Source organism: Roseomonas sp. USHLN139 (assembly GCF_037145735.1).
Taxonomy (GTDB): Bacteria; Pseudomonadota; Alphaproteobacteria; order Acetobacterales; family Acetobacteraceae; genus Pseudoroseomonas.
In genome coordinates, this window is sequence record NZ_JBBCWY010000001.1 from 52,933 (window position 1) to 167,789 (window position 114,857).

Consider the following 114,857-nt stretch of genomic DNA (forward strand, 5'->3'; position numbering starts at 1 on the left):
ATCGGCGTTCAGCCGCTGCGCCGTGGCGGTGGCGTCATAGCTGAAGGAGACGCCGCCGACCTGGCCGAAGCTGCCCGGGGTGGCGCCGGGTGCCACGCCGGCCACCGCATGCTCGAAGATGCGGACCAGCTCCTCGGCCGAGACGGTGACGATCGAGAGCGCGTTGTTGAAGCGCAGCGAATTCTCGATGTCGAGCTGGCTGACGCCGCCCTCCGGCTTGTCGGCGTCGGGATTGGCCTGCGGCGGCAGCTCGCCGGCCTCGGCGCCGGCACCGATGGCGCCGATCTCGGCGCGGATGCCGCCGCCATTCTTGATCGACACGGTGACCGCCGCATCGACCTGCTTCGCCACGAAGAGGTTGGCGTCGGCGGTCAGGTTGCCGAGGTTGGTCTCCTCGCTGCGGACCTCGCCGCGGCGGCCTTCCAGATAGACATTGGTGAAGCCCAGGACGTTGCCGTCCTTGGCGCCGATCACCGCGCCGACGGCGTCGGTCAGGTCCTTGACGGCGCCGCCCTTGGTGCCCTCGGCATAGGCGTCCTCGTCGCCCCAGAGTTCCTGCACGGTCGCCTCGTTGACGGCGATCGGGCCGGAGAGATCGGGGTCGATGCTGTCGGGGATGATGGTGCCCTCGGCATCGAAGGTCAGCACCAGCCGGCCGACATAGCCGTATTCATTGTTGGTGTTGACGATGGCGACCTTGCCGCCATCGGCGCCGGTGACGATCACCGGATAGGTCTCGGCGGCGGTGTCGCCCGGCTGCAGCGGGTCGCCGTCATTGGCGAAGACCGCGTGGCTGCCGCCGGCGATGATGACGTCGACGCCGGACAGCTTGCCGGCAAGGTCGAGCTCCAGCTGGTACTGCTGCAGGTGGCTCAGCAGGATGATCTTGTTGAGGCCCTGCGCCTGCATCTGGTCGACATAGACCTGCAGGATATCGGCCAGCTCGTCGGTGTTGTTGACGCCGCCGTCGCCGGCCGGGTCCTGCACGGTGACGCGGCCGGGGGACGAGATCGACGCCAGCAGCTGGGTGGTGACGCCCAGCACGCCGATCTGCTCGCCGCCTTCCTCGATGATGGTCCAGGGCGAGACCTGGGCATCGGCGGCCTCGGCGGCCAGCGCCTCCGGCGTCGCCAGGTCATCGGCCGTGGTGGCGTAGCTGGCGGCGTCGCGCAGCAGCTCGGTGAAGAGGGCCGCCATCGCCGGGTCGCCGGAGAAGTCCAGATTGGCGGCCAGATAGGGGAACATGGCGCCGATCGAGGTCACCGCGGCGGCGGTGGTGCCGCTGCCCTTGGTGAAGTCGATGGCGGCGGCCACCGCATTGGCGCCGAAATCCCACTCATGGTTGCCGAAGACGCTCGCCTCGACGCCGATGGCGTTGAGGATGGCGATGTCGATGGTGGACGGGTTCAGCGCCAGCCCGGCCAAGTCCTCGGCGGGGACGCCGAGCAGCCAGGCATAGAGGTCGACCAGCTCGTCCTTGACGGAGGGGTCGGTGCCGGCGGCATTGAACGGGCTGGGGATGGTGTTGTCGCCCGAGGACAGGGTGATGCTGTTGGCGAAGCTGTCCTCCAGCCTGTCGACGATCGCCGCGAACTGGCTGGCGCAGTCGACGGCGGCGAGGCCCGCCTCGAAGTCGGAGGCGTGCAGGATCTGCAGCGTGAAGCTGCCGTCGGCGGCGGGCGCCACGCTCAATTCGTGCAGCGTCGTGGTGCCCGAGCCTTCGGCCGGGGCGATCAGTATCGGGCCGTCGATGCCCTCGGGGGCGTCGGCGGCATCGACGAAAAGGATGGCTTCCGGCGCGTCGCCAACCGGGATGATGCCGGCATACTCGGCCGAATCCGGGCCGGTGATGGCGAAGGCCATGACGGCGTCCGAGCGCTCCAGCGCCAGGAAGGCATGGAGCTGGCCGTCGATGGTGCCGAGCGTGACGCTCTCGGGCTCTGGGCCCTTGTCGTCGGAACGGCCGTCATCCAGCAGCTCGGGGGCGTGCTGCAGCAGCATCCGCTCCATCATGTCGCCGGAGTCGAAGGTCTGCACCAGCCCGTCATCCGTCACTTCCCAGATCGAGAAGCTGCGGCCGCCCAGGGGGTGGAGGACGTCGATATCGCCGTCGCTATCGGTGTCGCCATCGACCAGCGAGATGTTCAGCCGGCCCATCACGGCGTCGGCTTTCAGCGCGGCGATGCCCTCGGCGCCGCCGAAGCTGGCCTCGTCCAGCACCGCGTCCTTCAGCCGGCCGACATCATTGTAGTCGCCCCATTCGGAGGCGTCGCCCTCATTGGCGGTGACCAGGTAGGTCTTGCCGTCCAGCTCGAAGGTGGCGATGCCGTCGGGCATATAGAGGCCCTGCACCGGCGCCGGAGCGATGTTGGTGCCGCCGTCACGGTCCGAGGTATCGAGGCCGTTGCCCGGCAGCGAATGGTCCTTGGTGCCGAGCGCATGGATGCCGGTGTACTGCATCGTCGTCAGGTCGAGCACCGCGATCGCGTTGTTCTCCTGCAGCGTCACATAGGCCCTGGTGCCGTCCTGGGAGACGGCGATGTATTCCGGTTCCAGGTCGGTGGCGGCGGTGACGCCCTCGACGCCCTTGATGCGGACACCTGCCGCAATCAGGGCGTCCGTGTCGAAGCCTTCAAAACCCAGAAAAATCATGTCGCCGGTCGCGACATCGATGACGGCGACGCCGCCCAGCGGGTCGCCCGAGGCGTCGAGGCCGTAATTGTCGTTGGGCTCGCCCTCGATCGCCACCAGCAGGCGCGCGCCATCGGGGGTGAAGGTCACCATGTCGGGCACCGCGCCGACCTCGACCTGGCGGATCAGGCTGGCCGCGCTGCCATCCCCGGCGATGCTGTAGAAGGCCACCGTGCCGTTGCTGCCGGGCTCGGCGCCGTCGAAGGCCACCGCCATGACATCGCCGAAGACGGCGACGCTGTTGCCGGTGCCAAGGCTGCCGAGATCGGCCTTGGGCAGGGCGAAGCGCAGCGCGCCGCTCCGCGCGTCCAGCGCCTCGACGCCCTCGGGGCCGAGCACCAGGACCAGGGCGCGGGCGGCGTCATAGGCGACCACCTCGGCGCTGCCGGCGGTGGAGGCGGAACTGTCCCTGGTCCAGAGCAGGTCGGATTGGATGGCCATGTGGCTGTGCTCCCGCCGCGAGAAGGTGTCGGGCGCGGGGGTTAACGAAGCATGACCACGGCTTCATGCATGCTTCGGTGACATTGCCGGATGATGGGCGATCTTCCATTCATCACATGAACGCGGGGGTTGAATGGGCTTGGGCGCGGGCGCGGATGGCATTGGCCGCGGGCCCGCCGCATCCTACCTAAGCGGTCCGAAGACCCAGGAGACGGCGTGGGAGACTCAGTGGACCGCTTGCTGCACGGCATGGCGCGGCTCGGCGACGAGGCCGAGCGCCTGCTCAACCAGACCAGCCTTCGCGTCGCCATCACCGGGCTCAGCCGCTCGGGCAAGACGGTCTTCATCACCTCGCTGATCAGCAACCTGCTGGCGCTGGGCCGCGGCCGCGACAGCCTGCCGGCGCTGACCCGGCAGCTGGCGGCGAATGGCCAGAAGATCCTGGCGGTGCGGCTGGAGCCCTCGGGCACCCAGGCGCTGGACTGGTTCGACGCGGCGGAGAAGCTGCGGGATCTCGCCGGCGCCACGCCGCACTGGCCGCCGCGCACCGCGGATCTCGCCAGCGCCGCGCTGACCCTGGTGGTGGAGCGGCGCGGGCGCTTCGGCAGCCTGCTGCCGCCGCGCCGGCTGCGGCTGGAGCTGCTGGACTATCCCGGCGAATGGCTGCTGGACCTGCCGCTGCTCGACCAGGACTTCCTTGAATGGTCCAGCGCGACCTTGGCGCAGCTGAAGCAGCCGCCGCGCGCCGGGCTCGCCACCGACTTCTTCTCGTTTCTGGCCAGCCTGCCGCCCGACGCCCCGGCCGAGGACGCCGTCGCCCGTCGCGGTTTTCTCCTCTATCGCGACCTGCTGGTGGCGGCGCGCGACCGGGCCGGGCTGCGCTGGCTGCAGCCGGGGCGCTTCCTGGTGCCGGGGCCGAAGGGCGACAGCCCGATGATGTGGTTCTTCCCCATTCCCGGCCAGGGCCCGGCCGCGCCCGGCTCCTTGCGCGACCTGCTGGCCCGCCGGTTCGACGCCTACCGGGACGACATGCGCCGCAGCTATTTCGACCCCTGGTTCGCCCGCTTCGACCGCCAGGTGGTGCTGGTCGATGCGCTGGGCGCGCTCTGCGCCGGGGAGGGGGCTTTTGCGGACGCCCGTCAGGCGGTGGCGCAGATCGCCCGCGCCTATGACCAGCGCAGCCGGTCGCGCTGGCTGCGGCTGCCGATGCTGAAGCGGGTGGCCTTCGCCGCCTCCAAGCTGGACCATATCCCCCCCGTCCAGCGCCCGGCTTTTCTGTCCATGTTCCAGGCGATGCTGGGCGAGACCGGGCCGAAGGCGCGCCATTTCGCCCTGGCTGCGCTGCGCAGCACCGAGGACGGCGCGGCGACCGTCAGCCCGCCGGTGGTCTTCGGCGTGCCGGCCGGCGACACCCGGCGCCGGCCCTTCCGCCCGGGGCCGATCCCCGATTCGATCCCGCCGGCCGGCGATCCCTTCTGGCGCCGGCCCTATTTCGCCCTGCCGGAATTCCGCCCGCCGCTGCTCGACCCCGAGGGGCGCGACGGGTTGCCGCATCTCGGCATGGACACGCTGCTGGCCTGGCTGCTGGAGGACGCGCTGTGACCCTGCCGCCGAAGAAAGCCCCTGTGCGTGAGCCGGGTCCCGGTTGGGCCGATGCGCCTGACCCCGCGCCGGCCTGGGATCCGGGCTGGGACGCGACGCCGGTGCAGGGCGGGCTGGTGCGGCATGACGCGCCGGTCAGCCTGGCGCCGGTCACGCCGCTGCCGGGGGCAGGCTGGCTGCGCAGCCTCGGCCTGGCCGGCGGCGCCTTCTTCCTGCTGGTGCTGGGCGGCGGCGGGCTGTGGCTGGGCGTCACGCTGGACGAGCTCTTCGCCCGGTCTGCGATCCTGGGCTGGGCCGGCAGCGCGCTGGGGGCGGGGGTGGTCGGGCTGCTCGGCGCCGGCGCCTGGCGCGAATGGCGGGCGCTGCGCAAGCTGAAATCCCTCGACCGCCTGGCCGAGACCTTGAAAGAGACCCCGGACGCGGCGCCGCCGCCGCGCGCCCTGCTGCGCTGGGCCGAATCGCTGGCCGAGCGGCTGCCCGAGGCCGCCCCCGCCATCGACCAGATCCGCGCCGCCAGGACCCTGGGCGAGGCGCGCGGCCTGGCGGCCGGGCTGCTGCAGCCGGTGCTGGCGGCGCGGGTGGCAACCCTCGGCGGCCAGGCGGCGCGGCAGGTCTTCGTCGCCACCGCGGTGATGCCGGCGCCTGCCCTCGACGCGGCGGCCATGGCGCTGATCGGGTTGCGGCTGATGCGGCAGGTGGCCGAGCTGCATGGCCTGCGCCCCGGCGCGCTGGTGCTGGCGCGGCTGCTGCGCCGGCTGGCCTTCTCCACCGGCCTGGCGGTCGGCACCGAGATGGCGGTCGAGGCCGGGCTGGAGCAGATGGTGGAAGGCCATGCCGCGAAACTGGCGGGCGGTGCGGCCGGGGCGGCCGTCGCGGCACGGCGGATGGCGCGGCTGGCGGCGGCGACGGGGGAGGCCTGCCGGCCCTTCTGAACCTATCCTTTTGGCAAGCAAGGTTGCGCCGCGGCAAAGCCAGCGCACATGCTGGGGGCCATGCCGGACAGCGCCCCCGAACTGACCCTGCGGCTGCATCCGAAGATCGCCGAGATCGCGGCGGTCGACTGGGATGCCTGCGCCGGGGACGACAACCCCTTCGTCAGCCATGCCTTCCTCTCGGCGCTGGAGGAAAGCGGCTCGGCCAGCCCGCGCAGCGGCTGGCTGCCGCAGCACCTGGCGCTGCGCGACGGCGACGGGCGGCTGCTGGCGGTGGCCCCGGCCTATGCCAAGAGCCATTCCTATGGCGAATACGTCTTCGACCATGCCTGGGCGCAGGCCTTCGAGCGGGCCGGCGGCGACTACTACCCGAAGCTGCAGGTGGCGGTGCCGTTCAGCCCGGTGCCCGGGCCGCGGCTGCTGATCCGCCCGGGCTCGGGCCTGCCGCCGGCGGCGCTGGGCCAGGCGCTGGCGCAGGCGACCGAGCAGCTCGGCTTCTCCTCCGCCCATGTCACCTTCTGCAGCGAGCCGGAATGGACCGCGCTCGGCGAGGCCGGCTGGCTGCGCCGGCTGGGTACGCAGTTCCACTGGCTGAACGACGGCTATGCCAGCTTCGACGACTTCCTGGCGGCGCTGTCCAGCCGCAAGCGCAAGCAGCTGAAGCGCGAGCGGCGCGATGCGCAATCCGCCGGGCTGGACTTCCGGGTGCTGCAGGGCGCCGCCATCACGCCGCGGCACTGGAAGGCGTTTCATCGCTTCTACATGGACACCGTCGACCGGAAGTGGGGCAGCGCCTACCTCACCGAGCGCTTCTGGCCGCTGCTGGCCGAGCGCCTCGGCGAGCGCGTCGTGCTGATGGTGGCCGAGCGCGACGGCGAGCCGGTGGCCGGCGCCCTGAACCTGATGGGCCGCGACGCGCTCTATGGCCGCAACTGGGGGGCCTCGGTGGAGGCACCCTTCCTGCATTTCGAGCTCTGCTACTACCAGGCGATCGACTTCGCCATCGCGCGCGGCCTGAAGCGGGTCGAGGCGGGGGCGCAGGGCCAGCACAAGATCCAGCGCGGCTACCTGCCGGTGCCCACCTATTCGGCGCATTGGATCTGCCATGGCGGCCTGCGCCGCGCCGTGGCGGAGTTCCTCGAGGCCGAGCGCCCGGCGATGCTGGAGGAAATGGCGGCCCTGGCCGAGGCCTCGCCGTTCAGGACCGCCGACACGGACTGATGCTGGTCGCCTATCTGCAGCTGGGCCTGTCGATGGCCCTGGTCGGCGCGAATGTCGCCGTCTCCAAGCTGCTGACCGCGGCCTTGCCGGTGGCGCTGATCCTCGGCCTGCGCTGCCTGCTGGCCTGCCTGGTGCTGTGGCCGCTGGCGCGGCGCCGCGAGGGCCGGGTCCGCCTGTCCGGCGGGGCGCTGCTGAACCTGGCGGCGCAGGCGGCGGTGGGCACGCTGCTCTACAATGCCGCGCTGCTGAGCGGCCTGCGCCACACCACGGCGCTGGAGGCCGGGCTGGTGCTGGCGACGCTGCCGGCGGTGATCGCCCTCGGCTCGGCGCTCTGGCTGCGTGAGCGGATGGCGCCGCGGCACTGGCTGGCGGTGGGGCTGGCGGGCGGCGGCATGGCGGCGGTCACCCTGGCGCGGCTGGCCGGCGGCGGGGGTGGCGGCGGGAGTCTCTGGGGCAATGCGCTGGTCTTCGTCGCGGTCTGCGGCGAGGCGGGCTACGTGCTGCTGGCCAAGCGCCTGGCCGGGCGAGTGCCGCTGGTGACGGCCAGCTTCTGGATGCAGGGCTTTTCCACGCTGATGCTGCTGCCCTTTTGCCTGCCGGTGCTGGGGGCGGCGGCGGCGCTGGCCGATCCGGGGGTCTCGGCGCTGCTGGTCTTCCACAGCCTGACCGCCTCGGTGCTGTGCCTGCTGCTCTGGTATGCCGGGCTGCGGCGGGCGCCGGCCGGGATCGCGGGCATCTTTTCGGCCTTGCTGCCGGCGTCCGCCGCGGCGATGGCGGTGGCGGTGCTGGGCGAGACATTTTCCACGATGCACGGGATCGGGTTTCTGCTCATGCTGGCGAGCATCGGGCTGGCGACCTGGCCGGGCAGGGGGAAGCGCGTGGCGTGAGCGGCTGGGTCGAGGCTTCGGGCACCGCCTTCCTGGCGGACCGGCCGAGCGATTGGGCGGCCCGGCTGGCGGCCCGCCAGGCCCGGCAGCTGCGCGAGGTGACGCCGGAGCAGATCGCCTCCTGGGAGGCGCTGACCGCCCTGCTGCAGGCCGCGCTGCGCCGGCTGCCGGGTGCTGAAGCCTGGACCGTGTTGCTGGAATTCGACCTGCTGCGGCTGGAGAAGCGGATCGACGCCGTGCTGCTGACCGGGCGCGGCATCCTGGTGATCGAGTTCAAGCACCGCGCCACAGCCATCACGCCGGCCGATCTGGCGCAGGTCGAGGATTACGCGCTCGACCTGTTCGACTTCCATGCCGGCAGCCGGGCGCATCCGGTGGTGCCGATCCTGCTGGCCGAGCAGGCCCCGCCTCGGCCGCAGAGCCTGCCGCTGCTCTGGCATGGCGTGGTGCCGCCGCTGGCCTGCGATGCCGCTGCCCTGGCCGGGATGCTGGCGGCGATCGAGGCGGCGCTGCCGCAGCCCTCGACGCCGCTGGATGGCGCGGAATGGGCGCGGGCGCCCTATCGCCCGGTGCCCGGCATCATCGAGGCGGCGCAGCGGCTGTTCGACCGGCACGGGGTGGAGGAGATCGCCACGGCGCGGGCCGATGTCACCAATCTGCGCGCCACCACCGCCGCCATCCGCCGCGCCATCGCCGGCGCCCGGCAGGCGGGGGAGCGGCGGGTGGTCTTCGTCACCGGCGTGCCCGGCGCCGGCAAGACGCTGTGCGGGCTGAACCTGGTCTTCGGCCAGGCGGCGGAGGAGGGGGCCGCCTTCCTCACCGGCAATGCGCCGCTGGTCGCCGTGCTGCGCGGCGCGTTGGAGCGCGATGCGGTGCAGCGCCAGGGCCGCGGCCGCCGCCAGCCACGGCGGGAGGCGCGCAGCCTGCTGCAGAACGTCCACCGCTTCCTCGAGCACCATCAGCGCCACCCGGCAGAAATCCCGGCCGAGGCGGTGGTGGTCTTCGACGAGGCGCAGCGCGCCTGGGATGCCGACCAGGCGCAGCGCGACACCCAGCGCCGCCGCTCGGTGCTGACCGATTCCGAGCCGGCGCATCTGCTGGAGATCATGGGCCGCCGCCCCGGCTGGTCGGTGATCGTGGCGCTGATCGGCCAGGGTCAGGAGATCAACACCGGCGAGGCGGGGCTGGCCGAATGGGGCCGGGTGATCGCCGCCAGCCAGGGGCGCTGGCAGGCCACGGCCGCACCCGCCGTGCTGGATGCGACGGCCGAGCCGGCCCAGCGCCTGGCGTCCGCGGCGGCTGACTGGCTGCGGCTTGACCCCGCGCTGGCGCTGACCGTGCCGGTGCGCTCGGTGCATCACGACCGCGCCGCCGACTGGGTCGATGCGGTGCTGAACGACCGGCCGCAGCAGGCCGCCGCCATCGCCGCCGGGGGCGACCTGCCCTTCCATCTGACCCGCGACCTCGGGGTGCTGCGGCGGGCGCTGCGCGAGCAGGCGCGCGGCCTGCGGCGGGCCGGGCTGGTCTGTTCGGCCAAGGCGAAGCGGCTGCGCGCCGAGGGGCTGGGCGCCCAGCTGCAGGGCGCCGATGCCGAGGTGGTCAACTGGTTCCTCTGCCGCTGGCCGGATATCCGAGGCTCCGACGCGCTGGAGGTCTGCGCCACCGAATATGCCTGCCAGGGGCTGGAGCTCGACCTGGTCGGCCTCGCCTGGGGCGGCGACTTCATCCGTGGCCCGGCCGGCTGGCGGGCGCGGCGGCTGTCGGGCCCCCGCTGGACCCTCGTTGGCCAGCCCGAGGCACAGCGACATATCCGCAACACCTATCGGGTTTTGCTGACCCGCGCTCGGCACACGACGCTGATCTTCGTGCCGCTGGGCGACACGGAAGACCCGACGCGCCCGCCCGCCGAGGCGGAGGCGATCGTGGCCTATCTGCGCGCCTGCGGCGTCCGACTCCTGGCAAATCCAGCGGAATCGGCCAATGGCGCGGCCAGGCTGCCGCTTCTGGCCGGGGCGGAGGGCTGAACCGCCGCCCGGGCACCGCCCGGTTGCGGCCCCCGGAAGCCGATCACCTATCGCGAGAGGTTTCCTTCTATGCCAAGCCTTTGCCATGCTAGCTTCACGCATCCGCTCAGCAACTGACGACTGAGGCCCATGCCGCGCGCTTTCGCAGACCGATCCTCCTCTTCCGCCACCACGCCCGGCGGGCGGCTTGCCGACGGGGCGCGGCGCTTCGCCTCCCCGGCGCTGAAGGCCGCGATCGCCCGGCGCGGGGCGGAGCTGGCCGGGCTGGCGCTCGGCCTGGCCGGCCTCGGGCTGATGGTCGCCCTGGCCAGCTACAACCCGGGCGACCCGTCCTTCTCCACCGCCACCACGGCGCAGCCCACCAATCTCGGCGGCCGCGCCGGCGCGCTGGTCGCCGACCTGATGCTGCAGGCCTTCGGCTGGGGCGGCATGCTGCCGGTCGGCGTGGCGCTCGGCTGGGCCTGGCGGCTGGCGACGCATCGCGGCCTCGCCCCCTTCGCCTGGCGCGCCATCGCGGTGGTGCTGGCGGTGCCGATGCTCTCCGCCGCCTTCGACCTGGCGCCGCTGGCCGCCGGCAGCCCGACCATCGCCGGCCCGGGCGGCGCCATCGGCGCGCTGCTGGCCGAGAAGATCGACGCGCTGTTCGGCGCGCTGCTCGGCCCGGCCGGCACCATCGCCGGCCAGGTTGGCATCGTGGCGCTGGCCGGCTCGCTGTCCTTCGCCGCGCTCGGCGTGCCGCTGCTGGCCTGGATGCAGGCCGGGCGCGCCGCCGGCTCGGCCGCGCGCGGCGGGGTGGACGTCACCTCCCGCCTGCTGAAGCGCAGCGTCGCGACGCCGCCGCCGCCGCCGGCACCCTATGCCTGGGCCGAGGAAGCGCCGGAGGAGGGCGCGCCCAGCCTCGGCACCCGCCTGGCCGCGCCCTTCAAGGTGGTGGGCGGCGCCGTCGGCGGTCTCTTCGCCCGCCGCACGGAAGCGCCCTCGCCGCAGCTCGCCGCCATGCTGCGCGCCGCCGATGCCGCCGCCGCCGAGGCGCCGCAGGGCGGCCTGCGCACCCAGCGCCAGGGGCTCAGGGTGGCGCCGACGGCCGCCCCGGCCGCCCGCGAGGCGCGGCGCGAGCCCGGCTTCGCCGCGCGCCTCCGCCAGCCTGCGCCGGAGGAGGCGATGGAGGAGGATGGCGAGCTGATGCCGGAGCTGGAGATGGAGGCGCCGCGCCGCGGCCCCGCCCCGGCGCCGCGCCTGGTCGAGCGCGCCCCGCCGCCGGCCCCGCCGCGCCGTCCGTCGAAGCCGGCGCCGCTGCCGGAGCCCAGCCGCTTCCAGCTGCCGCCTCTCGACCTGCTGGAGCCGCCGCCGGCCCGCCGCGCCACCGGCCCCTCCGAGGAGGTGCTGCAGAACAATGCCCGCCAGCTCGAATCCGTGCTCGAGGATTACGGCGTGCGCGGCCGCATCGTCGAGATCCGCCCCGGCCCGGTCGTCACCCTCTACGAGCTCGAGCCGGCGCCGGGCACCAAGTCGGCCCGCGTCATCGGCCTGGCCGACGACATCGCCCGCAGCATGAGCGTCATGGCGGTGCGCATCGCCACCGTCCCGGGCCGCAACGTCATCGGCATCGAGCTGCCCAACATCAAGCGGGAGATGGTGATCTTCAGCGAGCTGCTGGTCACCGACGACTGGAGCCGCCAGAGCGGCAAGCTGCCGCTGGTGCTGGGCAAGGATATCGGCGGCGCGCCGGTGATCGCCGACCTGGCCCGCATGCCGCATCTGCTGATCGCCGGCACCACCGGCTCGGGCAAGTCGGTCGGCATCAACACCATGATCCTGTCGCTGCTCTACCGGTTCACGCCGGATGAGTGCCGCTTCATCATGATCGACCCGAAGATGCTGGAGCTGTCGGTCTATGACCGCATCCCGCATCTGCTGGCCCCCGTGGTCACCGAGCCGCCCAAGGCGATCGGCGCGCTGAAATGGACGGTGAAGGAGATGGAGCGCCGCTACCGCGCCATGTCCCAGCTCGGCGTCCGCAACATCGGCGGCTACAACGAGAAGGTGCAGGCGGCGCTGGCCCGCGGCGAGGTGCTGACCCGCCGCGTGCAGACCGGCTTCGACCCCGACACCGGCAAGCCGGTCTTCGAGGACCAGCCGCTGGCGCTCGCGCCGCTGCCGATGATCGTCGTCGTCATCGACGAGATGGCCGACCTGATGATCGTCGCCGGCAAGGAGATCGAGGCCGCCGTGCAGCGCCTGGCGCAGATGGCGCGCGCCGCCGGCATCCATGTGATCATGGCGACGCAGCGCCCCTCGGTCGACGTCATCACCGGCACCATCAAGGCGAACTTCCCGACCCGCATCTCCTTCCAGGTGACGTCGAAGATCGACAGCCGCACCATCCTGGGCGAGATGGGCGCCGAGCAGCTGCTCGGCCAGGGCGACATGCTGCACATGGCCGGCGGCGGCCGCGTCAGCCGCGTGCACGGCCCCTTCGTCTCCGACAACGAGGTCGAGCGCGTGGTCGAATGGCTGCGCGAGCAGGGCGAGCCCGCCTATATCGAGGAAGTCACCGAGAGCGAGGACGAGGGCGACAACGGCCTGTCCGGCATCGCCGGCGCCTCGGATGGCGAGAAGGGCCTGTTCGACCAGGCCGTCGCCCTGGTGACCCGCGAAGGCAAGGCCTCCACCTCCTTCATCCAGCGGCATTTGTCGATCGGCTACAACCGCGCGGCGAAGCTGATCGAGCAGATGGAGAAGGAAGGGGTGGTCGGCCCGGCCAACCATGTCGGCAAGCGGGAAGTGCTGGCGCGGCGCAGCGACGACGACTGAAGAGAGGAGCAGTCTAGAGAAGACAGCAGCGCGACCTTCAAGGTCGCGCTGTTTTTGTATGTGGCGTCCCGCCGCGATGCCCTGGTGTGGGTGCCAGTGAGGCGCAAGTTCCTGAATGGCCGGTGATCAGAAAGAAGAAGGGCGCAAACGTATACGTTTGCGCGGGGAAATTCATTCCCCCGACCTTGACCCTTACCCTGCCGCCAATGCTGGCTCTCTCACGGCCTGCTGCGCAGGGACAGGCGCCAGTTCCTCGGGCGTCGCGCAGAGCCGGGCAGCCTGCATCCAGCGCGCGAAGGCCGGCGAGGCGGTCAGCACGGCGAAGGGCACGGCGAGCACGAGGGGCGCCAGGAAGGGCAGGCCCCAGGCCCAGGCGGTGCCGCCGGCCAGGGCCAGCGCGCCGAGACCGGCCACGCCGAGCAGCGTCTCGGGCCAGAGCAGGCGGGCGGCGTCGCGCCAGGCCAGGCCATGCGCGTCGCGGTTCTGCGGCGCCCAGCCGATGCGGCGGCCGCAGGCCAGGCCGGCCAGGAAGATCGCCTTGCTGGCCAGGCTGACCGGGTCGAGCAGGGTGGTGAACAGGATCTCGGCCGCGGCGCCGCGGGCCACCGCCATGGCGCCGCCATAGGGCGCGGCGCGGCGCGGCTGCAGCAGCAGGGCCAGGTAGCTCAGCAGTTTTGGCGCATGGATCGCAGACCAGTTGGCCAGCAGCAGCGCGGCCAGGGGGCCGGCGGGGGTGGCCTCGCCGCCGCCGGTCAGGGCATTGCCGATGCCGGCTAGCAGCACCAGCAGCCAGAGCGGCGCCGACAGGAACAGCAGGATCGCCTGCACCAGCTGCCAGCGGCCCATCGCCGTGAGCCCCGGCAGGCGCAGCAGAGAAAAATACTGCATGTTGCCGGCGCCCCAGCGGCGGTCGCGCAGCAGGAAGTCGGGCAGGCTGGGCGGGTTGCCTTCCTGGCTGCCTTCCTCCTCGGGGACGCAGCGCACCTTCCAGCCGGCGGCGTGCAGGCGCACCGCCTCGATCTGGTCGTGGCTGAGGATGGCGCGGCCGTCGGGCAGCGGCGCCAGCCGGGCATGCTCGCGGAAGGGGGCGACGCGGATCAGCGCGTTGTGGCCCCAATAGGGGCCCTGGTCGAGCTGCCACCAGGCCTGGCCGGTGGCCCAGCTGCGCATGCCGGCGCGCATGCCGAACTGGAACAGCCGGGTGAAGGCGCTCTCGGCCGGGCGGCCGGTGATCAGCTGCTGCAGGATGGCGAGCTTCGGATCGGCCTGCATGGTGGCGACCAGGCGCAGCACGGCGGCGGCCGACATCTCCGAATCGGCGTCGAGGCAGAGGAAGAAATCGAATTCCCGGCCGGCACCGTCGAGGAAATCCATGACATTGCCGGCCTTGAAGCCGGTGTTCTCGGCGCGGCGGCGGTAGCGGATGGCGATGCCGCCGGCCTGGCCCTGGGTCATCCCCTGGGCCATGCCCTGGGTGCGGCGCTGCGCGGCGAAGCGGGCGATGGCGGCTTCCTCGGCCGCGGCCGCCGCCGGGTCCTGGGTGTCGGAGAGCAGCCAGAGGGTGAAGCCGCGCCCGGCCGGGCCAGCGCCCAGCGTCGCCTCCAGCCCGTCCAGCAGGCGCGCCAGCGGCGGCAGCACCGCCGCCATGCTCTCGTTGCGCAGGCAGACGGCGAGGGCTGTGCGGGCGCGCGGCGGCAGCACCGGGTGGCGCTGCCAGCTCGGCACCAGCCCGGCCACGGGGTCGCGCCGCGCCATTCCCAGCAGGAAGCCGACCAGGGCATTGCCGGCGCAGAGGCAGGTCCAGGGCAGGGTGCCGAGCCAGGCGGCCATCGCCGCCACCTCCCAGCCCGTCCAGCCGCCGGGGGCGAAGACCCGCCAGGCCAGGCCGGCCAGGCCCAGCGCAATCGCCAGGCAGAGCAGCAGGAAAGCGGCGCGGCGCAGGCCGGGCCGCTCATGCAGGGTGGGGCGGAGGGGGAGCAGGACGGTCACAGACGCCATTCTTCACGCGAAAATGGCGGGATTGCGCCGAAGCGCGGCGGGGGATGCGTCCATCCCCCGTCAGCTGTGGCGTCAGGCCGGAACCGCAACCCCGAGCCGCTCGGCGGTCTGCAGGATATTGGTCCAGGTGTCGGGCTGCAGCGGCACGCCCTCGGCCAGCCGGGCGGCGCGGGTGGCGGCCTCCGGCTCGCCGGGCAGCAGCACGGGCTGGGCCGGGTCGGCCGGGCGCGAGGCGGCCACCCATTCGACATAGTCGCGGCCGATCCGCTGGAATTCCTCCGCCGTGCCGAAATGCGCGGGCGAGAGGTAGATCGACAGCATGCCATTGGCGATCCGGCCGCGCTGCTTGACCGGGCCGGCGCAGCCGCCGGCGGTGAAGGCGCCGGCCAGCAGCTCGCACATCAGTGCGAGGCCCGAGCCCTTGTGGTCGCCAAAGGCGCGGATGGCGCCGAGCCCGCCGGCGGCGTTGCGCGGCCCGATCTTCTCGTATTCGCCATAGAGCATGTGCGGGTCGCCGGTGAGCTCGCCATCCGGGCCGATCAGCGAATCCTCCGGCAGCTTCTTGCCGCCGTTGGAGGCGACCAGGACCTTGCCCTCGGCGACGCGGGAGGTGGCGAAGTCGAGCACGATCGGCCTTCCGTCCAGCGGCGCGCCGATGGCGATGGGGGCGGTGGAGAAGCGCCGCTCGACGCCGCCGAAGGGCGCGACCAGGGTGGAGCCGGCGACATTCACCAGGTGGATCGAGAGCAGCCCCTCGGCCAGCGCCATCTCGGCATAGTGGCCGATGCGGCCGACATGGCCGGCATTGCGCAGGGCGATCACCGCGGCGCCATGCTGCTGCGCGCGGGCGATGCCGAGGCGGGTGGCCTCGGCGGCCACCGTCTGGCCGAAGCCGAATTCGGCATCCAGCAGGGCGAAGGCGCCGCCATCGGTGACCAGTTTGGCCGAGCGGCCGAGGAAGACATGGCCGGCCTGCAGCCATTCGACATAGCGGGGGACGCGGACGACGCCGTGGCTGTCATGCCCGGCCAGGTTGGCGCCGAGCAGGTGATGGGCGATGCCCGCCGCTTCCTCCTGGCTGCCGCCGGAGGCCACGAAGATGTCGCGCACCAGGGCTTCGAGCTGCGGGGCGGGGACCAGCACCGGGGTCATAGGCGTTTCCTGCTTTGCTTTCTTGGTCCCGCCAGCATGGCGCGGCGGCGCGGCGTGGCAAGTCCTCGCGGCAGGAATTTCCCCGGAAGCGGGGCCGCTTCCGGGGCAGGGTGCGGCCTTCGGCCGGCCACCGGCCGGCTGCGGCCGCCTTCAGGCCATGGCCGCGACCTTCTGGGCCAGTGGCGCCTGGAAACGGTTCCAGGTGGGGGTCACCAGGATCTCGTTGATGCAGACGCGGTCCGGCAGGGTGGCGACGAACATCACCGCGGCGGCGATGTCCTCCGGCTGCAGCATGCGGGCGCGCTCGACCTCCGGCACCGGCTCGGGGCGGAAGTCGAGGATCGGGGTGACCACCTCGCCCGGGCAGATGCAGGTGCTGCGGATGTTGTGGATGCCGTTCTCGGCGTTCAGCGCCGCCGACATGGCGACGAAGCCGGTCTTGGCGGCGCTGTAGCCGGGGCCGGAGACGGCCGAGGTGCCCTTGCCGGCCATCGAGGCGATCTGCACGATCAGCCCGCCGCCGCGCGCCTTCATGCCCGGCAGCACGGCCAGGCTGGTCAGGAAGGGCGCGGTCAGGTTGCCCTGCACCAGGGTGTGCACGTCGGCCGGCGAGAGCTGGTGCCAGTGCCGGCGCGGTACGTTGGTGCCGGCATTGTTGACCAGCATGTCGACCGGGCCGAGCTCGGCCTCGATCTTCCTGACCGCCGCCTCGATCGAGGCCTGGTCGGTCAGGTCGGCCGGCACCACCAGGGCGCCGTCGGGCAGCAGCGCCGCGGTCTCCCGGAGCGGCGCCTCGCGCCGGCCGGTCAGCGCCAGGCGCCAGCCGGCGGCGGCCAGCGACTGGGCGACGGCACGGCCGATGCCGGTGCCGGCGCCGGTGACCCAGGCAATCTTGTCCGACGCGCTCAAAGGACGCGCCCCGACTGCGGCTCGAGGAGATGCATATGGTTGAGGTCGACCGCCATGCTCAGCGGCTGTCCCGGCGCGGCCGGGGCGGAGGGGTCGACGCGGCCGCAGATCTCGGCGCCGAGCAGCTTGAAATGCACCAGTGTCTCCATGCCCATGGGTTCGGTGACCTCCGGCGTCGCGACCAGCTGCGCGACATTCGGGCGGTCGAGGTTCTTGGCCTCGGTCAGATGTTCGGGGCGGATGCCGAACAGGATCTCGCGGCCGGCCTGCCCGGCATAGCGCGCGGTCCGCTCCGCCGGGACATCGAGGACGATGTCGTTCGGCAGGTGGACGCGCAGGGCGCCGGCGCCGTTCTCCAGCCGGCCGGGGATGAAGTTCATCGCCGGGCTGCCGATGAAGCCGGCGACGAAGCGGGTGCGCGGGTTGTGGTAGAGCTCCTGCGGCGGGCCGACCTGCTCGATGATGCCGCCATTCATCACCACGACGCGGTCGGCCAGCGTCATCGCCTCAACCTGGTCATGGGTGACGTAGATGGTGGTGGTGCGCACCGTCTGGTGCACCTTCTTGATCTCGGTGCGCATCTGCACGCGCAGCTTGGCGTCGAGGTTCGACAGCGGCTCATCGAACAGGAAGACCTTGGGGTCGCGCACGATGGCGCGGCCCATGGCGACGCGCTGGCGCTGGCCGCCGGACAGGGCCTTCGGCTTGCGCGCCAGCAGCGGCTCGATGTCGAGGATGCGCGCGGCATTGTCGACGCGGCGCTTGATCTCCGCCTTGTCGAACTTCCGCAGCATCAGCCCGAAGGCCATGTTGTCGAAGACCGTCATGTGCGGATAGAGCGCGTAGTTCTGGAACACCATGGCGATGTCGCGATCGCGCGGCGGCACGTCGTTGATGACCTTGCCGCCGATCGAGATCTCGCCATCGGAGATCTCTTCCAGCCCGGCGATCATGCGCAGCGTGGTCGACTTGCCGCAGCCGGAGGGGCCGACGAGCACGACGAATTCATGGTCGGCGATATCCAGGTCGATGCCCTTCACCGCCTGCACACCGCCTTCATAGGCTTTCACGACCTTGCGGAGCGTTACCTGCGCCATTCTCGTGTTTCTCCCTCAGCCCTTGGTCGCGCCGGCGGTCAGGCCGGCGATGTAGTAATCCATGAGGAACGCATAGACGAGCAGCGGCGGCAGCGCCGCCATCAGCGCGCCGGCCATGATCTTGCCCCACTGGAAGGTGTCCGCCCGGATCAGGTCGGAGACGATGCCGACGGTCAGCACCATCTGGTCCGAGCTGACCAGGAAGGCGATCGGATAGATGAAGGCCGCCCAGCTCACCGTGAAGGCGAAGATCATGGCGGCGAGGATTCCCGGCAGCGCCACGGGAATGAAGATCTTCCAGAGCATCTGCAGGTGGCTGGCGCCGTCGATCAGCGCGGCCTCGTCCAGTTCCTTTGGAATGGAAGCGAAGTAGCCGATCATGATCCAGGTGCAGAAGGGCACGGTCAGCGTCGGGAAGATCAGCACCATGGCCCAGAGATTGTTGTACAGGCCGAGCGCGCCGATGATCTGGAACATCGGGATGAACAGCAGCGTCTCCGGCACCAGGTAGGTCAGGAAGACGCCGGTGGCCAGCGTGCTGCTGCCCCAGAACTTCATGCGGGCCAGCGCGAAGGCCGCCATCACCGAGATCACCATGCTGACGATCACCGTGATCACCGTGACCATCACCGAGTTGCGGAAATGGATCAGGTAGTTCCCCTGGGTCAGCAGCTCCCAGTAGTTCTGCAGCGTCGGGCTGGCGACCATCCAGGGATTGCCCGAGAGGTCGGCGATCTCGGCCGAGCCCTTCAGGCTGGTCACCAGCATGTGGAAGGGCGGCGTCATGAAGAAGACGACGAAGACGGCCAGGGCGATATAGGCGCCGATCAGCGCCCAGCGCCGCTCGCGCCGCAGGCTGCCCTGCCGCGCCTCGGGGGCGGCAGGGGCGGAGGCGGTGGTGCTGCTCATCACGCCATCTCCTTCGAGCGCTTGTTCACCCCGCGCAGGGTGAAGATGGCGAAGATCGCCAGCAGCGGGAACATGAACAGGCTGACCGAGGCGCCGAGCGGGATGTCGCCCGACTGGATGCCGACCTGGAAGGCATAGGTGGCGAAGACATGCGTGGTGTCCTGCGGCCCGCCATTGGTCAGGATGCGGACGATGTCGAAATTGGCGAAGGTGACGATCAGGCTGAACAGCACGGTGATCGAGATGACGTTGCGCATCATCGGGAAGGTGACATGCCGCAGCTTCTGCCACCCCGTCGCGCCGTCGATCGCCGCCGCCTCGTAGAGCTGGTCGGGCACCGATTTCAGTGCCGCCAGATACATGATCATGAAGAAGGGCGAGCCGTACCAGACATTGACCAGGATCACCGAGAAGCGCGCCCAGCCGGTCTGGCCGAGCCAGGGCACCGGATCGACGCCGATCCCCATCAGCGCCCAGTTGAAGGCGGAATAGGAGGGATCGAACAGCCACCACCAGGCCAGCGTCGAGATCGCCGGCGGGATCACCCAGGGCACCAGCAGCATGCCGCGCCACTTGCGCTGGCCCTTCGACGGCAGGGCGTGCAGCACATGGGCGAGGACGAAGCCGATGAAGGCCTTCAGCAGCACCGCCGAGACAGCGAAGAGCACCGACTGGAAGACGACGTTCCAGAAGGTCTCGCGCGACAGCAGGAAGGTGAAATTCTCCCAGCCGATGAAGCGGGTCATCCGCCGGTTCAGCATCGACAGGTAGACGGCGTAGAAGAAGGGATAGACCACCAGTCCCAAGATGAGCAGGATCAGCGGCAGGGTCAGCAGGAAAGCCACGGTGGAATTGCGCCGCGCCAGCCGGCGCAGCATCGGCTGGCCGGTGGTCTCGGCGCCGGCTGGGGTGGAGAGCGTGCCTTGGGACATGCCAGACTCCCTCGCGGTTGCGGGAGAAGGGGCAGGCGCCGCCACCGGGCCTCAGCCCCGGCGACGGCGCCCGATCGGACTGCCGGTGGCGGCGCTCAGCCGCGCTTGAAGCCTTCCAGCTCCCGCTCCGCCCAGGCGATGGCGCGGTCGACCGGCTCCTTGTTCTGCACGACGCGGGCAATCATCTTCGCCTGGATGCCCTGGTTGTACATCTGCACCGCGATCTCCGGCGGCGCCGGGTAGCAGGCGATGAACTGCTCCGCCTTGTGGTGCGGCTTGACCGGGTAGTTGTAGACCACGCCGGTCGGCGGGCCTTCCTTCTCCCAGGTGTCGAAGTCGGTCATGCTGGTGAAGGGCGGGATGTCGTAGCCGTTGCTGGCGGCGACCATGGCGGCCGCCTGCTCGCGCTCGCTGAGGAACTCGACCAGCGCCTTGGCCGCGCCCTTGTTGCGGCTGAAGCTCCAGACGCCCCAGAAATACGGCAGGTAGGGGGTGAAGCGCCCCTGCGCGCCGGCCGGCGCCGGGAAGGTCCAGCACTGCTCGGCCACCTGCGGCGCGTCGCGCTTGGCCACCGCCCAGGCCGAGGGCGGGTTGAAGATCAGCGCCGACTTGCCGGAGATCAGCGCCCGGTTGTTCGAGGCGTCGTCCCAGGAGAAGACGTCGTTCGGCAGGAAGGCGAAGAGCTTCTGGCTGTATTCCAGCACGCGGCGGACGCCGTCGCTCTTGGCGGTGATGTCGCCCTTGCTGTTCACCAGCTCGGCGCCGAAGGAGCGGAACAGGCTGCCGATCCAGTCGGTGGCGTCGGTGAACTGGCCGGCCGGCAGGCCGAAGGGGACGCCGGCCTTCTGGCAGGCCTCGGCGGCGCGCAGGAAGGTGTCCCAGTTCCAGTCGGCCGCCTTGCTGCCCGGATTGGCATTGGCCGGGAACATCTCCTGGATGTCGATGCCGGCATGCTGCTTCAGCAGGTCGATGCGGCCGAGCGCCGGCTTGTTCTGGCTGCCCGAGATGGCCGGCACCGCGCGCCACTTGCCCTGCACCTTGCCGAGATATTCGACGATCGGGTTCAGCGCGCCGTATTTCTGGCTCAGCCGGCCCATGATGTCGTCGAGCGGCTCGAGCTTCTCGGCCTGGGCATGCACCTCCCAGGTCGGGAAGGAGAGCATGTCATGGCCCTGCCGCGCCTGCGACTCGGCGGCGATCGTCAGCAGGTTCTTGTTGCCGACCGAGGTGATGAAATCCAGCTGGATCTCAACCCGGTTCTTCTGGCCCCATTCGGTGACGATCTTGCGCATGGCGTCGTTGCCGGCCGGGACCCAGTGGTCCCACAGGCCGAGCGCCAGCTTGCCGCCGGACGTCTGGCCATGCACGTTGACCAGGGGCAGCGCCGAGGCGGCCGCGCCGATCGCGGATGCGCGCAGCAGCGTGCGCCGGGGAATCCCCCCGGGAATCCCTTTGCCTTCCATTCCGAAACCTCCTCGCACGGGCGGCTTGATGCCGCCGGGCCTTTGCGGCCACTCGTTGCGAGGCCGAGGTTAGGCATTGCCGTGGGGGGCTGGCAATCATTGTTGGCGGCGGCCCGGGACACTTGCGGGGTTTTCATGCCCGGCCCAGGATGCCGCGCCATGCAGAAGCCCATCTTCGAGGCGCTGGTCATCGGCGCCGGCATGGCGGGCGCCAGCGCCGCCGCCCATCTGGCCCCCACCCGCCGCGTCGCCCTGCTGGAGGCCGAGGAACGGCCGGGCCTGCACAGCACCGGCCGCTCCGCCGCGCTGTGGGAGCCGAACTGGGGACATGCCGACAGCCGCGCCCTGACCCGCGCCTCGCACGGCTTCCTGACCGCGCCGCCGCCCGGCTTCGCCGAGGTGCCGCTGACCACGCCGCGCCGCGCGCTGCATCTGGCGCCGCCGGACCAGGTCGCCGAACTGGAAGCCGCCATCGCCGCCACCGCGGATTTCCAGGCGATCTCGCCGGAAGACGCCCGCAGGATCGTGCCCGCCCTGCGCCCCGGCTATGCCGCGGCGGCGGCGCTGGAAAGCGTCGTGCTGGATATCGATGTCGCCAGCCTGCACCAGGGTTTTTTGCGCATGGCCCGCGCGGCGGGGGCCGTGGTGCTGCCCAATCAGCGTGCTGCCCGCATCGAGCGCCGCGACGGGCTCTGGCAGGTCGAGACCGAGGCGGGAGAAAGCTTTGCGGCGCCGATCCTGGTGAATGCTGCCGGCGCCTGGGGTGATGCGGTGACGGCGATGGCCGGGCTGCCCAAGCTCGGGCTGCAGCCGAAGCGGCGCACCGCGCTGATCGTCGATCCCTCGCCCTGGCCGGTCAGCGCCTGGCCGCTGGTCGGCGATATCGGCGCCAGCTGGTACGCGCGGCCCGAGGCGGCGACGCGGCTGATGCTCTCGCCGGCCGACGAGACCGACTGCGAGCCCGGCGATGCCCAGCCCGACGAGCTCGACATCGCCATCGCGGTGGACCGCCTGACCCAGGCGATGGACATCGCCATCCGCCGCGTCGAGCACCGCTGGGCCGGGTTGCGCAGCTTCCTGCCCGACCGCTCGATGGCGATCGGCCCCTCCGGCGCGCCCGGCTTCTTCCAGATGATCGGCCAGGGCGGCTACGGCATCCAGACCGCGCCCGCCCAGGGCCGGCTGCTCGCCGCCCTTGTCAACGACAGCGACCCCGGAGAGCTGGCGCCCGTCGCCGCCCTGGTCGATCCCCGCCGTTTCCAGACCGTCCCCGCCTGAAGGCCCGCCCGACCATGAATGCGATCAGTCCGCTGCCGCTTCCCACCCCTGCCGATGTCGAGGCCGCCGCCCGGCGCCTGGCCGGCCGCGTCGTGCGCACGCCGATGCTGCGCCACCCGCTGCTCGACCAGCTGACCGGCGGCACCGTGCTGGTGAAGCCCGAGCCGCTGCAGCGCACCGGCAGCTTCAAGTTCCGCGGCGCCACCAACGCCGTCCTGCAGCTGGACGCGGCGCAGCGCCAGGGCGGGGTGGTCACCCATTCCTCGGGCAATCACGGCCAGGCCATCGCCGCCGCCTCGGCCGCCGAGGGGGTGCGGGCGCTGATCGCCATGCCGCAGGACGCGCCGAGCATCAAGGTCGAGAGCACCCGCCGCTGGGGCGCCGAGATCACCTTCTTCGATCGCCACAACACCGACCGCGAGGCCCTGGCCGCGCAGCTGGCCGCCGAGCGTGGCGCCACCGTGCTGCCGCCCTTCGACCACCCGCATGTCATCGCTGGCCAGGGCAGCCTGGCGCTGGAGCTGATCGAGGACGCCCGCGCCGCCGGCCACAGCCTGGACGCGCTGGCGGTCTGCACCGGCGGCGGCGGGCTGATCGCCGGCTGCGCCCTGGCGGTCGAAGGCGCCTCGCCGGGGACCGAGGTCTGGGCCGTCGAGCCGGAAGGCTGGGACGACACCGCGCGCTCGCTGGCCGCCGGCGAGCGCCTGGCCAATGACGGCAAGGGGCTGAACCTGTGCGACGCGCTGCTGTCGATGCGCCCGGGCGAGCTGACCTTCGCGGTCAACCAGCCGCGCCTGGCCGGTGGCGTCGCCGTCACCCCGGAGGAGGTGTTCCGCGCCATGCGCTTCGCCTTCGAGGCGCTGAAGGTGGTGGTGGAGCCGGGCGGGGCCGTCGCCCTGGCGGCGGTGCTGGCCGGTAAGATCCCCGCCCAGGGGCGGACCATCGGGATCGTGCTGTCGGGGGGGAATGTCGATCCGGCGGTGTTCGCGAAGGCGCTGGCCGCGGGGTGAAGGAAGAGTCTGGGGGCATTGAATGCCCCCAGGCCCCCACCTTCATAAATAGATGGCGGGGTCCGGGGTGACCCTGTCACCCCGGCGGGGGTTTGGGGGCGGAGCCCCCATTCTTTCAGCCCCTGCCCAGGAACTTCTCGAAAGCGGCCAGGGTCGCATCGGAGACATGGTGCTCGATGCCTTCCGCGTCGATCTCGGCCACTTCGGGCGGCACGCCCAGGGCTTTCAGCACATCGACGACGACGCGGTGTCGGGCGCGGACCTCGTTGGCCAGGGCATGGCCGGCGGTGGTCAGGAAGACGCCGCGATAGGGCTTGGAATGGGCCAGCCCCTCGCGCTTCAGCCGGGCGATGGTCTTGATGGCGGTCGCATGCGACACGCCCAGGCGGCGGGCGATGTCGGTCGGGCGGGCCTCGCCGGTGCTGCTCAGCAGGTCGTCGATCAGCTCGACATAATCCTGCATCAGGGCGCTGGCACGGGCGGTGCGCGCGGAGGCATGCCGCGCGGCTTCCTGCGCCTCCGTCATCTCCGCCTCGTCCTGGTCCATGCCGCGCTCCCGGTGCAGTGCCGCCGCCTCTAGCATCGGCCAAGCCACAGCGCAAAATGTAGGCACTGCTACATTTTGCGCTGTATTATCTAATATTCTGATAAGGCTGGGGAAAAATCCTCAGGCGGCGCGGCGGGCGCGGCGCTGCTGGCGCAGCACGTCCTCGATCCAGCTGTCGAGGCGCTCGGTCTCGTTTTCCGCCTCGACCAGGTCCGGATAGGCCTGGGGGAAGCGCAGCGCCAGCCAGCGCCAGGCGACCAAGCGCTTGTGCACCTTCTCGCAGCGCTGCAGCTCCTCGCCCGAGGCGCGGTCCGGCGGCGGCAGGCGGCCGGCCAGCGGCGGCCGCACCGCGCGCCCGCCGCCATGGTCGACGGCCCAGCGGGCGAGGCGGGTGATGCCGTTGTCGCGCTCGTCCACCGGGCACATGGCATAGGTCCAGCGGTCCATCAGCGACAGGCCAGCGACGCCGTCGATCGCCGAGGCGATGGCCATCTGCTGCGTCAGGTCGGCGAGGCGGTAGTTCGGATCGTCCTTGCGCAGCACCGCGCGCTTGATCCGTGCCAGCACGCCGAACAGGCTGTCGGAGCCGATCTCGGCGGCGACGGCGGCGATGATGTCGGCATCCGGCTGCACCTGCGGCCGCAGCTCGGCCGGCGGCGCCGGCGGCGCCTCCATCATCGCCTTGATGAAGCCCGGATCGCCGGCGCCGGCCAGCACCGCGACCACGCCGCCCTCGTGATGGCCGAAGCGTCCGGCGCGGCCGCCGATCTGCTTCACTTCCTGGCTGTTCAGCTCGCGCCGTTCCTCGCCGTCGAACTTGCGCAGCGTCGAGAAGATGACCCGGCGGATCGGCAGGTTCAGCCCCATGCCGATGGCGTCGGTGGCGACCAGGATGTCGGCATCGCCCGAGCGGAAGCGGGCGGCCTCGGCGCGCCGCACCTCGGGCGAGAGCGCGCCATAGACCACGGCGACGCGGCGGCCGCGCGCCACCAGCCCCTCGCGCAGGTCCATCACGTCGCGGCGCGAGAAGGCGACCAGCGCGTCGCCGGTCTTCAGCTCGCCGGCATGCAGCGGCTTGGTCGAGGCATGCAGCGGGCCCTTGCGCTCGAGCGTGATCTCCTCGACCTCGTCGCCGCAGAGCTGGGCGATGCGCTTGACCATGGGCACGCATTCCGGCGCGCCCAGCACATAGACCTCGCGCGCGGGCACGCCCATTAGCGCGGCGGTCCAGGCGGCGCCGCGGTCGCGGTCGTGCAGCAGCTGCGCCTCGTCGATGATCGCGACATCGACCGGCATGTGGAAGGGGCACATCTCGACGGTGGCGGCCAGATGGCGGCTGCCGGGCGCCAGGATGCGCTCCTCGCCGGTCGACAGCGCGGCCTCGACGCCGCGCGCGGCCAGCGCGTCGCGGAACTCATGCGCCAGCAGCCGCAGCGGGGCGAGCGCGAAGCCGCTTTCCGCGGCGGCCAGGCGGTCGAGCGCGGTATGGCTCTTGCCGCTGTTGGTCGGGCCGGTGACCAGGATGATGCGGCGGATCAGCGCGCGGGCCGTCGCGAAATGCGCGGCATAGCGGTCGAGCGCGGCGGCGCGGGCGACCGCGGCATTGGCCGCCTTGCCGCCACGGCCGGCGGCTTCCTCGGCGGCGCGGGCGGCGCGCGGGCTCTGCTTGCCGGCGTCGCGCGGGTCGCGCTCGGCCTGGGCGCGCCAGCCGGCGACGTCGCGGCGCAGCGCGGTGATCTCGGCCGGGTCGAATTCCCAGCGCTCGCGGCCGCCGGGGCCGGGGATGCGGCGCGCCACCGGCAGCAGCCCGGCGCCGGCCCAGCGCAGCGCCTCGCGCTCCGAGCAGCGCAGCAGGCCCGGGATCGCCTCGATGCCGACCAGGCTCTTTTCCCAGGCGCGGAGGCGGGCGACCTCCTCGCGGCGCTTCTCGCGCGCGGCCTTCTCGGCCTGGCGGAAATCCTGGCGGCGGCGCTCCTCGACATGGGCGGCGGCGCGGGCGAAGCGGTCGGTCTCGGTGGCGTCCAGGCCGTGCGCGCGGGCGACGGCCTGGGCCAGGGCGGCATGCCGCTCGGCCGAGAGGGTGCTGCCGGTGATGTCCTGCAGCTCGGCCTCGACGATTTCCAGCGCGGCGCCGGGGCGCGGCGCGGCCTGGCGCAGGCGGGCCTGGACGGCGGCGTCCAGCGCGGCGCGCAGCTCGGCCTCGCCGGCATCGGGATCGGTCAGGCTGGCGGCGGCGGCATCGGCCTCGGCGCGGCGCACCCAGACCTGGCCGGCGCGGTTGGCGAGCGCCATCGCCGCCGAGGCCCAGGCCTTGCGCCGCACCTGGCACAGCGCGTCGGCCACCGCGTCGCGGTCCGCCGGCAGGCGGCGGGCGACCAGGCGGGTCAGCTGCGGCATCTCGCGCGGCTCGACCCGCAGGCCCGAGGCCAGGATGGCCGCTTCCGCCGGATGGGCGGGGGCGAGGGGGTCGTCATGCGTCACGATGCTGGTAGTCCCACAGGAAAGCCGAGATCAGGCAGGTTGTGCCGCAGCCTTACCGGAAAACACCCCGCGAACGCCAATGTTGCGGCGCCACATCAGACATGCTGGCCGCCATTGATGTGGATTTCCGAGCCGTTGATGTAGGAGCTGGCCTCGCTGCAGAGATAGTGGATGGTCTCCGCCACCTCCCGCGGGTCGCCGAGGCGGCCCATCGGCACCAGCTCCTGCACCAGCGCGTCGGTGCCGGGCGAGAGGATCGAGGTGGCGATCTCGCCTGGCGCGATCGCATTGGCGCGCACCCCGAGCGGGCCGAATTCATGGGCGAATTCGCGGGTCAGCGCGGCCAGCGCCGCCTTCGAGGCGGCATAGGCGACGCCGGCGAAGGGATGCACGCGCGACCCGGCGATCGAGGTGACGTTGACGATGGCGCCCCTGGCCGCCTCCAGCTCCGGCAGCAGGGCACGGGCCAGCAGCGCGGTGGAGACCAGGTTGACGTTCAGCACCCGGGTCCAGGTCTCGGCATCGCTCTCGCGCACGCCGAGCCGGGTGCCGCCCGGACCCTTCGGCGAGATGCCGGCATTGTTGACCAGCGCATGCAGCTGCCCGCCCGGCAGCCGCGCCCGCACCTCGGCCGCCAGCCGGTCGATGTTGTCGATCTCGGCCAGGTCGGCCTGGATATGCCCGTCCTGCGCGCCCGGCCAGGGACAGGCCAGGTCGAAAGGCTGGCGCGAGACGGTCAGCACCCGCCAGCCCCGCTCGCCGAACAGCTTCACCGTGGCATGGCCGATGCCGCGGCTGGCGCCGGTCAGCAGAAGGTAACGCGGAGACGCTTCGGTCATGACGGGCCCTTGGGAGCGGAGACAAGCAATCTTAGGGCAGGGAAAGGCCAGCGCCAGGGGCTCCGCCCCTGGACCCCGCCGGGGTGACAGGGTCACCCCGGACCCCGCCGTCAGTGGGCGCTACGGGGACAGAGGCGGGACTCTATTCAGTCCACCACCGCCGCATAGCTCAGCACCCGCAGCTCCCGCCGGATCGGATAGGTCGAGGAGGGCGTCATCTGCGTCAGCAGGATCACCGCCATCTCCTCGGCCGGGTCGATCCAGAAGGCGGTGGACGCGGCGCCGCCCCAGGCGAATTCGCCCGGCGTGCCGGTGATCTGGGCGCGGGCCGGGTTCAGCATCACCGAGAAGCCCAGGCCGAAGCCGATGCCCTCGGCGGTCGATTCCGACCAGCGGGCCTGGCCCATGGCGGCCATGTCGCCGTTCAGGTGGTTGGCGGTCATCAGCGCCACCGTCTTGCGGCCGAGCAGGCGGGTGCCGTCCAGCACGCCACGGTTCAGCATCAGCTGGCAGAAGCGCCAGTAGTCGCCGACCGTCGAGACCAGCCCGCCGCCGCCGGAGCAGACCTTGGGCGGGGTGAGGAAGCGGCTGCTGGCGGGGTCGTCGATCAGCGTCAGCCCGCCCTCGGGCGAGCGGGTGTAGTTGGCGGCGAAGCGCGGGCGCTGCGCCTCGGTGACGTGGAAGTCGGTCTCCATCATGCCGAGCGGGCGGAGGACGCGCTCGCGCAGGAAGGCGTCGAAAGGCTGGCCGGAGATGACGGCGACCAGGTGGCCGATGACATCGGTGGAGACGCTGTAGTTCCAGGCCGTGCCGGGCTGGGCGATCAGCGGCAGCCCGGCCAGGCGGCCCACCACCTCGGCCAGGCTGGCCTCGGCGGTCTGGAAGTCGACGCCGTGGTCGCGATACAGCCCGTCCACCAGGGTCGACTGCATGAAGCCATAGGTCAGGCCCGAGGTATGCGTCAGCAGGTCGCGGAAGGTGATGTCGCGGATCGCCGGCACCGTCTCGACCTTGCCGCGGGCGCCGCCGACGGCGACCCGCATGTCGCGGAATTCCGGCAGGAAGCGGGTGATGGCGTCGTCGAGCTGGAAGCGCCCTTCCTCGTAGAGCATCAGCAGCGCCAGGCTGGTGAGCGGCTTGGTCATCGAATAGATGCGCAGCACCGTCTCCGGCGTCATCGCCGTGCCGCGCGCCACATCGGCGAGCCCGGTGCTGTGCAGATGCGCCACCTGGCCACGGCGGGCCACCAGCGTGGTGATCCCGGGCAGGCGGCCGCTGGCCACCCAGCCATCCGCCCAGTCGGCGATGCGGGCCAGGCGCTGCGGGCAGAGGCCGACGGCCTCGGGGCGGGTCAGGTTCATGCGGCGCATCCGTCTGCGAAAGCGGCCGATCCTGGCCCTGGCGGGCGGCCGCGTCGAGGGGGCCAGCGGCTAACCGTCCGTCCATGATTTTACATGGTTGAATGGCGTTCGGCATATTGAATGGCTGGCGCCCCGGGGCTAGCCTCCCGGCCAAGGCCGCCAAGGCCAGAGGAAACAGTCGGGCAGGGCGGCCGCAGGGCCGCGCCGCTGCCCCCTGGGAAGGGAATGCGCCGTTGCCTGATACGCGCCTGCCGCCACCCCATTCGACCGCAGGGTCGGCGCTGCCGATGGGCACGCTCTCGGCCCTGCTGACGCCGCGCTCGGTGGCGGTGATCGGCGCCTCGGCCGATGCCGCGCGGATCGGCGGGCGGCCGATCGCCTATATGAAGGAGCTGGGCTTCCAGGGGCGGATCCTGCCGGTCAATCCGAAGCGGGACGAGATCCAGGGCCTGCCGGCCTATGCCAGCATCGCGGCGATGCCGGAGGTGCCGGACGTCGCCATCATCGCCGTGCCCGCCGCGGCGGCCGGCCCCGCGGTGCAGGAGCTGGCGCAGCGCGGCGTCAAGGCGGCGATCATGTTCAGCGCCGGCTTCGCCGAGATGGGCGAGGACGGCGAGGCGGCGCAGGCCCGGCTGGTGGCGGATGCCCAGGCACATGGCATGCGGCTGCTGGGGCCGAACTGCCTGGGCCTGTTCAACGCCCGCACCGGCTTCTACGGCACCTTCACCAGCAGCCTGGAGCGCGGCTCGCCCAAGCCCGGGCCGATCGGCATCGCCAGCCAGTCCGGCGCCTATGGCATGCATGTCTTCGGCCTGGCGCGCGATTTCGGCCTCGGCCTGTCCTGCGTGGTGACCACCGGCAACGAGGCCGACCTGAATGTCGGCCATATGATCGGCTGGATGGCGCAGGACCCGGAGACCGAGGTCATCGCCGCCTATGCCGAGGGCATCCGCGACGCCGGGAGCTTCCTGGCGGCGCTGGAGCTGGCCCGCAAGAACCGCAAGCCGGTGGTGCTGATGAAGGTCGGCCGCAGCGCGGTCGGCAGTGCCGCCGCCCGGTCGCACACGGCCTCCATCGCCGGCGACGACGCGGTGACCGATGCGGTGCTGGCCGAGTTCGGCGTGGTGCGCGCCCGCACCACCGAGGAGATGCTGGACATCGCCCGGCTCGCCACCCGGAAGATCTATCCGGCCGGCAACACGCTGGGCGTGCTGACCATCAGCGGCGGCGCCGGCGTGCTGATCTCCGACGCGGCCGAGGCCGCCGGCCTGCCGATGCCGCAGATGCCGGAGCCCGCCCAGCAGAAGCTGCGCGAGGCGCTGCCCTTCTGCGCGCCGCAGAACCCGGTGGACTGCACCGCCCAGGCGCTGAACGATCTTTCTCTTGTTGGCACCTTCGCCAAGGCGCTGGTGGAGGAGGGTGGCTACTCCTCGATTCTTTCGTTCTTCACCCATGCCGGCGGCGCGGCTTCTGTCGCGCCGCGGCTGCGGTCCGAACTGGCGGCGGTGCGCGCCGCGCATCCCGACCGGCTTTTCGTCCTCTCGGTGCTGGCCGACCCGCCGCTGGTGCGCCAGTTCGAGGAGGACGGCTTCACCGTCTTCGAGGACCCCTCCCGCGCCGTCGCCGCCATCGAGGCCATGGGCCGCTACGGCGATTCCTTCGCCCGCGCCGCGGCCGTGCCACCACCCGCCCTGCCGCAATTCACCCTGCCGGCGACCACGCCGAGCGAGGCCGAGGCCAAGCGCCTCCTGGCCGAGGCCGGCATTCCCGCCGCGCCGGAAGCCGCCTGCCCGACCGTCGAAGCGGCGGTGGCGGCGGCGGAGAAGATCGGCTTCCCGGTGGTGCTGAAAATCCTGTCGCCGGACATCCTGCACAAGTCGGAAATCGGCGGCGTGCTTCTGAACGTCGCCGACGTCGCCGCCGTGCGCGAGGGCTTCGCCCTGCTGCTGCAGCGGGCGAAGAGCGCCGCCCCGGCCGCGCGGATCGAGGGCGTGCTGGTGGCCAAGCAGCTCTCGGGCGGCGTCGAATGCATCCTGGGCGTGCATCGCGACCCGGTCTTCGGCCCGGTTGCCATGTTCGGCCTGGGCGGCATCTTCGTCGAGATCCTCAAGGATGTCTCCTTCCGCCGCTGCCCCTTCGGCGAGGCGGAAGCCGAGGAGATGATCCGCTCGATCAAGGGCGCGCCTTTGCTGCTCGGCGCCCGTGGCCGCCCGCCCGCCGATATCGAGGCACTGAAAAAGATGCTGTCGCGGCTGTCGGTGTTTGCCGCGCAGGCCGGCCCCCGCCTCGCCGGCATCGACCTCAACCCTGTCTTCGCCATGCCGCAGGGGCAGGGCGCCTTCGCCGCCGATGCGGTGATCGACATCGCGGAGGGTGACGCATGATCGACTACGACAAGCTGCTCAACTTCAAGATCCCCGAAATCCGGCAGACGCTGACCCCGCGCGACGCCGTCTTCTACGCGCTGTCGATCGGCTTCGGGCAGGACCCGATGGATGCGCGGCAACTGCCTTATGTGGCGACGCATAAGGGGCCGGCGGTGGTGCCCTCGATGGCGGTGGTGATCGGCCATCCCGGCTTCTGGGCGGCCGATCCGGCGACCGGCATCGATGCGGTGAAGGTGGTGCATGGCGAGCAGCGCATCACCCTGCACGCGCCGCTGCCGGCCTCGGGCGAGGTGATCGGCCGCACCCGCGTCACCGGCCTGGTCGACAAGGGTGAGGGCAAGGGCGCGCTGCTCTACTCCGAGAAGGAGATCACCGACGCGGCGACCGGCAAGCTGCTGGCCACCACCGGCAGCACCACCTTCCTGCGCGGTGATGGCGGCTTCGGCGGCCCCTCGGGCCCGGTGATCCCGCCCAACCCGATGCCGGAGGGCGCGCCGGAGATCGTCGTCGACCTGCCGACCCGACTGGAGCAGGCCTTCTATTACCGGCTGAACGGCGACGACAACCCGCTGCATATCGACCCGGAGATCGCCGCCAAGGCCGGCTTCCCGCGGCCGATCCTGCACGGGCTCTGCACGCTCGGCGTCGTCACCCATGCGTTGATGCGCGAGCTTGGCGACTACCGCCCCGAGGCGCTGAAGAAGCTTTCCCTGCGGTTCTCCTCGCCGGTCTATCCGGGCGAGACCATCCGCACCGAGATCTGGAAGAACGGCGCCTTCCGCGCCCGCGTCGTCGAGCGCGACGTCGTCGTGGTCAACAACGGCCATGCGGAGTTCGCGGCATGAGCGCGGTGATGGAGCCCGAGGATCGCGCCGAATCGATCCGCATGATCCGCGACAGCGCCGCTGGCCTGGCGCCGCGCGGCGGCGACCGCAAGCGGATCCGCGCGCTGCGCTTCACCGCGCCCGGCTATGACCCGGCCGTGCTGCGCCAGATGGGCGAGCAGGGCTGGATCGGGCTGCTGGTGCCCGAGGAAGCCGGCGGCGCCGGTCTCGGCCTGTCCGAATATGTCGCGCTGGTCGAGGAGCTCGGCGCCGCGCTGGTGCCGGAGCCGCTGGTCGCCGCGACGGTGTCCGCCCGGCTGCTCGCCGCCGCTGGTGCGCCACTCGAAGAAATCTTGGCCGGCGAAAGCCTGGTGCTGACCGCCTGGCAGGAGAAGCCGGGCAGCCTGTCGGTCCCCGGCACCCCCGGCGGGCCGCGCCTCTTCCTGCCGCAGGCCGGCGGCGCGGCGTCCTTCCTGGTGCCGGTCGCCGGGCGCGGGCTGCTGCGCCAGCCGGCCGAGGGCGCCGACCTGACGCTGGAACCGACCCAGGATGGCGGCGCCTTCGGCACGCTGCGCCCGGCCGAGCGCGGCGAGGTGCTGAAGCTCGACCCGGCCCTGCTGGAAGACGCGCTGGACGAGGCGGCGCTGGGCACGGCGGCCTATCTGCTGGGCGTCATGGACCAGGCCTTCGCGCTGACGCTCGACTACCTGAAGACGCGCCAGCAGTTCGGCAAGCCGATCGGCAGCTTCCAGGCGCTGCAGCACCGCGCCGCCGACCTGAAGATCCAGATCGCGCTGACGCGGGCCAGCGTCGAGGCGGCGGCGGCGCTCGCCGATCGCGGCGCGCCGCGGCCGCAGCGCCAGGCGGCGATCTCGCGCGCCAAGGCGCGGGCGGCGGATGCGGCGCTGCTGGTGACCCGCCAGGCGGTGCAGCTGCATGGCGGCATCGGCTATACCGACGAGGCCGATATCGGCCTCTATCTGCGCAAGGTGATGGTGCTGGCCAGCCAGTTCGGCAGCGCCGGACTGCACCGCCGCCGCTTCGCGGCCCAGACGCCGGAGGACGAGGCATGACCGACTACAACGCGCTGTCCGACGAGGATTTCCGCGCCGAGGTGCGGCGCTTCGTCGAAAGCAGCTACCCCGCCGCGCTGCGCAACCCGCCGCACCGGCTGCACTGGCAGGAAGGCGAGGACTGGTTCCGCATCCTGCAGCAGAAGGGCTGGGTGGCGCCGGGCTGGCCGGTCGAGCTCGGCGGCATGGGGCTCGACGCCTCGAAGCAGATCATCCTGATCGAGGAATACGAGCGCCACGGCGTGGCGCGCCTGCCCGACCATGGCGTGATCATGCTGGGCCCGCTGCTGATCCGCTTCGGCACCGAGGCGCAGCGCGCGAAGTTCCTGCCGAAGATCCTGGCGGGCGAGCATATCTGGTGCCAGGGCTATTCCGAGCCCGGCGCCGGCTCCGACCTGGCCTCGCTGCGCACCGAGGCGGTGCTGGAGGGCGACCACTACGTGGTCAATGGCCAGAAGATCTGGACCACGCTGGCCACCGACGCCAATTGGATCTTCTGTCTGGTTCGCACGGACAAGGCGGCGAAGAAACAGGAAGGGATTTCCTTCCTGCTGATCGACATGACGACGCCGGGCGTCACCGTGCGGCCGATCATCAATCTCGGCCTGCATGACGAGTTCTGCGAGGTCTTCTTCGACAATGTCCGCGTCCCCGCCGAGAACCTGGTGGGCGAGGTCAACAAGGGCTGGAGCATGGCGAAGGCCCTGCTCGGCTTCGAGCGCATCTTCCTCGGCTCGCCGCGGCAGTCGGGCTATGCGCTGGCGCGGCTGCGGACGCTGGCCGAGCGGATGGGCGTCTTCGACGAACCGGATTTCCAGGAGCGCTACATCCGGCTGCGCTGCGATCTCGAGGACCACAAGGCGCTGTATGAAAGCTTCGTCGCCATCCTGCGGCGTGGCGAGACGCTGGGCCCGGATGTCTCGATGCTGAAGCTGCACCAGTCCGACCTGTTCCAGCGCATCACCGAGCTGATGCTGGAGATCGCCGGCGAGAATGCGGGTCTGCTGAAGCCGATGGAGGGCAATCGCGACCTGCATCCCTCCGGCCAGTTCATCGAGGCGCGGCCGACGACCATCTATGGCGGCAGCTCGGAAATCCAGCGCGGCATCCTGGCGAAGAACGTCCTGGGATTGCCGGGCTGACGTGATCGGCCGCCACAGGCGGCGCCAACAGGGGAAGGAAGAGGCGTTTGAGCATCCGAGGCAAGGCCTGCATCGTCGGCGCCTATGAGCATCCGACGCGCAAGGCCGAGAACAAGAGCGTGGCGCAGCTGCATGCGGAGGTGGCGCTCGGCGCGCTGCGCGATGCCGGGCTGACGCGGGCCGATGTGGATGGCTATTTCTGCGCCGGCGACGCGCCGGGCATGGGTCCGCTGAGCATGGCGGACTACATCGGCTTGGACCGGCTGACGCATTACGACTCCACCGATGTCGGCGGCTGCTCGTACCTGGCGCATGTGGCGCATGCGGCCGAAGCCATCGCCATGGGCAAGTGCAAGGTGGCGCTGCTGACCCTGGCTGGCCGCCCGCGCTCCGAAGGGGTGGCCACCGGCACCGCGCCGCGCCCCGGCGACCCGCGCCAGCCGGATGTTCAGTTCGAATATCCCTTCGGCCCGGCGATCGCCAACATGTACGCCATGTGCGCGCAGCGGCACATGTACGAGTATGGCACGACCTCGGAGCAGCTGGCCTGGATCAAGGTCGCCGCCAGCCATCATGCGCAGCACAACGAGCATGCCATGCTGCGCAAGGTGGTCACCGTCGAGGATGTGGTGAATTCGCCGCTGGTCGCCGACCCGCTGCACCGCCTCGATTGCTGCGTCATCAGCGATGGCGGCGGCGCGTTGGTGGTGACCAGCCCGGAGATCGCCCGCACGCTGAAGCGCCCGGTGGTGACCATCCGCGGCGCCGGCGAGGCGATCAAGCATGTCGATGGCGGCCGCATCGACCTGACCTATACCGGCGCGCGCTTCGCCGGCGCCCGCGCCTTCGAGATGGCTGGCGTCAAGCCCGCCGACATCAAGTATGCCAGCATCTATGACAGCTTCACCATCACCGTGCTGATGCAGCTGGAAGACCTCGGCTTCTGCGAGAAGGGCCAGGGCGGCAAGTTCGTGTCGGACGGCAATCTAATCTCGGGCGTCGGCAAGCTGCCCTTCAACACCGATGGCGGCGGGCTCTGCAACAACCACCCGGCCAATCGCGGCGGCATCACCAAGGTGATCGAGGCGGTGCGGCAGCTGCGCGGCGAGGCGCATCCGGCCGTGCAGGTGAAGAATTGCGACCTGGCGCTGGCGCATGGCACGGGCGGCTCGCTCGGCACGCGGCATGGCAGCGCCACGCTGGTGCTGGAGAGGAGCTGAGCGCATGACCGAGACCCGCATCCCGCCGGCGCCGACCCCCGATCCCTCGACCCAGGCCTTCTGGGACGCGGCGCGCGAGGGCAAGCTGCTGCTCGGCCGCAACACCAAGACCGGCAAGCTGCATTACCCGCCGCGCCCGGTCTGCCCCTTCGACGACGAGGGCGAGGTGGAGCTGGTGCCGGCCAAGGGCGCCGGCACCATCTACAGCTTCAGCATCATGCGCGCGAAGGTGCCCTATGCCATCGCCTATGTGGAGCTCGAGGAAGGGCCGCGGATGATGACCAACATCATCGGTGCCGCTTTCGACAGCATCCGCATCGGCCAGAAGGTGACGCTGCAGTTCCAGCCGACCGATGGTGACGGGCCGCCGGTGCCGATGTTCACCCCTGCCTGAGACCGCTTGCCGGGGCGATGAGCCCCGGCCTTTGTTCGAGAACGAGGAAACGAGACCATGATGCTTGAAGGCAAGGTCGCCATCGTCACCGGCGCCGGCGGCGGCATCGGCCGCGAGATCGCGCTGGCCATGGCGCTGGCCGGGGCCAAGGTGGTGGTGAACGACATCGGCGCCTCGCTGACCGGCGAGGGCGAGACCTCGGCGACGCCGGGCGAGCAGACCAAGAACATCATCGAGCAGCGCGGTGGCCAGGCGGTGACCAACACCGACAGCGTCTCCGACTGGGACAGCGCGCGCAACATCGTCAAGACCGCGATCGACGCCTTCGGCCGCATCGACATCGTGGTCAACAATGCCGGCATCCTGCGCGACCAGATCTTTCACAAGACGACCGCCGAAGAGTGGCTCGCCGTCATCAACGTGCATCTGAACGGCAGCTTCTTCGTCTCGCGCGCCGCCGCCGAGCATTTCCGCGCACAGGGCTCGGGCGCCTATGTGCACATGACCTCGACTTCCGGCCTGATCGGCAATTTCGGCCAGGCGAACTACTCGGCGGCGAAGCTCGGCATCGCCGCGCTGTCGAAGTCGATCGCGCTCGACATGCAGCGTTTCGGCGTCCGCTCCAACTGCATCGCGCCGTTTGCCTGGAGCCGCATGACCAGCTCGATCCCGGCCGAGACGCCGGAGCAGAAGGCGCGCGTCGAGAAGCTGAAGCGGATGACGCCGGAGAAGAACGCGCCGCTGGCCGTCTTCCTGGCGAGCGATGCCGCGAAGGATGTGAACGGCCAGATCTTCGCTGCCCGCAACAACGAGCTGTTCCTGTTCAGCCAGCCGCGCCCGGTGCGCAGCGCGCATCGTTCCGAGGGTTGGACCCCTGAGCTGATCGCCGAGCATGCGCTGCCCAGCTTCAAGGCCGGCTTCATGGCCCTGGAGCGCAGCGGCGACGTCTTCTCGTGGGATCCTGTCTGATCTGATAGAAAAAAGATGGGGGTCCGGGGGAATTCCTTCCCCCGGCCTTCCTTTTGGGAGTAGCGCCGATGGGCATCACCCAGGACTTGTCCGTGTTCGCTTCCGGCCTCCGCCTGGAGGCCTTGCCCCCCGAGGTGGTGGCGCGCACGCGCGACCTGGTGTTGGACCTGGTCGGCAATATCGTCCGTGCCCGGCATGAGGCGGAGAGCACGCCGGCGCTGCTGGCCGCCGTGAAGGCGCTGGGCCTCGATCGTGGCGAAAGCCGGGTCTTCGCCGACCGCGCCACCTACAGCCCTGCGGGTGCCGCGCTGATCAATGCGACGCTGGGCCATTCGCTGGATTTCGACGACACCCATGCGGTAGCCGTGGTGCATCCCGGCGCGCCGGTGATCCCGGCGGCGATCGCCGCTGGCGAGATGGTGGGCGCCTCGGGCGCCGAGGTGCTGGCTGGCATTGTCGCCGGCTACGAGGTCGCGCTGCGGCTGGCCTTGGCGCTGCCGGCGGGGGCGCATTACGACCGCGGCTTCCATCCGTCTGCCACCTGCGGCGCCTTCGGCGCGGCCGCGGCGGCGGCCCGGGTCTTCGGCCTGGATGCGGCGGGGATGGCCTCGGCACTGGGCATCGCGCTGAGCCAGAGCGCCGGCAGCCTGCAGTTCCTGGCCAATGGCGCCTGGACCAAGCGCTTCCAGGTAGGCTGGGCCGGCATGGCCGGGCTGACGGCGGCGACGCTGGCGCGGGAAGGCTTCAAGGGCGCGGCCGACGCCATCGAGGGCAAGCACGGCTTCCTGAATTCCTACGCCCCCGCGCCGCAGCCGGATCGTGTGCTGCAGGATCTCGGCCAGGTGTGGGAGCTGATGCTGACCGGCGTGAAGCCCTATCCCTCCTGCCGCTGGGGCCATGCGGGGATCGACGCGGCCCTCGCCCTGCGCGCGGAGCTCGGGCTGGAGGCCGGCGAGATCGAAGGCGCCACGCTCGGCATTTCGCGCGCGGGGATGCTGCTGGTGGGCTCGCCGCCGGAGCGCAAGGCGAACCCGACCAATATCGTCGACGGGCAGTTCAGCGGGCCCTTCGTCATCGCCACCGCCCTGGCCACCGGGCAGATGGGCTGGGACAGCTATGCCCAGCTGCAGGACCCGGCGCGGAAGGCGCTGATGCAGAAGATCACCTGCGAGAACGACCCGGAGATCGAAGCGGACTTCCCGGCCAACATGTCCGGCAAGCTCACCCTGCGCGCGCGCGGACAGACCTTCACCCGCACGGTGATCGTGCCGAAGGGCGAGCCCGACAATTTCCTCAGCGAGGCGGAGCTGCGCGCCAAGTTCGGCGGGCTGGCGGATGCCGTGCTGGGCGCCGAGGCCGCCTCGGCGCTCGCCGAGACCATCGCGCGGATGGACCGGCTGAACGACGTCTCCGCCCTGCTGCGCCACCCTGCCGAAGCCGCCTGAAAGAACGCCCGATGGACCAGACGACCGACAACCATGCCGAGATCCGCGTCGAGGTGGCCAAGCTCTGCGCCCGCTTCCCCGGCGAATACTGGCGCAAGCTGGACGAGGTGCGCGGCTATCCCACCGAGTTCGTGCAGGCGCTGACCGAGGCCGGCTGGCTGGCGGCGCTGATCCCGGAGGAATTCGGCGGGTCGGGCCTGCCGCTTTCGGCCGCGGCGGCGATCCTGGAGGAAGTGCAGCGCCAGGGCTGCAACGGTGCCGCCTGCCATGCGCAGATGTACATCATGGGCACCATCCTGCGGCACGGCAACGAGCGGCAGAAGGCCGAGTACCTGCCGAAGATCGCCAGCGGCGAGCTGCGGCTGCAGGCCTTCGGCGTCACCGAGCCGACCAGCGGCACCGACACCACGGCGCTGCGCACGGTGGCGCGGCGCGAGGGCGACAAGTACATCGTCAATGGCCAGAAGATCTGGACCTCGCGCGCCGAGCATTCCGACCTGATGCTGCTGCTGGCGCGCACCACGCCGCGCGACCAGGTGGCGAAGAAGACCGAGGGGCTGTCGACCTTCATCGTCGACATGCGGACCGTGCTGGGCAAGGGCCTGACCATCCGGCCAATCCGCACGATGATGAACCACAATTCCTGCGAAGTGTTCTTCGACAACATGGAAGTGCCGGCCGAGAACCTGGTCGGCGTCGAGGGCAAGGGTTTCCGCTACATCCTCGACGGGATGAATGCCGAGCGGCTGCTGATCGCGGCGGAATGCATCGGCGACGCCAAGTGGTTCATCGAGAAGGCCGTGGGTTACGCCAAGGAGCGCGTGCTGTTCGGCCGGCCGATCGGCCAGAACCAGGGCGTGCAGTTCCCGATCGCCCGGGCCTATGCGCAGATGCGCGCGGCCGAGGCCATCGTGCAGAAGGGGCTGGAGAAGTTCGAGGCCGGGGTGAACCCGGGCGAGGAAGCGAACATGGGCAAGATGCTGGCGGCCGAGGCCAGTTGGGCCGCCGGCGAGGCCTGCGTGCAGACCCATGGCGGCTTCGGCTTCGCGGAAGAATACGACATCGAGCGGAAGTTCCGCGAGACGCGGCTGTACCAGGTGGCGCCGATCAGCACCAACCTGATCCTGTCCTATCTCGGCGAGCATGTGCTCGGCATGCCGCGGAGCTATTGAGCATGGTTCCGGGCAAGCCGCTGGCCGGGCTGCTGGTCGTCTCGATGGAGCAGGCGGTGGCGGCGCCGACCTGCTCGGTGAAGCTGGCCGATGCCGGCGCGCGGGTGATCAAGATCGAGCGGGCCGAGGGCGATTTCGCCCGTGGCTACGACAAGGCCGCCGCCGGGCAGTCGACCTATTTCGTCTGGCTGAACCGCGGCAAGGAAAGCGTCTGCCTGGACATCAAGCAGCCGGACGACAAGGCGCTGCTGGCGGCGCTGCTCGCCAAGGCCGATGTCTTCATCCAGAACCTGGCACCCGGCGCCATGGCGCGCGCCGGCTTCGGCAGCGCGGAACTCCGCAAGAAGCATCCGCGGCTGATCACCGTCGATATCTCGGGCTATGGCGAGAGCGGCGACTATGCCTCGATGAAGGCCTATGACCTGCTGGTGCAGGCGGAAAGCGCGCTGGCCTCGATCACCGGGCATCCGGCCGGGCCGGGCCGCGTCGGCGTCTCGGTCTGCGACATCGCGACCGGCACCATGGCGCATGCCGCGGTGCTGGAGGCGCTGATCGAGCGCGGCATCACCGGCGAGGGCAAGGCGATCGGCATCTCGCTGTTCGATGCCATGGCCGACTGGATGAATGTCCCGCTGCTGTATTTCGAAGGCACCGGCAAGGCGCCGCAGCGGCTGGGGCTGGCGCATCCGTCGATCTGTCCCTATGGCGCCTTCGCCACCTCCGACGGGGCGCTGGTGCTGATCTCGATCCAGAACGAGCGGGAATGGCAGCAGTTCTGCACCGGCTTCCTGCAGGAGCCGGAGCTGCCGCAGCGCGAGGGGTTCCGCAGCAATGTCGAGCGCGTCGCGCACCGGGCACAGGTGGACGCGCATGTCGCCGCCACCTTCGCCACGCTGACGCGGGATGACTGCGCGCAGCGGCTGCGCGGCGCGAACATCGCCTATGGCTTCGTCAACGACCTGCCGGCGCTGGCAGCGCATCCGGCGCTGCGGCGGCTGGTGGTGCAGACGCCGAATGGCGAGGTGGCGATGGCCGCCCCCGCCGCGCGGCTGGACGGCGCGCCGCGGGCGTATGGCCCGGTGCCGGCGCTGGGCGCGCAGACCGAGGCGGTGCGGAAGGAATTCGCCGCCGGCTAGGGGAACAAGGAACAAGAAGATGGATTTTGCGGCGAGCGCGGAGCAGGACGCGCTGCGCGAGGCGATCGCGCGGCTGTGCCAGGGGTTCGGCGACGACTACTGGCTGGCGCGCGACACGGATGGGCGCTTCCCCGCGGAATTCCACCAGGCCTTGGCGAAGGATGGCTGGCTCGGCGTCTGCATGCCGCCGGAGCTCGGCGGCGCCGGGCTCGGCATCACCGAGGCGGCGATCATGATGCGGAGCATCGCCGAATCAGGGGCCGGGATGACCGGCGCCTCGGCCGTCCACATGAACATCTTCGGGCTGAACCCGGTCGTCGTCTTCGGCAATGACGAGCAGAAGGCGCGGATGCTGCCGCCGCTGATCGCCGGGCAGGAGCGCGCCTGCTTCGCGGTGACCGAGCCGAACACCGGGCTCGACACGACGCAGCTGCGCACCCGGGCGGAGAAGCGCGGCGACCGCTATGTCGTGCATGGGCAGAAGGTGTGGATCTCGACGGCGCAGGTCGCCGAGAAGGTGCTGCTGCTGGCGCGCACCACGCCGATCGAGGCCGTCCGGAAGAAGACCGAGGGGCTGAGCCTGTTCTACACCACGCTCGACCGGGCGAAGGTGCAGGTGCGCGAGATCCCGAAGATGGGCCGCAAGGCGGTCGATTCGAACGAGCTGTTCTTCGACGGGCTGGAGGTGCCGGAGGCCGACCGCATCGGCGAGGAGGGGCGCGGCTTCGACTATATCCTGCACGGGCTGAATCCCGAGCGGATCCTGATCGCGGCGGAGGCGGTGGGGTTGGGCTTCGTCGCGCTGCAGCGGGCGACGGCCTATGCCAAGGAGCGGCAGGTGTTCGGCCGGCCGATCGGGCAGAACCAGGCGATCCAGCATCCGCTGGCCGAGAGCTGGATGGAGCTGGAGGCGGCCTGGCTGATGGTGATGAAGGCGGCCTGGCGCTACGACCAGGGCCTGTCCTGCGGCGCCGAGGCGAATGCGGCGAAGTACCTGGCCGCCGAGGCCGGCTTCAAGGCCTGCACCCAGGCGGTGATGACGCATGGCGGCTTCGGCTATGCCCGCGAGTACCATGTCGAGCGCTATCTGCGCGAGGTGATGATCCCCCGCATCGCCCCCGTGAGCCCGCAGCTGGTGTTGTGTTTCATCGCCGAAAAAGTGCTCGGCCTGCCAAAATCCTACTGATGGCGGGGTCCGGGGGGACACTGTCCCCCCGGCGGGGGCCTGGGGGCGGCGCCCCCGGGGCTACCCCGCGTCCAGCTGCAGCCCCTCCTTTTTGAGGACTTCCCCCCACTTCTCCGTCTCCGCCCTGACGAAGGCCGCGTATTGTGCCGGCGTCCCATAGGAAGGAACGCCCCCCATCTCGGCGAATTTCCTCTGGGTCTCGGGCATGTCCAGCAGCACCTTGATCTCGGCGTTCAGCGCGTTGACGATGGCGTCGGGCGTGCCGGCCGGCAGGAAGGCGCCGAACCAGGAATTGACCTCGTAGCGGGAGAGCGCCGGCAGGGTCTCGCGCATGGCGGGCAGGTCGGGCAGCTGCGGGTTGCGCTCGGCGCTGGTGACGCCCAGCGCCCGGACGCGGCCGGCGCGGACCTGCTCGACGGCGCTGGTCAGGTTGTCGAAGCTGAACTGCACGTCGCCGGCGACCAGGGCGACCATGGCCGGGCCGGCGCCGCGGTAGTGGACGGCGGTGGCCTGGGTGCCGGTCAGCTGGTGGTACCAGACGGCGGAGAGATGCGGCGACTGCCCGAGGCCCGGGGTGCCGTAGCTCAGCTTGCCGGGGTTGGCGCGGAGATAGGCCAGAAATTCCTGCGGGGTGTGGACGGGCAGGGAGGGGTGCACCACCAGCACGTTGGGCCCGCGGATCATGTTGGAGACCGGCAGCAGCTGCTCGGCCTTGTAGGTCAGGTTGCGGAACAGCGAATAGGCGATGGCCTGCGGGCCGATATTGCCCAGCAGGATGGTGTGGCCGTCGGGGCGGGCGCGGGCGACCTCGGCGGTGCCCAGCGTGCCGCCGGCGCCGGACTTGTTGTCGACCACGGCGCTCTGGCCCCAGCGCTGGGTCAGGTGGGCGGCCAGCAGCCGGCCCATGATGTCGGTGGTGCCGGCGGCGGCGGCGGGGACGACGACGCGGACGGTCTGGGTCGGGCGCCAGCCTTCCTGACTTCCCTGGGCCGAGTTTCCCTGGGCGCGGGCGGCGAGCGGCAGGCCGAGGCCGGCGGCCAGGCCGGCGAGATGGCGGCGCGAGATGGTGGACATGCTGGCTCCCCTCGGATGATGGCCGCCTTCGGGCGGTCCGCTTGGTGCCGGGGAGTTGAGCCGATGCCGCGCCGGCTGTCATTCCAAAAAGGGAATGCTATTCCGTATTGCGGATATCTTCGCGCTTGTCGTCGCGGCGGGGAAACAGCGCCTTGCCGGTGAAGGCGGCGACGTCGCGCAATTCCTCGCCCAGGCGCGGGAAGATCTCCGGCGGGTGCTGGCCGGCGATGGTGATGCCGGACAGGCCGAAGCGCGGCTGGCCGTTCTGGTCCGGCACCAGGGCGGCGATGGTGATCAGGCCGCGGTAGAGCTGGCTGTTGTCCAGGCTCCAGCCGGTGCGGCGGCTTTCCTCGACATCGGCCAGATAGGCCTCGAAGCTGGGCGGCGACTGCCAGCGCAGCGCGGCGAAGCGGCGGCGCAGCTCGCCCACCGGCAGGTCGAGGGCGGCGGCGACGCAGCGGCCGACGGCGCCGACCAGCATCGGCAGGCGCAGCCCCTCGCGCATCTCGACGCGCACGGCGGTGTGGCTGTGGGCGCGGTCGATCAGGACGATGTGGCCGTCCTCGGTGACGCGCCACAGCACGATCAGCATGTCGTAGTTCAGCGCCAGCCGCTCCAGCTCGGGGCGGATCAGCTGGGCATGGCTGACGCCGATCAGCCCGGCGGCGAGCTCGGCGACGGCCAGGCCCAGCGTGTAGGTCTTGTCGCTGTCGCGGAAGGCGGCGAAGCGGGCGCGGGTCAGGGTGCGCAGGATGTTGAAGCAGGTGCTGGGGCTGATGCCGGTGCCGCGCGCGACGGCGGCGACGCCGAGCGGGCCGGTGGCGCCGGCCAGGTGCTGCAGGATGCGGATGGCGTGGATGACGGCGCCGACATCGCGCTGCGCGCCGGGATCCTTCTCGGGCGGCGAAGCGGAGGCCTGGGTGACGCTGTCCATTCGATATCCCGATTGATTTCCCGTATGCGGAATGTAGCCTGCCCGCAGCCAAGAAGGAAACGCCAGCATGAACGAGCCCTCCGCCACCCCGCGGCTGATCGAGGAACGCGACGGCGCCGTGCTGGTGCTGACGCTGGATTATGCGGCGCGCAGGAACGCGCTGGCGCCGGCGCTGCGCGGCGAGATGGCGCGGGTGCTGGACCGCGTCGAGGGCGATCGCGAGATCCGCGCCATCGTGGTGCAGGGGGCGGGCGGCACCTTCTGCTCGGGCGGCGACCTGTCGGGGATGGAGGTCGGCTCGGTGCTGGCGGGGCGCGAGCGGCTGCGCCCGGCGCATGCGGTGATCCGGCTGCTGGTGGCGGGCTCGAAGCCGGTGGTGGCGGCGGTCGAGGGCTGGGCGGCGGGCGCCGGCCTGTCGCTGGCCTGCGCCTGCGACACCGTGGTGGCGGCCGAGGATGCCCGCTTCATGGCCGCCTTCGGCAAGGTCGGGCTGATGGCCGATCTCGGCCTGGCGCATACCCTGCCGCGCCGCGTCGGCCATGCCCGCGCCCGCCAGATTCTGCTGTACGGCGAGCCGATCGATGCGGCGGAGGCGGCGCGCATCGGCCTGGTCGATGCGGTGGTGCCGAAGGGCCAGGCCTTCGCCGCCGCCATGGACAAGGCGCGCATCCTGGCCGCCCAGGCGCCGGCGGCGGTCGCCCTGACCAAGCAGATGCTGGCCGAGGGGCTGGACCGCGCGCTGGAGCAGGAGACGCATTACCAGTCGCTGCTGTTCCTGACCGCCGACCATGCCGAGGGCAAGGCCGCCTTCTTCGGCAAGCGGGCGGCACAGTTTACCGGAACATAAACCAGGCTCCCCCGCCGGCGGCGCGCCGGCGCGGCAAGACGCGGCGTCGCGGTCCGGCACGCCGCGCGGCGGGCGGAAAGCAAAGCGGCAGCATTGCCGTGTCGCGGCCATCCCTCTCGATGCTGTTTCATCCGGGGGCGCGGGAGCAGGCCCGCGCGTGACTGCCCCGCCCGCTGCCGCGACTTTGAGGCACCGCTCGCCGGGCCGCCAATACCGCCCATGGTAGAACCGTCCGGCCGGCCGGCAGAAGGCGCGTCGTGCGCTGTTTCCGGCACGGGGGGTTTTCGCGACCATGGCGACCATCATCGGCACGGGTCTGGCCAATGTGCTGACCGGCACCGCGCTGGACGACACGCTGCAGGGGCTCGGCGGCAACGACACCCTCGATGGCGGGCTGGGCGCCGATATCCTGTCGGGCGGCAGCGGCGACGACATCCTGATCGGCGGGCGCGGCGCCGACCTGCTGCATGGCGGCGCCGGCAATGACAGCTTCCGCTACCGCAGCCTGGCCGAGCTGCATCTCGACCGCATCATGGATTTCTCGCTGGGCGACCGGCTGGATCTCAGCGCGCTGGGGCTGAGCTTCATCGGCGAGCGCAGCTTCACCGGCGCCGGCATGGAGCTGCGCCTCGCCTATCTGGGTGGCAACACCCTGCTGCAGGTCGATGTCACCGGCTTCGGCGATGCCGAGCGCCAGCTCACCCTGTTCGGCATCCAGCGCCTGGTCGAGACGGAGAGCGGCTCCGGCATCCTGGTCGTGGCGGCGCCGCGGATCCTGGTCGGCACGGCGGCGGCCGATGTGCTGACCGGCGGCGCCGGGGATGACCGGCTGTCCGGCCTGGGCGGGGTCGACACGCTGGAGGGCGGCGCCGGCAATGACGTGCTGCAGGGCGGCGAGGGCAACGACCTGCTGGTCGGCGGTACCGGCGGCGACACGCTGCTGGGCGGGCCGGGCAACGACCTCTACCGCTACCGCGCCGCCAGCGAGTTCGACGGCGACCGGCTGGCCGATTTCGGCGAGGGCGACCGCATCGATTTCAGCGGGCTGGCCAGCCTGACCTGGATCGCCGACGAGGCCTTCAGCCGCACCCCGGGCGAGATGCGCCTGGAGGGCAAGTGGCTGCAGCTCGACCTGGATGGCGACGGCCAGGCCGATGCCCAGGCCTGGATCTCCGGCGGTGTTATGCTGGCCGAGACCGCCCCGGGCTCGCGCGTGCTGCAGCGGGCGACCGCCGTGGTGCTGACCGGGGCGGAGAGCGCCGAGACGCTGAATGGCGGCGGCGCCGCCGACCGGATCGACGCCGCCGGCGGCCATGACGTGGTGAACGGCCTGGCCGGCGACGACATGCTCTATGGCGGCGCCGGCAATGACGCGCTGAATGGCGGCAGCGGCCATGACTGGCTGGAAGGCGGGCTGGGCGACGACACGCTGACCGGCGGCAGCGGCAATGACCGGCTGATCGGCGGCAGCGGCAATGACGTGCTGATCGGCGGGCTCGGCGCCGACATCCTGCGCGGCGGCAGCGGCCGCGACATCTTCCGCTATGCCAGCGCGGCCGAGCTCGACGGCGACATCATCCGGGATTTCGAGGCGGGCGACCTGCTCAGCCTCTCGGGGCTGGGGCGCTACAGCTTCATCGGCCAGGACGGCTTCACCGGCGCCGGCCTGGAGATCCGCTTCGACGGCGGCACCCTGTCGGTCGATGTCGACGGCGACGGTCTGGCCGAGGCGCGCGCCGCCATCGACACCGGCGGCCGGCTGCTGGAAGGCCAGGTGGCCGGCTCGCTGACCCTGATCATCGCCCCCGACCGCGTGCTGAACGGCACATCCATCGCCAATACCCTGACCGGCGGCGCCGGCCAGGACACGCTCTCCGGGCTGGACGGCAACGACATCCTCAATGGCGGCGCCGGCAACGACCTGCTGCGCGGCGGCAATGGCAATGACACGCTGCGCGGCGGCAGCGGCAGCGACACGCTGGAAGGCGGGCTCGGCTACGACCTCTTCGTCATCGAGCCGGACCGCAGCCTCTTCAACACCGACAGCATCACCGATTTCAACAGCGCCGACACGCTGGACCTGACCGCCTTCTGGGCCCTCGCCTGGCTGGGCGACGGCCCGTTCAGCGGGGCGCGGCCGGAGGCGCGGCAGTTGCGCACCAGCCTCGGCCTGCGGGTCGAGATCGATGCCGATGGCGACGGAATGGCGGAGCAGGCGGTGCTGCTGGCCGGCGCCGGGGCGCTGCGCGAGACCGCCGCCGGCTCGCGCCTGCTGAAGCTCGCGACGCCGCGCACCCTGACCGGCGATGCCGGCGCCAATGTGCTGATCGGCGACGCCGCCGACGACGTGCTGGCGGGGCTCGACGGCAATGACACCCTGGTCGGCTGGGGCGGCAACGACCGGCTGGAGGGCGGCGCCGGCAGCGACACGCTGCGCGGCGAGACCGGCGATGACATCCTGATCGGCGGAGCCGACAACGACACGCTGATCGGCGGGCTGGGCCGCGACCTGCTGACCGGCGGCAGCGGCGCCGATATCTTCCGCTACCGCTCGGTCGCCGAGATCGGCCTGCTCGAGGACCGCATCACCGACCTGGCGCCGGAGGACCGCATCGACCTCTCGCCGATCGACGACCTGCGCTTCACCGAGGGCGGCTTCACCGGCCTCGCCGGGCAGGTGATCGTGCTGGATGCCTGGCAGGGCCGCGACCTCGGCTGGACCTTCCTGGCGATCGATGCGGATGGCGACGGCCAGGCCGATGCCGTGCTCTCGATGGACGGCGATTTCGCGCTGGAGGAGGCCACCGCCGGCACCGAGGTGCTGCGCCGCGTCGCCGAACTGGTGCTGCAGGGGGGCGCCGGCAATGACGCGCTGACCGGCCGCGCCGGGCGCGACACCCTCTCCGGCCTGGACGGCAACGACATGCTGAACGGCAATGCCGGCGACGATGTGCTGCGCGGCGGCGCCGGCAATGACACGCTGCTGGGCGGGCTGGGCCAGGACGTGCTGCAGGGCGACGACGGCAACGACACGCTGAATGGCGGCGAGGGCAATGACACGCTGCGCGGCGGCGCCGGCAACGACACGTTGATCGGCGGGCGGGGCGCCGACCTGCTGAGCGGCGGCGCCGGCAACGACATCTTCCGCTATCTCGCCGCCGCCGAGCTGGCCGGCGACAGCATCGCCGATTTCGCCGCCGGCGACCTGCTGGACCTGGCGGCGCTGGGGGCGCGCTTCCTGGGCGATGGCGCCTTCACCGCCGATGGCACGGCGCAACTGCGGAGCTGGCAGCTCGGCGTCACCTGGGTGGCGGTGGACAGCGACGGCGACGGCCGGGCCGATGCGACGCTCAGCCTGAGCGGCCTGATGACGCTGGAGGAGACCGCCAGCGGCACTGGCCTCTATCGCCGCGTCGCCGACCTGGTGCTGACCGGCACCGCCGCCGACGAGACGCTGCAGGGCCAGGCGGGCAACGACATCCTGGCCGGGGCGGCGGGCGACGACCTGCTGCTCGGCGCCGGCGGCAACGACATCCTCGATGGCGGCGCCGGCAACGACACGCTGAATGGCGGCCCCGGCAGCGACAGCCTGACCGGCGGCGCCGGCAATGACATCTTCCTCTGGAGCCGGGAGGAGCTGGAGGCCTCCTTCACCGACACCATCACCGATCTGGCGGTCGGCGACGGCATCGACCTCTCGGCGCTCGGCGGCCGCTTCATCGGCGCCACGGCCTTCTCCGCCGCCGGCGAGGCGGAGATCCGCCAGAATGGCGCCAGCCTGCTGGTCGACTGGAACGGCGACGGCTTCACCGATGGCGCCATCCAGGTGACCGGCCTGGCCGGGCTGCTGGAGGAGACCGCGCCCGGCCTGTTGCAGCTGCCCGCGGCGCTGAACCTGGTGGGCACCGAGGCCGCCGACCTGCTGACCGGCCGCGGCAATGCCGACACGATCAGCGGGCTGGCGGGCAACGACATCCTGGCCGGCGGTGGCGGCGATGACCTGCTGCTCGGCGGCACCGGCAACGACATGCTGCTGGGCGGCGAGGGCAACGACCGGCTGGTGGGCGGCGCCGGCACCGATACCCTGACCGGCGGGGCGGGCAATGACCGCTTCATCTTCAGCGAGGGCGATGTCGGGCGCGGCAGCGCGCGCGACGTCATCACCGACTTCAACGCCGCCGCCTATGCCGACCAGCTCGACCTGTCCGGCATCGATGCCGACCTGACCACGCCGGGCGACCAGGCCTTCATCCTGTCGCCCACCGGCAGCATCACCGCGGCCGGGCAGCTGGTCTTCGGCGATGGCATTCTCTACGGCAATGTCGATGCCGATCTCGCGCCGGATTTCGAGATCGCGCTGACCGGGGTGACCAGCCTGGCCAGCTATAATTTCTGGGCGCTCTAGAATTCTGTTGGATCGCGCGATTCAGGCTTTTCGGTGATTCCACCTCAAGCCATCGCGCTCTAGTCCGCGCTTGGAATGCGGCGGGGGGCGGGCTAAGCCTGCGCCCATGCGGATCCTGCACACCGCGGACTGGCATCTGGGCCGTTCGCTGCATGGCCAGCCCTTCCTGCCCGAGCAGGAATGGCTGCTGACCGGGCCTTTCCTGGAGATGCTGCGGCAGACCCGCCCCGACCTGCTGCTGCTGGCCGGCGATGTCTATGACCGCGCCAGCCCGCCCGCCGCGGCGGTCGAGCTGCTGGGCGCGGTGCTGGACGAGATCGTCCGGGGCCTCGGCATCCCGGTGGCGCTGATCGCCGGCAATCATGACGATGCCCGCCGCCTGGGCTTCGCCGCGCCGCTGCTGGGCGCGGCCGGGCTGCATATCGCCGGCTCTGCGCAGGGCCGCCTGATCCGCTTCGAGGACCGGCACGGGCCGCTGCAGATCCTGGCCGCCGACTATGCCTCGCCGGAGCAGCTGGCCGGCCATTTCCCGGAGGCCGGCATTACCGACCACGAGGCCGGCTTCGCCGCGGTGATGGGCCATCTGCGCGGGCTGCGCGATCCCTCGGCGCGCGCCATCGTCATGGCGCATGGCTTCGTCCAGGGCGGGCTCGAATCCGACAGCGAGCGGCTGCTGCAGGTGGGCGGCAGCGGTGCCGTCTCGGCGGCGCATCTGGAAGGCTTCGACTATGTCGCGCTCGGCCATCTGCACCGGCCGCAATCCATGGCGGGCGGCCGCATCCGCTATTCGGGCTCGCCGCTGGCCTATTCCTTCTCGGAAGCCGGGCAGCAGAAATCCGCCACCCTGCTGGAGATCGACGCCACCGGCGCGGTGACACTGACAGAAGTCCCGCTGCCGGCGCGGCGCCCGCTGCGCCTGGCCAGCGGCAGCCTGGCCGAGATCCTGGCCTCCGCCGGCGGCCCCGGCCGCGAGGACTGGCTGCAGGTCACCCTGACCGACCGCCCCTTCGACGCCATGGCCCGGCTGCGCGAGGTGTTTCCGAATGTCCTCGACCTGCGCTTCCAGTCACGCGCCCTGGCCGCCGCGACGCCGCTGACCCGCGCCGGCGCCCGGCACGGCCCGCTCGAGGTGCTCGACGCCTTCTGGCAGGCGGTGCGCGGCGAGGCCCTGCCGCCGGCCGCCCGCCCGCCCGCCATCGCCGCCATCACCGGGCTGGGGGAGGAAGGCTGATGCGCCCGCTCGTCCTCCGCCTTGCCGCCTTCGGCGCCTATGCCGGCGAGCAGGAATTCGACTTCTCCGTCCTCGGCCAGCAGCGGCTGTTCCTGATCCACGGGCCCACCGGCGCCGGCAAGACGACGCTGCTGGACGCGCTCTGCTTTGCCTTCTTCGGCCAGAGCAGCGGCGACGAGCGCGAGGCCGGCCATCTGCGCAGCCATCACGCCGCGCCCGCGCAGCCAACCTGGGTCGAGCTCGACTTCGCGCTCGGCGAGACCCGCTACCGGATCCGCCGCGCGCCGAAGCAGGAGGCGCCGGGGCGCGGCGGCAAGCTGGTCCAGCGCGGCGGCGAGGCGGTGCTGTGGCGCCTGCCGGAAGCCGGCCCGCCGCTGGTCATCGCCGACCAGGTGCCGCGCGTCGCCGAGCAGGTGGAGGCGCTGCTCGGCTACCGCGTCGAGGAGTTCCGCCAGGTCGTGCTGCTGCCGCAGGGCCGCTTCCGCGAGCTGCTGACCGCGCCGCCCGGCGACCGCCAGCGGATTCTTGCAAGCCTGTTCCGCACGCAGCTCTACGCGCGGCTGGAAGAGGCGCTGGCCTTGCAGGCGAAATCCGCCCTGGCCGCCGCGCAGCAGGCCGAGCAGCACCGCCGCAGCCTGCTGGGCGAGGCCGGCGCGGCCTCGCCGGAGGAGGCCGCCGCCGCGCTGGAGGGGCTGCAGGCCGAGGTCGCCCGGGCCGCCACCGCCGCCGGCGAGGCCGAGGCCGCCGCCACCGCCGCGCAAGCCGCCCTGGAAGCCGGCCGCCGCGCCGCCGAGCGCCATGCCGAGGCCCGCCGCGCCACGGAAGCCCTGGCCGCGCTGCAGGCGCAGGCGGCCGGCATGGCGGCGAAGCGCGACGAGGCCGCCGCCGCCGAGCGCGCCCTGGCCACCGCGCCGCAGTCCGCGACCCTCGCCGCCGCCGACGAGGCCGCGCGCGAGACCGCCGAGGCCGCGACCCGCGCCGCCAGCGCCGAGGCCGCCGCCCGCACCCGGCGGGAGCAGGCGGCCCTCGCCCAGGCCGAGGCCGCGCCAGGTCGCGCCGAGGCCGCCACGCTGCGCCAGGGCGTCGCCGCGCTCGCCGAGGCGCAGCGCGCCGCCGAGGCCCTGGCCGCGCTGGAGAACAGCGCCGCCGAGGCCGCCCGCCGCCTCGCCGCCGCCGGCGCCACCCGCGCGACGGCGGCGCTGACGGAAACCCGCCGACGCGAGGCCCGAATCGCCGCCGAAGCCGCCCAGCACGCCGCCGCCGCCGCCGCGCAGCAGCGCCCCGGCCTGCAGGCGGCGCGCGACCATGCCGCCGGTCAGGCGAAGGACGCCGCCGCCCTGGCCGCCCTGGGACCGGAGATCACCCGCCAGGAAGCTGCCCTGGCCAAGGCGACCGCCGCCGAGGCCACGGCGCGCGCCGTCCTGGAAGAAGCCCGCACCGCCCGGCAGCAGGCGGAGCGCGCCGCGCTGGCGGCCGCCGCCGCGCATTGGTCGGCCCGGCTGCGCCCCGGCGAGGCCTGCCCGGTCTGCGGCGCGCTCGACCATCCGGCCCCGGCCGCGGCGCCGGCGGGCGCGCCCGCCGATCCCGAGACCGCGCGGGCCGCCGAGGAAGACGCGGCGACGGCGCTGGCCGATCGCCAGCGCGCCCTGTCCCAGGCGGAACAGGCGCTGTCGCGCAGCCGCGACCGCGCCGCCGACCTGCGCCAGCGCCTGCCCGAGGGGTTCTCCGCGACCGCCGCCACCGCCGCGGCGCGCGAGGCCGACGCCGCCCTCGCCGTCGCCGAGGCCCTGGCGCAGCAGGCCCCCGCCACCGCCCGCGCGCTGGCGCAAGCCGAATCCGCGCTGGCCGCGGCGGTGGCGGAGCTGGCCACGGCCGATGCCGCCCTGGCCGCGGCGACGACCGAAGAGGCAGAGGCCCGGCACGAGGCCGCCGCGCGCCGCCGCCAGATCCCCGAGGAGGCCCGCGACCCGGCGATCCTGGCCCGGCGCCTGCATCAGGCCGAGACCGCCATCGCCGCCCTCGAGGACCGGATCCGCGCCGCCGAGCGCGAGGATTCTGCCGCCGAGGCCGCGCTGCAGGCGGCGATCCAGGCCGCCAGCGAGGCCGCCGGCCGTGCCGCCGACGCCGCCGCCCGGCGCCAGGCCGCCATCGCCGCGCTGGAGGCGGCCGCCCACGCCGCCGGCTTCGCCGATGCCGCCGCCGCCCGTGCCGCGCAGCGCGCCCCCGCCATGTTGGCTGCGCTGAAGGAGGATGTGGAAACATTCGGCCGCGCGCTGCACCAGGCGGAGCTCGCCGCCGCCCGCGCCACGGCCGAAATCGCCGGCCAGGCGCCGCCCGCGATCGAGGCGCTGACCGCCGCCGAGGCCGCGGCGCGGGACGCGCTGCGCCAGGCGCGCGACGCCGCCGGGCGCCTGGCCGAGCGGCTGGCCGCCACCGCGCAGCGCCTGCAGAACATCCGCGCGGCGGAGGCGGCGCTGGACGCCGCCCGCGCCGCGCATCTGCTGGTCAGCGACCTGGCCGAGACCGCCCGCGGCAAGAACGACCGCAAGCTGTCGCTGCAGGGCTTCGTGCTGGCCGGGCTGCTGGACGAGGCGCTGTCGGCCGCCAACCAGCGGCTGCAGGCGATGCTGGGCGGCCGCTTCAGCCTGCGCCGGCGGGAGGAGCCGGGCCGCGCCATCGGCCTGGACATCGAGGTGCTGGACGAATGGACCGGCCAGCCGCGCCCGGCCGCGACGCTGTCCGGCGGCGAGGGCTTCTGCGCCGCGCTGGCGCTGGCGCTGGGCCTGGCCGACACGGTGCAGGCGCATGCCGGCGCCCGGCGGATCGACGCGCTGTTCATCGACGAGGGCTTCGGCACGCTGGACGAGGAGGCGCTGGACCGCGCCATGGACATCCTGGCCAGCCTGCCCGCCGGCGACCGGCTGGTCGGCATCATCAGCCATGTGGCGGAGCTGCGCGCCCGCATCCCCGCCCGCCTGGAGGTCATCCCCGGCCCGCGCGGCAGCCGCGCCCGCTTCGTCACCGGCTGAATGTTCGCGGCCCGCCATCCCTGGCTGGCCGCCTATGCCGCCACCACCTACCGCGCCCTGTGGCGGGGGCGGGTGGCGGCGGTCCGGCTCGGCCGGCGCGGGCCGGCATGGGCGGGGCAGGGGGCCTTCGTCACCGCCTGGAACCCGCGCTCGGCGCCGCTGTCGCCGGCCGCCAATCGCCGCGCCCAGGCCCGGCTGCGCGCCCTGCTGCGCGGCCAAAGGCTGCGCGTCGCCGAGGGCCTCGGCCAGCCGGATGACGGCCATCCCGGCGAGCCGATGCTGCTGGCCTTCCCGCTGCGGCCGGCGCGGGCGGCGCGGATCGGCCGCGCCTTCCGGCAGAATGCCGTGCTGCTGGTGGCGCCGCGGCGGCCGGCCCGGCTGCTCTGGCTGCGCTGAGCCGGGCATGGCGCAGGATTCATGACGATCCGGTTGCGGCCGGGGCGCGGGTGACGAAGAATGGCCGGGTCGTAGAGAAGCCCTGCCGATGTGCCGTTTCCTCGCCTATCGCGGCGACCCGATCTTCCTGTCCGACATGGTCTGCGCGCCGGCGCATTCGCTGATCCACCAGTCGATGCATGCCGATGAGGGCAAGACCGTCACCAATGGCGACGGCTTCGGCCTCGGCTGGTATGGCGAGCGGGAGGAGCCCGGCCTCTACCGCGAGATCCGCCCGGCCTGGTCGGACGAGAACCTGCGCTCGCTCTGCAGCCAGGTGCGCTCGCGGCTGTTCTTCGCGCATGTGCGGGCTTCCACCGGCACCTCGACGACGCGGGCCAATTGCCACCCCTTCGCGCATGGCCGGCAACTGTTCATGCACAATGGCCAGGTCGGCGACTATGCCCTGATCAAGCGCCGCATCGAGGCGCTGATCCCCGACGCGCTCTATACCCACCGCCAGGGCACCGGCGACACCGAGGCGCTGTTCCTCGCCGCCCTGGCCGAGGGGCTGGCGGAAGATCCGGTGGGCGCCATGGCCCGCACCCTGGGCCGCGTGCTGGGGCTGATGGCCGAGGCCGGCACCCGCCAGCCGCTGCGCTTCGCCGCGGCGCAGAGCGACGGCGAGACGCTGACCTGCTTCCGCTGGTCCTCCGACAGCCGGCCGCCCTCGCTCTACTGGCGGCAGGGCAGCTGCGGCGTGATGGTGGTCTCCGAGCCGGTCGACGAACGCGGGGCGGGGTGGCAGCTGATCCCCCCCAATGCGGTGCTGGTGGCGAAGCCGGACGCGGCGGTGGAGATCCGGCCGTTCGGCGTCGAGGTTGGGAAGGCTTTGGCAGCGTAAAACAGAGGCAGGCCAGGGGAATGAATTCCCCTGGACCCCTTCTTTTTTCTGTTCACCGGCCGTTTGAACACCAGCGCGCAACCACCGGCGACACCAGGGCCTCGCGGCGGGACGCCATCATGCAAAAACAGCGCGCCCTCACAGGTCGCGCTGCCGATGGGCCGTTTCACGTACTGTGTCCACCTGGACACGGCAGTCACCGCAGAAAAGAAAGGGGGTCCAGGGGGAATTCATTCCCCCTGGCCTTCAATCTGTCTTCTCTTACATCCCGCCGATGTAGTTAGGCCCGCCCGCGCCTTCCGGCGTGCACCAGTCGATGTTCTGCGTCGGGTCCTTGATGTCGCAGGTCTTGCAGTGGACGCAGTTCTGCGCGTTGATCACCAGGCGTGGCGCGCCTTCCTCGACGCCCACCGCCTCATAGACCCCGGCCGGGCAGTAGCGGCTTTCCGGCGAGCGGTAGGTGTCCCAGTTGACGCCCTTCCACTTCGACGGGTCCTTCAGCTTGAGGTGGGCCGGCTGGTCTTCCTCGTGGTTGGTGTTCGACAGGAACACCGAGGACAGCCGGTCGAAGGTCAGCTTTCCATCCGGCTTGGGGTAGGCGATCTTCGGGCTCTGCTCGGCCGGCCTGGTCGCGCGGTGGTCGGCATGGTGGGCCAGGGTCCAGGGCGCCTTGCCGCGGAAGACGTAGGTCTCCAGCGCCGCGTTGACCATGCCGCCGTAGAAGCCCCATTTGGCGAAGCCCGGGCGGATGTTGCGCACCCCCTGCAGCTCCGACCAGACCCAGCTGTTCTTCAGCGCCTCGGGATAGGCGTCCAGCACCGGGCTGGCGGCCTCCGACTTCAGCGCCTCGGCCAGGGCCTCGGCCGCCAGCATGCCGGACTTCATCGCGGTATGGGTGCCCTTGATCTTCGGCACGTTCAGGAAGCCCGCGGTGTCGCCGATCAGCGCGCCGCCGGGGAAGACCAGCTTCGGGATCGACTGGAAGCCGCCCTCGTTCAGCGCGCGGGCGCCATAGGCGATGCGCTTGCCGCCCTCCAGGATCTTGCGGATCTCCGGATGCGTCTTGAAGCGCTGCATCTCGTCGAAGGGCGACAGCCAGGTGTTGGGATAGTCCAGCCCGACCACCATGCCGATCGAGACCAGGTTCTCGCCCAGCATGTAGATCCAGGTGCCGCCATAGGTGTCGGTGGTCAGCGGCCAGCCGGTGGTGTGCCAGATCTTGCCCGGCACGTGGCGCTCCTTGGGGATCTCCCACAGCTCCTTGATGCCGAGGCCGTAGGTCTGCGGCTGCACGCCCTCGCGCAGGTTGTAGAGCGCCTCGAGCTTCTTGGTCAGCGAGCCGCGGCAGCCCTCGCCGAACAGGGTGTAGCGGGCGCGCAGCTCCATGCCGGGCTGGTAGTTCGGGCCTTCCTCGCCCTCGCGGGTGATGCCCATGACGCCGGCGACGACGCCCTTGACCACGCCCTCCTCGATGATCGTCTCGGAGGCGGCGAAGCCCGGATAGATCTCGATGCCCAGCGCCTCGGCCTTGGCGCCGAGCCAGCGGCAGACATTGCCCAGGCTGACCACGTAATTGCCATGGTTGTGCATCTGCGGCGGCGTCGGCAGCCGATAGGCCTTGGTCTCGGTCAGGTAGAGGAAGGCGTCCTCGCTGGCCGGCGTCGCCAGGCCCGGCGGATCGTCGCGCCAGTCGGGGATCAGCTCGTCCAGCGCCCGCGGCTCCAGCACCGCGCCGGACAGGATATGGGCGCCGACCTCGCTGCCCTTCTCCACCACGCAGACCGAGGCGTCGGGGGAGAGCTGTTTCAGCCGGATCGCCGCGGCCAGGCCGGCAGGGCCGGCGCCGACGATCAGGACGTCGAATTCCATGCTCTCGCGTTCAGACACCTTGCCATTCTCCCTTGGTCCCGCTGGATTGCCTTAGCCCGATCGCGGGTTGCGCGGAACCCCGCGGCGGCGCGATATGCCCGTGTATGAACGCCGCTTCCTCCGATCCGACCGACGCCGCCGTGAGCGCGGCCGAGCTGCTGGCGGCGCTGCGGCTGCAGCTCGACTGGGGCGCCGACGAGGCGCTGGGCGAGGTGCCGGTCGACCGGCTGGCGCTGCGTGCCGCGCCCACCCCGCTGCCCGCCGCTGCCTCGCCCGCCGCCGCCTCGCCCGCCGCTGCCCCGGCCGCGTCGCCGGCCCTTGGCGCGGAACGCGGCGCGGAGCCGGCGCCGCGCGCGCCGCTGAAGCGTCCCGCGGCGGTGCTGCCGCTGGCCCGCGCGGTGACCACGCCGGCGGCGGAGGGCGCCGCCGCGCTCGCCGCCGGCGCGCAGAGCCTGGAGGCGCTGCGCGAGGCGATCGCCAGCATCGAATCGCCGCTGCGCGACACCGCGACCAACCTGGTCTTCGGCGAGGGCGAGCCTGGGGCCGGGCTGATGTTCGTGGGCGAGGCGCCGGGCGGCGACGAGGACCGGCTGGGCCGGCCCTTCGTCGGCGTCTCCGGCCAGCTGCTGGACCGGATGCTGGCCAGCATCGGGCTGGACCGGACCAATCCGGCGCCGGGCCAGGGCTTCTATATCACCAATATCCTGCCCTGGCGGCCGCCGGGGAACCGGACGCCGACGGATGCCGAGATCAGCCAGTTCCTGCCGCTGGTGCTGCGGCATATCGAGCTGGTGAAGCCGCGCCACGTGGTGATGCTGGGCGGCACCTCGGCCAAGGCGCTGCTGCGGGCGAAAGAGGGCATCACCCGGCTGCGCGGCCGCTGGCACCGGCTGGCCGTGGGCGAGGCCGAGCTGCCGGCGCTGCCGACGCTGCACCCCGCCTATCTGCTGCGCAACCCGGCGGCGAAGCGCGAGGCCTGGGCCGATCTGCTGCTGTTGCGGCGCAGCATCGACTCGGAAAATGTGAATAAGTCGACGCCAGAATAAACAGAATTTGATGAAACCTACGGCCCCAAGCTGCTGGATTTCCTAAAGGACGTCTCATTCGGTGAGATTTGTCCCGACATCAGGCATTGCCCCCCCGGCACCGGGCCGTTAACGCCATCCCTGCCATGCGAGCGTTCTGCACCATGGCCCTGCGTCCGCGCCTCCTGGCCTTTGGCCTGGGCTGCGCGGCGTCGCTTGTGGGGGGGGCTCAGGTCACCGCCCAGGCGCAACGGGCCGGAGAGACCGCCCCCCTTGAGCGGGCTATGATGAGCGTCCCGAACCCCACCCTGTCCGCAGGCGTGGCGGGACTACCGCAACCCCTTGCCCCTTCCGACGCGGCGCGGCTGTCGCGCGTCTTCGCCCTGCAGAAGCAGGGCGACTTCGCCGCGGCCCAGGCCGAGGCCGAGCGTCTGGAGGACCGGCGGCTGATGGGCCATGTGCTGGCCGATCGCTGGCGCCGGGCCGGCGCGCCGGAGCCTTCGGTGCCCGAGCTCTATGCCTGGCTCGCCGAATATGCCGACCATCCGGACGCGGCCTATCTGCACAGCGTGCTGCGCCGCCGCCTGCCGCGCAACGCGCCGCATCCGCCGGCCCCGCCCGACGAGTTCCTGGCCCCCGAGGCCGAGGCGGTGCCGGAGGAGCGCGAGCCGCCCAACCGCGCCGTCAGCCGTGACGCGCGGCTGGACCGCACGGTGCGCTCGGCCGCCGGCGATGGCGATGCCGAGGGCGCGCTGGCCGCGGTCAGCCGCGGCGCCAGCGGCAGCTATGCCGCGCTGCTGCGCGCCGAGGTGGCGCTCGCTTTGTTCCAGAAGGGCCGCGACGAGGAAGGCTACCGCATCGCCGCCGAGGCGGCGCGTGCCCAGCCCGGCCTGGCCTATCCCGCCTTCGTCGCCGGCCTCTCGGCCTGGGGCATGGGCAAGGCCGACCTGGCGCTCGCCCAGTTCGAGGCGGCGGCGCGGGCCGACAGCGCCGCCCCGGCGCTGCGCGCGGCGGCCGCCTTCTGGACCGCGCGGGCGGCGATCCGCACCCGCCGGCCGCAATTGTATGTGCCCTGGATGCTGCAGGCGGCGCAGGAGCCGCGCGCCTTCTACGGCATGATCGCCCGGCGCATCCTGGGCCTCGCCCCCGGCTTCGCCTGGGAGCGCGAGGTGGCCGGCGAGGCCGAGGGCGCGGCGCTGGCCGAGACCGCCTCGGGCTGGCGGGCGCTGGCGCTGCTGCAGATCGGCCAGGGCGAGCGGGCCGAATCCGAGCTGCGCCGGCTCTGGCCGGTGGCGCAGGGCAATCCGGGCCTGTCGCGCGCCATGCTGGCGGTGGCCAGCCAGGCCGGCATGACCGAGCTGGCGGCGCAGGTCGCGGCCCTGGCCCAGACCAGCGACGGCCGGCCGCGCGACTATGACCGCTTCCCGCTGCCGCGGCTGGAGCCGCTGACCGGCTTCCGCGTCGACCCGGCGCTGCTCTACGGCCTAGCGCTGCAGGAGAGCCGCTTCGACGCCCGCGCCGTCTCGCCGGCCGGCGCCCGCGGGCTGATGCAGATCATGCCGGCGACGGCAGCCTATATCGCCAAGGAATCCGGGCTGCGCGGCGGGGCGGCCGGCCGGCTGCACGATCCGGCCTTCTCGATGGAGCTGGCGCAGCGCTACCTGCACCTGCTGACCTCGCGCGAGGTGGTCGATGGCGACCTGATCCGCATGCTGGCGGCCTACAACAACGGCCCCGGCAATGTCGGGCGCTGGGCGCCCAATGTGCGGCACCAGGACGATCCCTTCCTGTTCGTCGAATCGATCCCGGTCGGCGAGACGCGGGTCTTCGTGCAGCGCGTGCTGACCTATTCCTGGATCTATGCCAGCCGGCTGGGCCTGCCCTCGCCCAGCCTGGACGCGCTGGCGGCGGGCAATTTCCCGCGCTTCGGCAACCAGGTGCTGGAAGTGGCCGAGCAGCCGGCCGCGCGGCTGCGCTGAGCGGCGGCCGGGGCTTGCCGCCCCGGCCTCCCGCCCCCGCCTTCCGCCCTGGCCTCCCGCGCCCGCGGCGAGCGGTCGCCGTAAGGGCTTCATTCTCTTTTCCTGGCCCAACCTGTCAAAAAAGACCGCTGTTGCGCGGTTGTGCGGCGCATGCCATCCGGGCCCCGGCGCTGGTCGCGCCGGGTGGTCCGGCCGGGCCGGTCGTGCGATGCCGTGTCGCCGCGCCGCCGCCTCTCTCCGGCCAGGATGGTCCCCCGCATGGTCCAGTTCGCCGCCGCCCGCCGGGTCAGCCTCGCCACGCTGATCGTCGCCGCCACCCTGCTGCTGATCTTCACCGCCGGCGGCCTGGCCGCCTGGCGCGTGCTGGAGGACGGGCGGCAGCAGCGCCTGGCGGTCGATTCCAGCCAGCAGACCACCCGGAGCCTGCTGGAGCTGCGCAATGCCACCTACGATACCCTGGTGCAGCGCAACCTGGTGCTGTCCGGCCCGGGCGGAGAGGCGCCCCGCCAGGCCTTCGAGGCGGCGGTGGAGCAGTTGCGGCAGCGTCAGGCGGCGCTGGCGAAGATGGTGGCGGCGGACGACCCGCTGGCCGGGTCGGCGGCGGTCCTGGCGCGGGGGCTGGAGGTGCTGACCGACCGGCTGCGGCAGACCCTGCAGCTGTCCGGCACCGAGGTGAACCTGCCGCTGCTGCTGCGCGAGGCCAGCCGCGAGCGCGTCCGCCTGACCAGCCTGATCGACGAGATGATCGACCGGGAACAGACCGAGCTGGCCCGGTTCAACCAGGGCTATCTGCACCGGGTCGAGCAGCTGCGCGCCGTCTTCATGCTGCTGCTGCTGAGCGCGGCGATCCTGGCGATCGCCGCGGTCTGGGGGCTGCACCGCCACCTGTCGGCCTCCGCCCTCCGCTATGCCGAGCTGGAAGCCACCAAGCAGGCGACGGACGCCGCCAATGCGGCGCTGGCCGAGAGCCGTGGCCGGCTGCAATCCATCCTCGACCATGCCCGCGACGCCATCCTGCTGGTCGATGCCGAGGAGCGGGTGCAGGTCGCCAACCTGGCCGCCTCCGGGCAGTTCCAGCTGCCCCCGGACGAACTGGCCGGCAGCCGCATCCGCGCGCTGATCCCCGGCTTCGGCGTGCGCGAGGGCGAGGTGCAGGCGCGCCGCGCCGATGGCAGCCTGTTCCCGGCCGAGCTCTCGGTCGGCCGCTACGCCGAGGGCAGCGCCGTCTGCGTGCTGCGCGACGTCACCGAGCGGCACCGGCTGGACGCGCTGAAGAGCGAATTCGTCTCCACCGTCAGCCATGAGCTGCGCACGCCGCTGACCTCGATCCGCGCCTCGCTCGGCCTGGTGATGGGCGGCGTGGTCGGCCAGCTGCCGCCCCAGGCGCGCGACCTGCTCGACATCGCCCACAAGAATTCCGAGCGGCTGGTGCTGCTGGTCAACGACATCCTCGACATCGAGAAGATCGGCAGCGGCCGGCTCGACTTCCAGCGGGAGCGGACCTCGGCGCGCCAGCTGCTGGCGCAGGCGGTCGCCGCCAACCGCGCCTATGGCAGCCAGTTCGGCGTCGAGTTCCTGCTGGAGGAGGAAGGGCCGGACGCGCAGATCTATGCCGATGTGCAGCGCATCCAGCAGGTGCTGGCGAATTTGCTGTCCAACGCGGCGAAGTTCTCGCCGCGCGACGGCAAGGTGGTGGTCGGCCTGGCCGTCGATGCCGGCAACGTCACCTTCAGCGTGCGCGATTTCGGCCGCGGCATCCCGGAGGCGTTCCGCGGCCGCATCTTCCAGCGCTTCGCCCAGGCGGATTCCTCCGACGCGCGGCAGAAGGGCGGCACCGGGCTGGGGTTGTCGATCAGCAAGGCGATCATCGAGCACCATGCCGGCACGATCGGCTTCGAGGATGCCGAGGGCGGCGGCACCCGCTTCTTCTTCTCGCTGCCGCGGCTGGTCGACCGCAGCGTGCCGCCGCCGCTCTCCGGCGCGCCGGGCCGCCGCCGCCGCGCCCTGGTGGTCGAGGACGATCCCGATGTCGGCCCGCTGCTGCAGCGGATGCTGAGCCAGTATGGCTGGGACAGCGAGCTGGCGCGCGATGCGGCGGAGGCGATGGATTGGCTCGACCGCGGCCGGTTCGACGCCATGACCCTGGACCTGATGCTGCCGGACGAGGACGGGCTGTCGCTGTTCCGCCGCCTGCGCCGGCGCGAGGATGGCCGCGCCCTGCCGGTGGTGGTGGTCTCGGCCATCGCCGAGCAGGGGCGGCAGGTGCTGAACGGCGATGCGGTCGGCGTCGTCGACTGGCTGGACAAGCCGGTCGATCCCGCCCGGCTGCGCGCCGCGCTGCGCCACGCGCTGCAGCATCACGGCGGCCCGGCCAGCATCCTGCATGTCGAGGATGATGCCGACATCACCCGCGTCGTCTCCGCCGTGATGGGCGACGCGGCACGGATGGTGCCGGCCGGCAGCCTCGCCGAGGCGCGCGCCGCGCTGGCCCAGCCCGAGCCCTTCGCGCTGGTGATCATCGATGTCGGCCTGCCCGATGGCAGTGGCCTCGACCTGCTGCAGGACATCCGGGCGCTGCAGCCGCCGCCGCCGGTGCTGATCTTCTCCGCCAGCGACATGGATGCCAGCACCACGCGCAGCGTCGCCGCCTCCCTGGTGAAGAGCCGCACCGACAACCGCGCCCTGCAGGGCACCATCCTGAACCTGATCGAGGGCGCACCCTCGGTCCCCGCGACCGAGGCCTGATCCGCCATGACCGAGCCGCTGACCCGCATCCTCTATGTCGAGGACGATGACGACGTGCGCCGCCTGGCCGCGCTGACCCTGCAGGCGATCGGCGGCTTCACCGTCGAGGCCTGCGCCTCCGGGGCCGAGGCGCTGCAGAAGGCGGCCGGCTTCGCGCCGCAGCTGCTGCTGCTCGACGTCATGATGCCGGGCATGGACGGGCCGACCACGCTGGAGCGGCTGCGCCTGCTCGAGGCGACGCGGGCCACCCCGGCCATCTTCATGACCGCCAAGGTGCAGCCGCAGGAGGTGGCGCGCTACCGGGCGCTCGGCAGCATCGACGTCATCTCCAAGCCCTTCGACCCGATGAGCCTCTCCGCCCAGGTGCAGGACATCTGGAGCCGCCGGGATGGTTGAGGCGGCTGGCGGGGCCGGCGCGCTCGAGATGCGCGACGCGCTGCGCCGGCTGCGGGCGGAGGGGGTGCAGCGGCTGGGCGAGCGGGTGCGCGCCCTCGAGGCCGGCTGGAGCGCGCTGCAGGCCCGCCGCCCGCCCTGGGACGCGGCGGCGCAGGCGGCGGTGGGGGAGCTCGCCGCCTCCGTCCACCGGCTGGCCGGCGCCGGCGGTACCTTCGGCTTCCCGGCGCTGTCGGCGGCCGCGGCGCCGCTCGAGCTGATCCTGCTCGGCCTGCGCGACGAGGCGGGCCCGAATCCCGCCCATCTGCGCCAGGCGACGCTGCTGATCGGCGCCGTCGCCGCCGCCTGGGAAGCCGGGCCGGACGGCCGGGACAGCGCCGCCGGCCCGGTCGCCGCCCGCCACCCCGGCGAGGCCGCCGACCCGGTCTTCCTCTTCGCCGAGCCCCGCGAGCGGGCGATGCTCTCCGCCGTCATCGCCAATCTCGGCTATGCGGTGACCCGGCTGCCGGAGGCGGGGGAGGACCCCGCCGCCGGGGCGCCGCCGCGCATCGCCGCGGCCGTGGTGGATGATGCACTGCCCGGCGCGCTGGCGCTCTGCCGCCAGCTGGCCGACCGCGCGCCGCTGGTGCTGCTGGCCGGCGAGAGCGGCTTCGAGGCCCGGCTGCGGGCCGCCCGCGCCGGCGTCGAGGCGGTGGTGCCAAAGCCGCTCGACGTCAACGAGCTGGCCGACTGGCTGGACCATTTCGCCGGCAGCCGCGCCGAGGCCGCGCTGTCGATCCTGGTGGTCGATGACGACGCCCTGCTGGCCGAGGCCTATGCGCTGGCGCTGCGCCAGGCGGGGATGCAGGCCACCGCCCTGTCCGACCCGGCCCGGGCGCTCGCCGCCATCGCCGCCGCGGCACCGGACCTGGTGCTGATGGACATGCAGATGCCCGAGACCGACGGCATCGAGATGGCCCGGCTGATCCGCCAGACCCGCCGCAACCTGTCGCTGCCGATCCTCTTCCTCTCGGCCGAGCAGGACCCGCAGAAGCAGATGCTGGCGCGCCGCCTGGGCGGCGACGACTTCATCCCGAAGCCGGTCGACCTGGACCGGCTGGTCGACCTGGTGCGGCTGCGCGCCGAGCGGGCCCGCGCGCTGCGCGCGGTGATGGAGACCGACAGCCTGACCGGCCTGCTGAACCACGCCCGCTTCAAGGAGCGGCTGGGCCTGGAGCTGGAGCGGGCGCAGCGCCACGGCATGGCGCTGTCCCTGGTCATCCTGGACATCGACCATTTCAAGGCGGTCAATGACAGCCACGGCCATCTGGTCGGCGACCGGGTGATCCGCGGCCTGTCGCGCAGCCTGCAGAAGCGGCTGCGCCGCACCGACGTGATCGGCCGCTATGGCGGTGAGGAATTCGCCATCCTGCTGCTGAACACCGCCCCCGCCGAGGCCGCCGGCATCATCGACGGCATCCGCGCGCGCTTCGCCGAGACCCCCTTCGAGACCGCCGGCGGGCATTTCTTCTCGCGCTTCAGCGCCGGGGTGGCGGGCCTCGACGCCGGCGCGCCGGCGCCATCATCGGGCGAGGCCTTGATCTCCGCCGCCGATGCGGCCCTCTATGCCGCGAAGCGCGCCGGCCGCAACCGGGTGACGCTGGCGCCCGACACCGCGGCCCCCTGAGGAGAAGCCCATGCCGATCGACGAATCGCTGCCCTTCCTGCCGGTCTCGATCGCCATCCTGACCGTCTCCGACAGCCGCGACCTGGCCAGCGACAAGTCGGGCGCGATCCTGGCGGAGCGCATCGGGGGCGCCGGCCACCGCCTGCACAGCCGCCAGATCGTCCGCGACGAGGCCGATGCGATCGAGGCGGTGCTGCGCGGCTGGATCGCCGATGGCGAGGTGGATGTCGGCATCACCACCGGCGGCACCGGCATCACCGGCCGCGACGTGACGCCGGAAGCCTTCGCCCGCGTGCTGGAGAAGGAGATCACCGGCTTCGGCGAGCTGTTCCGCATGCTGAGCTACCAGAAGATCGGCACCTCGACGATCCAGTCGCGCGCCATCGGCGGGGTCGCGGGCGGGACCTACCTTTTCGCGCTGCCGGGGTCGTCGGGGGCGGTGAAGGATGGCTGGGACGATATCCTGCGCTTCCAGCTCGATGCCCGGCACAAGCCGTGCAACCTGGTGGAGCTGATGCCGCGGCTGCAGGAGCACCTGAAGTAAGGCAGGCGGGCAGGGGGCTCTGCCCCCTGCACCCCCGCCGTCAGTTGGCGCCACGAGGCCCGAGGCGGGCCGCCACCGGCGTCCCGCGTTGCTTCGGTGCGTGACGCAAAATGAATGTGGGGGCCTGGGGGCATTCAATGCCCCCAGATCCTTCTCTCTAAAATCGCCTCTCTAAAATAGAGCCAGCTGCCTCCCCTCTCCGGGAAGGAGAGGCGGCGCGAACTGCGAGCAATCCAGCTCCCCCCCGTCGCGCTTCTCCAGCCCCAGGCGGCGCGCGGCGATGCGGAAGCGGGTGGCGAGCATCTCGGCATAGGGCCCGGTGCCCGACATGCGCTGGGCGAAGTCGCTGTCATAGACGCGGCCGCCGCGGGTCTGCCGGACCAGGGAGAGAACCTTGTCGGCGCGGTCGGGCATGTGCTCGCGCAGCCAGTCCTCGAACAGGCCGGCGATTTCCAGCGGCAGCCGCAGCAGCACATAGCCGGCGCGGGTGACGCCGCAGGCGGCGGCGCGTTCCAGGATGCGCTCCAGCTCCATGTCGTTGACCGCCGGGATCATCGGCGCGGCCAGCAGGGCGGTCGGGATGCCGAAGTCGGACAGTTCGCGCAGGGCGGCCAGCCGCCGCTCGGGGGAGGCGGCGCGCGGCTCCAGGATGCGGGCCAGCTTCGGGTCGAGGGTGGTGACGGAGAGGCAGACGCGCACCAGCCGGCGCTCGGCCAGCCGCTGCAGGATGTCGCGGTCGCGCAGCACGCCGGCCGACTTGGTGACGATGGTCACCGGATGGCCGAAGCGTTCCAGCACCTCCAGGATGGTGCGGGTCAGCTTCATCCGCCGCTCGACCGGCTGGTAAGGATCGGTGTTGGAACCCAGCGCGATCGGGCGCGGCGTGTAGCCGGGCTTGCGCAGCTCCTTCTCCAGCAGCGCGCCGACATCCGGCTTGAACAGCAGCCGGGTCTCGAAGTCGAGGCCGGGGGAGAGGCCAAGATAGGCGTGGCTCGGCCGGGCATAGCAATAGACGCAGCCATGCTCGCAGCCGCGATAGGGGTTCACCGCGCGGTCGAAGCCGACATCGGGCGAGCTGTTCCAGGCGATGGCCGAGCGGCTGGCATCGCGAGTCAGGGTGGTGGGCAGCGGCGGCAGCTCGGCGAAGGCGTCTTCCAGGGTCTGCCAGCCATCGTCGAAGGCTTCCAGCGCCAGCCGGTCGAAGCGCACGGCCGGGTTGCCGGTGGCGCCCCGTCCCTTGCGCGCGCCCTCCAGCATGCTGCTGGCCTGGGCGCGGATGCTGCCATCCGGCATGATCCGGTTCCCCTTCCGTTCGCGCCCCGACTCATTCGCCAGGGTCGCCCGGAAGTCAAGAACATCATGCGAACGGAAGCGGTGCCGTCAGGCCTCGCGCAGCAGGGCGGCCAGGCTCTGCATGATCGCCGCCGTCGCGCCCCAGACGTAATGCTCGGCATGCGGCCAGACGAAGAAGTGGCGGCGCTCGCCCTTCCAGATCGCGCTGCGGCGTTCCGGCAGGGCCGGGTCCAGCAGCGGCGCCAGGTCGTATTCGAAGGCCTGCTCCACCTCGTCCGGCGCATTGACCAGGTTCAGCGGCGGCTCCAGCAGCGCCAGCACCGGCGTGACGTGATAGCCGGTGCCGGTCAGGTGCTCCGGCAGGCGGCCGAGGATGCGCGGCAGGCGGGGGTCCAGCCCGACCTCCTCGGCCGCCTCGCGCAGCGCGGCCTGCTCGGGATTCTCGCCCGGCTCGATGCGGCCGCCGGGGAAGGCGACCTGGCCGGCATGGCTGGACAGGCGGGCGGCGCGCAGCGTCAGCAGCAGGGTGGGCTGCGGATGCAGCACGACCGGCACCAGCACGGCGGCGGGGCGGCCCTGCGGCGCGACGCGCTGCGCCGCGGCGCGGGCCAGGCGCACCGGGTCGGAGAGCCGCCGCTCGACCTCGGCCGCGTCCAGCGGCGCGGCCAGCGGCACGGGAAGACCAGCGGTCACTGCGCCAGGGCTGCCTTGCCGGGCACCTCGTCGATCGGGAAGAACACGCCCTCGCTCCAGACGCCCAGCACCTCGCGCCCCTCGACCGTCTCCGGCTCGGCCAGGGCGACGAGCTCGTAGAAGGTGGCGCGGTTGATGCGGGCCTCGAGGCCGGGGCGCACCATCACATAGGGCCGCGGCTCGCGCGAGCGGCGGTCGATGGTGACGCGGATCGGGTGGTCGGCATCGGCCGTCACCATCTCGTCCAGGTTGGTGCGGAAGGTCAGGCATTGCCGCCCCTCGCAGCGCCGCCAGAACACCTCGACGGCGATGAAGGGCGCGTCCTCGACCACGATCGAGCCGCGCTCGGCGGGGGTCTCCAGCCAGTAGCTGCCATCCTCGGCGCGTTGCAGCACCGAGGCGAACAGGCAGACGAGCTCCTTCCGGCCGATCGGGCTGCCCTGGTAGTGCCAGGTGCCATCGCGGGCGATGCGCATGTCGAGCGCGCCGCATTCGTGCCGCGGTCGAGGCGGCCCGCCGGGCTTGCTCCGGGGTTTCGGCGGGGGGGCGCCTTCCTGCGTGCGCAGGCAGGCGGCCTTTTCCATCGCCGATTGTTTCAGTGCTTCGTCCATGCGCCCGGTGGTCATAGGCTTCACCAAGTCTCGCTCCTGGCAGAAGGGGGCGGGCTGGCCATGGCAGGCCGGCTTCCCATATCCGGTCTATATAAGGAGGCGCAGAGGCATGGTTGAAGTGGCAGACCCCACGGATCCGAACTTGCTGGTGGCCGAGGTCGAGGCGCTGGGCCTGCGGCTGGCCCGGGTGCGGCAGGCGGTGGGGCGCGTCATCTTCGGCCAGCCCGAGGTGGTCGAGCAGGTGCTGATCACCATCCTCTCTGGCGGCCATGTGCTGCTGGTGGGCGTGCCGGGCCTCGGCAAGACCAAGCTGGTGGAGACGCTGGGCACCGTGCTCGGCCTGGCCGAGAGCCGGGTGCAGTTCACCCCCGACCTGATGCCGGCCGATATCCTGGGCAGCGAGGTGCTGGAGGAGGGCGCCGACGGCAAGCGTGCCTTCCGCTTCATCAAGGGCCCGGTCTTCTGCCAGCTGCTGATGGCCGACGAGATCAACCGCGCCTCGCCGCGCACCCAATCCGCCCTGCTGCAGGCGATGCAGGAGCGCAAGGTGGCGATGGCCGGCCAGGTGCATCCGCTGCCCGCCCCCTTCCACGTGCTGGCGACGCAGAATCCGATCGAGCAGGAGGGCACCTATCCGCTGCCCGAGGCGCAGCTCGACCGCTTCCTGCTGGAGGTCGAGGTCACCTACCCGGATGCGGCGGCCGAGCGCGCCATGCTGCTGGCCACCACCGGCGCCGCCGAAGCCCGCGCCGAGCCGGCGCTGACCGCCAGCGAGCTGCTCGCGGCCCAGGCGCTGATCCGCCGCATCCCGGTGGGCGAGCAGGTGCTGGACGCCATCCTGGCGCTGGTGCGTGGCGCCCGGCCGGAGACCGCCAGCCTGCCCGCCGTGCGCCAGCACCTGGCCTGGGGCCCCGGGCCGCGTGCTGCCCAGGCGCTGATGCTGGCCTGCCGCGCCCGCGCCGTGCTGGACGGCAGGCTGGCGCCGAGTGTCGAGGATGTGATCGCCCTGGCCGAGCCGGTGCTGCGTCACCGCATGGCGCTGAATTTTTCCGCCCGTGCCGACGGGGTGAAGCTGGCCGATGTGATCGACGCGCTGAAGGCGAGCCTTGGCTAGGCCGGGGGGCTCGCCGCCCGCCGCCGGCATCCCGCCCGCCCTGTCGCCCGCCACGGCGGCGCTGCGCGCGACGGCGCTGGGCAGCCGCCTGCCGCCGCTGGTGGTCGCCGCCGAGCGGGTCGCCGCCACCGTCATGCAGGGCGTCCATGGCCGCCGCCGTGCCGGCCAGGGCGACGCCTTCTGGCAGTTCCGCCCCTATCTGCCGGGCGATGCCGCCAGCCGCATCGACTGGCGGCAGAGCGCCAAGTCGGACCGGCTCTATGTCCGCGAGACCGAGTGGGAGGCGGCGCAGAGCGTCGCCCTGTGGCGCGATGCCGGGCCGGGTATGGCCTGGCGCGGCGGCACCGATCGCCCGGAGAAGGGCGAGCGGGCCGAGCTGCTGCTGCTGGCGCTGGCCAGTCTTCTCCTTCGTGGCGGCGAGCGGGTGCGGCTGCTCGGCGCCCGCCGCGCCTTCGCCGGCCGCGGCGCGCTGCCGGCGCTGGCCGACCTGCTGGGCCGCCACCAGCCTGGCCCGGCCGATGATGCGCTGCCCCGCCATGCCCGCGCCGTGCTGATCGGCGACTTCCTGGCGCCCCTGGAAGACACCCGCGCGGCGGTGGCGGCGCTGGCCGGGCGCGGCGTGCGCGGCCATCTGCTGCAGGTGCTGGACCCGGCGGAGGAGACGCTGCCCTATGCCGGCCGCGTCCGCTTCGAGGCTGCCGGCACGGCGGAACCCGCCTTGCTGCTGCCCCGCGTCGAGGGCGTCCGCGCCCTCTATGCCGAGCGGCTGGCGGCGCACCGCGCCGGGCTGGCCGCCATCGCCGGCGCCGCCGGCTGGTCCTTTGCCACCCACCGCACCGACACGCCGCCCGAGGCGGCGCTGCTGGCGCTGTGGCAGGCCCTGGCACCCGCATAGCATGAGGAGGGGCGGCGCATGACCAGCCTGGGTCCGATCGGCTTCGTCGTGCCATGGCTGCTGCTGGCGCTGCCGGCCCTGCCGCTGATCTGGTGGCTGCTGCGCGTCACCCCGCCGGCACCGCGCCGCCAGGCCTTCCCGCCGCTGCGCCTGCTGCGCGACCTGCCGGCGCCGGAGGAGACGCCCGCCCGCACCCCCTGGTGGCTGCTGCTGCTGCGGCTGGCCGCCGCCGCGCTGATCGTCATCGGCCTGGCGCGGCCGGTCTGGGGGCCGGGGGCGGCGAGCCCGGGCGATGGGCCGCTGCTGCTGGTGGTCGATGACGGTTGGGCCAGCGGCCCCGACTGGCCGGCCCGCATGGCGGCGGCGCAAGGCGCGCTGGAAGGTGCCGCCCGCGCCGGCCGCCGCGCTGCCCTGCTGGCGACCGCGCCGGCCGAGGATGGCAACCCGCCGCGCCCCACCGCGCTGATGCCGGCCGAGGAGCTGCGCGCCCGCCTGGCGGCGCTGCGCCCGAAGCCCTGGGCGCCCGACCGTGCCGCCGCGCTGGCCGGCCTGGCCGACTGGCGCCTGCTCAACGGCGATTCTTTCTCGGCTTTCTACGTGGCTGACAACACCGAACATCAGGCGCAGGGCGACGGCTTCACGCCCCTGGCCACGGCCCTGGCGCAGGGCGGGCCGCTGACGCTGGCCCAGGCGCCCGGCCGCCCCGCCCGCCTGCTGCTGCCGCCGCGCGCCGAGCCCGACCGGCTGCATTTGGCGCTGCGCCAGACCCCGGCGGCGCTGCCGGCCACCGTCGCCATCCTCGCCCGCACCGGCGATGGCCGCGCCCTGGCCCGGGCCGAGATCCCGGTCGCCGCCGGCGCCGATGCCGGCGAGGCCGCGCTCGACCTGCCGATCGAGATCCGCAACCAGATCACCCGGCTGGAGATCGAGGGCGAGGAAAGCCCCGGCGCCGCCGTGCTGCTGGACGAGCGGTTCCGCCGCCGCCCCGTCGGCCTGCTCGGCCCGGCCGAGCAGGGCGCCACCACGCCGCTGCTCGGCCCGCTCTACTATCTCGACAGGGCGCTGAGCCCCTTCGCCGAGCTGCGCCAGGGCAGCGTCAGCCAGCTGCTGTCGCGCCAGCTGGCCGTGCTGGTGCTGGCCGACCGCCCGCTGGCCGAGGGCGAGGAGCGTGCGGCGCTGACCCGCTGGGTCGAGGACGGCGGCACGCTGATCCGCTTCGCCGGCCCCCGCCTGGCCGAGAACCCGGACCCGCTGCTGCCGGTGCGGCTGCGCGCCGGCGAGCGGCAGCTGGGCGGCGCGCTGTCCTGGGAGAAGCCGCAGCCGCTGGCGCCCTTCGCCGACAGCTCGCCCTTCGCGGGGCTTGCCGTCCCGGCCGAGGTCACCGTCGCCACCCAGGTCCTGGCCGAGCCCGGCCCGCTGCTCTCCGACCGCACCTGGGCGCGGCTGGCCGATGGCACACCGCTGGTCACGGCAGCGACCCGTGGCGCCGGGCGCGTCGTGCTGTTCCACGTCACCGCCAATGCCGAATGGTCGAACCTGCCGCTGTCCGGCCTCTACATCGCCATGCTGCAGCGGGTGATCGCGCTCTCCTCCGGCGTCGCCGGGGCCGAGGGCGAGACGCCGCTCGCCCCGCTGGAGACGCTGGACGGGTTCGGCCGGCTCGGCCCCGCCCCCGGCTATGCCGGCGCCATCCCCGCCAACCGTTTTGCCGAGATTCGCCCCGGCCCGCGCCATCCGCCGGGCTGGTATGGCGTGCCGGGCGAGGGCGGCGAGCGCCGCGCGCTCAACCTCTCGGCCAGCCTGCCGCCGCCGCGCGCCCTGGCCGCACCGCCGCCCGGCACCGCGACGCAATCCATCGGCGGGCTGCCGGCCGAGCGCGACCTCGGCCCCTGGCTGCTGGCGCTGGCCCTGCTGCTGCTGGCCGCCGACCTGCTGCTGTCGCTGGTGCAGCGCGGGCTGCTCGGCCGCCGCCTGCTGGCGCGCGCCGGCCTGGCCATGGTTCTTGCCGTGCTGGCGCTGCCGCTGGCCCCCGCCGCGCAGGCCCAGGCCCCGCCACCCGCCCCGCGCGGCCCCGCCGCCGAGATGCCGCTGGCCACCCGCATCGGCTATGTCGCCACCGGCGATGGCGCGGTGGACGAGGTGGTGCGCCAGGGCCTGGCCGGCCTGTCCGACTACGTCAACCGCCGCACTGCCGCGGCGCTGGGCGAGCCGCTGGCGCTGCGCCCCGGCCAGGACGACCTGTCCTTCGTGCCGCTGCTCTACTGGGCGGTGACCGGCGACAGCCCCGACCCCGACGCGGCGGCGCTGGCGGCGCTGAACGAATACATGCGCAATGGCGGCATCATCCTGTTCGATACCCGCGACGAGGGCTCGGGCGAAGGCTATGCCCCCGGCGCCCGCGCTGCCCTGCAGCGCCTGACCCGCGGCCTGGCCATCCCACCGCTGGTCCCGGTCTCCCCCGAGCACGTCCTGACCCGCAGTTTTTATCTGTTGCCCCCCGAGCTCCCGGGCCGCTTCGCCGGCGGCCAGGTCTGGGTCTCGCGCGAGGAGGACCGCGCCAATGACAGCGTCACGCCCGTCATCATCGGCGGCCATGACTGGGCCGGCGCCTGGGCCGTCGATGCCCGCGGCCAGAACCCCTATGCCACCACGCCCGGCGGCGCGCGGCAGCGGACGCTGGCCTATCGCTTCGGGGTGAACCTGGTGATGTACGCGCTGACCGGGAACTACAAAGGCGACCAGGTCCATGTGCCGGCCATTCTCGAAAGGCTGGGGAATTGATTTTTTTTCGGACTGCCGTGTCCACGTGTGGACAGTACGCGAAATGGCCCAGCAGCAGCGCGACCTGCGACGTATCGCATCCCGCCTTTGAACAAGGCAGCGGCAGCCTGACAGAAAAAAGAAGGGGGTTCGGGGGAATTCATTCCCCCGACCTGCCCCTGACCTTCTCCCCGGAAAGGATCTGACCTTATGCGCCAGGCCATTTCCGGTCTCGACTTCGCGCCGATCCTGCCCTGGTGGCTGCTGATCGCCCTGGCGGCGCTGGCCTTGGCCGCGCTGGCCCCTGCGGTGTGGCGTCGCGCCCGTGGTGCGGCCTGGCGCGGCCTGTCCTTCGCCGTGCTGCTGCTGGCGCTCGCCAATCCGCGGCTGGTCGAGGAGACGCGGGAGACGCGGCCAGACATTGCTTTGCTGGTGCAGGACCGCAGCGATTCGGCCCGCATCGGCGGTCGCGGCGCGCAGATGGATGCGGCGCGGGCGGCGCTGGAGGCGGCGGCGGCGCGCTTCCCGGATCTGGAACTGCGCAGCGTCGACCTGCCGGAGGGCGGGCGGCAGGGCACGCGGCTGTTCACCGCCATCGACCGGGCGCTGGCCGATATCCCGCGGGCGCGGCTGGCCGGGGTGATCGCGCTGACGGATGGGCAGGCGCATGACGTGCCGGGACAGCTTGGCTTCCCGGCGCCGCTGCATGTCGTGCTGCCGGGAAGGCCGGGGGAGGTCGACCGCCGCATCCGGGTGATCGAGGCGCCGGGCTACGGCATCGTCGGCCGCAGCGTCGAGCTGCGCGTCGCGGTCGAGGATCTGGGCGCCGAGCAGCCGCAGGGCGGCGCGGTGCGACTGACCTTGCGGCGCGATGGCGCGGCGCCGCGGGTGGAGAGCGTGCCGCTCGGGCGCGAGCACCGCATCACCCTGCCGATCGAGCGCGGCGGCCCCAGCGTCGTCGAGCTTACCGCCGAGGAGCGGCCGGGCGAGGTCTCGACGCTGAACAACCGGGCGGTGGTCACCATCAACGGCGTGCGCGACCGGCTGCGGGTGCTGCTGGTCTCGGGCGAGCCGCATTCGGGCGAGCGCACCTGGCGCCGCCTGCTGAAGGCCGACCCGAATGTCGACCTGGTGCATTTCACCATCCTGCGGCCGCCGGAGAAGGACGACCTGACGCCGCTGAACGAGCTGGCGCTGATCGCCTTCCCGGTGCGCGAGCTGTTCCAGGTCAAGCTGCGCGAATTCGACCTGATCGTCTTCGACCGCTTTTCCAACCGCGGCATCCTGCCGCCGATGTATCTGCGCAACATCGCCGACTATGTCCGCGGCGGCGGCGCGCTGCTGCTGTCGGTTGGGCCGGAATTCACCGGCGCCACCAGCCTGGCGGCGACGCCGCTGGGCAGCATCCTGCCGGCGCGGCCGCTGGCCGGGCGCGGCGCCCTGGCCGAGGGCGCATTCCGCCCGCGCGTCACCGATCAGGGCGCGCGCCATCCGGTGACCCAGGGCCTGGCCGGGGCCAATCTCGGCAATGCCGAGCCCGGCTGGGGCCACTGGTACCGCTACCTGCGCGCCGAGCCGACCAGCGGCCTCTCGGTGATGGACACGCCGGAGGGCGATCCGCTGCTGCAGCTCGACCGGGTGGGGGAGGGGCGGGTGGCGCTGCTGCTCTCCGACCAGATCTGGCTGTGGTCTAGAGGCCATGATGGCGGCGGCCCGCAGGCCGAGCTGCTGCGCCGCGCCGCGCATTGGCTGATGCGCGAGCCGGAGCTGGAGGAGGAGGATCTGGTCGCGCGGATCGAGGGTGGCCAGCTCACCGTCACCCGCCGCAGCGTCGAGGCCGGGCCGCCGCCGGAGATCACGGTGACCGCCCCGGACGGCACGGTGACGCGCGGCCGGCCGACGGCCTCGGGCGGTACCGGCGGGCAGACGGTGCTGGAGCTGCCGGCCGCCATGCCCGGCGTCTGGCAGGCCAGCGACGGCCGGCGCCAGGCCTTCGCCGCCGCCGCCGCGGCCAATCCGCTGGAGATCGCCGATCTGCGCGCCGAGGCCGGCCGGATCCAGCCGCTGGCCGAGGCCAGTGGCGGCGGCAGCCACTGGCTCGGCCGTGGCGAGCGGCCGCAGGTGCCGGAGCTGCGCCGGGTCGCCGCGGGCCGCGACGCCTCGGGGTCGAGCTGGATCGGGCTGCGGCGCAACCAGGACCATCTGGTGACCGGCATCGCCGCGCTGCCGCTGCTGCCGCCCTGGCTGGCGCTGCCGCTGGTGCTCGGCCTGGCACTGGTCGCTTGGCGGCGCGAGGGGCGGTGAACCCTCCGCTGCGTTGCCACGTTGTGAACATCTTCCTGCCGCCCTATCTGCGATCTGGAGGAGTGTCCGCCATGCGTCTTTGCACCGCCGCCGCGCTGACCGCCGGACTCGGGCTGCTGGCCGGCTGCGCCGCGCCCGGGCCGACCCTGGACCAGCGCCTCTCGGCCTTCATCAACCGCCCCGAGGGCGAGCTGGTGGCCGCGCTCGGCGTGCCGACCCGCACCTATGAGGCGGATGGCCGGCGCTTCCTGCAGTTCGAGAGCCAGTCCACCGCGATGGCGCCGCCCGAGCCCTATCCCTACTACCCCTATGGCTATTGGGGCATGCGGCGGCCCTGGATGAGCTCGCCGGGTTATATCGTGGTGCGCTGCGACATGACCTTCGCCACCCGCCAGGGCATTGTCGAAAGCTTTTCCTTCCGCGGCGAGGGCTGCGGCTAACCCCGCTTCGCCCCGCGCCGAAAATGGTCTAGAGAGGTCGCCATGCGCCGTCTCCTGAAGCTCGCCCCGCTGCCCCTCGTCTGCGCCGCCCTCCTGGCCGCCGCCGCCACGCCGGCCGCGGCCCAGTCGCTGCGCGGACCGATGGTGCCGGACAACCTGCCCACCGGCCGCCCGCGCCAGGAGGCACCGGCCCTGCCCGGCCTGGCCGGCCGCAGCCGCGCCCCGGTGATCCCGGCCGAGCCGAACCAGAGCTCGCTCGGCCCCAACGAGGCGCTGTTCGACGCCATCAACCGCGGCGACATGGCGGCCGCCCGCGACGCCATGGCGCGCGGCGCCGACCTGAACGCCCGCAACGTGCTGGGCTTGTCGCCGATCGATTCGGCGGTCGACCAGAACCGCACCGAGATCGCCTTCTTCCTGCTCGCCGCGCGCGGCACCGTGGCCAGCAGCGAGTCCACGGCGCCGCCGCCGCCGCCCAACGCCATGGCCGGCGGCAGCGGCCGCCCGCGCCCGGCGCCGGCCCCGGCTGCCGAGGCGCCGCCGCGCCCCGCCCGCGCCGCGGCCACCCAGCGCGCCACCCCGCCGGCCCCGGCGCCGCGCTACGGCGCCGCCGATGGCGGCGCGCCGCAGCCGGATCGCGGCTTCCTGGGCTTCGACGCCGGCCGGGGGGGCTGAGCCCACCGGCCTTTCCGGCGCCTGATCGCGGCCAGGGGAACACCCCTGGCCGAAACTTTTTCCGCCTCCTTCCGGTTTCCCCCTGCAACGGCGTCAGCGCGGGAGACGCAGCGGAAGGAACCGGCCATGGCATTGCGGCGCATCCTGATCTGGACCGGCATCCCGGTGCTGGCGGTGCTGCTGCTGGTCCTGCTCTGGTCCTGGGCCTGGTTCATCCCGCTGGCCGAGCGGCAGGCCTCCGCCCGGCTCGGCCGCGCCGTCAGCATCGCCGATCTGGATGTCGATCTCGGCCGGGTGACCGAGATCCGGCTGGGCGGGGTGCGCATCGCCAATCCCGAGGGCTTCCCCGAGGAGCCGCCCTTCGCCGCCGTGCAGCAGCTGGCGGTGCGGCTCGACGTCATGGAATTCATCCGCCACCGCCGGATCGTCATTCCCGATATCGCGCTGGAACAGCCGGCGCTGCGGCTGATCCAGAACCCGGACGGCAGGAACAACTATTCCTTCCCCGCCCTGGCCGGCGACCCTGACGCGCCGCCGACCCCGCCCGAGGAGCAGCCGCAGCTGGGCGCGCTGCGCATCCGCGATGGCCGCGCCCAGGTCAGCCTGGCGCAGCTGCAATCCGAGATGCAGGTGGCGATCGCCACCGAGGAGCCCGAGGGCCAGCCCGCCCGCATCCGCGCCACCGCCGAGGGCACCTATGCGCGGCAGCCGATCACCGGCGAGCTGACCGGCGGCGCCGTGCTGTCGCTGCGCAATGCCGAGGACCCCTGGCCGATCAAGCTGGACCTGGCCAATGGCCCGACCAAGGTGGCGCTGGAAGGGACGCTGTCCGATCCGCTGCGCTTCGCCGGGGCGAATATCCGGCTGCGGCTGGAGGGGCCGGACATGGCGCGGCTGACGCCGCTGACCGGCGTGCCGATCCCGCCCACCCCGCCCTATCGCATCGCCGGCCGGCTGGACTACGCCGACCGGGCGATCCGCTTCACCAACATGGAAGGCACCGTCGGCCGCAGCGACCTGAATGGCGACATCGCCGTCACGCCGCGCCCCGATACCCGCCCGCTGGTGGAGGCGACGCTGCGCTCGCGCCGGGTCGATCTTGACGACCTCGGCGGCTTCATCGGCGCCAAGCCGGGCGAGGGGGGCGACCGCCGCCAGGCGGCGCGCGGCCGGGTGCTGCCCGACACGCCGGTCAACCTGCCGAAGCTGGAAGCCGCCGATATCCGGCTGACCTATGACGGCGGCAGCATCCTGGGCAGCGCCATGCCGCTGGACGACCTGCATGCCAAGCTCGACATCGTCGACGGCGCGATCGCCCTGAAGCCGCTGCGCTTCGGCGTCGGGCGCGGCCGCATCGAGGGCAATTTCGATTTCGCCCCGGTCGAGGGCGGCGGCCTGACGGCCAAGGGCGAGGTGCGCTTCCAGCGCGTCGACCTGTCGCGGCTGATGGGGGTGACGCCGCTGGGCGAGGGGCAGGGCGCCATCGGCGGCTCGGCCCGCATTGACACGCGCGGCCGCAGCATCGCCGAGATGCTCGGCCAGGGCGATGGCGCGGTGACGCTCGGCATGGCCGGCGGCAACCTGTCCTCGCTGCTGGTCGATCTGTCGGGGCTGCAGCTGGGCAATGCCATCCTCTCGGCGCTGGGCCTGCCCAGCCGCACCAAGGTGGAATGCTTCATCGCCGATCTCGGCCTGCGCCGCGGCGTGCTGAACACCCGCACCGTGCTGATCGACACCGACAGCTCGCTGATCTCGGGCACCGGCACGATCGACCTGCGGCGCGAGCGGCTGGACTATGCCCTGCGCACCGAGGCGAAGCATTTCACCATCGGGGCGCTGACCACAGATATCGAGATCGGCGGCAGCTTCCGCGACCCCTCGGTGCGGCCCGAGATGCTGGAACTGGGCGCGCGGGCGGGGGCGGCGGTGGGGCTGGGCATCATCGCCCTGCCGCTGGCGATCCTGCCGACGATCCGCTTCGGCATCGGCGAGGACAATCGCTGCGAGGGGCTGGTGCGGCGGGCGCGCTGAGCCGGCTACCTCTTCCGCGCCCGCCGGCCCTGTGGCAGAGAGGCCGCAGGCGGGCGTGGCGAAACGGTAGACGCAGCAGACTTAAAATCTGCTTCCCCCCGGGGAGTGCGGGTTCGAGACCCGCCGCCCGCAATCCCCGGCAGCGGGGAAGGTGGTCAGTCGGCGCCGTGCAGGCGCGGCAGGCCCTTCGGCCAGGACAGCTCCATCAGCGAGCGGGCATAGAGTCCACCCCCAACCAGGGCGGCGAGAACGAAGACGAAAATCATGTCGGACATGGGTAGGCCCCTTGATCCTTTCGGGCGCCGCGATGCTGCGGCCGCAGACCGAATGTAGGGTGGCCGGGGGGCCGGCACCGCTGCGCATTTCGCAGGTGCAGCATGGGCTAATGCATGGCTTTCCAGCCATGCGTCCTACGCGTGGCCGAAGGCCCGGGCTGCGCGGCGGCCGGAGCGCACCGCGGCTTCCAGCGTCGCGGGCAGGGGCGGTCCCATCCAGTCGCCGGCCAGCGCCAGGTGATGCAGCGGCCGCAGCGGCGGCGGGCCGCTCCGCTCGACACCATGCAGCGGCGTGGCGCGCTGCTCGCGCACCAGACGGCAGGGCGGCGGCGCCTCGGGCCATTCGCCGGGCAGCGCGGCGGCCAGGGCGGCGCGGCGGATCTCCGCCCAGACCTGCGGCACCAGCGACTCGCCGCTCTGGCGCAGCGCAGCGCTGATCGTCACCGAAGCGGTGCCGGGCCGCAGCAGCAGCCATTGCGCGGCGCCGCCGAGCAGGCCGACAAACCGCAGACTGTCGGCTCCGTCATGCTGGAAATGCATGTTCATGATCGGGGCATGCATCGGCGGCACGGCGAGGCCGGGCAGCAGCCGCGCCGCCTCCCAGGGTGGCAGGGCCAGGATGGCGGCACTGCCGCGGCCCAGCGGCACGGCGCCGTCGCCGAACACCAGGGCGGTGGCGTGGCGGCCCTGCCGCTCGATGCCGCGCAGCCTGTGGCCGAGCCGCAGCCGCACCCCTTGGCGGCCGAGGGCGGCCAGCGCCGGCTGCACCAGATCGGGCCCTAGCCCCGCGCGCGCCACGAACAGCCGGCCGGCGCCGGGCGCGGCCAGGCGGCGCAGCACCGGGCCCAGCCAGGACAGCCCGGCCTCGGCGACCGGCGTGTTCAGCGCCGCCAGCACCAGCGGCTCGACGAAGCCGCGCAGCAGCGCCGGATGGCCGCGGAAGGCTTGCGCCACCGTGCCGTCGCGGAACGGCAGCCCGGCCCGCGCCAAGGCCAGGAAGCCGGCGCCGGTCAGGCCGGGCGGGCGCCGCGCCGGGTCGCGCCAGTGCCGCGCATCCAGCGCCACCTGGCGCAGCGCGCCGCTCTCCAGGTCGAAGACCGGCAGGCCGGCCGGCTCCGGCTCGACCCAGCCGGACCGGGCGCCGATGGCGTCGAGGAAATCCAGCGCCGCGGTATTGGCGCCGAGCAGCACATGGGTGCCGTTGTCGCCGCCATCCGGCAGGGCGCGGGCGCGGCCGCCGGCAAAGCCGGTCGCCTCGTGCAGGGTGACGGCATGGCCGCGCGCCGCCGCCTCCAGCGCCGCGGCCAGCCCGGCCAGGCCGGCGCCGACGACATGCAGCGACGCGGCCGGGCCCGGGCCGCTCTCGTCGGTCTCCGCTTTCACCGGCCCCAGCTCTTCACCGGCCCCAACCGCGCAGCAGCACGGCCAGCCGCGCGCCGGTGCCGAGCCGCTGTCGCGGCCGCGGCGGGGCGAAGCCGCGCGCCCGCATCTGCGCCAGCAGCCGGCGATAGCCGTCCAGCATCAGCAGCGCCGGGCGCAGCGCGGCGCGGCGGTGGCGCGGCAGCAGCGCCTCGGCCTCGGCGAAGGCGGCCTCCGCCGTGTCCGCCAGGCGCGCCGCCACCCCGGCCAGCCGGTCGTCGGCGGCGAGCCGGAGCGCCGGCGCCTCGGCCAGGCCGGCCGCGCGCAGCGCGTCCTGCGGCAGGTAGAGCCGGTCGCGCGCCGCATCCTCGTCGATGTCGCGCAGCACATTGACCAGCTGCAGCGCGCGGCCGAGGGCGATGCCGAAGGGCTCGGCCTCGGCGGCGCCGAAGATGCGCACCGCCAGCGCGCCGACGCTGCCCGCCACCTGCCGGCAATAGGCGTCGAGCGCGGCCGCATCGGCGATGCGGCGGCTCGGCCCGGCATCCGCCTCCATGCCGTCGAGCATGGCGTGGCACTCGGCCAGCGGCAGGGTGAAGGCGATGCGCGCCCAGGCCAGCTCGCGCGAGACCGGGCAGTCGGGCAGTTCCAGCTTGCGCCGCCACTGCGCCAGCAAAGCGCGCTTCTCGGCCTCCGGCATGGCGCCGTCGGCGATGTCGTCGACCGCGCGGCAGAAGGCATAGACCGCGAAGAGGGCGCGCCGCGCCTCGCCGCGCGCCGCCGCCATGCCGCCGCCGAAGGAGGAGCGGGCGCGCAGCACCCGCTGGCGCACCAGCCGCGCATCGCCGGCGCCGCGGCGCGGGGCGGCGACGATGGCGCGCGCCACATCGGCGCGCGTCAGCGCGATGCGGGCGGCCAGCGGGTCGCCGTCGCGCAGCCGCGCCAGCAGGCGGCGCGCCAGATGCAGGGTGACCGCCGCCTCCAGCGCCAGGCGGCGGGTGTTGATGCGGCGCGGCAGCTGGGCGGCGCGGTCGAGCAGCGCCTCCACCCGGTCGAGCGCCGAGGCCAGCACCGGGGCGCGGGCGGCCGGATCGGCGAAGAAGCGCGCCTCGCCGCCGGCGAGCGCCAGCCAGTCCTGCGGCAGGTAGACGCGGTCGAGCAGCCGCCGGTCGTCGCCCAGGTCCTGGAGGTGGTTGAGGATCTGCAGCGCCATGCAGAGCGCGTCGCTGCCTTCCAGCGCGCCGGCATCGACCTCGCCATGCAGCCGCAGCAGCAGCCGGCCGACCGGCACGGCGGAGCGGGCGCAGTAATCCTCGAGCGCGGCCCAGTCCGGATAGCGGCTCTGCGCCGCGTCCTGGCGGAAGGCGGTCAGCATGACGCGCGCCTCGGCCAGGCCGTCGCCGCTGCGCTGCAGCGCGCGGGCGATCGCCAGGCCGCTGGCGGGGTCCTCCAGCGCCGCCGCCAGCCGGTCGAGCCGCGCCAGCTTCTGCGCCGGCGACAGGCCGGGATGGTCGGCGATGTCATCCGCCGCGCGGACCACATGGTAGAAGGCCAGCACCCGGCCGCGCAGCGCCGGCGCCAGCAGCCGCGAGGCGACGGGAAAGTTCTCCGTGGTCGGGCTGCGGCTGGGCGGCCCGGCCAGGATCCCGTCTTCCGGGAGCTCGTGCTCCGGCAGCGGCAGCGGCGGCGCGCTCACGCAGCGCCCCCCGCGCCATAGTGGCGGCCCTTCCAGCCGGGCGGGCGGCCGAGCAGGGCGCGCCACTGGATGGCCAGCGCGGTGGCGACGGTCAGCGGATGCAGCGGTACGCTCCACCAGGGCTCGCGGGCATGCCAGGTGATGGCGGCGCGGGTGGCGAAGGACAGCAGCAGGGCGAGCAGCGCCAGCGCGCCGCCGCCGCCCGCCAGCGCCAGCCAGGGCAGCAGGTGGCCGCCCGCCAGCAGCGCGGTCCAGACCGGCAGGGCGCGCGGCGTCGCCATGCCCTCGCGCGCGTTGCGGGCGAAGCCGGCCCAGGCGCCGGGCAGGTCGTGATACATGCGGCAGCCGGCCAGGCGGCTGCCATCGACCACCTCGGTGCGGTGGCCGGCGGCGCGCAGCCGGCGGGCCAGGGCCAGGGCCTCGTGCAGGATGCCCGGCGCCGCGGCATGGCCGCCGGCGGCGCGATAGGCGGTGGCCTCGACCAGCAGCAGCTGGCCGCAGGCGGCGGCCAGGCTGGCATCGCGGCGGCCGGCGAAGCCCTCGGCGCGGCCGCCGCCGGGCAGGTAGCCCAGCATCAGCAGGTTGATGGCCGGCACCGTCAGCGCCTCGCCCAGGCTGCCCAGGCGCTGCCGCGGCACGCCGGTGACCAGCGCCAGGCCGTGATCCTCGGCATGGGCGGCCATCGCCGCGGCGGCCTGCGGGGCCAGCCGCACATCGGCGTCGATGAACAGCAGATGCGTGCCGCGGGCGGCCTCGGCCAGGCGGGCGCAGGCATGCACCTTGCCGGTCCAGCCGGGCGGCAGCGGCGGCGCGGCGAGCAGCCGCACCCGCTCGTCCCGGGCGGCGGCGGCGCGGACCAGGCCAGCGGTGCCGTCGGTGCTGCCGTCATCCATCACCAGCAGCTCGATGGCGACGCCCTCGCTGGCCAGGGCGGCGGCCAGGCAGGAAGGCAGGTTGGCCTCCTCGTCGCGCGCCGGGACCAGGATGGAGACCAGCACCGGGCCCGGGGGCGTGCCGTGCGGGCGCGGCTGGCGCAGGATGTTGCGCGCCGCCAGCACCGCCGGCAGCGCGGCCAGCAGGCAGGACAGCGCCGCCAGGCCGGTCACGGGCAGCATCGTCATTGGCCGAGTTCCGGATCCATGCCGGCGGCGGAGGCCGCGTCGCGCCGCCGGTGGAAGAAGCCGCCCATGCCGTTCCGCTCTCGCTCCAACAGGAAGAAGCGCGCGGGGTCGCGCGCCATGGCGTCGCCGGCCAGCCGGTCCAGCGTGGCGCCGAGCGCCCCCGCCAGCGCGGCGCGGCGTGCCGGTCGAGGCATGGCGCGCAACGCCGTTCCTGGCAAGGGCGGGCCGAAGGCGGCGAGCATCTCGGGCCGCCGGGCGCTCCAGAAGGGGTATTCCATGGCGAGCGGCAGGAACTGCGCCTCGGGGATGCGCTCGGCCAGGCGGACCAGGCCGGCGGCGACCGGCTGCGGCCGCAGCCGAGGATCGGCGAAGCGGCCCGGCGCGTTCATCCACAGCATGTCGCGCGCCAGGATGCGCGAAGCGGTGTCGAGGAAGGCCCCGGCCGGGGCGCGCGGGTCGACCGGGAAGGCGCCCAGCCGGCGGAACAGCGAATAGTGTCCGAGGGCCGCCGCCTGCATCGGCACGAAGCCGCGCCGCTCCGGGAAGAGCCGGCGCGCCAGCAGCATGAAGAAGATCCCGTCCCACCAGCTCGCATGGCTGGCGAAGACGATGATCGGCCCGGTGGTGACCGCCGGCGTGCCCCAGCGGGCGAGGCGCAGCGCCCGCATCCGCCGCTGCGCCGTCAGGGCGAAGGCGGCGGCGGCCAGGCGCAGCAGCGTCGGCGAATGCAGGGCGAGCGGATCCACGGCACCCAGGCTAGAGGACAAGCGCACAGGGATGTATCCCCCCTGTCTCGCGCTGCGTCATCGCCGGGCCGTGTGCGTCAGGCCGCCCCGCGGGTGCCGAGGTCATGATGCAGCGCGTCGGCCGCGATCCAGCCCGACATCAGCACCATCGGCATGCCCGGGCCCGGATGCGCGGCACCCCCCGCCAGATAGAGGCCGGGGATGCGCTTGACCCGGTTGCTCGGCTTGAAGGCGCCGGCGAAGCGGCCATGGCTGGCGATGCCGTAGATGGCGCCGTCCAGCGTCGCGTAGCGGTCGCGGATGTCGGGCGGCGTCAGGTGGCGCTCGACGACGATGTGCTTCTCGATGTCCTCGAGGCCGGCGGTGCGGGCCAGCTTGTCGAGGATGACGCGGCGGTAGCCCGGCAGCATCTGCTGCCAGTCCTGGCCGGGGCGGATATAGGGGGTGTGCACCAGGACGTAGAGCGCCTCGCCACCCTGCGGCGCGACCGTGGGGTCGGTGACCGAGGGCGCCGCCAGATAGGCGCTGGGATCGGGGGCGGGGACACCCTGGCGGTAGATGGCGTCGAACTCGGCTTCCGGATCGGCCGAGAAGACGAAGCTGTGATGCGCCAGCTGCGGATAGCGCCGGTCGAGGCCGAGATAGAGCACCACGCCCGAGCAGGCCGGCTCGTGCTTCGGCGCGCGGATGGCGCCCTGCGGCAGCAGCTCGACCATGGTGCGGATGGCATCCGCGTTGGAGACCACGGCATCGCAGGCGATCCGCTCGGCGCCGGCCTTCACCGCGACGACGCGGCCGCCCTCCAGCTCGATGCCGGTGGCGGCGCAGCCGGGGCGCAGCTCGACGCCGAGCTCGCCGGCCAGGCTCTCCAGGGCGGTGGCGACGCCGCGGGTACCGCCCTGCGGGTACCAGATGCCCTCGGAGACCTGCATGTCGCCGATGCCGGCCAGCACCGCCGGCGCCAGATAGGGCGAGGAGCCGACATACTGGCAGAAATGGTCGAGCATCTGCGCCAGCTGCGGGTCCGGCACCTCCTTGCGCACCACGCCGGCCATGCTCTGGCCCATGCGCAGCGCCTTCAGGTCGCTGAGCGCGCGGCCGCTGAACTGGGCGCGCCAGTCCATGGTGTCGACCACGCCGCCCACCGGCTTCCAGAAGAAGAAGCGCTCGGAGATCTCGTGCAGCTGGCGGGCGATCGCCTGGAAGCGGCGGTAGCCCTCGCCGCTGCCCGCCGCGAAGGCCTCCATGCTGGCGGCCATGGCGCCGATGTCTTCCTGCAGGTCGATGCGGCGGCCATCGGCGAAGAAGCAGCGCCATTGCGGGTCGAGCCGGGTCATCGGCAGCGCCTGCTCCAGCGGCCGCCCGGCCTCGGCGAAGATCTTCTTCAGCACCCGCGGCATGGTCAGGATGGTCGGGCCCATGTCGAAGCGGAAGCTGCCATTGCCGCCCGGCACCGGCAGCTCCAGCACCGCGGCCTTGCCGCCGAGCCACTCGTTCTTCTCCAGCAGCGTCACGCGGTGGCCGCGCGCGGCGGCGGTGACGGCGGCGGCGAGCCCGCCCAGGCCGGCGCCGATGACGACCAGCCGGCTCATGCCGCGAGCCCCCCGCCGGGGAGGTGGGGCATGGCCTGGCCGGGCAGGCCGAGGTCGCGCGCCAGCAGCGCGGCGCTGATCCGCGCCCCCTCGTAGATCACCGGCAGGCCACTGCCCGGATGGGTGCCGCCGCCGACCAGGTAGAGGTGCTGGGTGTCGCCGAAGCGGTTGCCCGGGCGCCGGTGCAGGATCTGCCCCAGGTCGTGCGCCAGGTTGAAGGTCGCGCCATAGCCCACCGCAAAATCCTCCTGCCAGTCCAGCGGCGTCACCATCCGCTCATGCCGGATGCGCGCCTCGATATCGGGAATGCCCAGCGCCACCAGCCGGTCCAGCATGGCGGCGCGCAGCCGCGGCCGCTCGGCCGTCCAGTCGGTGTCGCCGTCGCGCAGATTGCCCACCGGCATCAGCACGTAGAGCGAGGAATGCCCCTCCGGCGCCATGGAGGGGTCGGTGGCCACCGGGTTGTGCACATAGAGCGAGGGCTCGTCCGGGATCTCGCCCCGGCCGATCTGTTCCAGGCCCTGGCGGTACTGCTCGGCCAGCAGGATGGTGTGGTGCGGCAACTGCGGAAAACGTCCCTCGACGCCAAGATAGAGCATGACGGTCGAGCAGGAATAGCGCGCGGTTTCCAGCTTGCGGTCGTTCCAGCGCGGGCGCAGCGCCTCCGGCACCAGCTTCGGCAGGGCATGCGCCAGGTCGGCATTCATCACCACCGCATCGGCCTCGATCTTCTCGCCGTCGACGATGACGCCATTGGCGCGGCGGCCCTGGAAGGTGATGCGGTCCACCGCCTGGCCGAGATGGATCGCGACGCCCTTCTGCTGCGCGACCCGCGCCATGGCGCCGGCCACCGCGTTGCAGCCGCCCTCGGGATGGAAGACGCCGTGCTCGTATTCCAGGAAGGAGAGGATGCTGAACAGGCCGGGGCAGCGGAACGGGCTCATGCCCAGATACTTGCTCTGGAAGGAGAACAGCAGCCGGGTGCGCGGGTCGCGGAAATGCCGCTTCAGCTCGTCATCCAGCGACAGATGCGGCCGCAGATGCGGCAGCGCCCGCAGCACCGGCGGCGCCAGCAGGTCGGCCGCCGAGCTGAAGCCGCGCTCCAGCACGGGGCGGAAGATCTCCAGCTTGCGGCGGTTCTCGGCCAGGAAGCGCGGCAGGGCGGCGGCATCGACCGGGTCGATGGCGGTCAGCGCCTCGGCCATGCGCAGCGGGTCCGGGGTGGCGTCGATCACCGGCCCGGCGCCGCCGCCGAAGACCAGCCGGTATTGCGGGTCGAGCCGGGTCAGCCGGACATGGTCGGCCAGCCGCTCGCCGCATTCGGCGAAGATCTCCTCCAGGATGCGCGGATAAAGGAAGAAGGTGGGACCGAGGTCGAAGCGGTAGCCTTCCGGCGTCTCCAGCCGGCGGCTGCGGCCGCCGACCACGCCGTCCTTCTCGTAGAGCGAGACGCGGGCGCCGCGTGCCGCCAGCAGCATGGCGGCCGCCAGGCCGCCCGGGCCGGCGCCGATGACGATCACATGGGGAGCGGAAGCGGGAGCGGGACGGGATGGCGCCATCGTTGGGAGATGACCCCGACGGCGGCTTCGCCAAGCCCCGCCGGCCCGGCTTTATTTTTGCGGCCGCCGGCAACTTCTGTCCGCCCCGCCGATCCGACCTGCTGATCCGCCCCGCCGGGCAGGACCGGTCGGCCGCGCCGGCTCAGGCGGCCTGGGCGGGCGGGGCGCGGTCGCCATAGCCGCGCGGATGCGCGACGCGCCACTGGAAGGCGGTGCGGACAATGTCGTCCAGCGCGTCGAAGCGCGGCGCCCAGCCGGTCTCCTGCCGCAGCAGGGCATTGCTCGCCACCAGCACCGCCGGGTCGCCGGCGCGGCGCGGGCCGATGCGGTGCGGCACGGGGCGGCCGGCGACGCGCTCCACCGCCTCGATCACCTGGCGCACCGAATAGCCGCTGCCATTGCCCACATTGTAGCGCCGGCTCGGCCCGCCGGCGACCAGCCGGTCCATCACCCGCAGATGCGCATCCGCCAGGTCGGTGACATGGACATAGTCGCGCAGGCAGGTGCCGTCGGCGGTCGGGTAGTCGGTGCCGAAGACGGTCAGCTCCGGCCCGAGGCCCAGCGCCGCGTTGATCGCCAGCGGGATCAGGTGGCTCTCGGGGTCATGGTCCTCGCCCAGCCGGCCCTTGGGATCGGCGCCAGCGGCGTTGAAGTAGCGCAGCGCGGTGGAGCGCAGCCCGTGCACCCGGTCGGCCCAGTCCAGGCCGCGCTCGGCCATCAGCTTGCTCTCGCCATAGGCCGAGGCGGGCAGCAGCGTCGCCGTCTCGTCGATCGGCAGCGTCTCGGGGAAGCCGAACAGCGCCGCGGTGGAGGAGAGCACGAAGCGCAGGCAGCCGGCCTTCACCGCCGCATCCGCCAGGCCCAGCGTGTTGGTCAGGTTCTCCGAGAGGTAGCGCAGCGGGTCGCGCATGCTCTCGCCGACCAGGGAGAGGGCGGCGAAATGCAGCACCCCGTCGAACTTCCAGCCGGCGAAGACCTCCGCCAGCTGCCGGCGGTCGGCCAGGTCCATCTCGACCAGCGGCACGCCGGCGGGCACGGCGGCGCGATGCCCCTGGCGCAGGTCGTCAATGACGACGACCTCGTCGCCGCGCTCGACGAGCGCCAGCACCACATGGCTGCCCACATAGCCAGCCCCGCCCGTCACCAGAAAACGCGCCATCAAACTTCCTCAGGGGAGTGTTTCTCGCAGTCTGCCGGGCCGCGCCGCCGGCCGCATCCCCCGATTTCGGGAGGCCCGGCCGGGCCCCGGCTGCGGCAGGGGAAAAATTGCATCCCCTTCCGGCGGCAGGGCTTTGGCGGCAAAGGCCACCCGAATCAAGAATTTATCGCAGCGTAAGCGCGAGGTGAGCGCACCCCTGTCATGCTCACGCACCTATGATCAGAGCGCCAGCTCCAGCAGCACCGGAACATGGTCGCTGGCCTGGGTCCAGCCGCGCGCCGCCTTGTGGATATGGTGCCGGGCCAGGTTGCCGGCCAGGTCCTGGCTGCACCAGACATGGTCGAGGCGCCGGCCGCGATCGGCCGCCAGCCAGTCCTTCGCCCGGTAGGACCACCAGGTGTAGAGCTTCTCCGGCGGCGGCACGAAATGGCGGATGGCGTCGTGCCATTCGCCGGCGGCGGCCCAGGCGTTCAGCGCCGCCACCTCGACCGGGGTGTGCGAGACCACCTTCAGCAGCTGCTTGTGGCTCCAGACATCGTCCTCGAGCGGCGCGATGTTCAGGTCGCCCACCAGCACGGCGCGCTTCGCCGGCCCGCGCGCCGCGTTCCAGGCGGTGACCTCGGCGAGGAAATCCAGCTTGTGGGCGAATTTCGGGTTCAGGTCGCGGTCGGGGATGTCGCCGCCGGCGGGGACATAGAAATCATGCAGCTCCAGCCCGCCGGGCACGTCGAGGTCGACGCCGAGATGCCGGCAGTCGCCCCGCTCGCACCAGTTGGGGTCGGCGACCCGCTCGGCGAAGGGCAGCTTCGAGAGGATGGCGGTGCCGTTGTAGCCCTTCATCCCGCGCACCGCCCGGTGGGCATAGCCGAGCGCCGCGATGGCCTCGTGCGGGAAAAGCTCGTCCGGGCATTTCGTCTCCTGCAGGCAGATGACGTCGGGGGCGAGCTCGCGCGCCACCTCGGCCAGCAGCGGCAGGCGCAGGCGGACGGAGTTGATGTTCCAGGTCAGCAGGCGAAGGTTGGGCATGCGCCAGCATTAGAGAGACAGCGCGGCGCTTGCCAGGGGCTCTGGCGGGGGCGGCCGCCGGTTTGCGCCCCGCGCAAACGAACGGCGCCCGGTCTGGGGGAGACCGGGCGCCTCGGGGGGGATGACATTCCTGGGGGGAATGGTCGGGTGAGCCGGGGGGGTACCGGACCACCGCCGCCTAATGTGGCAGCTCCACGGCGGATTATAAGCGATATCCGCCGCAACTCAAAAACGTTTGAACGGTGCAGATCGGCGCAAGCTGTGTCTATTCGGCCGCAAGCGCGGGCGTGGCGGCCCTGGCGCGGGCATGCGCCGTCGCGGCGGCCCCGAAGGCTTCGAAAAGCCGGCGAGAAAGCGCGTCCCCGGCCCAGTCGTATTCCGGATGCCACTGCACGCCGACGGCGAAGCCCTGCGAGTCGCGGACATGGGCGGCCTCGATGGTGCCATCCGGCGCCCAGCCTTCCGGCACCAGCCGCGGCGCCGCGTCGCGCACCGCCTGGTTGTGCAGCGAGTTCACCGGCACCGCATCGGGGTCGAAGTCGAGGCCGGACCATAGCCGGGCCAGCGCCCCGTCCTGGGCGATGCGCACCGCATGCGCCTTGCCGGTCCGCACCCGGGGCAGCGCCTGGTCGACCGGGGTCGAATGGTCCAGGCGGCCCGGCAGGTCCTGCACCCGCTGGTCCAGCGTCCCGCCCAGCGCCACGTTCAGCTCCTGGAAGCCGCGGCAGATCGCCAGCAGCGGCAGGCCGCGCGCCAGCGCGCCGCGGATCAGCGGCAGGGTGGTGGAATCGCGCTCGCAATCCTCGGGCGTGCCCTCCAGATGCGGCGGCCCGGCATAGAGGTCGGGATGCACGTTGGAGCGGCTGCCGGTCAGCATCAGCCCGTCGAGGCGCGGCAGCATTTCCGCCGCCACGCTGTCGCCGGCGGCCGGCAGCAGCACCGGCATGCCGCCGATCGGCCCCAGCACGACCTTGATGTAATGGTCGGAGACGGCGTGGTTGGGCATGGCGAAGGCCCCGAAGGCCTTCATGCAGCAGGGGATGCCGATGAGCGGACGCATGGCTGAAAGGTCGCGCCGCCGTGCGGCGCAATCAAGGCCTTATTCCCGCATGCCTCGCGGCCCAGCCCAGACGCTGGTGCCGGGCTGGCTCAGCGCCGCTGCTCCTCGCGCTCGAAGAAGGTCGGGTCGTTGAAGGTGAACATGCCGCGCGGCAGCGGCATGCCACGCTCCATGGCGTTCAGCGTGACGCGGGTCTCGCGCTGCTGGCTGTCCACCACGATCCATTGCCGCAGCTCCATCGGCTCCTCGGCGAAGACCAGGGTGATGCGGCCCTCGGCGGGGGCGTCGCGGCGGCGGGCGGTGATGCTGGCCAGGCCGTTGCGGCGGTCGACATTCATCACCTCGATGTCGCCCGCGAAGCGGATCTGCGCGCGCAGCAGGAAGCCCAGCGGGGTCGAGCCGACCGGGACGATCGAAGGCTGCCGCAGCTCGCGGTCGTAGTAGAGAAACTGGCCGTCGGAGGCGACCAGCAGCAGCTGCTCCGGCGGGTCGTAGTCGAAGCGCATCCGCCCGGGGCGGGAGATATAGGCATTGCCCTCGGCCGTGCCGCCATTGTGCGCGATCTGCAGGAAGCGGGCGCGCAGCGTGGTGATGCCGTTCAGATAGGCCTCGGCGCGGGCCACCACGGCCTGGCTGGCGGCGGCGGTTCCCTGCGCCAGAGCGGGCCGTGCGAGCGGGACCAGCGGCAGGAGGGGCAGGGCGGCAAGGAGCGAGCGGCGGAGCATGGCGGCCTATCTGGCAGTGCGTGTCGCCCGGTTCAACGCCCGGGCCCAGGCTGGGTTGGTGGCGGTATCGTTTGTCACATAGGGCCGCCGGCCACGGCGGAGGCGCTCAGCGGCGGGAAGCGCCGCGCCTGCGGCAGCTGGTAGTGCCACCATTCCAGCTTGTAGTGGTCGAAGCCGGCCGCCGTCATCAGCCCGAGCAGCAGGGCACGGTGGCGCTGGTCGGCGACCGGCACCCCGGCATGGCCATGCGCGCTTTCCGGCTGCACCGCGTCGAAGCCGGTGCCCATCGGCAACGCCTCCCCCGTCGCGGCGTCGAGCAGCGTCAGGTCGACCGCCGCACCCCGCGGATGCACGCCGCCCAGCCTGGGGTCGGCGACGAAGCGCTTGTCGGTCACCGCGTGCCACAGCGCCCATTGCGCCTCCAGCGGCCGGAAGGCGTCGAAGATCTTGATCTGTAGCCCCAGCCGGGCGGCCTGGTCGCGCGCGGCGAACAGGCAATCGCGCGCCTCGGGCAGCAGCAGGGCGACCGGGCGGCTGTAGATCGGCGCGCCGGTCAGGTTGTCCGGCGTGGCGTAGCGGAGGTCGAGGACAAAGCCATCGGCCGCGGTGACGGGGAGCAGCATGGCCGGCATCCTGCCACCGCCGGCCGCGCCGCGATACGCCCGCGCCTGTTTCACGCCACCGCTTTCTGCCCTATGCAGCGGGCCATGCGGATCCTGGCATTGGACGGCGCGCTGGCGCGCGCCTCGGCGGCGGTTTGGGCGGAGGGGCGCGTGCTGGCGGCGCGCGCGGCCGAGGGCGCGCGCGGCCAGGCCGTGGCGCTGCCGCCGATGGTGGCCGCGGTGCTGGCCGAGGCGGGGGTGGCGGCGGCCAGCCTCGACGCGGTGGCCGCCGTGGTCGGCCCGGGCGGCTTCACCGGCATCCGCGCGGCCCTGGCCCTGGCGCAGGGCGTGGCGCTGGCCGCCGGCCGCCCGGCGATCGGCGTCAGCACCGGCGAGGCCCTGGCCGCGTCGCTGCCGGAGGAGCTCCGCGCCGCCCATGCCGTCTGGTCGGCCACCGACACCAGGCGCGGGCGGATCCTGCTCGAGCGATTCGCGCCGGGTTCGCTGACCCCGCTCGGCCCGCCCGAACCCTTCCCGCTCGACGCCCTGCCGGTGCCGGAGGGGGTGGTGGCCCTGGTCGGCGACGCCGCGCCGCTGCTGGCCGCGCAACTCGGCGACCGCGCCCTGCTGACCGGGGCCCTGCTGCCCGATGCCGCCGCCGTGGCCGCCGTCGCCGCGCTGCGGCTGCAGGGAAAACTGCCGCCGCGCGCCTGCCTGCCGCTCTATGTCGAGCCGCCGGCGGTGACGCCGCCCGCCGCGCGCCAGGCCGGCCAGGGCTGAGCCCCGTGCTGCGGCAGATCGGGCCGGAGGCGGCCGAGCTGCTGGCCGCGCTGCACGGCGCCAGCTTCCCGCCGCAGGATGCCTGGGGGCCGGACGCGCTGCGGCTGATGCTGGAGATGCGCGGCGCCTTCGGCCTGCTGGCGGCCGAGGCCGGCTTCATCCTGGCCCGCGTCGCCGCCGACGAGGCCGAGATCCTGACGCTGGCGGTGCATCCCGCGGCGCGCCGCCAAGGGCTGGCCATGGCCCTGCTGGAGACCACCGCCCTGGCCGCCGCGGCGCGCGGCGCGGCGGCGCTGTTCCTCGAGGTCTCGGCCGGCAATGCGGCGGCGCAGGCGCTCTATGCCGCGGCCGGCTTCGCCGAGGTCGGGCGTCGCCGCCGCTACTACCCCGATGGCAGCGACGCGCTGGTGCTGAAGCTGGACCTGGCCGCCGCCTGAGGCGGCCCCCCGAGACGACCCCCGGGAGACCACTTCAAAGGCGGCCCGTGTCCGGTCCGGCCGTCAGGCGCCGCCCTTGCGCAGCCGCAGGCGCAGCACGCCGCCTTCCGCCTCCTGCTGGTCGATCACCGCATGTCCCTGTTCCGTTGCGGTGCGCGGGATATTGGCGCGCGGCTCGTCACCCTTGAGAAGCACCAGCAGAATTTCGCCGGGCTGCATGCGGTCCAACGCCAGCCGGGTGCGGACGAAGGTCATCGGGCAAGTCTCGCCGGTTATATCGACCGAACGGTCGAAGACATTTTCTTGGAGCCCTGTATTGGCGGTCATCACTTGGTCTTTCACCACTTCGGTTGCGTTTGCCGTTGCAGGACAGCGCCGATCAGCGATAGGGTTCGGCAAGTCATGGCGGCGCATCGGTGGCCGCTCGACCGGCCGTTTCCATAAGGATTAAAAATGTCCGAAGAACAGGGTGGGCGTGAACTACTGGGCCTGACCGCGCAGATTGTCGCAGCCCATGTATCCAACAACTCGGTGCCGCTGACGGATGTGTCGTCCCTGATCGAGCAGGTGCACCGCACGCTGTCCGGCCTCGGCGCCGCCCCGGTGGCCGTTGCCGCCCCGGCGGAGCGGCCGCAGCCGGCGGTGCCGGTGAAGAAGTCGGTCACCGACGAATATCTGGTGTGCCTCGAGGACGGCAAGAAGCTGAAGATGCTGAAGCGCCACCTGAAGACCGCCTATGACATGACGCCGGAGCAGTACCGGGAACGCTGGGGCCTGCCGCAGGACTACCCGATGGTGGCGCCGAACTACGCCAAGCACCGCTCCTCGCTGGCGAAGAAGATCGGCCTGGGCACCAAGCCGCGTGGCGGCCGGCCGCGCCGGGGAGCCGCCGTGGCCGCCTGAGGCCAGGGAGAGGCAGGAAGCGCGGGCAGGGGGCATGGGCAGGGGGCATGGGCAGGGGGGCTGAGCCGGGAAAGCCCGCCCTCTCCGGCACCCGGCTGCCGGGCCGGGCCGCCCTGACGCGGCCCTTGCCTTGCCGCGCGGTTGATGGCAAGCGGCATCCCGTCTGGCGCAGAATGTGGCCTATGCTGCATATGGCGCGCCGGGCCGTCGTGTCATAAAGGCTGCCGGGGCTGCCCCGCCGGCAGTCGTCGCGGCCGAGGATTCCCGCGCGGCCGCGCATTGGAGAGCAACCGACCCCGCCCATGGACACGCGCACCGACACGCACCAACCCGCCGAGGCCAAGCCGGATCCGATGCGGATCGAGCGTCTGTGCATCGAGCGCGGGCTGAAGATGACCGGGCAGCGCCGTCTGATCGCGCGCGTGCTCTCCGAGGCGGTCGACCATCCGGATGTGGAGGAGCTCTACCGCCGGGCGCTGGCTCTCGATTCCCGCGTCTCCATCGCCACGGTCTATCGCACCGTCCGGCTGCTGGAGGAGAAGGGCATCCTGGAGCGGCACGATTTCGGCGGCGGCCGCGCCCGCTACGAGGCCACCGATCATGGCCACCACTACCACCTGATCGACATCGAGACCGGCAAGGTCATCGAATTCTCCGACAGCCAGCACGAGGCGCTGGCCGAGGCGATCGCCGCCCGGCTCGGCTTCCGCTTGGTCGGCCACCGGCTGGAGCTGTTCGGCCGCCGCGCCGCGCCCGAGGCCGCCACCCCGCCGCGCCGCGCGCCGAAGCGCCGCAGCGGAGAGGGTGCATGAGAGAGGCCGGCTTCGGCGAGCTGCGCAGCGGCAATCTCGGGGTCCGCGTCGCCACGACGCCCGGGGAGGTCGATGCGGCGCAGGCGCTGCGCTACCGCATCTTCTACGGCGAGATGGGCGCGCATCCCGATCCCGCGACCGCCGCCGCCGAGCGTGACCGCGACGCCTTCGACGCCGTCGCCGACCACCTGCTGGTGGTCGACCACAATCTGGGCGACGGGCCGGAAGGCGTGGTCGCCACCTACCGGCTGATCCGCGAATCCGCCGCGGCGCGGGCCGGCGGCTTTTATTCGGCCTCGGAATACGACATCCGGCCGCTGCTGGCCCAGGGCAAGGTGCTGGAGCTGGGCCGCTCCTGCGTCGATGCGCAATACCGCAACCGGGCGGCGATGCAGCTGCTCTGGTCGGGCATCGCCGCCTATGTCTCGGTGCATGGCATCGACCTGATGTTCGGCTGCGCCAGCCTGCCGGGCACCGACCTGGACGCGCTGGCGCTGCAGCTCTCCTACCTGCACAGCTTCCACCTGGCGCCCGAGGCGATGCGGCCGCGCGCCCTGCCGGAACGCTTCGTGGCGATGGACCGCATGGACCCGGCGGCGATTGACCAGCGCCAGGCCCTGGCCGAGCTGGCGCCGCTGGTGAAGGGCTATCTGCGCCTCGGCGGCTTCGTCGGCGACGGCGCGGTGGTCGACACCCAGTTCAACACCACCGATGTCTGCATCGTGGTGAAGACCGACCTGGTGACCCAGAAATACTCCCGCCACTACGAGCGGCACCGCAGCGGCGGCCACGAGTGACGCGGCGGCGGCGGCGCGCCGCCGCCGTCGCGCTGCCGCGGATGTCATGACGCCGAAACGGTAGCGTCATTGTGGTGCCGCGGTGGCTAAGCTATCGCCGTCAGCATGCAGGCCACAGCCCGAACCTCCCTGGATGCCGCCCAGCCCGCCGCGCCGCCGCAGCGCCGCCGGGCCAGCGTGCCCCGCCTCCGCCCCTCGCCGGGCAGCTTCGGCGAGATCCTGGGGGACAATCCGCGCCCGCTGGCCGGACGGCTGCGCGCGGTGCGGCGGCTGGCCTCGGTGCTGCTCTGGACGCTGCTCTGCATCCCCGTCCAGACGCTGCTGCTGGCGCTGCCCGGCGAGGGCAAGCGCCGCTTCGCCCGGCTTTACCACGCGGTGCTCTGCCGGCTGATCGGGCTGCGGGTGCAGGTGGTCGGCCAGCGCAGCACGGCCCGGCCGGTGATGTACCTGGCCAACCATTCCTCCTGGCTCGACGTGCTGGTGCTCGGCGGCACGCTGGACGCGGTCTTCGTCGCCAAGGCCGAGGTCGGCACCTGGCCGCTGGTGCGCACCGTGGCCCGTCTCGGCCGCACCGTCTTCGTCAGCCGCTCCCGCGGGCGGACCGGCAGCGAGGCGGATGCGATGCGCGAACGGCTGCGCGCCGGCGACAGCATGATCCTGTTCCCGGAAGGCACCAGCAACGACGGCACGCGGGTGCTGCCGTTCCGCTCCTCCTTCCTGGCGGTGGCCGATGCGGCGGCCGAGGTGCAGCCGGTCTCGGTGGTCTATGACCGGCTGGGCGGCCTGCCGGCCTGCCGGCGCGACCGGCCGCTCTTCGCCTGGTATGGCGACATGGATATCGGCAGCCATTTCTGGCGGCTGGCGCGCCGTCCGGGCGGCCGCGTCACCGTGCTGCTGCACGAGCCGGTCGACCCGCGCGACTTCGCCAACCGCAAGACGCTGACCGCCGCGGTCGAGCGCACCGTGGCCGAGGGCGCCGCCGAGCTGCGGCAGAACCGCATCGCCCTGCCGCGCCGGGCGCTGGCCGTGCAGAACTGAAGCCGGGGCAGAACTGAGCCGGGCCGAGCTCCGGACAGGAAAAAGGCCGGGGAAGACCCGGCCTTTGTCGTTTCGGGGCGCCGGCAGCGCCGGCAACCGGAAGACGGTCAATCCGTCGGCGCCAGGCTCTTGATCAGGTCGAAGACCCGCTTGCGCACGGCGGGCTCGGTGATGCGGTAATAGGCGCGCACCAGCTCCAGCGTCTCGCGCTTGTGCAGCGTGTCGTCCTCAAAGCCTTCCTGCTGCTCGGCGAAGCCGCCCATGCGGGCGCGCAGCGCGGTCTGGCCGCCCATCGCATCCGGCATGTCGTCGAAGAAGAAGCCGATCGGCACGTCGAGCACGCGGGCCAGGTCGAACAGCCGGCTGGCGCCGATGCGGTTCACGCCGCGCTCGTATTTCTGCACCTGCTGGAAGGTCAGGCCGAGCGCCTCGCCCAGCTTCTCCTGGCTCATGCCCAGCAGCGTGCGGCGCAGGCGCACCCGGCTGCCGACATGCACATCGATGGGGCTTGGCCGATGCTCGCGCTCGGTCTTCTCCATCACGTCATCGCTGGGCATGGTCCAACCTCCGCCACCGACCGCAGAATTCCGCCGCCCCAGCAGAGGCCTGGCTTGCGTCTCTTGCGAGGGCCGCCGTGCCGCAACCCCCCGCCTTGCATAGGCGCAATGTCCCTAAACCCGGTAGTAGGAAGTTGTCAACTCTTTCGAGAATTCTCAATTATTCGACGAAGCGACCGCCTTCTGTCGCCTCAGCGTGGAGAAGCTTCCCGCCGCTGCAACCGCCAGGGCCAGAAGGCCCAGCAGGATCGCCCCCCAATTGCCGAAGCGGGCGAAGATCGTCGCGGGGAGCGAGCCGGGCAGCGAAAGCTTGAGCGTGGCCATATCGCCCAGTCTGATGTGCCCTGCCAAGCTGCCTCTTGCATCGAACAGCGCGGAAACGCCGGTCTGCGCGGCGCGGGCCAGTGGCAGGCCTTCCTCCACCGCGCGCAGCCGGGCGGCGGCCAGATGCTGGAAGGGACCGGCCGAGAAGCCGAACCAGGCATCGTTGGTGATGTTGACCAGCCAGGCCGGCCGCTCCGCCGGGCTGACCGCCGCCGGGAAGATCACCTCGTAGCAGATCAGCGGGCTGAAGGGCGGGATGCCGCCGCCCGGGGCCAGGGCCACCGGCCCGGGCCCGGCGGCGAATTCGCCCGCCCCCTCGACGATGCGAATCGGGATCAGCCCGCGCAGCGGCATGTACTCGCCGAAGGGCACCAGATGCGCCTTGTCATAGACCGCGCGCAGCTGCCCCTGGGCGTCCACCGCCGAGAGGCTGTTGTAGAGATGGTCGACCTTGCCCTCCGGCGTCCAGTCGACCCGCACCGAGCCGCCCAGCAGCATGCCCCGGGCGGGCAGCACCTGCGCCACATAGCCGCGCGCCGCCTCGTCCTGCGGCAGCAGGAAGGGGCTGGCGGTCTCCGGCCAGATCACCGCCAGCGGCCGCTCGGCGGGGCCGCGCTGGCCGACGCCCTGCCGCGTCAGCTCCAGGTAGCGGCGGAAGATCGGCCAGCGCTGGTCCTCGCGCCACTTGGCCTCCTGCTGGACATTGCCCTGCACCAGCATGACGTCGACGCCGGGGCCCTCCGGCAGCGGCTGCGCCAGGCGGGCGAAGCCGAGCCCGCCGAGCAGCGCCAGCCCGGCCGCGCCCGCCGCCATCGCCCGCCGCCCCAGATAGGGCGTGCCGGCGACCAGCAGCGTGACGAGGGACAGCCCATAGACGCCGACATAGGCGGCGCCCTGCAGCGGCAGCGCGTCGAAGGCCCAGACGGTGCCCAGGGCGTTCCAGGGGAAGCCGGTCAGGATCAGCCCGCGCGCCCATTCCAGCAGCGTCCAGGCGCCCGCGAGCGCCAGCCAGCGCGGCCAGCCCGGCGCCGCCCGCCAGGCGATGATGGCGGCCAGCGCGGCATAGACCGCCAGCGGCAGCGCCAGCCCCGGCACCGCGATCGGCACCAGCCAGCCCCAGCGCCAGGGATCGGTCAGCAGCGCATGGCTGATCCAGTAGAGACCCGCGACATGATGGCCCCAGCCGAAGGCGAAGCCGATCCACCCGGCCCGCTTCCAGCTGGCCGCGCCCCCCAGCAGCGCCAGCAGGCCGGGCACCGCCACCAGCAGCGCCGGCACGGCATACAGGGGCGGCAAGGCCAGCGCCGCGATCACCCCGAGGCCGAAGGCAGCCAGCAAGGCGGAACGGCCCGTGAGGGCGGAAAGCTTGGAAAGCAAAGCGGTGGCCAGCCTTTTCCGGGAGGACGCCGAGTATCCTCCCAAGAGAAGGCAGGGGCAAATTGCAGTCAGCAACAAGGGTAGGCCAGGGGAATGAATTCCCCTGGACCCCATCTTTTTTTGATGAACGGCCGTCACGGGACCTGCGCCTGGCCTCGGGCGACACCCAGGCAGCGCGGCGGGACGCAGATTTCATAAAACTGTTGCAACCGCGAAGGTCGCGCAGCCACGGGGCCGTTTCGCCTGCTGTCGCCACGTGGATGCGGCAGCCACCGCAGAAAGAAGAAGGGGGTCCAGGGGGAATTCATTCCCCCTGGCCTGAACCCTGTCTTCTTTTACTCGGCCGCGGCCTTCGCCGCGGTCACCCCGGGACGCCGCACCCGCAGCCGGCGGATGCGCCGCGGATCGGCCTCGAGCACGCGGAACTCCAGGCCCGAGGCGTGCGAGACCAGCTCGCCCTTGGCCGGCACGCGGCCGGCCAGGGTGAAGACCAGGCCGCCCACGGTGTCGATGTCCTGCTCGCGCTCGTCCTCGGTCAGCACGGCGCCGAGCTTCTCCTCGAAGAGCTCGATCGGCGTGCGGGCGTCGAGGTCGATCAGCCCGTCGGTCCGCTCGACCAGCTGGGGGGCGGCGACCTCGTCATGCTCGTCCGAGATGTCGCCGGTGATGGTCTCCACCAGGTCCTCGATGGTCACCAGCCCGTCGATGCCGCCATATTCGTCGACGACGAGGGCCAGGTGCATCCGCGCCTGGCGCATCTGCAGCAGCAGGTCGAGCACCGGCACCGAGGGCACCACGAAGAGCGGCTTGCGCAGCACCGCCGCCATGCTGAAGGGCGCCTCGCGGCCGACGCTGGCGAAGACGTCCTTGATGTGGACCATGCCCACGATCTCGTCGAGCTGGCCGCGATAGATCGGAAAGCGGCTGTGGCCCTCGCGCTGGATCAGGCGGATCGCCTGGTCGAGGGTGAGGTCCTCCGGCATGGCGACGATATCGGCGCGCGGCACCATGACGTCGCTGGCGGTCTTGCCGCGCAGCTTCAGCACATTGGTCAGCAGCGCGCGTTCCTGGGCGTCGAGCTCCGGCCGCGGCGGGCCGACATGCTCGTGGTGCTCATGGTGCTCGCGGCCCTCGACCAGGGCCTCGACCTGGTCGCGCACGCTCTCGGCGGATTTGCGGCGCAGCAGGCCCTGCAGCCGCCAGAGGATGCCGTCGCGGATCTGGGTCTCGCTCACAGCACGCCCCGCCACGGGTTGGGCAGGGCCAGGCGGCGCATGATCCGCGCCTCGGCGCGCTCCATGCGGCGGGCCTCGCCGGCCTGGACATGGTCGTGGCCGCCGAGATGCAGCGTGCCATGCGCCACCAGATGCGCCAGATGCGCGGCGACGCGGCGCTGCGCCCCGCGCGCTTCCCGCCGCACCACGCCGAGGGCGAGGGCGATGTCGCCGAGATGGCCGAAGCCCTCGCCGGGGAAGGACAGCACGTTGGTGGGCTTGACCTTGCCGCGATGCTCGCCGTTCAGGCGTTTCACCGCCCGGTCGTCGGTCAGCAGGATGGTCATGGCGCCCTGGGGCGCGCCGGGTGGCGCGGTGTCCAGGCTGAAGCCGTCGCTGGCCATCTCGGCCCAGGCGGCGGCGGCGGCGCGGCGCGCCAGGTCTTCGGCGCGCGGCACTGCCGCCCGCCAGGCCGGGTCGTCGATGACGACGACGATCTCCGGCGTGGGTTGCCCGTCCACGTCACCGTGGGCGGGCGTACGACTTCCCGGTTCCATCACTCTCCTTCCTGCCGCGGGGGACCGTTCCCATCGCGGCGCCGTCCGCCCATGCCCGCCTGGAAGCGCGGGGAGGACTGGCCGGCCGATTCGTCGGCGCGGTTATACGCGGCGACGATCCGCGCCACCAGCGGATGCCGCACCACATCCTGTTCAGCGAAGCGGGACACGGCGATGCCCGGCACCCCGTCGAGGATGGAAAGCGCCTCCACCAGGCCGGATTTCTGCCCCGGCGGCAGGTCGACCTGGGTCGGATCGCCGGTGACCACCATGTGCGAGCCCTCGCCCATGCGGGTCAGGAACATCTTGATCTGGGCCGGGGTGGTGTTCTGCGCCTCGTCCAGGATGGCGTAGCAGTGGGCGAGGGTGCGGCCGCGCATGAAGGCCAGCGGCGCGATCTCGATCTCGCCGGAGACGATGCGGCGCTGCACCTGGTCGGCCGGCATCATGTCGTGCAGCGCGTCGTAGAGCGGGCGGAGATAGGGATCGACCTTCTCCTTCATGTCGCCGGGCAGGAAGCCCAGCCGCTCGCCGGCCTCGACCGCCGGGCGCGACAGCACGATGCGGTCGACCCGGCCGGCCAGCAGCAGGGCGACGCCCTGCGCCACGGCGAGGTAGGTCTTGCCGGTGCCGGCCGGGCCGATGCCGAAGACCATGTCGTGCCGCGCCAGCTGGTCCATATAGGCGGCCTGGGCGTGGCTGCGCGGGGCGATGGCGCCCTTGCGGGTGCGGATCGCCGGCAGGTCGGCCAGCGGCAGGCGCGGCTCCCGCCCTTCGCCGCCCGCCCGCGCCGCCGGCACCGGGGGGGAGGGCCCATCGGCCAGGCGCAGCGCCGCATCGACTTCGGACATGCCGATCACCTCTCCTCGTTCCACCTGCCGCCACAGGCGCCGCAGCGCCACCTCCGCCACCTCGGCCGCGCTGCCCGATCCGGTGATCGCCAGGCGGTTGCCGCGGCTGGACAGCCGCACCTCCAGCACCTGCTCGATCCGCGCCAGGTGCCGGTCATGCTCGCCATAGAGGATCGGCAGCAGGGCATTGTCGTCGAATTGCAGGGTCACCGTCCGGGCGGCCGAGACGGTGTCGGCGATGACCGGACGGGCCATGCCGCGGGGTTCGGCGCGGAGCGCGTCGGTGGCGGGGTTGCTCAAGCGGGGGCCAGCTCCTTCACATCCAGCAGGATGGCGGACAGGGAATTGGGGTGGGCGGCGGCGATTTTCACCCGGGCCGAGCGTCCGGCGAGCGTCGCCGGGCCCAGCGCGTGCACCGGCTGCAGCCAGGGGCTGCGGCCGGCCATCTGGCCCGGATGGCGGCCCGGGCCGGTGAACAGGATGTCGCATTCGCGGCCGACGCAGGCGCGGTTGAATTCGTCCTGCTGCTGCCGCAGCAGGGCCTGCAGCTCCTGCAGCCGGGCATCCTTCTCGGCCTCGGCCACCTGGAAGGGCTGGCCGGCGGCGGGCGTGCCGGGGCGGGCGGAATACTTGAAGGAATAGGCCAGGGCGAAGCCGACCTTTTCGACCAGCGCCATGGTGGCGGCGTGGTCGGCGGCGCTCTCGCCGGGATGGCCGACGATGAAGTCGGAGGACAGCGCCATGTCGGGCCGGGCTTCGCGCAGCTGGTCGGCGATGCGGTAGAACAGCTCGGCCGTGTGGCCACGGTTCATCGCCGCCAGCACCTTGTCCGAGCCGCTCTGCACGGGGAGGTGCAGGAAGGGCATCAGCTGCGGAATCCTGCCATGCGCCTGGATCAGCGCGTCATCCATGTCGCGCGGGTGGCTGGTGGTGTAGCGCAGCCGCTCCAGCCCCTCGATCTCGGCCAGCTCGTAGAGCAGGCGGGACAGGTTCCAGGTGGTGCCGTCCGGCGCCTCGCCATGCCAGGCGTTGACGTTCTGGCCGAGCAGCGCGATTTCCCGCGCGCCGCCGGCGACCAGCCGCTTCGCTTCCGCCACGATCGCCGCGACGGGGCGCGAGAATTCCGCCCCGCGGGTGTAGGGCACCACGCAGAACGAGCAGAACTTGTCGCAGCCTTCCTGGATGGTGAGGAAGGCGATCGGCCCCTGCTCGGCGCGCGGCTGCGGCAGCAGGTCGAATTTCTGCTCGACCGGGAAGTCGGTGTCGATCTGCGCGCCGGCGGCGCGCGCCGCGCGGGCCACCATCTCCGGCAGGCGGTGATAGGTCTGCGGGCCGAGCACGATATCGACCCAGGGGGCGCGGCTGGTGATCTCCTTGCCCTCGGCCTGGGCGACGCAGCCGGCGACGGCCAGCACCATCTTCTGCCCGGCCTCGGCGCGCGCCTCCTTCATCTGCCGCAGCCGGCCGAGATCGGAGAACACCTTCTCGGAGGCCTTCTCGCGGATATGGCAGGTGTTGAGGATGACCATGTCGGCCTCCTCCGGCGTCTCGGCCGGGCCATAGCCGAGCGGGGCCAGGACATCGGCCATGCGGCCGCTGTCATAGACGTTCATCTGGCAGCCCCAGGTGCGGATGAACAGCTTCTTGCGGGGCGTGCTGCCATCGGCCGGGGCCTGGCTGTCGACGGCGGTCTCGGGCGAGGCGGCCTGTGCAGGGAGAGGGGCGCCAGGCAGAGGGGCGGCAGGGAAAGAGGCGGCAGAGGTCATGGCGCGCGGGGGTCCGGAACTGCGGGGGCCAGCGGCACAGGCCGGCCGGGGCCACCCCGGCTCGGGGTAGCATCGCGGGCGGATGTGCGGGCGGCGCGGCCGCGGGTCAAGCGGACAGGCCGCCCGAGACCGCGGAAAGGGCCGCCGATCCTGGGCGCATCATGCCGGAGCATGGTCGCGGATGGCGCCGCGCCGGGTCAAGGCAAACCGGCCCGGCCCGAGGGCGAATCGCATGATGCTTTCGTGTCGCGACTCGGGCGGGCGGGGCGCGGGGCTGCCCTGCGCCGGTTCCGCGATGCTGGACCTGCGGGGGTGCCGCGCGCCATATGCCGCGCATGCCCGCCGCCGCCGACCTCCCGCCGTCCCTCGCCCCGACCGAGCCGGCCAGCGACCCCCTGGCCCTCTATGTCCATTGGCCGTTCTGCGCGGCCAAATGCCCCTATTGCGACTTCAACAGCCATGTCCGCGAGCGGGTCGACGGGATGCGCTACGGCGAGGCGCTGCGCCGCGAGCTGGCCCATGAGGCTGCCCGGCTGGCGCAGCAGGGGCAGGAGCGGCGCAAGCTGGCCTCGATCTTCTTCGGCGGCGGCACCCCCAGCCTGATGCCGACCCAGGCGGTGGCCGACATCATCGCCGATGCCTGCCGCTTCTTCGACCCGACGCCCGATATCGAGATCACGCTGGAGGCCAATCCGACCAGCGTCGAGATCGCCAAGCTGGCCGAGCTGCGCGCCGCCGGCGTCAACCGCGCCAGCCTGGGCGTGCAGGCGCTGAACAACCAGGCGCTGGGCTTCCTCGGCCGCAAGCACGATGCCGGCCAGGCGATCGCCGCGCTGGAGGCGGCGCGCTCGCTCTTCCCGCGCCTGTCCTTCGACCTGATCTATGCCCGCCCGGGCCAGCAGGAGGCCGAGTGGCGCGCCGAGCTGCGCCAGGCCCTGACGCTGGCCGCCGACCACCTGTCCCTCTACCAGCTGACCATCGAGCCGGGGACACGCTTCGCGACCGAACATGCCCGCGGCGCCTTCGCCCTGCCGGAGGGCGAGGAGGCGGCGGCGCTCTATTTCGCCACCGGCGAGGAGGCCGGGCATTTCGGCCTGCTGCCCTACGAGGTCTCCAACTACGCCAGGCCGGGGGCGGAGAGCCGCCACAACCTGGCCTATTGGCGCTATGGCGACTATCTCGGCATCGGCGCCGGCGCCCACCAGCGGCTGCTGCTGCGCGAGGGGCTGGTGGCCAGCCGCCGCCACCGCGGCCCCGAGGAATGGCTGGCGCGCGTCGAGGCCCAGGGCCACGCCATCACCCATGCCGAGACCCTCTCCGCCACCGACCGCGCGCGGGAGGCGATGCTGATGGGCCTGCGCCTGTCGGAAGGCGTCGACCCCGCCCGCATCGAGGCCCGCACCGGCCTGACGCTCGCCGAGGCGGTCGATCCTGGCATCCTGGCCGCCTGCCTGGAGGAGGATTATCTGCGCTGGACCGCAGACGGCCGCCTGGCCGCGACCTGGGAAGGGCGGCTCAGGCTCGACGCGCTGCTGCCGGCGCTGCTGCGCTGAAAAGCCGAAAGGCCCCGCTTGCGGGAAAGGCTTTCTGGAACAAATATAGAACGAACGCTCCGGATTGCCCTGTGCCATGGATCTCCGCGCCAAGCTCGCCCTGCTGGCGGATGCCGCCAAATACGATGCCTCCTGCGCTTCCTCCGGCACCTCGAAACGCGATTCGCGCAAGGGCGGGCTCGGCAGCACCGAGGGGATGGGGATCTGCCACGCCTATGCGCCGGATGGCCGCTGCATCTCGCTGCTGAAGGTGCTGCTGACCAATGCCTGCCATTTCGACTGCGTCTACTGCATCAACCGCGCCAGCTCGAACGTGCCACGGGCGCGCTTCACCGTGGACGAGCTGGTCCGGCTGACGCTGGCCTTCTACCGCCGCAACTACATCGAGGGGCTTTTCCTCAGCTCCGGCATCATCCGCTCGCCCGACTACACGATGGAGCAGATGAACCGCGTCGCCCGGACGCTGCGCGAGGAGCACGGCTTCCACGGCTATATCCACCTGAAGACCATCCCCGACGCGGCGCCCGGCCTGCTGGCCGAGGCCGGGCGCTGGGCCGACCGCCTGTCGATCAATGTCGAGCTGCCGCAGGATGCCAGCCTGCAGCGCCTGGCGCCCGAGAAGGACCTCCCCGCCATCCGCGGCGCCATGGCCGGCCTCGCCACCCGCATCGCCGAGGCCAAGGACGCCCAGAAGACCGCCCGCCGCGCCACGCCGCCGCGCTTCGCCCCGGCGGGGCAGTCGACCCAGATGATCGTCGGCGCCGATGACAGCGACGACCGCCGCATCCTGACCACCGGCGCCGCGCTCTATGGCCGCTACAAGATGCGGCGGGTCTATTATTCGGCCTATTCCCCGATCCCGGCGGCCTCGTCCCTGCTGCCCCCCGCCGCGCCACCCCTGCTGCGCGAACACCGCCTCTACCAGGCCGACTGGCTGCTGCGCTTCTACGGCTTCGGCACCGAGGAAATCATGGAGGGCGGCGAGGCCGGCATGCTCGCCCTCGACATCGATCCCAAGCTGGCCTGGGCGCTGAAGCATCGCGGCCTCTTCCCGCTCGACCTCAACCGCGCCCCGCGCGAGATGCTGCTGCGCGTCCCCGGCCTCGGCGCCCGCAATGTCGACCGCATCCTGGCCGCCCGCGCCGAGGGGCCGGTGCGGCTGGGCGAGCTGGCCGGCCTGCGGGTGCCGCTGAAGAAGGTGGCACCCTTCGTCACCGCCCCCGACCACCGCCCGGCCCCCGGCCAGCTCGACAGCATGAATCTCCGCGAGCAGCTGCGCCCCGGCAGCCGCTTCGCCCGCGCCGCCCGGCCGGCGCAGCTCAGCCTCGATGTATAGCGTCGCCCTCGAGGACGAGGCGGATTGGGTGGGCTGGCGCCGGGCCGCCCGCCACCTGCTGGCCGCTGGCATCCCGCCCGAGGCCGTCACCTGGCACCCGCCCGACACGCCGGCCGGTCTCTTCGCCGGCCCGCCGCCGCCGGCCCCGGCCGGGGCCCCGGCCCTCGCGGTCCCGCGCGACTGGCTGGCCATGGCCGAGCGCGGCATCCGCCACAGCGACCCCGAGCGCTTCGCCCTGCTCTATGCGCTGCTCTGGGACGCCCGCGCCGAGCCCGGCCTGCTGCGCCGCCCGACCGAGCCGCGCATGCAGCGCCTCTCCGCCATGGCCCGCGCCGTGAAGCGCGACGCCCACAAGCTGCACGCCTTCCTGCGCTTCCGCGAGATCGACACGGCCGAAGGCCCGCGCTCGATCGCCTGGTTCGAGCCCGAGCACCACATCCTGGAGGCCGAGGCCGGCTTCTTCGTCCGCCGCTTCGCCATCCTGCGCTGGTCGATCCTGACGCCCCGCCGCTGCGCCCACTGGGACGGCGAGGCCGTCACCTTCGCCCCCGGCGCCCGCCGCGCCGACGCCCCGGCCTTCGACGCGGCGGAAGACCTGTGGCGCACCTACTTCGCCAGCATCTTCAACCCGGCCCGGCTGAAGCCCGAGGCCATGCGCGCCGAGATGCCCAAGAAATACTGGAAGAACCTGCCGGAGGCCTCGATCATCCCGCAACTCATGCAGGGGGCGTCGGGCAGAGTGAAGGTGATGATGGGGCAGGAATTCGTGGAAGGGCGGAAGCAAAGGGGAAGTCACAGGCAGGAAGGATGAAGGCCAGGGGAATGAATTCCCCTGGACCCCATCTTTTTTCTGTCAGACTGCCGTGTCCACATGGCGACAGGACGTGAAACGGCCCCGCGGCAGCGCGACCTTCGATCGAGCAATGTTATATAAAACGGTACCCCACCGAGATGCCCTGACGACGGCACAGGTGATGAGCAGGTCCCCAAACGGCCGGTGATCAGAAAGAAGATGGGGGTCTGGGGGAATTCATTCCCCCAGCCTTTTCCTGTCTTCCCTACCCCAGACCCTTGCTTGCCTTCACCCCGCCGGCAGCCACACCTTGAACGTCGCCCCTTCGCCTTCCTTGCTGTCGATCAGCAGCTGGCCGCGGTGGCGGTTGACGATGTGCTTGACGATGGCGAGGCCGAGGCCCGTGCCGCCGGCGTTGCGGGCGCGGCCCTTGTCCACCCGGTAGAAGCGTTCGGTCAGGCGGGGGATGTGCTCGCGGGCGATGCCGGGGCCGTCATCGATGACGCTCAGCGTCACGCCGGGGCGGGAACCGGAGACCTTCGCGACCTCCAGCTTTACCAGTCCGTCCGGCTGGCCGTGCCGTACCGCATTCTCGAGCAGGTTGCGCAGCACCTGGGACAGCTGCTCCTCGTCGGCGGGGGCGGCGATGGCATCCTCGGCCAGCGCCATCTCCAGCCGGACGCGGCGGCTGGCCAGGATCGGCGCCATCGCCTCGGCCTCGCGGCGGGCGAGCTCGGCCAGCGGCACGCGCTCGGTCGGCGCCTGGTGCTCGGCCAGCTCGATGCGCGACAGGCCGAGCAGGTCCTCGATCAGCCGGCGCATCCGCTCCGACTGCTCGGACATGATGGTCAGGAAGCGGTCCTGCGCCTCGGGGTCGTCCCGGGCCGGGCCGCGCAGCGTCTCGATGAAGCCCATCAGGCTGGCCAGCGGGGTGCGCAGCTCATGGCTGGCATTGGCCACGAAATCGGCGCGCATCCGCTCGACGGCGCGTTCCCGGGTGCGGTCGGAGAGCATCACCACCAGCCGGCCGCCATCGGCCAGCGGCGGGTCGAGCGGGATCACCTGGACGGCCAGCTCGCGCGGCACCGGCACCGGCAGCACGATGTCGACCGCCTGGCGCTGCCCCTCGGCAAGCGCGCGGTCGACGGCGCCGGCCAGCGCCGGGTGGCGCAGCAGGGCGGCGGCGTCGCCGGCCAGCGGCCCGGCCTCGGCGGCGCGGGCACCGAACAGCGCGCGGGCGGCGGCATTGGTGCGCAGCGCGCCGCGGTCGGCGCCGAGCACGAGGAGCGGGTCAGGCAGGCTCTCCAGGATGGCGGCGTCGGCGCGCTTCATGCGGCCGACCAGCTCGCCGCGCTCGGCCAGGCTGCGGGCGAGGCGGGCGACGCCGTCGGAGACCTCGGCCAGCGCCGGCAGCCGGGGCGGCTCGGCCGCCGGCCAGTCGCCCTCGCCATCGGTGGCGCGCCGCAGCACGGCGGCCAGCCGTGCCAGGTTGCCGAGCCAGAGGCGGGAGACGGCCAGCGCCGCCAGCAGGGTGAGGAACAGGGCGGGCAGCCCAACGCCGGGCTCGATCCGGCCGGTGAGCAGCAGCAGGACGAAGAGGAGGGCCGGGACGCCGCCGACCAGCGCGGCCGAGCTGAGCCAGCGCCCGAGGGTGGGGCCGGGGGACACGAGGTCCTGGTCTGTCACGCGAGGATCTTCCCGAAACTGGTCACGGCGGTTGCAGGCTGTGCAGGGTTCCGCCGCCGCGGGACAGATTCAACCGACAAAACGAAGAAACGCCGCGCCCGGCGCCGGTGCCGGGCGCGGGCCGGGATCAGAAGCCGACGCTGCCGGGCAGTTCGGCCGGGGCGACGACGCCGGGCTGGCTGCCGGGGGCGATGGCATAGACGGCGAGGCCGCGCTGCACCATGCCGCCCGGGTTCAGCCGCAGCTGGCCGTCGGCGCCGAGCACCGTCTCGCCCAGCGGGATCTGCGCCGTGCCGCCCGGGCCCTGGCCGCGGATGGCGCGCGCCGCGATGGCCGCCGCGTCATAGGCGACGCCGACGATACGCGAGGGCTTCTCGCCGAAGGCGGCCTCGTAGCGACTCTCGAACTGGCTGCGCGCCACCGGGTCGGCGCCGGGGAACCAGGCGCCGGACAGCGCCAGCTGCTGGCCCATCGCCTCGTCCATGCCCCAGAGCGCATGGCCGGCGAGCCGCAGCGGCGGCATGGCGATGCCGGCCTGGGTCAGGGCGCCGGCGAAGTCGCGGGCGCGCACGCCGCTCTCGGCCAGCAGCAGCAGGCCCGGGCGCTGGTCGGCGGGGGCGTCCGGCATCAGGCCGAGCTTCTGCGCGACCTCCCTGGCGACCAGCGAGGGCTGCGCGGCGCCGGGGTAGAATTCCACCTGCGGCTGCGGCAGGCCGAGCTCGGCGGTGGCCGCCCGCAGCGCGGTGGCCATCTGCCGGCCCAGCGCGCCATCGGGCCCGGCGAGGGCGAAGCGCTGCACGCCCTGCGCCTGGCCGGCGACGACCAGGCGGCGGACCTGCTGCACCGGGGTGATGCCCAGCGGCCAGACCTGGGTGCCGGCCTGGTTGGCGTCGTTGGTGAAGGGCAGCACCGGGATGGCGGCGCCGCGGGCGACGGTGGCGACGGCGGCCGTCTCCTGCGCGGTCAGCGGGCCGACGATGATGCGGGCGCCATCCTGGATGGCGGTGCGGGCGGCGGAGGCGGCGCCGGCCGGGCTGCCGCCGGTGTCGCGCGGCAGGAATTCGAAGGAGGCGTCGCCCTGCTCGAACAGCGCCAGCTGGGCGGCGTTGAGCAGCGGCTGGCCCAGGCCGGCCTGCGGCCCGGTCATCGGCAGCAGCACGGCGACCTTGGCGCGCGGCGGCGGCGGCGGCGCGATCTGGCCGGCCATCGGCTGCGGCGCATAGCCGCCCGTTGTGCGCGAGGCTTGCGGGGCGCAGGCGGAGAGGGCCACAAGGGCAGCGATCAGCGCGGAGCCGGCCAGGCCCCGGCGGGACTGCGGGAGAGCGGGTTTCAGTGCAGCCAGACGAAACCGGGACAGACGAGACGACACGTGAAACCTCCCCTCCGCCGGGCAAGGGGCCCGGCCTGACGCTGGTGGCGACGCCGATCGGCAATCTCGGCGACCTCGCTCCCCGGGCGCTCGCCGTGCTGCGCGCGGCGGACGTGGTTTTGTGCGAGGACACCAGAGTAACCGCACCAATGCTCGCGCGACATGGCGTTTCGGTGAGTCTGCTGCCGCTCCACGAACACAACGAGGATGCGGCGACGCCGAAGCTGGTCGCGCGGATGGCGGGGGGGCAACGCCTGGCGCTGGTTTCGGATGCAGGCACGCCGCTGATGAGCGATCCCGGCTACCGCCTGGTGCGCGCCGCCATCGCCGAGGGCATCGAGGTCTCGGCGGTGCCGGGGCCGAATGCTTCCGTCATGGCGCTGACGCTGTCCGGGCTGCCGCCGCATCCGCATCTGTTCCACGGCTTCCTGCCGCCGCGCGATGCGGCGCGCGCCGCCGAGCTCGCCCGCTTCCGCGCCATGGAACGGGCCGGGCTGTCGGCCACGCTGATCTTCTACGAGGCGCCGCACCGGCTGGCCGAGACGCTGGCGGGGATGGCCGAGGTGCTGGGCCCCGACCGCCCGGCCGCCGTGGCGCGCGAGCTGACCAAGCGCTTCGAGGAGGTGCGGCGCGGCCCGCTGGCCGAGCTCGCCGCGCATTACGCCGAGCACCAGGCGCGCGGCGAGATCGTGCTGCTGGTCGGCCCGCCCGGCGACGCGGTGCCGGAGGCCGAGGCCAGCCTGGACGACCGGCTGCGCGCCGCGCTGGCCGGCGGCGAGAGCCTGCGCGATGCCGCCGCCCTGGTCGCCGCGGCGACCGGCCTGCCGCGCAAGCAGGTCTATGCGCGGGCGCTGGAGATGCGCGAGGCGCAGGGCTGAGCGCCTTGCCTCCGCCCGGGCTTCGGGGGAGTTTTCCGCGAGCCCGACAACGCCGCCCTGCGGACTGCAAGGAGAGCCCGCCCGATGGCCGAGAGCCCGCGCCGCCTGGAAGCGCCGATCATCATCTTCGCCTTCGACCGGGGCGCCTATCTGCGCCGCTTCTGCCTGTCGCTGCGGGCGCAGGAGGGCATCGCCCTCGATGAGCGGCGCATCTTCCTGCTGCAGGACGGGGCGGTGTCGCGGCGGTCGGGGGTGCGCTACGCGACCGATGCGGCGATGGCGGAGAGCGTCACCGCCTTCCGCAGCGTCTTCCCCGCCGGGCAGGTGGTGGCGAGCCCGGAGAATCTCGGCATCGCCGGCAATATCGCGCGCGGCGAGCGGATGGCCTTCGAGACGCTGGAGGCCGAGACCGCCTATTTCTTCGAGGACGACCTGGAGCTGGGGCCGGCCTATCTGGTGATGATGGAGCGGATGCGGGAGGCGCTCTCGGCCTTTCCGGAGGTCGGCTATTTCGCCGCCTATGGCGACCACCGGCAGACGCCGAAGCCGGACAAGGTCCGCATGGTGCCGCTGGACCATCACTGGGGCTTCGGGCTGCGGCGGTCGGCCTGGAAGCGGATCGCCGAATGGCTGAAGCCCTACTACGCCATCATCGGCCAGACCGACTATCCGAACCGCAATCATCTCGGCGTCTATCGCTTCCTGGCGCAGCAGGACATGGCGATCGACAAGTCGTCGCAGGATGCGCTGAAGGCGCTGGCGGCGGCGAAGCTCGGCATCGCCCGCGTGATGACCGACCTGTGCTTCGCCCGCTATATCGGTGCCCAGGGCGCCTCCTTCAGCGAGCAGCGGTTCCGGGAGATGGGCTATGACCGGATGCAGGCGACCGGGGTCGCGGACCTGCCGCTGGAGGGCTTCACGGCGGGGCGCGTGGCGGCGGTCCTGGCCGGGCAGCAGCAGCGGTTCCTGGCGTTCCGCCAGCAGGAATTCGACCGCTTCCTGGAGCGCTACAGCGCCCGGCACTGGGACCCTGACCGGCTGGTGACCCGCCAGGATGTCAGCGATTTCTACCGGCTGTTCCTGGACCGGCTGCCCGAGGGCGAGCAGGTCTACGAGGCCTGGGTCGACAAGAAGACCGTGGCGACGATGCGCCATGCCCTGATGAGCAGCCGCGAGTTCCAGGGCCGGAACTTCAGATAGATGGCGGGGTCCGGGGGGATACCATCCCCCCGGCGGGGGTCAGGGGGCAGAGCCCCCTGCCTTCTTCAATTCGTTGATGGCAAGCCTCTCGAATTCCGCGACGGTGAGCGTTTCCGCCCGTCGTGTCCCGTCGATATCGGCGTCCCTGAGGATGGCCTCGGCGTTGCCCAGGGTCTTCAGGCTCGACCGCAGCATTTTTCTCCGTTGCCCGAAGGCCGCCGCGGTGACTTTTTCCAGCGACTTCATCAGTGCCGGGTCCGGGTCCTCGGGGTGGGGCACCAGGTGCACCACCGCCGACCACACCTTGGGCGGCGGGCTGAAGGCGCCGGGTGGCAGGCGCAGCATCATGCGGCACTGGCAGCGCCACTGCGACAGCACGGCGAGCCGCCCGTAATGCTCGGTATCGGGCGCGGCGACGATGCGCTCGGCGACTTCCTGCTGGAACATCAGGGTCATGCTCTCGAAGAGCGCGGCCTGGTGCAGCCAGCCGATCAGCAGCGGCGTGCCGACATTGTAGGGCAGGTTGGCGACGATGCGGCGGGGGCTAGGCAGCAGGGTCTCGGCATCGATGCGCAGCGCATCGCCCTCGACGATGGTCAGCTTGCCGGGATAGGCGGCCGAGAGCTCCTCCAGCGCGCCGAGGGCGCGGCGGTCGAGCTCGACGGCGGTGACATGCTCGGCGGCGCTGGCCAGCAGGGCGCGGGTCAGGCCGCCGGGGCCGGGGCCGATCTCGAGGACCTGGCGGCCCTCCAGCGGGGCCGCGATCGAGGCGATGCGGCCGCAGAGGGTGGCGTCGAGCAGGAAGTGCTGGCCGAGCGCCTTGCGCGCGGCCAGCCCGTGCTTCTGGATCGTCTCGGCGAGCGAGGGGAGGGCGGCGGCGGAAATGGCGCCCTCAGCTCCGCATGTCGATCTGCGCGCGGCGGCGCAGGTCGCGCTGCAGCTGGCGCGAGGTCAGCTCGATGCGGTCGCGCAGGATCTGGCCGCGCGCCGCGTCGGGCGAGAGCTCGGCGAGGTTGCGGGTCTCGCGGGTGCAGACGGCGAGCACCAGCACGCCCTCGGGCGTGACCAGCGGCTGGCTGGCGCGGCCGACCGGCAGGCCGGCCACGATGTTGCGCAGCGCCGCCGGCTGCATGGTGTCGAGGCGCAGCGCGCCGCCCGGGTCGGAGGGGCGGTCGCCGCCGCGCGCCGCGGCTTCCACCGCCGGGCAGGCGCGGCCCTCGAGGGCGCGGGCGCGCTCGACCGCCTGGCGCTGCTGGTCGGTCGGCGCCTGCGGGTTCAGCGCGGCGGTGAAGGGGAAGAAGGCCTGGCGCAGGGTGACGAGGGTCGCCATCTCGCGGCCGGTCTCGCGCTTCTGGCGCAGCGCCACGATCTGGAAGCCGCCGGGGACGCGCACCGGGTTGGCGATGGCACCGGGCGGCATCTGGCTGACGATGCCGCCGACCGCCGGGTCGAACTCGTCGGGGCGGGTCCAGCCCATGTCGCCGCCCTGCAGCGCGGTCTGGCTCTGGCTGAACTGGGTGGCGGCGGCGGGGAAGGGCACGCCGCGGCGCAGCTGGCCGACGACGTCGTCGACGAAGCGGCGCACCTCGGGCTCGGCGGCGGGGTCGTCGACCGGGATGAAGATCTCGGAGACCAGGTATTCCGGCTCGCCGGTGCGCGCCTTGTGGGCGGCGATGAATTCCTCGATCTCGGCATTCGAGATCTGGCCCTGCTGGCCGAGCTGCTGGCGGATCAGCCGCGACCAGCCGATCTGGTTGCGGATCTGGTCGTAGAGGGCGCGCGGCGCGATGCCGGAGGCGCGCAGCTGGCCGGCCAGGGCGCCGGCGGGCAGGCCGTTGCGGCCCTCGATCTCGCGAACCGCGTCTGCCACGTCCTCGTCGGTGACGGGGATGCCGCGGCGCTGCACCTCCTGCATGCGCAGCCGCTCATCGACCAGCAGGCGGGTGACCTGCGGGCGCAGCCGCTCGACCACGTCGCCGGCATCGCCCATGTTGGCGTTCAGCGCGAAGAGCCGGGCACGGCCGGCGACCTCGGTCGCGGTGACGACGTCGCCATTGACCACCGCGACGATGCGGTTGGTCTGCGACGGCGCGCTGGCCTGGGCCTCGGGCGTGGGCGCCGGGCGGCGGGGCTGGGCCGCGGCGGGATGCGCCAGCAGCAGGACGGCCGCCAGGGCCTGCGTCGCCGCGCAAGCGGAGAGGAGGGCGCGGGCCGGGAGGCGGGTCTGGAGCCCGAGCTGGGCGAGAGCACGTCGCATGGCGGTTTTCCTAGGCCGGGCGCGGCCCGGCCGCCAGCCCCAATCGCGGGGCGGCGGCCGGGCAGCCCATCAGATCGCGCGGAAGCCGAAGTCGCCGATCGTCTTGAAGGAGACGCGGAACAGCAGCACGGTCGAGGACGGGTAGTAGGAGCTGCGGTTCGACGGCTCCGCATAGGTCTTGGCGAAGCGGGTGTCGAAGATCAGGCACTCGTCCTCATAGGTCAGGTTGACGCCGGCGGAGACGGCGCGCTCCAGCTCGAGGTCGTAGCGGCCATAGGTGCCGGCCCGCCAGTACTGGCCGATCCGCGCCTGGACATTGCCGGAGACCTCGCGCCGCTCGCGGGTCGAGATCAGCGCGCTGGAGGGGATGGTGTAGAGGTAGCCGCCGCCGAGCGAGACCGGGCCGAGGCCGATGCGGGCCGAGGTCTCGACCATGCGCGCATCCAGCCCTTCCTTGTCGAGCCGGGTGCGGGCGGTCAGGTCGAGCCAGGGGGTGGGCGAGAGGCGGACGCGGCCGACCCAGTCGGAGGAGCGGCCCTCGAGGCCGGAATCCTCCTCGAAGACGCTCTCGCTGCTGGCGCGGAAGGAGCGGCCGACCAGGCCCTCCAGCTGGCCGCCATTGGGGAACATCCAGGCGCTGCGGAAGGCGGTGTCGACGCGGCTGCCGCCCTCCTGCCGGTCGCGGCCGGGGAAGCGGTTCAGCGCGAAGAGGTTGGCGTCGGAGAATTCGAAGTCGAGGCTGTCCTCGTTGGCGACGAGCGTCTGCCGGCCGGTCGAGGGGCCGGTGACCAGCTGCACCCGGGGCTCGAAGATCTGCGCGCCGTATTCGCCGGCCTGGCGGACGAAGGGCATGCGCCAGTCGACGGCGGCGCGGACATTGACCGTGGCGTCGGTGGCAGTGCCCTGGCTGGCATAGTTGGGCGCGCGGTCGAGGTCGTCGACCCAGCGGGCCAGGGCGTCGCCCTGGGCGCGGAAGGTCCAGACCGAGCCGTAGCGGTCGATGCGCGGCAGCTCGTAGGTGACGCGGCTGGCGATGCGGCGGGTGTCGGTGCCCTGGTCGCGGTAGAGCGAGAAGGCGCCGGCATCGACGGTGAAATAGCCGCCGAGCGCGTCGCGGCCGCGGAAATGGTCGCCGAAGAAGTTCGGCAGCACCACCGGGATCTGCCCGGTGTCGTCGACCTCCGACAGGCCCTGATAGGCGCGGGCATCGACGCGGACATAGTCGTTGATGCCCCAGAAGCCCTCGAGATAGGCATCCGAGGAGAGCTGGCGCGGCGCCGGATAGCGCCAGGCCCGCAGATAGGCCTCGCTGCTGGCGCGGTTCAGGTTGAAGCCGGTGCGCCAGTGCTCGTCGAGCGAGAACTGGCCACGGCTGTAGATATGGCCGCCGAGGCCGTCCTCGCTGGTGGCGCCGGCGCGCTCGCCGACCGAGCCGGCCGCCTCGATCTGGCCGAAGTTGAAGCGGCGGCGGTAGTCGAAGCCGAGCGCCGGGTTCTGCTTGGTCGACAGCGTCGGCGTAATGGTCAGGTCCGAGCTCGGGTCGATCGCCCAGTAGTAGGGCGTCTCGACGAAGCCGCCGAGGAAGCTCGAGCTGCCGACCGTCGGCGTCAGGAAGCCCGACTGCCGCGGCACCGAGGGGTCGGGATGCGACAGATAGGGGGTGTAGAGCACCGGCACGCCGGCCAGCAGCAGCGAGGCGTCGCGGTAGCGCAGCCGCTTCGCCTCCTGGTCGGAGGTGGCCAGCCGGGCGCGCAGCTGCCAGAGCGGCGGCGCCGTCGGGTCGTTCACGCAGAGGTCGCAGGAGGAATAGAGCACCCGCGACATGTCGAGGATCTTGCCGTCGGTCCGCCGCGCGCCATTGGCGACCAGCCGGCCATTCTGGGCGAGGCGGGCCTTCAGCCCCTCGACCACGCCGTCGCGCATGTTGCCGGTCAGCTCGGCGCGGTCGGCGAAGAGCACCTGGCCATCGGCCTCGAGCAGTTGGACATTGCCCTCGGCCGTGGCGATGCCGGTCTGGCGGTCGAAGGTGAAGCGGTCGGCGCGCAGGATGCGCTCGTTCTGCCAGGCCTCGACGGCGCCG

General features: G+C 72.5%; 90 protein-coding genes and 1 tRNA gene (2 of these 91 only partly in view). 50 read left to right on the forward strand and 41 right to left on the reverse strand.

Annotation, left to right across the window (positions count from 1 at the left end; genetic code table 11):
- Positions 1 to 3,132, reverse strand: partial view of a choice-of-anchor I family protein gene (locus WFI16_RS00330; RefSeq protein ID WP_419895799.1) — the 5' portion only. It extends 1,416 nt beyond the left edge of the window; 3,132 of the gene's 4,548 nt are visible here — the first part of the coding sequence; its start codon is at positions 3,130 to 3,132; its stop codon lies off the left edge, out of view.
- A gap of 228 nt (positions 3,133 to 3,360) precedes the next feature.
- Here WFI16_RS00330 and WFI16_RS00335 point away from each other — a divergent pair, with 228 nt between their 5' ends.
- The 6 genes from WFI16_RS00335 to WFI16_RS00360 all read left to right on the forward strand — a co-directional run bounded on the left by WFI16_RS00335 (position 3,361) and on the right by WFI16_RS00360 (position 12,612).
- Positions 3,361 to 4,734 carry a YcjX family protein gene (locus WFI16_RS00335; RefSeq protein ID WP_419895800.1) on the forward strand — a complete coding sequence of 458 codons (1,374 nt, stop codon included), beginning with the start codon at positions 3,361 to 3,363 and terminating at the stop codon, positions 4,732 to 4,734.
- A 23-nt stretch (positions 4,735 to 4,757) separates the two neighbouring features.
- A complete protein-coding gene (locus WFI16_RS00340) occupies positions 4,758 to 5,666 on the forward strand; it encodes a DUF697 domain-containing protein (protein WP_419895801.1) in 909 nt (302 codons plus the stop codon).
- A 48-nt stretch (positions 5,667 to 5,714) separates the two neighbouring features.
- Positions 5,715 to 6,887 (forward strand): GNAT family N-acetyltransferase, encoded by a 1,173-nt coding sequence (locus tag WFI16_RS00345; protein WP_419895802.1) that lies wholly within the window; start codon positions 5,715 to 5,717, stop codon positions 6,885 to 6,887.
- Entirely contained in the window at positions 6,887 to 7,774 is an 888-nt protein-coding gene (locus tag WFI16_RS00350; protein WP_419895803.1) for a DMT family transporter, read from the forward strand. The genes WFI16_RS00345 and WFI16_RS00350 overlap by 1 nt, the downstream gene beginning before the upstream one ends.
- Positions 7,771 to 9,798: a DUF2075 domain-containing protein gene (locus WFI16_RS00355; RefSeq protein ID WP_419895804.1), complete on the forward strand. Its 2,028-nt coding sequence runs from the start codon at positions 7,771 to 7,773 to the stop codon at positions 9,796 to 9,798. Before WFI16_RS00350 ends, WFI16_RS00355 begins: the two co-directional genes overlap by 4 nt.
- A 129-nt stretch (positions 9,799 to 9,927) precedes the next feature.
- The gene (locus tag WFI16_RS00360; protein ID WP_419895805.1) at positions 9,928 to 12,612 is read left to right on the forward strand and encodes a DNA translocase FtsK; all 2,685 of its coding nucleotides are present in this window, start codon (positions 9,928 to 9,930) and stop codon (positions 12,610 to 12,612) included.
- A gap of 192 nt (positions 12,613 to 12,804) precedes the next feature.
- Here the strand turns inward: WFI16_RS00360 and mdoH are convergent, their stop codons facing one another.
- The 7 genes from mdoH to WFI16_RS00395 all read right to left on the reverse strand — a co-directional run bounded on the left by mdoH (position 12,805) and on the right by WFI16_RS00395 (position 21,072).
- Positions 12,805 to 14,601, reverse strand: coding sequence for a glucans biosynthesis glucosyltransferase MdoH (mdoH, locus tag WFI16_RS00365; RefSeq protein ID WP_419895806.1), 1,797 nt, complete (start codon positions 14,599 to 14,601; stop codon positions 12,805 to 12,807).
- 81 nt (positions 14,602 to 14,682) lie between these two features.
- On the reverse strand, positions 14,683 to 15,762 hold the full coding sequence (locus WFI16_RS00370) for a malate/lactate/ureidoglycolate dehydrogenase (protein WP_419895807.1): 1,080 nt from the start codon (positions 15,760 to 15,762) through the stop codon (positions 14,683 to 14,685).
- A gap of 150 nt (positions 15,763 to 15,912) precedes the next feature.
- Positions 15,913 to 16,671 carry an SDR family oxidoreductase gene (locus WFI16_RS00375; protein WP_419895808.1) on the reverse strand — a complete coding sequence of 253 codons (759 nt, stop codon included), beginning with the start codon at positions 16,669 to 16,671 and terminating at the stop codon, positions 15,913 to 15,915.
- Positions 16,668 to 17,768, reverse strand: coding sequence for an ABC transporter ATP-binding protein (locus tag WFI16_RS00380; protein WP_419895809.1), 1,101 nt, complete (start codon positions 17,766 to 17,768; stop codon positions 16,668 to 16,670). The genes WFI16_RS00375 and WFI16_RS00380 overlap by 4 nt, the downstream gene beginning before the upstream one ends.
- A gap of 15 nt (positions 17,769 to 17,783) precedes the next feature.
- Entirely contained in the window at positions 17,784 to 18,677 is an 894-nt protein-coding gene (locus WFI16_RS00385) for a carbohydrate ABC transporter permease (protein ID WP_419895810.1), read from the reverse strand.
- On the reverse strand, positions 18,677 to 19,609 hold the full coding sequence (locus WFI16_RS00390) for a carbohydrate ABC transporter permease (protein ID WP_419895811.1): 933 nt from the start codon (positions 19,607 to 19,609) through the stop codon (positions 18,677 to 18,679). The genes WFI16_RS00385 and WFI16_RS00390 overlap by 1 nt, the downstream gene beginning before the upstream one ends.
- Before the next feature lie 95 nt (positions 19,610 to 19,704).
- Entirely contained in the window at positions 19,705 to 21,072 is a 1,368-nt protein-coding gene (locus WFI16_RS00395; protein WP_419895812.1) for an ABC transporter substrate-binding protein, read from the reverse strand.
- A 159-nt stretch (positions 21,073 to 21,231) separates the two neighbouring features.
- Here WFI16_RS00395 and WFI16_RS00400 point away from each other — a divergent pair, with 159 nt between their 5' ends.
- Positions 21,232 to 22,350, forward strand: a complete 1,119-nt coding sequence (locus tag WFI16_RS00400) for an NAD(P)/FAD-dependent oxidoreductase (protein WP_419895813.1) — start codon at positions 21,232 to 21,234, stop codon at positions 22,348 to 22,350.
- A 14-nt stretch (positions 22,351 to 22,364) separates the two neighbouring features.
- Positions 22,365 to 23,360 (forward strand): threonine ammonia-lyase, encoded by a 996-nt coding sequence (locus tag WFI16_RS00405; protein ID WP_419895814.1) that lies wholly within the window; start codon positions 22,365 to 22,367, stop codon positions 23,358 to 23,360.
- 115 nt (positions 23,361 to 23,475) lie between these two features.
- On the opposite strand, the gene mntR is transcribed toward WFI16_RS00405, so the two are convergent.
- The 4 genes from mntR to WFI16_RS00425 form a co-directional block, all read right to left on the reverse strand.
- Positions 23,476 to 23,907, reverse strand: a complete 432-nt coding sequence (gene mntR, locus WFI16_RS00410; protein ID WP_419895815.1) for a manganese-binding transcriptional regulator MntR — start codon at positions 23,905 to 23,907, stop codon at positions 23,476 to 23,478.
- 120 nt (positions 23,908 to 24,027) lie between these two features.
- Entirely contained in the window at positions 24,028 to 26,388 is a 2,361-nt protein-coding gene (locus WFI16_RS00415) for a helicase-related protein (RefSeq protein ID WP_419895816.1), read from the reverse strand.
- A gap of 95 nt (positions 26,389 to 26,483) precedes the next feature.
- Positions 26,484 to 27,227, reverse strand: coding sequence for an SDR family NAD(P)-dependent oxidoreductase (locus tag WFI16_RS00420; protein WP_419895817.1), 744 nt, complete (start codon positions 27,225 to 27,227; stop codon positions 26,484 to 26,486).
- 146 nt (positions 27,228 to 27,373) lie between these two features.
- Positions 27,374 to 28,588, reverse strand: a complete 1,215-nt coding sequence (locus WFI16_RS00425) for a serine hydrolase domain-containing protein (RefSeq protein WP_419895818.1) — start codon at positions 28,586 to 28,588, stop codon at positions 27,374 to 27,376.
- A 233-nt stretch (positions 28,589 to 28,821) separates the two neighbouring features.
- Here WFI16_RS00425 and WFI16_RS00430 point away from each other — a divergent pair, with 233 nt between their 5' ends.
- The 11 genes from WFI16_RS00430 to WFI16_RS00480 all read left to right on the forward strand — a co-directional run bounded on the left by WFI16_RS00430 (position 28,822) and on the right by WFI16_RS00480 (position 41,536).
- Positions 28,822 to 30,972, forward strand: coding sequence for an acetate--CoA ligase family protein (locus WFI16_RS00430; RefSeq protein ID WP_419895819.1), 2,151 nt, complete (start codon positions 28,822 to 28,824; stop codon positions 30,970 to 30,972).
- Positions 30,969 to 31,820, forward strand: coding sequence for a MaoC/PaaZ C-terminal domain-containing protein (locus WFI16_RS00435; RefSeq protein WP_419895820.1), 852 nt, complete (start codon positions 30,969 to 30,971; stop codon positions 31,818 to 31,820). Before WFI16_RS00430 ends, WFI16_RS00435 begins: the two co-directional genes overlap by 4 nt.
- The gene (locus tag WFI16_RS00440) at positions 31,817 to 32,872 is read left to right on the forward strand and encodes an acyl-CoA dehydrogenase family protein (RefSeq protein ID WP_419895821.1); all 1,056 of its coding nucleotides are present in this window, start codon (positions 31,817 to 31,819) and stop codon (positions 32,870 to 32,872) included. Before WFI16_RS00435 ends, WFI16_RS00440 begins: the two co-directional genes overlap by 4 nt.
- The gene (locus WFI16_RS00445; protein WP_419895822.1) at positions 32,869 to 34,014 is read left to right on the forward strand and encodes an acyl-CoA dehydrogenase family protein; all 1,146 of its coding nucleotides are present in this window, start codon (positions 32,869 to 32,871) and stop codon (positions 34,012 to 34,014) included. Before WFI16_RS00440 ends, WFI16_RS00445 begins: the two co-directional genes overlap by 4 nt.
- A 47-nt stretch (positions 34,015 to 34,061) precedes the next feature.
- Complete coding sequence (locus WFI16_RS00450) at positions 34,062 to 35,234, forward strand: thiolase domain-containing protein (protein ID WP_419895823.1); 1,173 nt, start codon at positions 34,062 to 34,064, stop codon at positions 35,232 to 35,234.
- Positions 35,235 to 35,238: 4 nt separating this feature from the next.
- The gene (locus WFI16_RS00455; RefSeq protein ID WP_419895824.1) at positions 35,239 to 35,628 is read left to right on the forward strand and encodes a Zn-ribbon domain-containing OB-fold protein; all 390 of its coding nucleotides are present in this window, start codon (positions 35,239 to 35,241) and stop codon (positions 35,626 to 35,628) included.
- 57 nt (positions 35,629 to 35,685) lie between these two features.
- Positions 35,686 to 36,597: an SDR family NAD(P)-dependent oxidoreductase gene (locus WFI16_RS00460; protein ID WP_419895825.1), complete on the forward strand. Its 912-nt coding sequence runs from the start codon at positions 35,686 to 35,688 to the stop codon at positions 36,595 to 36,597.
- A gap of 92 nt (positions 36,598 to 36,689) precedes the next feature.
- Entirely contained in the window at positions 36,690 to 38,042 is a 1,353-nt protein-coding gene (locus WFI16_RS00465) for an MmgE/PrpD family protein (protein ID WP_419895826.1), read from the forward strand.
- 11 nt (positions 38,043 to 38,053) lie between these two features.
- The gene (locus WFI16_RS00470) at positions 38,054 to 39,214 is read left to right on the forward strand and encodes an acyl-CoA dehydrogenase family protein (protein ID WP_419895827.1); all 1,161 of its coding nucleotides are present in this window, start codon (positions 38,054 to 38,056) and stop codon (positions 39,212 to 39,214) included.
- A 2-nt stretch (positions 39,215 to 39,216) separates the two neighbouring features.
- Complete coding sequence (locus tag WFI16_RS00475; protein ID WP_419895828.1) at positions 39,217 to 40,350, forward strand: CaiB/BaiF CoA transferase family protein; 1,134 nt, start codon at positions 39,217 to 39,219, stop codon at positions 40,348 to 40,350.
- Positions 40,351 to 40,369: 19 nt separating this feature from the next.
- A complete protein-coding gene (locus WFI16_RS00480) occupies positions 40,370 to 41,536 on the forward strand; it encodes an acyl-CoA dehydrogenase family protein (protein ID WP_419895829.1) in 1,167 nt (388 codons plus the stop codon).
- A 60-nt stretch (positions 41,537 to 41,596) separates the two neighbouring features.
- Here WFI16_RS00480 and WFI16_RS00485 read toward each other — a convergent pair whose 3' ends face one another.
- Complete coding sequence (locus tag WFI16_RS00485; protein WP_419895830.1) at positions 41,597 to 42,610, reverse strand: Bug family tripartite tricarboxylate transporter substrate binding protein; 1,014 nt, start codon at positions 42,608 to 42,610, stop codon at positions 41,597 to 41,599.
- A 97-nt stretch (positions 42,611 to 42,707) separates the two neighbouring features.
- Positions 42,708 to 43,544 (reverse strand): IclR family transcriptional regulator, encoded by an 837-nt coding sequence (locus WFI16_RS00490; RefSeq protein ID WP_419895831.1) that lies wholly within the window; start codon positions 43,542 to 43,544, stop codon positions 42,708 to 42,710.
- Between the two features lie 67 nt (positions 43,545 to 43,611).
- On the opposite strand from WFI16_RS00490, the gene WFI16_RS00495 reads away from it, so the two are divergent.
- The 6 genes from WFI16_RS00495 (at position 43,612) to WFI16_RS00520 (ending at position 54,335) form a co-directional block, all read left to right on the forward strand.
- Positions 43,612 to 44,391, forward strand: coding sequence for an enoyl-CoA hydratase/isomerase family protein (locus WFI16_RS00495; protein WP_419895832.1), 780 nt, complete (start codon positions 43,612 to 43,614; stop codon positions 44,389 to 44,391).
- A gap of 292 nt (positions 44,392 to 44,683) precedes the next feature.
- Entirely contained in the window at positions 44,684 to 48,796 is a 4,113-nt protein-coding gene (locus WFI16_RS00500) for a calcium-binding protein (protein ID WP_419895833.1), read from the forward strand.
- Positions 48,797 to 48,902: 106 nt separating this feature from the next.
- A complete protein-coding gene (locus WFI16_RS00505) occupies positions 48,903 to 50,027 on the forward strand; it encodes an exonuclease SbcCD subunit D (protein WP_419895834.1) in 1,125 nt (374 codons plus the stop codon).
- Entirely contained in the window at positions 50,027 to 53,056 is a 3,030-nt protein-coding gene (locus WFI16_RS00510; protein ID WP_419895835.1) for an AAA family ATPase, read from the forward strand. Before WFI16_RS00505 ends, WFI16_RS00510 begins: the two co-directional genes overlap by 1 nt.
- The gene (locus tag WFI16_RS00515; RefSeq protein WP_419895836.1) at positions 53,057 to 53,452 is read left to right on the forward strand and encodes a DUF3293 domain-containing protein; all 396 of its coding nucleotides are present in this window, start codon (positions 53,057 to 53,059) and stop codon (positions 53,450 to 53,452) included.
- A gap of 88 nt (positions 53,453 to 53,540) precedes the next feature.
- A complete protein-coding gene (locus tag WFI16_RS00520; protein ID WP_419895837.1) occupies positions 53,541 to 54,335 on the forward strand; it encodes a class II glutamine amidotransferase in 795 nt (264 codons plus the stop codon).
- A gap of 261 nt (positions 54,336 to 54,596) precedes the next feature.
- On the opposite strand, the gene WFI16_RS00525 is transcribed toward WFI16_RS00520, so the two are convergent.
- The gene (locus WFI16_RS00525; protein WP_419897124.1) at positions 54,597 to 56,204 is read right to left on the reverse strand and encodes an electron transfer flavoprotein-ubiquinone oxidoreductase; all 1,608 of its coding nucleotides are present in this window, start codon (positions 56,202 to 56,204) and stop codon (positions 54,597 to 54,599) included.
- A gap of 104 nt (positions 56,205 to 56,308) precedes the next feature.
- Here WFI16_RS00525 and WFI16_RS00530 point away from each other — a divergent pair, with 104 nt between their 5' ends.
- From WFI16_RS00530 to moaB, 6 genes are all read left to right on the forward strand, one after another.
- Complete coding sequence (locus WFI16_RS00530; RefSeq protein ID WP_419895838.1) at positions 56,309 to 57,250, forward strand: uracil-DNA glycosylase; 942 nt, start codon at positions 56,309 to 56,311, stop codon at positions 57,248 to 57,250.
- Between the two features lie 266 nt (positions 57,251 to 57,516).
- The gene (locus WFI16_RS00535; RefSeq protein WP_419895839.1) at positions 57,517 to 59,208 is read left to right on the forward strand and encodes a lytic transglycosylase domain-containing protein; all 1,692 of its coding nucleotides are present in this window, start codon (positions 57,517 to 57,519) and stop codon (positions 59,206 to 59,208) included.
- Between the two features lie 258 nt (positions 59,209 to 59,466).
- Positions 59,467 to 61,953, forward strand: a complete 2,487-nt coding sequence (locus WFI16_RS00540) for an ATP-binding response regulator (protein WP_419895840.1) — start codon at positions 59,467 to 59,469, stop codon at positions 61,951 to 61,953.
- A 6-nt stretch (positions 61,954 to 61,959) separates the two neighbouring features.
- Positions 61,960 to 62,349 (forward strand): response regulator, encoded by a 390-nt coding sequence (locus WFI16_RS00545; RefSeq protein WP_419895841.1) that lies wholly within the window; start codon positions 61,960 to 61,962, stop codon positions 62,347 to 62,349.
- The gene (locus WFI16_RS00550) at positions 62,342 to 64,012 is read left to right on the forward strand and encodes a diguanylate cyclase (RefSeq protein WP_419895842.1); all 1,671 of its coding nucleotides are present in this window, start codon (positions 62,342 to 62,344) and stop codon (positions 64,010 to 64,012) included. Before WFI16_RS00545 ends, WFI16_RS00550 begins: the two co-directional genes overlap by 8 nt.
- Positions 64,013 to 64,022: 10 nt before the next feature.
- Positions 64,023 to 64,556: a molybdenum cofactor biosynthesis protein B gene (moaB, locus tag WFI16_RS00555; RefSeq protein WP_419895843.1), complete on the forward strand. Its 534-nt coding sequence runs from the start codon at positions 64,023 to 64,025 to the stop codon at positions 64,554 to 64,556.
- A gap of 171 nt (positions 64,557 to 64,727) precedes the next feature.
- Here moaB and WFI16_RS00560 read toward each other — a convergent pair whose 3' ends face one another.
- The 3 genes from WFI16_RS00560 to WFI16_RS00570 all read right to left on the reverse strand — a co-directional run bounded on the left by WFI16_RS00560 (position 64,728) and on the right by WFI16_RS00570 (position 67,168).
- Complete coding sequence (locus WFI16_RS00560; protein ID WP_419895844.1) at positions 64,728 to 65,849, reverse strand: PA0069 family radical SAM protein; 1,122 nt, start codon at positions 65,847 to 65,849, stop codon at positions 64,728 to 64,730.
- Positions 65,850 to 65,936: 87 nt separating this feature from the next.
- Positions 65,937 to 66,542: a CoA pyrophosphatase gene (locus WFI16_RS00565; protein ID WP_419895845.1), complete on the reverse strand. Its 606-nt coding sequence runs from the start codon at positions 66,540 to 66,542 to the stop codon at positions 65,937 to 65,939.
- Complete coding sequence (locus WFI16_RS00570) at positions 66,539 to 67,168, reverse strand: DUF1285 domain-containing protein (RefSeq protein WP_442970649.1); 630 nt, start codon at positions 67,166 to 67,168, stop codon at positions 66,539 to 66,541. The genes WFI16_RS00565 and WFI16_RS00570 overlap by 4 nt, the downstream gene beginning before the upstream one ends.
- A gap of 94 nt (positions 67,169 to 67,262) precedes the next feature.
- On the opposite strand from WFI16_RS00570, the gene WFI16_RS00575 reads away from it, so the two are divergent.
- The 8 genes from WFI16_RS00575 (at position 67,263) to WFI16_RS00610 (ending at position 77,504) form a co-directional block, all read left to right on the forward strand.
- Entirely contained in the window at positions 67,263 to 68,267 is a 1,005-nt protein-coding gene (locus tag WFI16_RS00575; protein ID WP_419895846.1) for an AAA family ATPase, read from the forward strand.
- A complete protein-coding gene (locus tag WFI16_RS00580; RefSeq protein WP_442970615.1) occupies positions 68,260 to 69,162 on the forward strand; it encodes a DUF58 domain-containing protein in 903 nt (300 codons plus the stop codon). Before WFI16_RS00575 ends, WFI16_RS00580 begins: the two co-directional genes overlap by 8 nt.
- 18 nt (positions 69,163 to 69,180) lie before the next feature.
- A complete protein-coding gene (locus tag WFI16_RS00585) occupies positions 69,181 to 71,943 on the forward strand; it encodes a DUF4159 domain-containing protein (protein ID WP_419895847.1) in 2,763 nt (920 codons plus the stop codon).
- A gap of 189 nt (positions 71,944 to 72,132) precedes the next feature.
- Positions 72,133 to 74,226 (forward strand): hypothetical protein, encoded by a 2,094-nt coding sequence (locus WFI16_RS00590; protein WP_419895848.1) that lies wholly within the window; start codon positions 72,133 to 72,135, stop codon positions 74,224 to 74,226.
- Positions 74,227 to 74,297: 71 nt separating this feature from the next.
- Positions 74,298 to 74,666, forward strand: a complete 369-nt coding sequence (locus WFI16_RS00595) for a hypothetical protein (protein ID WP_419895849.1) — start codon at positions 74,298 to 74,300, stop codon at positions 74,664 to 74,666.
- A gap of 42 nt (positions 74,667 to 74,708) precedes the next feature.
- Entirely contained in the window at positions 74,709 to 75,341 is a 633-nt protein-coding gene (locus WFI16_RS00600) for an ankyrin repeat domain-containing protein (RefSeq protein ID WP_419895850.1), read from the forward strand.
- Positions 75,342 to 75,467: 126 nt separating this feature from the next.
- Complete coding sequence (locus WFI16_RS00605; protein WP_419895851.1) at positions 75,468 to 77,372, forward strand: AsmA family protein; 1,905 nt, start codon at positions 75,468 to 75,470, stop codon at positions 77,370 to 77,372.
- A 49-nt stretch (positions 77,373 to 77,421) separates the two neighbouring features.
- Positions 77,422 to 77,504 (forward strand) — tRNA-Leu (locus WFI16_RS00610).
- Between the two features lie 278 nt (positions 77,505 to 77,782).
- Here WFI16_RS00610 and WFI16_RS00615 read toward each other — a convergent pair.
- The 11 genes from WFI16_RS00615 to ddpX form a co-directional block, all read right to left on the reverse strand.
- Positions 77,783 to 79,030, reverse strand: coding sequence for a hydroxysqualene dehydroxylase (locus WFI16_RS00615; protein ID WP_419895852.1), 1,248 nt, complete (start codon positions 79,028 to 79,030; stop codon positions 77,783 to 77,785).
- 13 nt (positions 79,031 to 79,043) lie between these two features.
- Positions 79,044 to 80,702: a squalene/phytoene synthase family protein gene (locus WFI16_RS00620; RefSeq protein WP_419895853.1), complete on the reverse strand. Its 1,659-nt coding sequence runs from the start codon at positions 80,700 to 80,702 to the stop codon at positions 79,044 to 79,046.
- Positions 80,699 to 81,823, reverse strand: a complete 1,125-nt coding sequence (locus WFI16_RS00625; protein WP_419895854.1) for a glycosyltransferase family 2 protein — start codon at positions 81,821 to 81,823, stop codon at positions 80,699 to 80,701. The genes WFI16_RS00620 and WFI16_RS00625 overlap by 4 nt, the downstream gene beginning before the upstream one ends.
- Positions 81,820 to 82,569 carry a lysophospholipid acyltransferase family protein gene (locus WFI16_RS00630; RefSeq protein WP_419895855.1) on the reverse strand — a complete coding sequence of 250 codons (750 nt, stop codon included), beginning with the start codon at positions 82,567 to 82,569 and terminating at the stop codon, positions 81,820 to 81,822. The genes WFI16_RS00625 and WFI16_RS00630 overlap by 4 nt, the downstream gene beginning before the upstream one ends.
- A 77-nt stretch (positions 82,570 to 82,646) precedes the next feature.
- A complete protein-coding gene (locus WFI16_RS00635; RefSeq protein ID WP_419895856.1) occupies positions 82,647 to 84,161 on the reverse strand; it encodes a phytoene desaturase family protein in 1,515 nt (504 codons plus the stop codon).
- The gene (locus WFI16_RS00640; RefSeq protein ID WP_419895857.1) at positions 84,158 to 85,720 is read right to left on the reverse strand and encodes a phytoene desaturase family protein; all 1,563 of its coding nucleotides are present in this window, start codon (positions 85,718 to 85,720) and stop codon (positions 84,158 to 84,160) included. Before WFI16_RS00640 ends, WFI16_RS00635 begins: the two co-directional genes overlap by 4 nt.
- A gap of 142 nt (positions 85,721 to 85,862) precedes the next feature.
- A complete protein-coding gene (gene galE, locus WFI16_RS00645; protein ID WP_419895858.1) occupies positions 85,863 to 86,879 on the reverse strand; it encodes a UDP-glucose 4-epimerase GalE in 1,017 nt (338 codons plus the stop codon).
- 219 nt (positions 86,880 to 87,098) lie between these two features.
- Positions 87,099 to 87,905 carry an exodeoxyribonuclease III gene (locus WFI16_RS00650; RefSeq protein ID WP_419895859.1) on the reverse strand — a complete coding sequence of 269 codons (807 nt, stop codon included), beginning with the start codon at positions 87,903 to 87,905 and terminating at the stop codon, positions 87,099 to 87,101.
- A gap of 265 nt (positions 87,906 to 88,170) precedes the next feature.
- Positions 88,171 to 88,965, reverse strand: coding sequence for a gamma-glutamyl-gamma-aminobutyrate hydrolase family protein (locus WFI16_RS00655; RefSeq protein WP_419895860.1), 795 nt, complete (start codon positions 88,963 to 88,965; stop codon positions 88,171 to 88,173).
- Positions 88,966 to 89,054: 89 nt separating this feature from the next.
- Entirely contained in the window at positions 89,055 to 89,690 is a 636-nt protein-coding gene (locus WFI16_RS00660) for a LolA family protein (RefSeq protein ID WP_419895861.1), read from the reverse strand.
- Between the two features lie 74 nt (positions 89,691 to 89,764).
- Positions 89,765 to 90,313 (reverse strand): D-alanyl-D-alanine dipeptidase, encoded by a 549-nt coding sequence (gene ddpX, locus WFI16_RS00665; RefSeq protein WP_419895862.1) that lies wholly within the window; start codon positions 90,311 to 90,313, stop codon positions 89,765 to 89,767.
- An 84-nt stretch (positions 90,314 to 90,397) separates the two neighbouring features.
- On the opposite strand from ddpX, the gene tsaB reads away from it, so the two are divergent.
- Both tsaB and rimI read left to right on the forward strand, forming a co-directional pair.
- A complete protein-coding gene (gene tsaB, locus WFI16_RS00670; protein WP_419895863.1) occupies positions 90,398 to 91,072 on the forward strand; it encodes a tRNA (adenosine(37)-N6)-threonylcarbamoyltransferase complex dimerization subunit type 1 TsaB in 675 nt (224 codons plus the stop codon).
- A gap of 5 nt (positions 91,073 to 91,077) precedes the next feature.
- Positions 91,078 to 91,509: a ribosomal protein S18-alanine N-acetyltransferase gene (rimI, locus tag WFI16_RS00675; protein ID WP_419895864.1), complete on the forward strand. Its 432-nt coding sequence runs from the start codon at positions 91,078 to 91,080 to the stop codon at positions 91,507 to 91,509.
- A gap of 63 nt (positions 91,510 to 91,572) precedes the next feature.
- Here rimI and WFI16_RS00680 read toward each other — a convergent pair whose 3' ends face one another.
- A complete protein-coding gene (locus WFI16_RS00680) occupies positions 91,573 to 91,923 on the reverse strand; it encodes a sulfurtransferase TusA family protein (protein ID WP_442970617.1) in 351 nt (116 codons plus the stop codon).
- Between the two features lie 39 nt (positions 91,924 to 91,962).
- Here WFI16_RS00680 and WFI16_RS00685 point away from each other — a divergent pair, with 39 nt between their 5' ends.
- The 4 genes from WFI16_RS00685 to WFI16_RS00700 all read left to right on the forward strand — a co-directional run bounded on the left by WFI16_RS00685 (position 91,963) and on the right by WFI16_RS00700 (position 95,059).
- Positions 91,963 to 92,412: a MucR family transcriptional regulator gene (locus WFI16_RS00685; RefSeq protein WP_419895865.1), complete on the forward strand. Its 450-nt coding sequence runs from the start codon at positions 91,963 to 91,965 to the stop codon at positions 92,410 to 92,412.
- Positions 92,413 to 92,714: 302 nt separating this feature from the next.
- Complete coding sequence (locus WFI16_RS00690; protein ID WP_419895866.1) at positions 92,715 to 93,224, forward strand: Fur family transcriptional regulator; 510 nt, start codon at positions 92,715 to 92,717, stop codon at positions 93,222 to 93,224.
- A complete protein-coding gene (locus WFI16_RS00695) occupies positions 93,221 to 94,021 on the forward strand; it encodes a GNAT family N-acetyltransferase (protein ID WP_419895867.1) in 801 nt (266 codons plus the stop codon). Before WFI16_RS00690 ends, WFI16_RS00695 begins: the two co-directional genes overlap by 4 nt.
- A 105-nt stretch (positions 94,022 to 94,126) precedes the next feature.
- A complete protein-coding gene (locus WFI16_RS00700; RefSeq protein WP_419895868.1) occupies positions 94,127 to 95,059 on the forward strand; it encodes a lysophospholipid acyltransferase family protein in 933 nt (310 codons plus the stop codon).
- 107 nt (positions 95,060 to 95,166) lie between these two features.
- On the opposite strand, the gene WFI16_RS00705 is transcribed toward WFI16_RS00700, so the two are convergent.
- The 6 genes from WFI16_RS00705 to miaB all read right to left on the reverse strand — a co-directional run bounded on the left by WFI16_RS00705 (position 95,167) and on the right by miaB (position 101,705).
- Positions 95,167 to 95,616 (reverse strand): helix-turn-helix domain-containing protein, encoded by a 450-nt coding sequence (locus WFI16_RS00705; RefSeq protein WP_160000381.1) that lies wholly within the window; start codon positions 95,614 to 95,616, stop codon positions 95,167 to 95,169.
- Between the two features lie 156 nt (positions 95,617 to 95,772).
- Positions 95,773 to 97,278, reverse strand: a complete 1,506-nt coding sequence (lnt, locus tag WFI16_RS00710; RefSeq protein WP_419895869.1) for an apolipoprotein N-acyltransferase — start codon at positions 97,276 to 97,278, stop codon at positions 95,773 to 95,775.
- Between the two features lie 374 nt (positions 97,279 to 97,652).
- Positions 97,653 to 98,552 carry a hemolysin family protein gene (locus tag WFI16_RS00715; protein ID WP_419895870.1) on the reverse strand — a complete coding sequence of 300 codons (900 nt, stop codon included), beginning with the start codon at positions 98,550 to 98,552 and terminating at the stop codon, positions 97,653 to 97,655.
- Complete coding sequence (gene ybeY, locus WFI16_RS00720; RefSeq protein ID WP_442970618.1) at positions 98,549 to 99,052, reverse strand: rRNA maturation RNase YbeY; 504 nt, start codon at positions 99,050 to 99,052, stop codon at positions 98,549 to 98,551. The genes WFI16_RS00715 and ybeY overlap by 4 nt, the downstream gene beginning before the upstream one ends.
- A 35-nt stretch (positions 99,053 to 99,087) precedes the next feature.
- Complete coding sequence (locus tag WFI16_RS00725) at positions 99,088 to 100,194, reverse strand: PhoH family protein (protein ID WP_419897128.1); 1,107 nt, start codon at positions 100,192 to 100,194, stop codon at positions 99,088 to 99,090.
- Between the two features lie 41 nt (positions 100,195 to 100,235).
- Positions 100,236 to 101,705 (reverse strand): tRNA (N6-isopentenyl adenosine(37)-C2)-methylthiotransferase MiaB, encoded by a 1,470-nt coding sequence (gene miaB, locus WFI16_RS00730; RefSeq protein WP_419895872.1) that lies wholly within the window; start codon positions 101,703 to 101,705, stop codon positions 100,236 to 100,238.
- 335 nt (positions 101,706 to 102,040) lie between these two features.
- On the opposite strand from miaB, the gene hemW reads away from it, so the two are divergent.
- The 3 genes from hemW (at position 102,041) to WFI16_RS00745 (ending at position 105,405) form a co-directional block, all read left to right on the forward strand.
- Positions 102,041 to 103,258, forward strand: coding sequence for a radical SAM family heme chaperone HemW (gene hemW, locus WFI16_RS00735; RefSeq protein ID WP_419897129.1), 1,218 nt, complete (start codon positions 102,041 to 102,043; stop codon positions 103,256 to 103,258).
- A gap of 76 nt (positions 103,259 to 103,334) precedes the next feature.
- Entirely contained in the window at positions 103,335 to 104,594 is a 1,260-nt protein-coding gene (locus WFI16_RS00740; protein ID WP_419895873.1) for a putative DNA modification/repair radical SAM protein, read from the forward strand.
- A complete protein-coding gene (locus tag WFI16_RS00745) occupies positions 104,587 to 105,405 on the forward strand; it encodes a TIGR03915 family putative DNA repair protein (RefSeq protein ID WP_419895874.1) in 819 nt (272 codons plus the stop codon). Before WFI16_RS00740 ends, WFI16_RS00745 begins: the two co-directional genes overlap by 8 nt.
- A gap of 270 nt (positions 105,406 to 105,675) precedes the next feature.
- Here the strand turns inward: WFI16_RS00745 and WFI16_RS00750 are convergent, their stop codons facing one another.
- Together WFI16_RS00750 and WFI16_RS00755 are read right to left on the reverse strand one after the other, a co-directional pair.
- Positions 105,676 to 107,073 carry an ATP-binding protein gene (locus tag WFI16_RS00750; RefSeq protein ID WP_419895875.1) on the reverse strand — a complete coding sequence of 466 codons (1,398 nt, stop codon included), beginning with the start codon at positions 107,071 to 107,073 and terminating at the stop codon, positions 105,676 to 105,678.
- Positions 107,074 to 107,200: 127 nt separating this feature from the next.
- Entirely contained in the window at positions 107,201 to 108,280 is a 1,080-nt protein-coding gene (locus tag WFI16_RS00755; protein ID WP_419895876.1) for a penicillin-binding protein activator, read from the reverse strand.
- A 125-nt stretch (positions 108,281 to 108,405) separates the two neighbouring features.
- Between WFI16_RS00755 and rsmI the strand changes: the two genes are divergently transcribed.
- Together rsmI and WFI16_RS00765 are read left to right on the forward strand one after the other, a co-directional pair.
- Positions 108,406 to 109,320 (forward strand): 16S rRNA (cytidine(1402)-2'-O)-methyltransferase, encoded by a 915-nt coding sequence (gene rsmI, locus WFI16_RS00760; protein WP_419895877.1) that lies wholly within the window; start codon positions 108,406 to 108,408, stop codon positions 109,318 to 109,320.
- 84 nt (positions 109,321 to 109,404) lie between these two features.
- The gene (locus tag WFI16_RS00765; RefSeq protein WP_419895878.1) at positions 109,405 to 110,520 is read left to right on the forward strand and encodes a glycosyltransferase family 2 protein; all 1,116 of its coding nucleotides are present in this window, start codon (positions 109,405 to 109,407) and stop codon (positions 110,518 to 110,520) included.
- A 39-nt stretch (positions 110,521 to 110,559) separates the two neighbouring features.
- Here WFI16_RS00765 and rsmA read toward each other — a convergent pair whose 3' ends face one another.
- From rsmA to WFI16_RS00780, 3 genes are all read right to left on the reverse strand, one after another.
- Complete coding sequence (rsmA, locus tag WFI16_RS00770; protein ID WP_419897130.1) at positions 110,560 to 111,405, reverse strand: 16S rRNA (adenine(1518)-N(6)/adenine(1519)-N(6))-dimethyltransferase RsmA; 846 nt, start codon at positions 111,403 to 111,405, stop codon at positions 110,560 to 110,562.
- Positions 111,406 to 111,412: 7 nt separating this feature from the next.
- Positions 111,413 to 112,777 (reverse strand): peptidylprolyl isomerase, encoded by a 1,365-nt coding sequence (locus WFI16_RS00775; protein WP_419895879.1) that lies wholly within the window; start codon positions 112,775 to 112,777, stop codon positions 111,413 to 111,415.
- Positions 112,778 to 112,846: 69 nt separating this feature from the next.
- Positions 112,847 to 114,857, reverse strand: partial view of an LPS-assembly protein LptD gene (locus WFI16_RS00780; protein WP_419895880.1) — the 3' portion only. The gene runs 314 nt beyond the window's last position; only the last 2,011 of its 2,325 coding nucleotides appear in the window; its start codon lies off the right edge, out of view; it ends in the stop codon at positions 112,847 to 112,849.

What these genes read in the sequence shown, in the direction of transcription:
- WFI16_RS00490 (WP_419895831.1), bottom strand. Translation starts at nt 43,544, where the DNA reads ATGGACAGCGTCACCCAGGCCTCCGCTTCGCCGCCCGAGAAGGATCCC.
- WFI16_RS00635 (WP_419895856.1), bottom strand. Translation starts at nt 84,161, where the DNA reads ATGAGCCGGCTGGTCGTCATCGGCGCCGGCCTGGGCGGGCTCGCCGCC.
- WFI16_RS00485 (WP_419895830.1), bottom strand. Translation starts at nt 42,610, where the DNA reads ATGTCCACCATCTCGCGCCGCCATCTCGCCGGCCTGGCCGCCGGCCTC.
- tsaB (WP_419895863.1), top strand. Translation starts at nt 90,398, where the DNA reads ATGCGGATCCTGGCATTGGACGGCGCGCTGGCGCGCGCCTCGGCGGCG.
- WFI16_RS00495 (WP_419895832.1), top strand. Translation starts at nt 43,612, where the DNA reads ATGAACGAGCCCTCCGCCACCCCGCGGCTGATCGAGGAACGCGACGGC.
- WFI16_RS00655 (WP_419895860.1), bottom strand. Translation starts at nt 88,965, where the DNA reads ATGCGTCCGCTCATCGGCATCCCCTGCTGCATGAAGGCCTTCGGGGCC.
- WFI16_RS00480 (WP_419895829.1), top strand. Translation starts at nt 40,370, where the DNA reads ATGGATTTTGCGGCGAGCGCGGAGCAGGACGCGCTGCGCGAGGCGATC.
- WFI16_RS00405 (WP_419895814.1), top strand. Translation starts at nt 22,365, where the DNA reads ATGAATGCGATCAGTCCGCTGCCGCTTCCCACCCCTGCCGATGTCGAG.
- WFI16_RS00640 (WP_419895857.1), bottom strand. Translation starts at nt 85,720, where the DNA reads ATGGCGCCATCCCGTCCCGCTCCCGCTTCCGCTCCCCATGTGATCGTC.
- WFI16_RS00685 (WP_419895865.1), top strand. Translation starts at nt 91,963, where the DNA reads ATGTCCGAAGAACAGGGTGGGCGTGAACTACTGGGCCTGACCGCGCAG.
- WFI16_RS00695 (WP_419895867.1), top strand. Translation starts at nt 93,221, where the DNA reads ATGAGAGAGGCCGGCTTCGGCGAGCTGCGCAGCGGCAATCTCGGGGTC.
- WFI16_RS00590 (WP_419895848.1), top strand. Translation starts at nt 72,133, where the DNA reads ATGCGCCAGGCCATTTCCGGTCTCGACTTCGCGCCGATCCTGCCCTGG.
- WFI16_RS00705 (WP_160000381.1), bottom strand. Translation starts at nt 95,616, where the DNA reads ATGCCCAGCGATGACGTGATGGAGAAGACCGAGCGCGAGCATCGGCCA.
- WFI16_RS00595 (WP_419895849.1), top strand. Translation starts at nt 74,298, where the DNA reads ATGCGTCTTTGCACCGCCGCCGCGCTGACCGCCGGACTCGGGCTGCTG.
- WFI16_RS00745 (WP_419895874.1), top strand. Translation starts at nt 104,587, where the DNA reads ATGTATAGCGTCGCCCTCGAGGACGAGGCGGATTGGGTGGGCTGGCGC.
- WFI16_RS00440 (WP_419895821.1), top strand. Translation starts at nt 31,817, where the DNA reads ATGAGCGCGGTGATGGAGCCCGAGGATCGCGCCGAATCGATCCGCATG.
- WFI16_RS00420 (WP_419895817.1), bottom strand. Translation starts at nt 27,227, where the DNA reads ATGACCGAAGCGTCTCCGCGTTACCTTCTGCTGACCGGCGCCAGCCGC.
- WFI16_RS00605 (WP_419895851.1), top strand. Translation starts at nt 75,468, where the DNA reads ATGGCATTGCGGCGCATCCTGATCTGGACCGGCATCCCGGTGCTGGCG.
- WFI16_RS00700 (WP_419895868.1), top strand. Translation starts at nt 94,127, where the DNA reads ATGCAGGCCACAGCCCGAACCTCCCTGGATGCCGCCCAGCCCGCCGCG.
- WFI16_RS00505 (WP_419895834.1), top strand. Translation starts at nt 48,903, where the DNA reads ATGCGGATCCTGCACACCGCGGACTGGCATCTGGGCCGTTCGCTGCAT.
- WFI16_RS00545 (WP_419895841.1), top strand. Translation starts at nt 61,960, where the DNA reads ATGACCGAGCCGCTGACCCGCATCCTCTATGTCGAGGACGATGACGAC.
- WFI16_RS00775 (WP_419895879.1), bottom strand. Translation starts at nt 112,777, where the DNA reads ATGCGACGTGCTCTCGCCCAGCTCGGGCTCCAGACCCGCCTCCCGGCC.
- WFI16_RS00425 (WP_419895818.1), bottom strand. Translation starts at nt 28,588, where the DNA reads ATGAACCTGACCCGCCCCGAGGCCGTCGGCCTCTGCCCGCAGCGCCTG.
- WFI16_RS00560 (WP_419895844.1), bottom strand. Translation starts at nt 65,849, where the DNA reads ATGCCGGATGGCAGCATCCGCGCCCAGGCCAGCAGCATGCTGGAGGGC.
- WFI16_RS00460 (WP_419895825.1), top strand. Translation starts at nt 35,686, where the DNA reads ATGATGCTTGAAGGCAAGGTCGCCATCGTCACCGGCGCCGGCGGCGGC.
- WFI16_RS00530 (WP_419895838.1), top strand. Translation starts at nt 56,309, where the DNA reads ATGAACGCCGCTTCCTCCGATCCGACCGACGCCGCCGTGAGCGCGGCC.
- hemW (WP_419897129.1), top strand. Translation starts at nt 102,041, where the DNA reads ATGCCCGCCGCCGCCGACCTCCCGCCGTCCCTCGCCCCGACCGAGCCG.
- miaB (WP_419895872.1), bottom strand. Translation starts at nt 101,705, where the DNA reads ATGACCTCTGCCGCCTCTTTCCCTGCCGCCCCTCTGCCTGGCGCCCCT.
- WFI16_RS00520 (WP_419895837.1), top strand. Translation starts at nt 53,541, where the DNA reads ATGTGCCGTTTCCTCGCCTATCGCGGCGACCCGATCTTCCTGTCCGAC.
- WFI16_RS00725 (WP_419897128.1), bottom strand. Translation starts at nt 100,194, where the DNA reads ATGGCCCGTCCGGTCATCGCCGACACCGTCTCGGCCGCCCGGACGGTG.
- galE (WP_419895858.1), bottom strand. Translation starts at nt 86,879, where the DNA reads ATGGCGCGTTTTCTGGTGACGGGCGGGGCTGGCTATGTGGGCAGCCAT.
- WFI16_RS00470 (WP_419895827.1), top strand. Translation starts at nt 38,054, where the DNA reads ATGGACCAGACGACCGACAACCATGCCGAGATCCGCGTCGAGGTGGCC.
- WFI16_RS00550 (WP_419895842.1), top strand. Translation starts at nt 62,342, where the DNA reads ATGGTTGAGGCGGCTGGCGGGGCCGGCGCGCTCGAGATGCGCGACGCG.
- WFI16_RS00660 (WP_419895861.1), bottom strand. Translation starts at nt 89,690, where the DNA reads ATGCTCCGCCGCTCGCTCCTTGCCGCCCTGCCCCTCCTGCCGCTGGTC.
- WFI16_RS00510 (WP_419895835.1), top strand. Translation starts at nt 50,027, where the DNA reads ATGCGCCCGCTCGTCCTCCGCCTTGCCGCCTTCGGCGCCTATGCCGGC.
- WFI16_RS00515 (WP_419895836.1), top strand. Translation starts at nt 53,057, where the DNA reads ATGTTCGCGGCCCGCCATCCCTGGCTGGCCGCCTATGCCGCCACCACC.
- WFI16_RS00380 (WP_419895809.1), bottom strand. Translation starts at nt 17,768, where the DNA reads ATGGCGCAGGTAACGCTCCGCAAGGTCGTGAAAGCCTATGAAGGCGGT.
- WFI16_RS00500 (WP_419895833.1), top strand. Translation starts at nt 44,684, where the DNA reads ATGGCGACCATCATCGGCACGGGTCTGGCCAATGTGCTGACCGGCACC.
- WFI16_RS00455 (WP_419895824.1), top strand. Translation starts at nt 35,239, where the DNA reads ATGACCGAGACCCGCATCCCGCCGGCGCCGACCCCCGATCCCTCGACC.
- WFI16_RS00740 (WP_419895873.1), top strand. Translation starts at nt 103,335, where the DNA reads ATGGATCTCCGCGCCAAGCTCGCCCTGCTGGCGGATGCCGCCAAATAC.
- WFI16_RS00525 (WP_419897124.1), bottom strand. Translation starts at nt 56,204, where the DNA reads ATGGAATTCGACGTCCTGATCGTCGGCGCCGGCCCTGCCGGCCTGGCC.
- WFI16_RS00370 (WP_419895807.1), bottom strand. Translation starts at nt 15,762, where the DNA reads ATGACCCCGGTGCTGGTCCCCGCCCCGCAGCTCGAAGCCCTGGTGCGC.
- WFI16_RS00540 (WP_419895840.1), top strand. Translation starts at nt 59,467, where the DNA reads ATGGTCCAGTTCGCCGCCGCCCGCCGGGTCAGCCTCGCCACGCTGATC.
- WFI16_RS00350 (WP_419895803.1), top strand. Translation starts at nt 6,887, where the DNA reads ATGCTGGTCGCCTATCTGCAGCTGGGCCTGTCGATGGCCCTGGTCGGC.
- WFI16_RS00435 (WP_419895820.1), top strand. Translation starts at nt 30,969, where the DNA reads ATGATCGACTACGACAAGCTGCTCAACTTCAAGATCCCCGAAATCCGG.
- WFI16_RS00600 (WP_419895850.1), top strand. Translation starts at nt 74,709, where the DNA reads ATGCGCCGTCTCCTGAAGCTCGCCCCGCTGCCCCTCGTCTGCGCCGCC.
- WFI16_RS00385 (WP_419895810.1), bottom strand. Translation starts at nt 18,677, where the DNA reads ATGAGCAGCACCACCGCCTCCGCCCCTGCCGCCCCCGAGGCGCGGCAG.
- WFI16_RS00625 (WP_419895854.1), bottom strand. Translation starts at nt 81,823, where the DNA reads ATGACGATGCTGCCCGTGACCGGCCTGGCGGCGCTGTCCTGCCTGCTG.
- mntR (WP_419895815.1), bottom strand. Translation starts at nt 23,907, where the DNA reads ATGGACCAGGACGAGGCGGAGATGACGGAGGCGCAGGAAGCCGCGCGG.
- WFI16_RS00765 (WP_419895878.1), top strand. Translation starts at nt 109,405, where the DNA reads ATGGCCGAGAGCCCGCGCCGCCTGGAAGCGCCGATCATCATCTTCGCC.
- WFI16_RS00390 (WP_419895811.1), bottom strand. Translation starts at nt 19,609, where the DNA reads ATGTCCCAAGGCACGCTCTCCACCCCAGCCGGCGCCGAGACCACCGGC.
- WFI16_RS00445 (WP_419895822.1), top strand. Translation starts at nt 32,869, where the DNA reads ATGACCGACTACAACGCGCTGTCCGACGAGGATTTCCGCGCCGAGGTG.
- moaB (WP_419895843.1), top strand. Translation starts at nt 64,023, where the DNA reads ATGCCGATCGACGAATCGCTGCCCTTCCTGCCGGTCTCGATCGCCATC.
- ddpX (WP_419895862.1), bottom strand. Translation starts at nt 90,313, where the DNA reads ATGCTGCTCCCCGTCACCGCGGCCGATGGCTTTGTCCTCGACCTCCGC.
- WFI16_RS00360 (WP_419895805.1), top strand. Translation starts at nt 9,928, where the DNA reads ATGCCGCGCGCTTTCGCAGACCGATCCTCCTCTTCCGCCACCACGCCC.
- WFI16_RS00400 (WP_419895813.1), top strand. Translation starts at nt 21,232, where the DNA reads ATGCAGAAGCCCATCTTCGAGGCGCTGGTCATCGGCGCCGGCATGGCG.
- WFI16_RS00650 (WP_419895859.1), bottom strand. Translation starts at nt 87,905, where the DNA reads ATGCCCAACCTTCGCCTGCTGACCTGGAACATCAACTCCGTCCGCCTG.
- WFI16_RS00755 (WP_419895876.1), bottom strand. Translation starts at nt 108,280, where the DNA reads ATGGCCGGCCAGATCGCGCCGCCGCCGCCGCCGCGCGCCAAGGTCGCC.
- WFI16_RS00475 (WP_419895828.1), top strand. Translation starts at nt 39,217, where the DNA reads ATGGTTCCGGGCAAGCCGCTGGCCGGGCTGCTGGTCGTCTCGATGGAG.
- WFI16_RS00535 (WP_419895839.1), top strand. Translation starts at nt 57,517, where the DNA reads ATGAGCGTCCCGAACCCCACCCTGTCCGCAGGCGTGGCGGGACTACCG.
- WFI16_RS00395 (WP_419895812.1), bottom strand. Translation starts at nt 21,072, where the DNA reads ATGGAAGGCAAAGGGATTCCCGGGGGGATTCCCCGGCGCACGCTGCTG.
- WFI16_RS00690 (WP_419895866.1), top strand. Translation starts at nt 92,715, where the DNA reads ATGGACACGCGCACCGACACGCACCAACCCGCCGAGGCCAAGCCGGAT.
- WFI16_RS00680 (WP_442970617.1), bottom strand. Translation starts at nt 91,923, where the DNA reads ATGCGCCGCCATGACTTGCCGAACCCTATCGCTGATCGGCGCTGTCCT.
- WFI16_RS00345 (WP_419895802.1), top strand. Translation starts at nt 5,715, where the DNA reads ATGCTGGGGGCCATGCCGGACAGCGCCCCCGAACTGACCCTGCGGCTG.
- WFI16_RS00570 (WP_442970649.1), bottom strand. Translation starts at nt 67,168, where the DNA reads ATGACCACCGGGCGCATGGACGAAGCACTGAAACAATCGGCGATGGAA.
- WFI16_RS00585 (WP_419895847.1), top strand. Translation starts at nt 69,181, where the DNA reads ATGACCAGCCTGGGTCCGATCGGCTTCGTCGTGCCATGGCTGCTGCTG.
- WFI16_RS00575 (WP_419895846.1), top strand. Translation starts at nt 67,263, where the DNA reads ATGGTTGAAGTGGCAGACCCCACGGATCCGAACTTGCTGGTGGCCGAG.